The organism is Cognatilysobacter bugurensis, from assembly GCF_014652095.1.
GTDB lineage: Bacteria > Pseudomonadota > Gammaproteobacteria > Xanthomonadales > Xanthomonadaceae > Cognatilysobacter > Cognatilysobacter bugurensis.
Genome location: NZ_BMYD01000002.1, coordinates 453,478 through 550,915, shown reverse-complemented (window position 1 = coordinate 550,915; position 97,438 = coordinate 453,478). Strand labels below are relative to the sequence as shown.

The following is a 97,438-nucleotide window of genomic DNA, read 5'->3' as shown; positions in this document are numbered from 1 at the left end:
TAGGCTTTCTCGTCAGCGAGCCGCACATTATGCGGATGTTGCAGCCGCCTTGCAAGCCCCTCCGTTAACCACCCGGTGAACCTGCCTCAACTGCGCCCCCCCTTACCGGCGGGCCGCAGCGAGAGCGGGCGCGCATTGTGCACATTCCTTCTGGGAACTGGAAGGGGTTTCGAAGATGCAACGTAGGACCGAAGTGAAATGTTCAGCCAGCCGGTGGGCGAGCAGCTGCGCAATCTATGTGGCGACCCGGCTTGACTCGCCATACGCGAGGAATCGACGCTTGCCGTAGACCTTTGGCGGGAGCGGCGTAATGCGGAGACTTCAGGTGGTTCTAATGCTGCTGGGGCTGGGCCTCGCCGGCTGTGCTTCAGGCAGTGGCACATGGGTGGAGCTGGCCGGCGAGCGTTATACGGTCGAGATTGCGGACGACGAGGCCGAGCGCGCACGCGGGCTGATGTTCCGCGATGCGATGGAGCAAGGCCGCGGGATGCTGTTCGTCCATGAGGCCGAAGAGCCGCTTGCCTATTGGATGAAGAACACCCGCATCCCGCTCGACATCCTCTACTTCGATAAGGACAGGCGTCTGGTGTCGCAGCAGCGCGATGTGCCGCCCTGCACCGCTGGCGACCGCTGCCCGCCGTATCCGAGCAGCGCGCCTGCACGCTTCGTGCTCGAGCTCAACGCGGGCGAAGCCGCGCGGCTGGGGGCGCAGGATGGAATGGAGCTGACGTTCGGGCCCGGCATTGCGCCGGCGCCCTGAGTGGTCAGACCTCCATCATCTCGAAGTCGTCCTTAGTGACCCCGCAGTCGGGACACGTCCACGTGTCCGGCACGTCTGCCCAGCGGGTGCCTGCCTCGATGCCTTCTTCCGGCAGGCCCTTGGCCTCGTCGTAGATGAATCCGCAGACGACGCACATCCAGGTGCGGAACTCGGTGGTCGCAGCGCTCTCTGACATGGGCCGATAATGCTCTTAAGTGGGCGCGCATTGTCCCATCGCCCGAATACCGCCGGAAGAGCATTGATGAGTCGCCTTTGGCCCCGCCGGGGTTTGTATGCCATTACGCCCGACGAGGTCAGCACGGCCCGCCTGCTCGAGCGGGTGTCGCAGGCGATCGACGGCGGCGCGCGTGTCGTGCAGCACCGGAACAAGACAGCGTCCGAGGCCTTGCGGCGCGAGCAGGCAGTTGCACTGCTCGCGCTGTGTCGGGCACGCGGTGTGCCACTCATCGTCAATGATGACTGGCCACTCGCCGTCGAGATCGGGGCGGACGGTGCGCACCTGGGCCGCGATGACGGGGACGTCGCGCGTGCGCGCGCCGCGCTCGGGCCCGACGGCATTCTCGGCGTGTCCTGCTATGACGAGCGCGACCGCGCCGTCGCCGCTGCGGACGCGGGGGCCGACTACGTCGCCTTCGGTGCGTTCTTTTCCTCGCCGACGAAGCCAAACGCGCGCCGGGCCGATCCGGCACTCCTGCGCCAAGTCGCGCACTTGCCGGTGGTGCGGGTGGCGATCGGCGGGATCACCACTGACAATGCCGGCGCGCTCGTCGATGCGGGCGCGGACCTCGTCGCCGTCATCAGCGGCGTGTTCGATGCGCCCGACCCGGCCGCGACCGCGCGCGCTTACTCACGGGCATTCGTTCGCAATGCTCCGCTCCGCTGACCTTACTGCGAGGACTCTCATGGACCGTTCCCGTTCGCACGCGCTGTTTGCCCGCGCATCGCAACTGCTGCCCGGTGGCGTCAACTCGCCGGTGCGCGCGTTCAAGTCGGTCGGGGGCGAGCCGTTCTTCGCGCAGCGCGCGGAAGGCGCGTATCTGTTCGACGTCGACGGCAACCGCTACGTCGACTACGTCGGATCGTGGGGGCCGATGATTGCCGGCCACGCGCACCCGCAGGTGCTCGACGCGGTCGCACGGACGATGCGCGATGGCCTGAGTTTCGGCGTGCCGAACGCGCTCGAGGTCACGATGGCCGAGGCGATCACTCAACTCGTGCCGAGCTGCGAGATGGTGCGCATGGTGAACTCGGGCACCGAGGCGACGCTGTCGGCGATCCGCGTGGCCCGCGGCGCCACGGGCCGCACCCGCATCGTGAAGTTCGAAGGCTGTTACCACGGCCATGGGGACAGCTTTCTGGTCAAGGCCGGCAGCGGCGTGATGACGCTGGGGCTTCCGAACTCGCCCGGCGTGCCGGCCGCGCTCGCGGATCTCACCTTGACGCTGCCATACAACGATTTCGATGCGGCGAGCGCGCTGTTCGCCGAACGCGGCAACGAGATAGCGGGGCTGATTATCGAGCCGATCGTCGGCAATGCGAACTGCATCCTGCCGCGCGACGGCTACCTGCAGCACCTGCGCGCGCTTTGTTCGCAGCACGGTGCGCTGTTGATCTTCGACGAGGTGATGACCGGCTTTCGAGTCGCCGCGGGCGGCGCGCAAGAGCGCTACGGCATCTCGCCGGATCTCAGCACGTTCGGCAAGATCATCGGCGGCGGCATGCCGGTGGGCGCGTACGGCGGCCGGCGCGACCTGATGTCGCAGGTGGCGCCGAGCGGGCCGATCTATCAGGCCGGCACGCTGAGCGGCAACCCGGTCGCGATGGCGGCGGGTCTTGCGACGCTGGAACTCATTTCAGCACCCGGCTTTCACGACGCGCTCGAGCGGACGACGCACACCTTGTGCGACGGACTTGAGGCCGCGGCCAGCGACGCGGGCGTGCCGTTCCACACGACCCGCGCGCCGGGCATGTTCGGACTGTATTTCCGGGAAGGGCCGGTGGAGTCATTCGCCGATGCGCTCGGCTCTGACACCGCGCGTTTCAACCGGTTCTTCCACGCGATGCTCGATCGCGGCGTGTACCTCGCGCCGTCGGCGTTCGAAGCCGGCTTCGTGTCGAGCGCGCACGGCGACGACGAGATCGGACACACCCTTGCGGCCGCACGCGAGGCGTTTGCGACGCTCTGAGCTTTCGTGCGGCGGCGGCCGCGTCGCGTACCGTCCGGCCACTGAGAAACGGGGCGCGCCCCCCAGTCGGGCACGAGCCGAATCAGCCGAGGTAGGCGCCTAGCGCGGCGCGCAGCCGGGCAAGGCCTTCGTCGATGTCCGCGTCCCCGATGTTGAGCGCCGGCACGAAGCGCAGCACGTCCGGGCCGGCTTGCAGCATCAGCAGGCCGTGCTCGACGCAGCGATCGAGGATGTCGCCCGCTCGGCCCGCGTGCGCCTGACGCAGCTGCGCGCCGATCATCAGGCCGCGCCCGCGCACGTCGGCAAACAGACCGAGTTCCTCGTCGATCGAGGCGATCCCGTCGCGCAGCGCCTGCGTTTGCCGTTGCACGTTCGCGTGCAGCGCGGGCGACAACAGCTCGCGCAGCACCGCATTCGCGACGGACGCCGCGAGCGGGTTGCCGCCGAACGTGGTGCCGTGGGCGCCGAACTGCATGACGTCGGCGGCCTTTGCGCCGACGAGCATCGCGCCGATCGGAAACCCGCCACCGAGCGCCTTCGCGAGCGTCACGACATCCGGGGTCACGCCATAGCCGTGCCACGCGAACAGGTGCCCCGTCCGTCCGAGTCCGCACTGGATCTCGTCGAACATCAACAGCGCGCCATGCTGATCGCACAGCGCGCGCAGGCCGTGCAGGAAGGCGCCGTCCGCCGGCATCACCCCGCCCTCGCCCTGCACCGGCTCGACGAGCACCGCGCAGACATCGCCGGCGGCCATCGCCTCGTCTGCGGCGGTCAGGTCGTTGAAGTCGACATAGCGAAAGCCCGGCGGCAGCGGCTCGAAACCTTCGTGGTACTTCGGCTGCGCTGTCGCCGTGACAGTGGCAAGCGTGCGGCCGTGGAAGCTGCCGCGGAACGTGAGGATGACGCGGTGCTCCGGCGCGCGACCCTGCGCCGCCGCCCGTTTGCGTGCGAGCTTGATCGCGGCCTCGTTGGCCTCTGCGCCCGAATTGCACAGGAACGCGCGCTCGGCGAAGCGCGATGCGCCCACCAGCGATTCGACCAGCCGCAGCGGGGGTTCACTGACGAAGACGTTGCTCGTGTGCCAGAGCCGGCCGGCCTGCGCGACCAAGGCCTCGATCAGGGCCGGATGCGCGTGGCCGAGCGCGTTCACCGCAATGCCTGCGCCGAAGTCGACGTAGTCGCGACCGTCGGTGTCGAACACGCGTGAGCCCGCGCCGCGCTCGAGCACGATGCGGCGCGGACGGTACACGGGCAGGCAGTACTGCTCGAACAGGGAGTAGAGAGACTGCGAGTCGGTCATCTGTCTGGCATCGCGGATGAGAGCGGGCGCACACGGCCCCGCGTGTATTGTCGCGCAGCAATGCCGTTGCGGTGGCAACGGCACGGAGGACGCATGCGGTTTCTTTTGAACCCCCAACTCAACCCGGCGCGCGAGACCGGCTGGCGAAAGCGCTGGTTCGACATCATCTACCGACACGACACCCCGCCGGCGCGCAATTTCGACCTGGCGCTGATCGCGGCGATCCTCGCCAGCGTCGCGGTGATCATGCTCGAGAGCGACGCGGACATCCGTGCCCGGCATGGCGACCTGCTGTACACGCTCGAATGGGTGTTCACGGTGCTGTTTACGATCGAGTACATCACGCGTATGGCGGTGGTGCGGCGGCCGGTGCGGTACGCCTGCAGCAGCTGGGGCATCATTGATCTGCTGTCGATTCTGCCGACTTATCTCTCGCTGCTGTTGCCCGGTGCGCAAGCACTGCTCGTCGTGCGCGTTCTGCGCATCCTGCGGCTGTTCCGCATCCTCAAGCTCACGCAGTACGTCGACGAGGGCGGGCTGCTCATGAGCTCGCTCTGGCGAAGCCGACGCAAGATCTTCGTGTTTCTCAGCGCGGTGCTTACGGTCGTCGTGATCTTCGGCGCGCTGATGTACGTCGTCGAAGGGCCGGAGCACGGGTTCAACAGCATCCCAACCGGGATGTACTGGGCGATCGTGACGATGGCGACGGTGGGTTTCGGCGACATCGCGCCGGTCACGCCGTTTGGGCGGTTCATCGCCTCGGTGCTGATCCTGATCGGCTACAGCATCATCGCGGTGCCGACCGGCATCTACACCGCGGAGCTCGCATCGAGCCTGCGCGAGGCCTCGCACACCACGAATCTCGATTCACGCGGCTGCCCCGAGTGCGGCCTCGAAGGCCACGACCCGGACGCGCGCCACTGCCGTCAGTGCGGCTGCCGCCTGCCGGCCCGGATGGGCTGAGGCAGCCGACCGCCGAGTGTCACCACTCGCCGGTGTTCGGCATCGACATCCACGGCTCGGCCGGCGGCAGCGCGCCGCCCTTCTGCAGCAGCTCGATCGAGATCTGGTCGGGCGAGCGCACGAATGCCATGCGCCCATCGCGCGGCGGGCGGTTGATGATCACGCCCATCGACAGCAGGCGCTCGCAGGCGGCGTAGATGTCATCGACTGCGAACGCGAGGTGGCCGAAGTTGCGCGCCGAGCCGTAGTCCTCGTCGTCGTAGTTCCACGTCAGCTCGATCTCGGCCTCCAGGTTGTCCGGTGCGCCGAGGTAGACCAGCGTGAAGCGGCCTTGCGGGTAGTCGTTGCGGCGCGTCTCGACGAGGCCGAGGCCGTCGCGGAAGAAGCGAATCGAGGCGTCGAGGTCGCGGACGCGGACCATGGCGTGCAGGTAGCGCATCGGGCACTCCGGTGTCGAGCGGCAGGGCTCAGGGGTTGAGGAGTCAGGGCTCGAGGAACAGGTCGGGCAGCAGCGGCTGGGTGGGGTCGACCGCGTAGCCGGACAGGTCATGCGCGCCGCCCTCGCGGAGTACGTCCTCATCGATGAGGAAGGCGCCGGTGCGGTCGCGGGCGGGCCGCGTCAGGATCGCGTGGGCCGCGTCGGCGACGATATCGGGCGTGCGGCAGCGGGCCGATTCCACGCCGGGGATCATGTTGATCGCGTCGGTCGCGATGATCGTGCGCGGCCACAGCGCGTTGACCGCAACGCCCTGCGGGCCGAATTCGGCCGCGAGCCCGAGCGTCACGAAGCTCATGCCCATCTTCGCGAGCGTGTAGCCGGTGTGCGGGCCCCACCACTTCGGATCGAGCGACGGCGGCGGCGCGAGCGTGAGGATGTGCGGGTTAGGCGCCTGCAGCAGCCACGGCAGGCAGGCCTGCGCGCACAGGAAGGTGCCGCGCGCGTTGACCTGGTTCATGAGGTCGAAGCGCTTCATCGGTGTATCGAGCACACCGCGCAGCCAGATCGCACTGGCATTGTTGACGAGGACGTCGATGCCGCCGAAGGCATCGGCCGTCGCCGCCACCGCGGCGCGCACCTCGTCCTCCTCGCGCACGTCACAGCGCAGCGCAAGTGCGCGGCCGCCGGCGGCCTCGACCTCCTCGGCCACCGAGTGGATCGTGCCGGGGAGCTTCGGATTCGGCACCGAGGACTTCGAGGCGATTGCGATGTTCGCGCCGTCGCGTGCGGCGCGCAGCGCGATCGCGCGGCCGATGCCGCGCGAGGCGCCGGTGATGAAGAGGGTTTTTCCGGCGAGGGTCATGGGCAGGTCGTTTGGACAATTAGGAGAACGGAGTGACGACGTGTTCGGGGGCCGCGGCGCTTACGGCTTCGGGCCCTGCCCTTCGTTGTCTTCCCACTTCAATATGCGGCGGGTCACGAAGCGGTACACGGGCTTGCCGGTCACGAACCAGAGCTCGCGCACCCACGACCGGCGGCGCAGCACGCGGCGCTCGACCGGCGTGAGCGCGTCGCGGCAATAGGTGCGCTTGTGCTTGAGCAGATGGCGCAGGTCTTCGCGCGCGAGCAGACGCATCCAGCGCGAGCGCGGCGTGCCCCGTACGGCGAGCTGGAAGTCGATCAGCGCGGGCGTGCCGTCCGCGAGCACGAGCCAGTTGGCCTCCTTCGCAAGATCGTTGTGCGCGACGCCACGGCGGTGCAGCTGCTGCAGCAGGCGGCGCGCGCCGCGGAAATATGCGAGGTCGCCGTGAGGCGGGCGCTGGTACATCGCCGCGCCTTCCATGTAGCTGCGATCGAGGCAGACGCCGTCCCAGCGCAGCAACTGCGGCGTCGCCGGCATGCCGTCGATCGCCTGGAGCGCCCGCGCCTCGCGACGCGCGAGCCACCAGGCCGGCAGCCGCAGCCACAGCGGCACGCAGCGCAGGTCGCGGCGCACGAACAGGCCGGCGCCGTCGCGCATGAGGGCGATGCGGCCGAAGCTGTCGGCCTTGAGCGCGGCGACTTCTGAAATCGTCGTGGACATGCCCCGCAGTGTACGGCGTGGCGCGCAGCCGCTCAGGCAGGCGCTGCCATAATGGCTCGATGGACTCAGCCTGGTTGAACGCCGCGGTCGCCTGGATCGGCACCCATCCCGTCGCGGCCGGTGCGCTCATCGCGCTCATCGCGTTCTGCGACGCGATCGTCGTGGTCGGCATCGTAGTGCCGGCGCTGCCGCTGCTGATCGCCGTCGGCACACTCGTCGGACTCGGGCATATCAATGGCCCCTACGCGGCGGCGTGCGCGGCGGCCGGGGCGTTTATCGGCGATGCGCTCAGTTACTGGGTTGGGCGTCGGTGGGGACCGCAGCTGCGGCAGCGCTGGCCGTTCTCGCACTACCCGCAGTGGATCGACCGCGGCGAGGCCATGTTCCGCCGCCACGGGATCAAGAGCATTTTCACCGCGCGCTTCGTGGGCGCGGTGCGGCCGTTTGTCCCGGCGATCGCGGGCATGCTCGACATGCCGTTCCGCCGCTACGCGCTACCGAGCGCGGCGGCGTCGATCCTCTGGGCCGTGCTGTTCCTCGCGCCGGGCTGGGCGCTCGGTGCGTCGTACGACGCGGTGGCCGCGGTGGCCGACCGACTCGCGCTCGTGCTCGGCGCCCTCGTCGCGGCGGTCGCGCTGGTGTGGGCCAGCGTGCTCTACACCTGGCGCTGGTTCGCCGAGCACGCCGACAGCCTGCTCGCTCGCGCGCTGCACTGGACGCGCGCGCATCCGCGGCTTGGCCGCTACGCCGGCGCGCTGATCAACCCGAGCCGGCCGGAGTCGCCGTCGTTGCTGTTGCTCGCGGTGTGCCTGCTCGCCATCAGCTGGGCCTGGTTCGCCCTGTTCGCCTCGCTGCTCGCGAGCGACGGCCCGCTCGCGCTGGATGTGAGCGTGCACGCGCTCATGCATGAACTGCGCAACCCGCTCGCTGACCGCCTCATGGCCGGGCTCGCGAGCCTAGGCGACCCGCAGGTGCTCGGAGCCGCCGCGTTCGTTGCGCTGGCATGGCTGGTCTGGCGCCGACGCTGGATGGCGGCGGCGCACTGGCTGGCGGCGCTCGTGTTCGGTCTGACGCTGACGGCCTTGCTGGAGGCAGTGATCGACATGCCGCGTCCGGACACCGCCCCCGAAGGCTTCGGCTTTCCCTCGGTGGCCGTGACGATGACGACGATTGTGTTCGGCTTCTTCGCCGTGCTGATCGCGCGCGAACTGCCCAGCCGAACGCGCGTGTGGCCTTATCTGGTCGCCGGCGCGGTCACGACGGTCGTCGCGTTCGCGCGGCTCTACCTCGGTGCGCATTGGCCGAGCGACCTCGTCGGCGGCACGCTGTTCGGCATTGCCTGGCTGCTCGCGCTCGGCATTGCCTATCGCCGGCACGTCGCGCGCTCGTTCTGGATGAAGCCGCTGGCATGGGCGTTCTACGGCACGTTCGTGCTGGCCGCCGCGTGGCATGCACCGCGTGCGTCGGAGGCGGCGCTCGCCCGGTTCACACCTAACGTGCCGGTGCACGCCCTCGCCGCGGAGGCCTGGTGGGACAACGCATGGACGACGCTGCCCGCGCAGCGCAACGAGCGCGATCCGCGCCGCCGCTGGGCGCTCGATGTGCAGGTCGCCGGCCCGCTCGATCCGCTGCGTCGGCACCTCGAAGCGCAAGGCTGGCGCAGCCAACGTCAGGCGACCTGGGTGGACGCCGTGGCGCTGCTCGATGACGACGCGACGCGGCGCCCTGCGGTACTGCCGGCCACGCTCGACACCCGCGCGGAAGAACTGCTGATGCTGCGCCCCACTGGTGATGGCCGGCTCTACGCGCTGCGCCTCTGGCCCACCCCGGTCCGCCTCAACAGTGAGCCCGTGTGGCTCGGTACCGCGCAAACGCTGGAACTCACCCAGCCGTTTGGGCTGATCTCGCTGTGGCGGCCGCAGTCCGATGACGGCGCCGCGCATGCGCTCGTGCGCAGCGCGACGCGGGCGTTCGCCGCGCGCGAGGCGGTCCACCCGGATGGCAGCACGCCGGTGCTGCGGATCCGGACCGACGTGCCCAGATCAGTCGATCAGTGACAGCAGCCGCTGCAAGCGCGCGTGCGGGTCATCGAGCTGCAGCAGCGACTGGCGCGTCGCGTCCGACAGCGGCAGCCGTTCGGCGAGCCGCCAACCGATCCACGCCGCATCGTTGAACTGCCGCCCCGGCGCGCCGGCGTCGGGATCGCCCGCGCGTTCCAGCAGGCGCCGCACCACGTCGACGAGCGCGGCGTGCTCGGGCCGCACCGGCTCCTCGGGGTCGCTGTCGCACCAGTCGATCTCCGCGATCTGCAGGCCGTTGTCGCGCACGCGCATGCGCCGTGCGCGGAACCGCCGGGCGCCGCGCAGCCTGAGCATGAGCAGCCCGTCGGATGCCAGGTCGAAATCCTCGATCCGCGCTTCGGTGCCCACTGCGGCCGGCGATGCGACACCGCCGGACTCAGGCCCGTCGAGAATGAGGCACACGCCGAACGTGCGGCCGGTGCGGCCGCATTCGCGGACCAAGTCGAGGTAGCGCGCCTCGAAGACGCGCAAGTCGACCGTGCCGCCGGGCAGCAGCACGGTGTGCAGGGGAAACAGCGGCAGCGTTTCGATCGACATTGCGCGTTTTCTCGCGAACGCCCGGGTTCGAATTAGCGCGTCGACGCGAGCGAGCGCGTGAACGCAGCAAGCCGGAAGCCGTTGGCCTCAGCCGCCCTTCAACGCGGCCAGGAAACGTCGCGGCGCACCATCGAAGCCGCCGTTCGACATGAACACCACGTGGTCGCCCGCGTGCACGCGCTCGGTCAGTGCGCCGATGAGGCGGTCGACGTCGGGCGCGGTGACGCCCTGCCCGCGCAGCCCGCCGACCACCTTGCCCGCGTCCCACGCGAGCTCAGGCCGGTGCAGGAACACGACCTCGTCGGCAAGATCCAGCGACGGTGCCAGCGCATCGGCGTGCGCGCCGAGCCGCATCGAATTGCTGCGCGGCTCCATCGCGACCACGATGCGCGCATCGCCCACTTTCGCCCGCAGCCCCGCGAGCGTCGTCGCGATCGCAGTCGGATGGTGCGCGAAGTCGTCGTAGACGGTGACGCCGCCGTGCTCGCCGATCACTTCCATGCGGCGTTTGACGCTGCGGAACTCCGCAAGCGCGGACAGCACCGAGGCCGCGTCGACCCCAACGGCCTGCACGGCCGCCAGCGCCGCAAGCGCGTTCATCACGTTGTGCCGGCCCAGCAGGGGCCAGCGCACCTCCCCGATTTCGACGCCGCGGTGCACGACGGCGAATGCGCTGCCGTCCTCGGCGATCAGGCGTGCGGTCCAGTCGAAAGACGCCTGCGCGGCGGCACGCGGGATCTGGCTCGCGTCGAGGCCGAACGTCTCCACGGGCGTCCAGCAACCCATCGCGAGCACCTCGGCCAGATGCCGGTCCTCACCGTTGACGATGAGCCGGCCGCGCCGCGGCACCGTGCGCACCAGATGGTGGAACTGGCGCTGGATCGCGGCCACGTCCGGGAAGATATCGGCGTGGTCGTACTCGAGGTTATTGAGGATCGCGACGAGCGGTCGGTAGTGCACGAACTTGCTGCGCTTGTCGAAGAACGCGGTGTCGTACTCATCCGCCTCGACCACGAACTCGCGCCCGGTGCCCACACGCGCCGACACGCCGAAATCCTCGGCCACGCCGCCGATCAGGAAGCCCGGCTCGCGCCCGGCCGCCTGCAGCAGGTAAGTGAGGATCGTCGTCGTCGTGGTCTTGCCGTGGGTGCCGGCGACCGCAAGCGTGTCGCGGCCCGGCAGCAGGTGCGCGCTGAGCCACTGCGCGCCGGAGGTGTACGCGCGGCCGTCGTCGAGGACCTGCTCGACCGCGGCGTTGCCGCGCGAGAGCGCATTGCCGATCACCACCTCATCGCAGTCGGCGGAGATGTTCTCGGCGCGATAGCCCTGGCTCAGCACGATGCCGAGCTTCTCCAGCTGCGTCGACATCGGCGGGTAAACCGCCTGGTCGCTGCCTTCGACCTCGTGCCCGAGTTCGCGTGCGAGCGCGGCAACGCCGCCCATGAAGGTGCCGGCGATGCCGAGGATATGGAGTTTCATGTCAGTGCGCGCTTGAAGTCGATGACGAACGCGTCGCCATCGAAATGGACGAGATGCCCCAGGACTTCGGGCTTGATGTGAAAAGTCTTTTTGGTCGCACTCGCATCGCGCCCGCTGTCGACAATGACGCGGTCCACAGGTGTCGCGATCACGAGCCGCACCGGCAGGTTCGAATCGCGCGCGGCTTCGAGATGCCGGCGCAACGCGTTGTTCCCGGCCTTGTTACCGGCCTTGTTACCGGCCTTGTTACCGGCCCAGCGTGACAGGCAGCGCTGTACCGGAGTGTGTCTCGGTCAGGGCGAGAGAAGTACAGGCTCCAGCAACTGAGCACGAGCGCGCCATCGGCCGCGATTGCGGACACGGCGCATTGCGCGTTCGGAAGCTTTGCGCCGTAAGCCGCAAAGCATTCCGTGAACGTTTTCACCGGCTTAGCCGACCGCTTTTACCGGCGCGATCGCTTCGACGATGCGGGTGAACACCTCGTCCAGCGAACCGACGCCGTCGACGATCGTGAGCTGGCCATGCTGGCGGTAGAACTCGACTACCGGCGCGGTCTGCTCGTCGTAAACCTTCAGGCGCGTGCGCACCGATTCCGGGCTGTCGTCGGCGCGGCCTTCGGCCTTCGCACGGCCTGCAATGCGCTCGACCAGCAGTTCGTTCGGCACTTCGAGCTGGACGGCGCAGTCCACCGGCGTGCCCAGACGCTCGAGCATCGTGTCGAGCGCGGCCGCCTGCGCGAGGTTGCGCGGGTAGCCGTCGAGGATGAACCCGTTTGCGGTGTCGGGGCGCGAGAAGCGGTCTTCGAGCATGCCAAGCAGGATCTCGTCCGAGACCAGCTTGCCGGCGGCCATGACTTCCTTCGCCTCAAGGCCGAGCTTGCTGCCGGCCGCGACTTCCGCGCGCAGCAGGTCGCCGGTCGAGATATGGGGCACCTGCAGGTGTTCCTTGAGCCGAGCTGCCTGCGTGCCCTTGCCGGAGCCGGGCGCACCCAGCAGTACCAATCGCATCGATGTCGCTCCTGAATTCATCGGAATGCTTCGCGAGAATGCTTCGCGGCGCGGCGCCGCCGCCTCGACGGGGGCGGCGCTACACTGCGCGACGCATCCACCGACGGGCACAACCGGGGCCACTTTACCGCATCCCGGCCAGCCCCCAAGGACCCGCATGGCCCGCGAACGCTTGACCGTCCCTTCACGAGGCACGCTGTTCTACGCCCAGTCCGGCGGCGTCACGGCGGTCATCAACGCCACCGCCTCGGCCGTGATCACCGCCGCCCGCGCGCGCAAGCTGCGCGTGCTCGCCGGTCGCAACGGCATCCTCGGCGCGCTGCGCGAGGAGCTCATCGACACCTCGCACGAGTCCGCGGCGACGATCCGCGCGCTCGCGCACACGCCCGGCGGCGCATTCGGCTCGTGCCGGGTCAAGCTCAAATCGCTCGAGGACGACCGGCCCAAGTACGAGCGCATGCTCGAGGTGTTCCGCGCGCACGATGTGCGCTGGTTTCTCTACAACGGGGGCAACGATTCGGCCGATACGGCGCTCAAGGTCTCCAGGCTCGCGGCCGAGTTCGGCTACCCGCTCACCTGCATCGGCGTGCCGAAGACGGTCGACAACGACCTCGCGGTGACCGACACCTGCCCTGGATTCGGCTCGGCGGCGAAGTACACCGCGGTGTCGGTGCGCGAGGCCGCGCTGGACGTGATCGCAATGGCCGACACCTCGACGAAGGTCTTCGTCTACGAGGCGATGGGCCGCCACGCGGGCTGGCTGGCCGCGGCCGCCGGCCTTGCGGGGCGCGAGCTCGACGAGGCGCCGCACATCATTCTGTTTCCCGAACGCGAGTTCGACCAGGCGGCGTTTCTCGCGCAGGTCGATGCGACGGTGGCGCGCGTGGGCCACTGCGTCGTGGTGGCCAGCGAGGGCATCCGCACGGCCGACGGACGATTTGTCGCCGACGCCGGCGGCGGGAAGGACGCGTTCGGACACACGCAGCTCGGCGGCGTGGCGGCGTGGCTTGCCGGGCGCGTGAAGGATGCGCTCGGGCACAAGGTGCATTGGACGCTGCCCGATTACCTGCAGCGCTCGGCGCGCCATCTCGCGTCGGCGACCGACCTCAAGCAGGCCCAAGCGGTTGGCAAGGCCGCCGTCGAATACGCGCTCAAGGGGATGAACGGGACGATGCCGGTCATCGTGCGGACGTCGGATGCCCCGTACCGCTGGACGGTCCGCCCCGCTCCGCTCGAAGAGATCGCCAACCACGAGAAGACGATGCCGGACGGCTTCATCCGCGAGGACGGTTTCGGCATCACCGACGCGGCGCGGCGTTACCTCGAGCCGCTGATCCGCGGTGAAGCGCCGCCGCCGTACGGGCGCGACGGGCTGCCGAAATACGTGCGGCTCGCAAACCGGCTGGTGCCGCAGCGGTTGCCGCCCGCCGGCTTTTGAAGTCGGCGGAGGCACGGCGCGGGGCATTTTCAGTACTTCAGGGCTGCACGCCGATCCCGCACGAACGCTGGCCAGCCGCTGTCAAACAGCCACCGCCCCGCTTTCTTCGACAGCCCGACGCCAAGCAGACGCCCAACATCGAGGACGAACCGGCTAAGCCCGTAGAGGCCGTCAGCTGCACTTCCCCTCAACGACCACCTGCGCCGCAAACTGCGGCACCGCGGCAACCTGATCGGCTTGCGCAGCCTTCTGCGCGTCCTGCAGGTACAGGCGCGCACGGCCCTGGGCGTCCAGTTTCGGCGGTGACACGTCGACCGCCTTGTGCCACACGCGCACGACCGCGCGCTGCGCCGGGCAGGCGGCGTTCGGCACCCGGATCTCGTCATTGAAGACCCATCCCGATGCGACCGACGGCTTGACCTTCGAGGCGTCCACGAGGCGGGCACGCGGCTGGCAGTTCGGGCGCGAACGCGCGGCGGCGAATGCGTAGGGCTGCGCCGCGTCGCCGGTGAAGCGGCCTTCCAGGCGCGCGCAGGCTTCCGGAATCGTACGAAGCGTGTGCGCGACGCCCGGGTCCTGGGCGGTGGCGTCCGGCCGCACGATCTCCGGGGTCGCGGCAGCCGGCGGCGCCGCCCACGCGGGGCCGACGGCCACGCCGCACCAGGCAACGAATGCGACTGCGACGAAGCGGGCCCGGCCCGTCGAGCAGACGTCATGCGAACAGCGGCGGGTTTGGGCGGACATCGGCGGCTCCTGCGGTGGGTCGGCGGCGACGCTCGCATGCGCTGACTGAATCGCGCTTCACGCATTACCCCCGGTGGGCCTGTGCGATAGTCGGAACGCCGCGCGATGGCGTCCCGGCGCACCGGGTCCCGGATCGGGAGCACGCGGCATCACAACCGAAAGCAGACGTTCCGTTGTCCCGTGATGTATCCGCTTCCAAGGGAGGGGTCCATGCTGGAGCAGTACGGTTTGTCCCTGGCGCTGGCGTGCGCCGTCATTGCGATCCTCTACGGGATCGTCTCCGCGCGCTGGATCACCGCGCAGCCTGCCGGCAACGAACGCATGCTCGAGATCGCCGGCGCGATCCAGGAAGGCGCACGCGCTTATCTCAACCGCCAGTACACGACGATCGCGATCGCCGGCGTGGCACTGTGCCTGCTCATCGGTTTCTTTCTCGACTGGCTCAGCGCGATCGGCTTCGTGATCGGCGCGGTGCTGTCGGGTGCGGCGGGCTACATCGGCATGAACGTGTCGGTGCGCGCGAACGTGCGGACCGCGGAAGCCGCGCGCCGGGGCATCGCACCGGCGATGGACGTGGCGTTCCGCGGCGGCGCGATCACCGGGATGCTCGTCGTGGGCCTCGGCCTGCTCGGCGTGGCCGGCTACTGGTGGGCCTTGCTCGCGATGGGCACCGAGCCTGGCGAAGCGCTGCATGCGCTGGTCGGGCTCGCATTCGGCTCGTCGCTGATCTCGATCTTCGCGCGGCTTGGGGGCGGCATCTTCACGAAGGGCGCGGACGTCGGCGCGGATCTCGTGGGCAAGGTCGAGGCCGGCATCCCCGAGGACGACCCGCGCAATCCTGCGGTGATCGCCGACAACGTGGGCGACAACGTCGGCGATTGCGCCGGAATGGCCGCGGACCTGTTCGAGACGTATGCGGTCACCGTGATCGCGACGATGTTGCTCGGCGGGCTGATGGCCACCGAGGTCGGGCCGAATGCCGTGCTCTACCCGCTCGTGCTCGGCGGCGTGTCGATCGTCGCGTCGATTCTTGGCTCGCTGGTGGTCAAGGTCAAAGATGGCGGGTCGATCATGGGGGCGCTCTACCGCGGCGTGATCGTGTCGGGCGTGCTTGCCGCGATCGCGTTCTGGTTCGTCACCGCCGACATGATGGGCGGCTCGCCGCTCGGCGCGATCGACCTGTTCCTATGCGCGCTGGTCGGGCTGGTGCTGACCGGCGCGATCATGTGGATCACCGAGTACTACACCGGCACGCAGTTCAAACCCGTGCGCCACATCGCGCAGGCGTCCACCACGGGACACGGCACGAACATCATCGCGGGCCTCGGGGTGTCGATGCGGTCGACGGCGCTGCCGGTGCTCGCCGTGTGCGCCGCAATCTGGGGCGCGTTTGCACTCGCCGGTCTTTACGGCATAGCGATTGCGGCCACGTCGATGCTGTCGATGGCCGGCATGATCGTCGCGCTCGATGCGTACGGGCCGATCACCGACAACGCCGGCGGCATCGCTGAAATGGCCGAGCTCCCGCCCGAGGTGCGCGCAGTGACCGACCCACTCGACGCGGTCGGCAACACGACGAAGGCGGTGACGAAGGGCTATGCGATCGGCTCGGCGGCGCTCGCGGCGCTTGTGCTGTTCGCCGATTACACGGCCAACCTGCAGGCAAACAATCCCGGCGAGGTGTTCACGTTCGACCTCTCCGACCACGAGGTGATCATCGGCCTGCTGCTCGGCGGCCTGATCCCGTACCTGTTCGGCGCGATGGCGATGGAAGCCGTCGGGCGCGCGGCGGGGGCTGTCGTCGAGGAAGTGCGCCGCCAGTTCCGCGAGATCCCCGGCATCCTCGAAGGGACGGGACGCCCGCAGTACGACCGCGCGGTCGACATGCTGACCAAGTCGGCGATCAAGGAAATGATTCTGCCGTCGCTGCTGCCGGTCGCGGTGCCCGTGCTCGTCGGCCTGCTGCTGGGGCCGAAAGCGCTCGGCGGGCTTCTGATCGGCACGATCGTCACCGGGCTGTTCGTCGCGATCTCGATGACCACCGGCGGTGGCGCTTGGGACAACGCGAAGAAGCACATCGAAGACGGCCATCACGGTGGCAAGGGCAGCGAGGCCCACAAGGCCGCGGTCACCGGTGACACGGTCGGCGATCCATACAAGGACACGGCGGGCCCGGCGATCAACCCGCTCATCAAGATCATCAACATCGTCGCGCTGTTGCTGGTGCCCGTGCTGTAGCGAGCTGCCGAAGCGCCACGCTCCGAAGCGGCCTGCGGGCCGCTTCCTTTTTGCGCGACATGGCATTCACTTGCGGTTCTGCATCGTGCCGCGACCGGCAGGCCGTGGGTCTGCTGCCTGTGATCCAAGGAGAGCGTCGATGCAACCGGTGACTTGGCAAGACTCCCTCGAACGCTCGCTCGGCGTGTACTTGCCGAGCATTCTGGGCGCGCTGGCGATCGTGCTGATCGGCTGGCTCGTCGCACTCGCGCTCAGCGCTGCGACGCGCAACCTGCTTGCGCGCGTCGGCACGAACCACCGGCTGGCGACGCACACGCAATCGCACGTGAACTTCGAGCACATCGCAAGCCGCATCGTGTTCTGGGCGGTGCTGCTGCTCGCGCTGATTGGCGCATTCAGCGTGCTGCGCGTGGAAGGGGTGTCCGGGCCGCTATCGACACTGGCGACGACGGTGATGATGTACCTGCCGCGACTGCTGCTGGCGTTCGCGCTGGCCGTGCTGGCCTGGCTCGTCGCGACCGTCGTGCGTTCGATCGTCAACCGCGCGCTCGGGGCGACCAAGCTCGACGAGCGGCTGTCGCAGGGCGCGGACATGCAGCCGATCTCGAACACGATGGGCAACGTCGCCTACTGGCTCGTGCTGCTGCTGTTCCTGCCGGCCATCGTCGGCACGCTGCAGATCGACGGGCTCATGGAGCCGCTGACCGGCATGACCTCGAGCCTGCTCGGGATCCTGCCGAACCTGTTCGCGGCGGCGGTGATCGCGGTCGTCGGCTGGATCGTCGCAAAGGCCGTTCGCGGGCTGGTGACCAACCTGCTCGCCGCCACTGGCATGGATCGCTTCAGCCAGGGCCACGAAGCCACGCGCGGCATGAAGCTGTCGCAGCTCGGCGGCACGCTCGCCTTCATCCTCATCATCGTGCCGACGCTGATCGCCGCGCTCGATGCGCTGCAGATCGAGGCGATCTCCGAGCCGCTGACCGGCATGCTCGAGATCTTCCTCTACGCCGTGCCGAACGTGCTGGCCGCCGCCGCGATCCTGTTGATTGCATGGTTCCTCGGCCGCTTCGTCGCCGAACTGGTCACCCGCCTGCTCGCGAACCTGGGCTTCGACCGCGTGCCCGAGCGGATCGGCCTCGGCCATGCGTTTGCGCCGACCAGCCAGTCCGACGAGCCGACGATCGCGGTGACGGACACAACCCTCTCGACCGGCGAGACCGCTGGCACGCCGGGCATCGACGTGCCACTTTCGTCGACCGGCACCACCACAGTGCGCCCGACCAGCACGATGACCCCGGCTCTTCGCAGCCCGCGGGTGTCGCTGTCCGAGCTGGGCGGCCGCGTCGCGCTGTTCTTCATCATGCTGTTCGCCACCGTCGAGGCGGCCTCGCTGCTCGGCTTCGAGGGCGTCCACGATCTGCTCGAGACGTTCATCGAGTTTGGTGCGAACGTGCTGCTCGGCCTCGTGATCTTCGTTGTCGGCTACTGGCTGGCCGACCTGGCTGCCAATGCGATCCAGCGCGCGAACCGGGACAACTCGATCGGCCTGGCCCGCATCGCGCGCGTTGCGATCCTGGGCCTCGTCATCGCGATGGGCCTGCGCGCGATGGGCATTGCCGACGAGATCGTCAACCTCGCGTTCGGCCTAGTGCTCGGCGCCGTGGCGGTGGCCGTGGCGCTGGCGTTCGGCCTCGGCGGGCGCGATGCGGCCGGCCGCATCGCCCAGCGCTGGGCGGACCAGTATCTCGATCGCGACAACGGAAACCCGCCGCAGGGCTGATCCGTCGCGCGTCGAGCCTTGCCTTGCGGCCCCGCTCCGGCGGGGCCGCGTCGTGTCCGGCCTCGTGCACCCCGAACGTATCCCGCACTGCAACACGCCGCACTGCAGCATGGGCGGCGGTTAGAATGCGCGCCCGTTTTCCTGCCCACGGCCGCCGGCCGGTCGGGCGTCATCACTGGAGCTCCGAATGGGCCTGTCCCTCGTCCCCACCGGCAAGAACCCGCCGGACGAAATCAACGTCATCATCGAAATCCCGAAGGACGCCGAGCCCGTCAAGTACGAAGTGGACAAGGAGACCGGCGCGATCTTCGTCGATCGCATCCTGTCGACGCCGATGCGCTACCCGTGCAACTACGGCTACGTGCCGCACACGCTTTGCGGCGACGGCGACCCGGCCGACGTGATGGTCATCCTGCCGCTGCCGCTGGTGCCCGGCTCGGTGATCCGGTGCCGCCCAGTCGGCGTGCTCAAGATGAGCGACGAGGCCGGCAGCGACGAGAAGCTGCTCGCGGTCCCGGTCGACAAGGTCTTTAACGGCTACAGCCACGTCGACGACATCGGCAAGGTCAGCCCGCACTGGTGCGAGCGCATCGGCCACTTCTTCGAGCACTACAAGGATCTCGAGAAGGGCAAGTGGGTGAAGATCGAGGGCTGGGGCGGCGCCGAAGAGGCAAAGTCGATCCTGCGCGAGGCGATCGCCCGCTACGAAGCGAGCGCCGAGAAGCCGAACTTCTGATCCGGCATCGCAACGACCACGAAAAAGGCCGCCCGAGGGCGGCCTTTTTCGTGCGGGATCAACCCGTATCAGGCGGCGCGACGCGCCTCGGGAGCCGGCAGGCGGCGCACGGCGGCGCTGCGGTAGCGCGAGGCCGACACGCCAAACCGGGCGCGGAAGGCCCGCGAGAAGCTGCACGGGTTGTCAAAGCCACTGGCCGACGCGACCTCGCCGATCATCATCGAGGTCGTGCGCAACAGCTCGGCGGCGTGCTCCAGGCGCAGGCGGGCGGCGGCGGCCTGGGGGCTTTCGTCGAACAGCGCGTGGAACGTCTTCGAGAAATACCAGCTCGAGAAGCTCGTGAGCTCGGCGAGTTCGGTGATGCGCACCATGCGGTCGCAGTGGCCCTCGAGATACATCAGCGAGCGCTGCAGCCGGGCAAAGACCTGGCGCTTGCGGTTGCGCGAACGCCCCGGGCAGCGCTCGACGCGCGCCGCGAGGTCGGCCTGCAGGCCGGTGAGGTGCAGCAGCAGCGGCCACAGCGCGCCGACGTCGGCGGCCGCACCCGGCTCCTGGGCCGTGAGGCGACGGGAGGCTTCGCGCCACAGGCGCAGCGTGGTGCGTGCATCGCTGCGGCTCACGTGGCCGCGGCCCGCATAGAACGTGGAGTCGGCGAGGCGGCCGATCGTGCGCAGTGCGTCCTGCGTCAGCGACAGGCCGATGCACACGCCGTGGCGATCGCTCTGCAGCGCGGGGCGCGAGTCACGTTCGAACGCGATCCAGTCACCGCTGCGCAGCCGGAAGCGACCTTCCTTCGCCTCGATCCAGCTGCTGCCGCGCAGCTGGAGCCACAGCGTGAACACCGCGCCGGTCTGCACGCTGCCAAGCCGTGAGACCCCGACGCAGCGGGCCGGTACCGTCGGAGACGGCTCGAGCTGGAGCTGCTGGCCGCGATCAGCCCAGTTCGGGCCGGTCGCTGCAGCGGAAACATGAACATCCATCGCAAACCCCTGTGTCTGGATCAGGCGATTCGTTTTGCCGAATCCGCGCGCCAGTTGCAGGAAATTTGCCGGAGACTTGTCCGAATTTGTCGCGAAAGAATTACGAAACCACAGTTCTATTAAATTTCAATCACTTGCCCGCACCAGGCCACAGCGCCTCGGGTGAGCTCGGCAAGGTCATGAAGCCGATATCGCCGCCGAGCGACTCGGAAATCGAGACGAATGCGTAGCGCCCGTCGCCCGAAAGGCTCAGTCCGCTGCTCGCGGCGATCCGATCGGTGTCGAGGCAGCGCGAGATTTCGTTCGCCTGCGCACTGGACTCACCCGTCCCCAGCACGGTCATCCGCGCCCCGCAGCCGGGAGTGCGCTGGATCACCACGACCGAGCCATCGGGCGCGACCGTCCACTGCCGGAAGCGCAGCACCGCCGGCTGCTCGCCCGGCAGGGCGCGGATGCTCCCCGGTGACAGCGAGAGGTCGGCCTGGGTCAGACCGGCCCGCCCCGGTCGCGTGAACAGGACGCGGTTCCGAGGTGCGTCGACGTGCGCAAGCGACACGTCGTCGATCGCCGCGAGCCGGCGCCACGGTGTCGCCGACCGATCGTAGAGCACGAGCTCCAGGCGACCATCGCCCGTGCCGGCCACGACCAGCACGCGCCGCCCGTCGCCTGGGACATACGCGGCCTGCACCGGCTCGCCCGATGGCACCGGCAGCCGCGCCACCCGGCCGCTCGCAGGTGTCACCTCGAACAGGCCTGGCGCGCCGCCGCGGGGCACCGTGCCCACCACGAGCAGGCGCTCGGAGTCGGCCGACCAGTCCGGCAGGAAGCGCGTCTCCGGCAGAACCCCTTCAATGAGCCTCAGCGAGTCGGGCTTTTGCAGGTCGCCCCACCAGAGCCCGAAGCGGCCTGAACGATCCGACGCGAACGCGAGTTGGCGGCCGTCCGGGGCAATCGCCGGCAACCGGTCGCGCCCCGAAGACGGGAACAGGCGCTCCGGCGGCGTCACGCCGGTGAGGTCGAAGCGGTACAGGCCGAAGTAATTGCGCTGCTGGGAGAACGCGAGCCCGGGGCTGCGCGCCGCGATCGCAGGCTGGTCCCCGTCGCCGATGCCGAGGTCCTGCACGAGGCCGGTGTCGAGATCGAGCCTGTATAGACGGCTCTCGCTCTCGCGCCAGCGCGAGAACACGAGCGCCCGGCCGTCGGGGGTGAAGTCCCACTCGCCGATGTCGGTGCGCAGATCGGTGAGCCGGGTCGCGTGGCCGCCGCCGGCGGGGATGCGCCAGAAGTCGCCGAGCGGGGAATTGCGGACGAACACGATCCAGCGGCCGTCCGGCGAGTACCGCGGGAACGCGTCGATGTCGCGCGGGTTCGCCGCGTAATCGACTGCGCGCCACTCGCCGCTCGCGAGATCGAGCACGCGCAGTCCGCGGTTGTCACCGAGTGTGCCGCGACTGCCGAAGATCAGGCCGCGGCCGTCGTGGGTCCAGTCGAAGCTCGGGCGGTTGTCCGGGTCGCAGCGACCGACCCGACGACCGGTGCCGCCGTTCGCCGGCACCACCATGATCGTGCACTCCTCGCCGAGCCGGACGCGCTCGAACGCGATTTCGCGACCATCGGGCGACCACGCCGGCGCAATGTCGTCGGCGCCGGCCGGGGGCTGGGTGAGCTGGCGGGGCGGGCTCGGTGCGGTGGTCTGGACCATGATCGCCGTGCCGCGCTGCCCGGTCGGCAGGGCGAAGTACGCGACCATCGCCGCGTCGGGCGACAGGCTCGGCCCGCCTTCGAAGCCTGGGGAGGACGTGATCAGTCGGTAATCCGGCCGCTCCACCGCCGGCAGCGCATGCACGAGGCGGTCGCTGGCAACCTGGTCGGGCGTGGTTGGGGCCGGATGATCGCGCGATGCGAGCAGCGCGTACGCGAGCGCGACGAGCGCGATCGCGCCGAGCACTGCGCCGATCCACGCGAGCCGGCGCCGCAGCGGAGAAGGCGTTGGCACCGCAGGCGATGCAACGGCACGGACGGGCGACTCGGCCGTGACCGACGGCTGATATGCGGCGGCGGTCGAGACGGTTGCGGCGACGGGCTCCTCCGCGCCGAGCCACTCAGCCGGTGCGAGCAGTCGATACCCGGTCTTTGCGATCGTCTCGATATAGCGCGGATCGCCGCGCTCCTCGCCGAACGCCTTGCGCAGCGAGGTGATCGCCTGCGTGAGCACGTCGTTCGTCGGCAACGTGTCCGGCCAGACCTCGGCGAGCAGCGCATCGCGCGTCACCACCCGTCCCTGCTGGTCGACGAGCGCCAGCAGCACGCCCATGGCCTTGGGGGTGATGCGCGACGGCCGACGCGCGCCCGGCACGTGCACCTCTCGCAAGGGCACGTCGACGTGGCACTCGCCCACGCGCAGTCGATCAGACGGCAGGCGCGGCGATGGTTCGGACGGTCTGGGCATGGACCCCGGATCTGGGTGACGGCGCCGGGCGGTGCCGAACGGCGCAACCCCGCGCGCGTTCCCCCGGGCGGCCCGGCGATCCGCCCCGACGTGCAGTTTAAGGCCAGCCGATGAACGGCGGCGCGTGCCGGCCGATCGGCACGGCGATGCCCGTGCCGCCGTCGGGCGTCACGGGTCGAGCCTCTTACACCTCGGACGCCGCGGTCCGGGTCCCGCCACCGACGAAAGGCCGGTGCGTCACCTGCCGACGGGCGTGCAACGCCACGCAACGCCGTGAAGCACGGGCGCGCCGCACAGGACGCGCCTCATGCCCACCCGACCGTGCTCAGGCCTTGTGGTAGACCTGCGCGCCGGTCGCGCGGAACTCCGCGGCCTTCTCGGCCATGCCCTGCTCGATCGCCGCCGCATCGGCTGGCGCGGCCGCCGCTTCGGCTTCCTGACCGGCCGCGTAGTCGCGCACGTCCTGCGTGATCTTCATCGAGCAGAAGTGCGGGCCGCACATCGAGCAGAAGTGCGCGGTCTTGTGCGCGTCCTTCGGCAGCGTTTCGTCGTGGTACTCCCGCGCCCGCTCGGGGTCGAGGCCGAGGTTGAACTGGTCCTCCCAGCGGAACTCGAAGCGCGCCTTGCTCATCGCGTTGTCGCGCGCCTGTGCACCGGGGTGGCCCTTCGCGAGATCCGCCGCATGCGCGGCGATCTTGTATGCCATCAGGCCTTCGCGCACGTCGTGCTTGTTCGGCAGGCCCAGATGCTCCTTCGGCGTGACGTAGCAGAGCATCGCCGTGCCGAACCAGCCGATCATCGCCGCGCCGATCGCGCTGGTGATGTGGTCGTAGCCCGGCGCAATGTCGGTGGTCAGCGGGCCGAGCGTGTAGAACGGCGCTTCGCCGCACTCGCGCAGCTGCTTGTCCATGTTCTCCTTGATCATCTGCATCGGCACGTGGCCGGGGCCTTCGATCATGGTCTGGACGTCGTGCTTCCACGCGATCTTCGTCAGCTCACCGAGCGTCTCGAGCTCGCCGAACTGCGCGGCGTCGTTCGCATCGGCGATCGAGCCCGGACGCAGACCATCGCCGAGCGAGAAGGCCACGTCGTAGGCCTTCATGATTTCGCAGATGTCTTCGAAGTGCGTGTAGAGGAAGTTCTCCTTGTGGTGCGCCAGGCACCATTTCGCCATGATCGAGCCGCCGCGGCTGACGATGCCGGTGACGCGCTTCGCGGTCAGCGGCACATAGCGCAGCAGCACGCCGGCGTGGATCGTGAAGTAATCCACGCCCTGCTCGGCCTGCTCGATCAGCGTGTCCCGAAAGATCTCCCAGTTGAGTTCCTCGGCGCGGCCGTCGACCTTCTCCAGCGCCTGGTAGATCGGCACCGTGCCGATCGGCACCGGCGAGTTGCGGATGATCCACTCGCGGGTTTCGTGGATGTGCTTGCCGGTCGACAGGTCCATGACCGTGTCCGCGCCCCAGCGCATCGACCACACGAGCTTTTCTACTTCCTCGGCGATTCCCGACGACACCGCGGAATTGCCGATGTTCGCGTTGACCTTGGTCAGGAAGTTGCGGCCGATGATCATCGGCTCGCTTTCGGGGTGGTTGATGTTGTTCGGGATGATCGCGCGCCCGCGGGCGACCTCATCACGCACGAACTCGGGCGTGATGAGCTTTTGGATATTCGCGCCGAACGTCTCGCCGGCGTGCTGGCGCAGCAGGTGCGCCTCGCGAATCGCCTCGATGCGCTGGTTTTCGCGGATCGCGATGAACTCCATCTCGGGCGTGACGATGCCCTTGCGCGCGTAGTGCATCTGCGTGACGTTCGCGCCGGCGAGCGCGCGGCGCGGCAATGGGCGCAGCGGGAAGCGCACGTGCGCGAGCTTCGGGTCGTGCTCGCGCTTGCGGCCGAACTCCGAACTCAGACCCGACAGCGCCTCGGTGTCGCCGCGCTCGGCGATCCACGGCGCGCGCAGCGGCGCGAGGCCCTGCGCGAGATCGATCGATGCGGTTTCGTCCGTGTACGGGCCGGTGCAGTCGTAGACGGTGAACGGTGCGTTCTCCTCGCCGCCGAACAGCGTACCGGTGCGCTGCAGCGAGATCTCGCGCATCGGCACGCGGATGTCCGGGCGCGAGCCTTCGACGTGGATCTTGCGAGAGCCCGGGATCGGGCGTACGACGTCGGCCGAGAGCTGCTCGGCCTGCTGCAGAAGTTCGGAGGGCACTGCGTTCATGGGATTCGTCCGCTGCTGGAAAACGCCGCTCGCGAGGAGCGGGCTGTCGCGTTGCGCGACCTCCGGTCAAGGACGGCGCGGGCAACGCATCGCGAGCGGCGGCGCACGGACACGCTCACGCGCACCGGCGAAGCTTCCCTACGGCGGTCTCAACCGCATCAGGTTCCAAGGGACTGTCTCAACCGGCCAGGCCGGTACCCCCGCTTCGGCGGGCATTTGACCACGGCGCGGCCGGTGCAGCCAGCGCCGCCACGGATCCAAGCGGCGCCTCATTAATTAGCCGGATAATCCGCGGCCGCCGCGCCTCCCGTGCGGACCTCGCGGATGCGCCCCTGATGACCAACCCTGTCCCGCCCGCCCTGACCGCCACCGCCACGGCCCCCGCTGGCGTCGGCAACATCGGCGTCGGCTTCGACCTGCTCGGTCACACGATCGACGGCCCACGCGACAGCGCGACCGTGCGTCGCATCGACGCCTGCGAAGTGCGCGTGGTCGCGGTGCGCGGCGACGGGCCGAACGTCGAGCGCATTCCGTTCGACCTCGAGCGCAACACGGCGGGCCTCGCGGTGCGCGCGCTGCATGCGGGGCTCGATCTCACGCACGGCTTCGAGATCGAACTCGACAAGGGCATTCCGATCGGTGCCGGCCTCGGCGGCTCCGCGGCATCGTGCGTCGCGGCGCTGGTCGCGGCGAACGCGCTGCTCGATCGGCCGCTCTCACGCGTCGGGCTGTATCCGTATGCAATCGAAGGCGAGTCCGCGTCGAGCCAGAGCCGGCAGGGCGACAACGTCGGCCCGATGCTGCTCGGCGGCATCACGCTCGCCACGCTCACGCGTCTTGTGCCGCTGCCTGTGCCCGACTGGCTGCATTGCGTCGTCGTGCACCCCGATCAGGTGCTCGAGACGAAGCGCGCGCGCGAAGTGCTCACTGATCCGTATCCGCTGTCGACGGTCGTGCGCCACGGCGCGCATCTGGCGCTGTTCGTGACCGGGCTTGAGCGCGGCGATGTCGACCTGATTCGCGACGGGCTGCAGGACGTGCTTGTCGAGCCGCGGCGCGCGTCGCTGATTCCGGGCTTCACGCGGGTCCAGGCCGCCGCGATGGAGCACGACGCGATCGGTGCCAGCCTGTCGGGCGCGGGGCCGAGCGTGTTCGCGTGGTTCACCTCCCGCGAGGCCGCCGACGACGCCGCGCCGGCGATGCAGGCCGGTTTCGCGAGAGCGGGCTTCGACTCGCGCGCGTGGGTCTCGCCGGTGGCGGGTCCTAAGGCGGAGTTGGTTTGAGCCCGTCAATGCGTTGCACACAGACGAAGTGGGCACGACGCCGCGCATCGGCTAGCGTGGTGGCATGACGACCCGAACGCTGAGCACCCTCTTTCTCGCACTGGCCGGTTTGACCGGCTGCGCCACGGCACCATCGACACCCGCATCCACCGATCCACAGGACGCATTCTTCGATCGCGTTTCCGCGCTGTGCGGGCAGGCGTTCGAAGGCCGCGTCGCGACCGATTCGCCGGCGCCCACGGGTCCGGACCCGTTCGCCGAAGGACCGCTGGTGATGCACGTGCGCGAGTGCAGCCAGCGCGAGATCCGCATCCCGTTCCACGTGGGCGGCGACCGCTCGCGCACCTGGGTGCTCACGCGCACGCCCAATGGCCTGCGCCTCAAGCACGATCATCGACACGAGGACGGCAGCGAGGATGCGCTGACGCAGTACGGCGGCGACACCGCGTCGGTGGGCACCGCATCGCGCCAGGCATTCCCGGTCGACGCGGAATCGCGCGCGACGTTCACGCGCGAAGGCCGCACGGTATCGAACACGAACGTGTGGGCACTCGAGGTCGAGCCGGGCCGCACGTTCGTCTACGAGTTGGCGCGCCCGCAGCGGCTGTTCCGCGTCGAGTTCGACCTCACCCGCCCCGTTGCCCCGCCGCCCGCGCCGTGGGGCGCGAGCGACTGAGTCGGAACGACTGAACAGACGCGCGACCGAGCCCGGGCCTGCCGCACCCGTCGTTCAAACGCGACGCGCCGACCCGCAGCCGGCGCGTGCGGCGGTCAGGTGTTCGACGGCATCCGCACGCGGAACCACGCCGCGTACAGCGCGGGCAGGAAGAACAGCGTGAGCACGGTGGCCACGAGCAGGCCGCCCATGATCGACACCGCCATCGGCCCGAAGAACGCGCTGCGCGAGAGCGGGATCATCGCGAGGATTGCAGCGAGCGCGGTCAGCACGATCGGCCGGAACCGGCGCACCGTCGCCTCGACGATTGCCTGCCACGTCGCCGCGCCGGCCATGCGGTCGTGCTCGATCTGGTCCACGAGGATCACGCTGTTGCGCATGATCATGCCGGCGAGCGCAATCGTGCCGAGCATCGCGACGAACCCGAACGGCACGCGGAACACGAGCAGGAACAGCGTCACGCCGATCAGGCCCAGCGGCGCGGTGAGCAGCACCATGAAGCTGCGCGAGAAGCTGCGCAGCTGCAGCATCAGCAGCGTGAACACGACGAGCAGGAACAGCGGCATGCCGGCTGCGATCGAGCTCTGCCCGCGCGCGGAGTCCTCGACGCTGCCGCCGACTTCGACCGAATAGCCGTGCGGCAACGTGTCCCGGATCGCATCGAGCGTCGGCGAGATCTGCGCGCTCACGCTCGCCGGCTGCGTGCCGTCGTAAATGTCGGCGCGCACGATAATCGTGGGCTTTGCATCGCGGTGCCACACGATGCCGTCCTCGAAGCCGTACTCGAGCCGCGCGATCTGCGACAGCGGCACGCGGCCGCCGTTCGCGGTCGGCACCGACAGGCTGCCGAGCGTGTCGAGCCCGTTGCGCGCGACCTCATCGCCGCGCAGCAGGACTTCGACGAGTTCGTCGCCTTCGCGGTACGTCGCGACCGGCGCGCCGCTGACGCTGCCTGCGAGGAACTGCGAGAGTTGCGCCGAACTCACGCCGAGCGCGCGTGCGCGGTCCTGGTCGACCTGCAAACGCACGACCTTGCCCGGCTCGTCCCAGTCGAGATTCACGTTCGCGACGTGCGGGTTCTCCGCGACCTTCGTGCGCACCTTATGCGCGATCTCGCGCACGCGGTCGATGTGCTCGCCCGAGACGCGGAACTGCACCGGATACCCGACCGGTGGACCGTTCTCCAAACGCGTCACGCGCATCTGCAGTTCGGGAAAGCGCGGCGCAACTTCTTCGATGATCCAACGACGCAGATCCTCGCGTGCCTCGACGCTCTCGGGCAGCAGCACGAACTGCGCGAAGTTCGCGGCCGGCAACTGCTGGTCGAGCGGCAGGTAGAAGCGCGGCGAGCCGGTGCCGACGTAGGCCACGAAATTTGTGAGGTCCTTGCGCGTGCGCAGCACCGCCTCGAGCCGCTCGGCCTGTGCCTGCGTCGCGCGCAGCGAGCTGCCTTCGGCGAGCTCCATGTCGACCATGAGCTCGGGGCGCACTGAATCCGGGAAGAACTGCTGCGGCACGAAGCGGAACAGCAGCACCGACGCGACGAACGCGCCCGCGGTGATCGCGATGACGGTCTTGCGGCGGCGCACGCACCACATGAGCCAGCCACGCAGACGGCGGTAGAAGCCGGTGTCGTACGGATCGTGATCGCGCCCGTCGTGCGGCGGCGGCGCAATGAAGTCCGCGTACTTCGGGAAGCGCCGCGCCCACGCCTCGCGGCGCGCATGCCAGCGCGCGGCGAACGAGCCGGGTTTGAGCTTTGCCGCGTGGCCGTGGTCGGGCAGCAGCTTGTCGCCGAGATACGGAATGAACACGACCGCCGCGATCCACGACACCACGAGTGCGATCGTGACGACCTGGAACAGCGAGCGCGTGTACTCGCCCGTGCTCGATTGCGCGGTCGCGATCGGCAGGAACCCCGCAGCGGTGATCAGCGTGCCGGTGAGCATCGGGAACGCGGTCGACTCCCACGCGAACGCCGCGGCCTTCAGGCGGCTGAAGCCCTGCTCCATTTTGATCGCCATCATTTCGACCGCGATGATCGCGTCGTCGACGAGCAGGCCGAGCGCGAGCACGAGCGCGCCGAGCGAGATCTTGTGCAGGCCGACGCCGAAGAAGTCCATCACTGCGAACGTCATCGCGAGCACAAGCGGGATCGACAGCGCGACAACGAGGCCAGTGCGCCAACCGAGCGAGAAGAAGCTCACGAGCAGCACGATCGCAACCGCTTCAGCGAGCACGCGGACGAACTCGCCCACCGACTCTTCCACTGCTGCGGGCTGGTCGGAGACCTTTCGCAGCTCCATGCCCGCCGGCAGCGTGTCCTGCAGCGTCGCGAATTCCTGCTCGAGCCGCTTGCCCAGGCGCAGGATGTCGCCCCCTTCCTTCATTGAGACGCCGAGTCCGATCGCGTTCTCGCCCATGAAGCGCATGCGCGGTGCGGGCGGATCGGCGAAGCCGCGCGTCACCGTCGCGATGTCGCCGAGCCGGAACGTGCGGTCGCCGACGCGCACCGGAAATTCGCGGATCTCCTCGACCGATTCGAACCGCCCACCCACACGCAGCGCGACGCGGCTGCTCGGCGTTTCGACGAAGCCTGCCGGCGCGACGGCGTTCTGCTCGGCGAGCGCCTGTTGCACGGCCGCGACCGGGATGCCGAGCGTGGCGAGCTTCGTGTTGCTGAGCTCGATCCAGACCTTCTCGTCCTGCACGCCGATCAAGTCGACCTTGCCGACGTCGGGCACCTCGAGCAGCGCAAGCTGCACGCGCTCGGCGTAGTCCTTGAGCACCGCGTAGTCGAAGCCCTTGCCCGTGATCGCGTAGATGTTGCCGAACGTGTCGCCGAACTCGTCGTTGAAGAACGGCCCGACGATCTCGCGCGGCAGCAGCGGCCGCACGTCGCTGACCTTCTTGCGCACCTGGTACCAGAGGGGCGGAATGTCCTTGCTGCGCAGCGAATCCTTGGCGACGAAGATCACCTGCGACTCGCCCGCGCGCGAGTACGACCGGATGTACTCGTACTGGCCGGTTTCCATGAGCTTGCGCTCGATGCGCTCGGTGACCTGCTCGGCCACCTCGTCGGCGGTCGCGCCGGGCCACAGCGTGCGCACGACCATGACCTTGAACGTAAACGCCGGGTCCTCGCTGCGCCCGAGGCGCAGGTACGAGAACGCGCCTGCAATCGCGAGCACGAGCATCGCGTAGACGACGAGGCTGCGATGGCGCAGCGCCCATTCGGACAGGTTGAAACGCATCGGGGCGTGCTCGGGCAGAAGGCGACGCTTGCGCGACGCAGGGGGGGGCGGGTGGGACCGGCGCGGTCAGTCAGCGGCCACCGCGGCGGCGGTCAACGGACGGTTGTCGCGATCGACCGGGCGAACGGTCTGGCCCGGCTGCAGCAGGTGGCCGCCCGCGGCGACGACCCACGCGTCGGGCGCGAGCCCGCGGAGCACCGGCACGCGTTCGTCGCCAAACGCGCCGAGCTGCACCGGTTGCAGGCGCAGGCGCGAGGTCTTCGTGTCGACGACGTACACCGCAGTGCCGCCGTTCGCGCGCTGCACGGCCGCCAGCGGCACGGAAATTCTTGGTGCGTCGCCGCCTGACGCGACGTGCACGCGCGCGCTCTGGCCGAGCTCGACGGCGCCCGCCGGGGCATCCAGCGACGCGCGCACCGCAAACGTACGCGTGGCCGGGTCGGCGGCCGGCGCCACTTCGCGCACGCGGCCCGGGAAGCGCTTGCCCGACTGCGACCACAGCTCGACCTCCACCGGCGTCCCAGGCGCGATTGCCCGTACCGCGCCTTCGCCGACGGCGAACGCCACCTCGCGCCCGCCGTCGGCCGCCAGGGTGTAGACCGGCTGCCCGGCCGCAACGACCTGCCCGGCTTCGACGAAGCGCGCTGCGATGACGCCGTCCTCCGGCGCGCGCAGCTGCGTGTAGCCGCGCTGGTTGCGCGCGACTTCGACGTTCGCCCGCGCGGCACCGAGCTGCCCGCGCGCCGCGCTCGCCGCTGCGTTCTGCGCGTCGACGGCCGAGCGGCTCACCAGCTGGTCTTCGCCCAACGCAGCGAACCGCGCCCGGTCGGCGCGCGCGCGGTCGTACTGCGCCTGCGCGGCGGCGAGCTGCGCCTCCGCGGCGCGGGCCTGCGCCTGCAGGTCGCCGGCGTCGAGCGATGCAAGCACCTGCCCTTCGCGCACGCGGTCGCCGACGTCGGCCTTGCGCTCGACGAGCTTGCCGCCGACCCGGAACGCGAGCGCCGCTTCCTCGCGCGCGCGGATCTCACCGGCATACGCCGCGCCGCCGGCGGTCGCCGAACCAGGGCGCTCGACGAGCACAGGCCGCGCGCCCGGCGTGGCGGCCGGCTCGCCACCGCAGCCGGCGAGCAACACGGTGGCAAGCGCGACGACCGCTCCTTGGACGCAACGACGCATGGCAACCTCAAGTTGAATTAATGGACCGGCGGGTACTGTATAAATATCGAACCGGCTGGTCTAGTATTAAGTGATGATGTCGCCCCGAAAGACGCCTTCTTCCGAGCGCTCGCCCGGCCCCGGACGCCCGAAAGACCCGGCCAAGCGCGCTGCGATCCTCGAATCGGCTACGCGGATGTTCACGGCGCACGGCTTCGACGGCGTGAGCATGGATGAGATTGCCGCAGACGCTGGCGTCTCCAAGCTCACCGTCTACAGCCACTTCACCGACAAGGAGACGCTGTTCGCCGCGGCGGTGAAGTCGCACTGCGAGCAGGGCCTGCCGAGCGCGCTGTTCGAGTCCACGCCCGACGTGCCGGTCCGCGAGCGGCTGCTGTCGATTGCGCGCGCGTTCTACTCGATGGTCACCGCCCCCGAGGCGATCGCCGGCCACCGCATGCTGTGCACTCCGCAGCTCGCGAACACGCCGTTGAGCCGGATGTTCTGGGACGCCGGCCCGCGCCGCGTGCAGGAGGAATTCGCGGCGCTGCTGCGGCGCCGCATCGCCACCGGCGACCTCGACATCGACGACGTGCCGCGCGCCGCTTCGCAATTCTTTTCACTGCTCAAGGGCGAGCCGCACGCGCGCATGGTGTTCGGCTGCTGCGGCGCGCCGGGCGATACCGATGTCGAGGCGCACATCGTGGCCAGCGTCGACCTGTTCGTGCGCGCGTACGGCACCGCGGCGGTCCGCGACGCGCTTGTGCGCCGACAGTCCCGGTGACTTCCGGCACTCAGATGAACGCGCGCGCGCCGCGATCCTGTGCTTCGTCCGGCCCGGTGCTCGACGACCCTGCCGCTAGAATGCGCGGTTTCCCGCGCCGACTTTCACACCCATGAACACGCTCGATTACGCCCAAGCCCGCGAACTGATGGTGGAACAGCAGGTCCGCCCGTGGGACGTGAACTCCCCGCGCGTGCTCGAGGTGATCGGTTCGCTGCCGCGCGAGCACTTCCTGCCCGACGCCCACCGCCTGCTCGCCTATGCCGACCTGGCAGTGCCGCTGGCGCATGGCCAGTTCATGCTCAAGCCCGTACTCGAAGGCCGTGCGCTGCAGGCACTCGACCCGGCCGAGCATGAGGACGTGCTCGAGATCGGCACGGGCAGCGGCTACCTCACGGCCTGCTTCGCGAGCCTGGCGCGCGAGGTCGTGAGCCTGGAGCGCCATGCCGACCTCGCCTCCGGTGCACGCGGCGCGCTTGCCTCGCTCGGCATCCACAACGCGCGGATCGAAACCGCCGATGCATTCGAGTGGTCCACGGACCGCCGCTTCGACGCGATCTGCGTGAGCGGCGCGGTCGCGGAGATCCCCGAGCGCTTCGTGAACTGGCTCAAGCCCGGCGGCCGCATGTTCATCGTCCGCGGCCGCTCGCCGGCCATGGAGGCCGTGCGCGTGACCGCCGGCAACGCATCGCGCCCGCAGTCGTTGTTCGAAACCGACATCCCCTATCTCGCCGGCGCTGCTCCGGTGCCCGCGTTCCAGTTGTAACGACCGCGACGCGGCCCCGACGGCGCGTCGCCCTCCCCGATCCCAAGGACCTCCGCATGATCCGCCGTCGCCTCGTACTGGCTCTCGCCGTTGCCCTGCTGCCCGCCACCGCGGCCGCGACCGACCTGCTCCAGACCTACGAGCTCGCGCGCCAGGGCGACGCACAGCTGTCCGAAGCGGAGTTCCAGCGGCTGGCCACGCGTGAGGGCGCAGCGCAGGCGCGCGCGCAGTTGCTGCCGCAGATCGGGGGTGAGGCGAGCTACGTACGCAGCCGCTCGGACAACGAGGGCTCCCAGGCATTGGGCGGATTCGTCTCGCCTCCGAGCGACACCACGAGCGAGCAGACCCTGCGCCGTGCGCAATTGAGTGTCCAGCAGGCTATTTTTGACGGCACCCGCTTTGGTCAATTGCGCAGTCAACGCGCTCTGGCCGAGGCAAGCGACCTGCTGCTCGAGTCGGCGGGCGACACTCTGATCACGCGCACGTCGGCCGGGTATTTCAACGTGCTGGTGCAGCTCGAGACTCTTGCGGCAGCAGAGGCCGCGGAACGTGCACTGCAGAAGCAGTTCGACTTTGCCTCGAAGCGCCTCGAGGTCGGCCTTGCGCCGATCACCGACGTGCACGAGGCGCGCGCACAGTTCGACACTGCGCGCGCGAACACGATCCTCGCGCGCAATGCCGTCGAGGACGCCTACCAGGCGCTGGTCGAGATCACCGGTCAGCCCATCACCAACCTCGCGGCGCTGCCGGAGGATTTCCAGCCGACGTTGCCGGTCACGCAGGATGTCGACGAATGGGTGTCCACTGCAGTGGCGACGAACCCGTCATTGCTCGCGCTGCAGTTACAGGTGCGCGCAGCGGAGGAGGCTGTGTCGGCAGCCCGCGCTGCGCACTGGCCAACGCTGTATGCGAGTGCCAGTTATTCAGATTCGAACGCGAGCACCACGCAAACCAACAACATCGAGGCGGTTGCTTCCGATCTGGAAAACACCGGCCGAGGTGGGCAGATCGGGCTTGTCCTCTCGGTTCCAATCTACTCCGGTGGCGCGATCCAGTCCCAGGTGCGAGAAGCCATCGCGCGCCGCGACATCATCGAAGAGCAGGTCGAGCAGCAAAAGCGCGCCCTCGTGCGCAACACGCGCAATGCGTACCAGACACTCGTTGCCGGCATCAGCGAAGTCGAGGCCCGCCGTCTCGCGCTGTTCTCGGCGCGCAGTGCGTACGACGCGTCGCAGGTCGGCCTCGAGGTCGGCACGCGCACGGTGCTCGATGTGCTGACCAACCAGCAGCAGCTGTTCAATGCGCAGCAGGCCTACGCGCAGGCGCGCTACCGCTTCCTGCAGAACCGGCTGCTGCTCGAGCAGGCCGCAGGAACGCTCGACGTGGAGGACGTGCGCGAGGTCAACCGACTGCTGACCGCCGAGCCCGAGATTCCGGTCGCGCCGATCGTGCCTTGATCCGTCCCGGCCGAGCCGGGATCAGCACGCGGACACTGACGCGCCGGCCTGTCCGGCGCGTTTTTATTTATGCGCAGCGGCGTTTGCTTGCAGCCCGCGACGTATTCGCCGCCGGGCATTGACGTGCGCTTGCGCGACTGCACAGCACGGACAGCTCGCCGCTCGGGGAAAATGTCCGGCCCTTCGGACGTCCCCGCGGGCGTCGGGTCTAGCTCGCTAGCGTGCATCGCGAACGGCCGACACCGTTGCCCTCTTCGACGCGCAACACCAAAAAAAGCCCCGCAAATGCGGGGCTTTTTCATTACGAGCTTGCGACGATCAGAACCGGAAGCCCACGCGCGCGTAGTAGAAGCCGCCGTTGAAGCCGTACGGCGTGTGCACCGGGTACTGCGCGCCGGCGATGCCTGCGTACGGGTTCTCGTCGGGCACCTTGTCGAACAGATTCTGCGCGCCGACGCTGAAGTACAGGCCTGATGCGAAGTTCATGCCGACCTCAGCATCCACCGTCACTGCGCTGTCGCCGTAGATCGGCAGGCCGCCGTCGTCGAGGTGGTCTTCGAAGAACGAGCCGTAGTAGTTCACACGGACGTTCGCGTTGAGCACTTCACGCTGGTGGTTGATGCTGAAGTAGCCCTTCGTGCTCGGCAGCGAGTCCTCGAGCTTCTGGATGCGGATCGGCGTGATGATGCCGGGCGTGAACTCGTCGACCTCGGTCTGGTTCCAGTTCGCCGCCAGCGAGTACGTGGTCTTCGCGCCGAACAGTTCGCTCTCGTAGCTGGTGACGAGATCGACGCCCGTGGTCGTGGTGTCGAAATCGTTGACGAAGAACTGCACTTCCGAGATCGACGCCGCTTCCGCATTGCCGCCCGCGACGAGCGCGGCGCGGTCTTCCGGCGTCACCGTGAAGAACGCACTCAGCGCGATGCGGCCTTCGGTCTGGATGCGGTACCAGTCGGCCGTCACCAGCCACTTGTCCTGCGCCCACACCAAACCCAGCGACGCGTTCTTCGACTCTTCCGGCTGCAGCGGCTCGGCGCCGTAGAACGCGGCGATCGGGTTGGTCGGCGAGAGAATCGCGGTGTCGCGCAGCTCGCCGTTGATGAACGACGTGGTGACCTGCTCGGCGTTGGACTGGCCCGGCGTCGGGGCACGGAAACCGGTGCTCAATGCGCCGCGCAGCGCGAACGCCTCGGTGAAGTCGTAGCGACCCGTGAACTTCCAGTTCGTGGTGCCACCGAAGTCGCTGAAGTCCTCATGGCGGACCGCGGCAGCCAGCAGCAGCTGTTCGGTGAAGCGGGCTTCGGCGTCGACGTAGACCGCCCAGTTGTCGCGGCTGAACGTGCCGGCCGTGCGGGGATTGAAGCCGTTGAAGCCGTTCGAGCCGAGCGCGAAGCCTTGTGGCGTGAGCGGACCGATCGCCGTGGACGCCGGGTCGCCCGCGATGATCTCGAACTCTTCCTCGCGCCACTCCGCACCCATTGCCAGGCTCATCGGTCCGACCGTGAATCCGGTGTCGATGTCACGGCCCACGTCGAAGTTGACGTTGCGCTCGGTCTGCACGTTGCCGCCGGGATTGAAGCGGCCGCCCGCAGGCTGGTTTGGCCCCTGCGAGGCATTCACTGTGTTGGCGATGAAGAAGTCGATCTCGTTGCGGCCGTACGAGAGGCTGAAGTCCCAGCTCCAGGTGTTGTCCCACATGCCCTTGACGCCGGCCGTGACCGCGGCGTCGGTCATCTCGCCGCCGAAGTTCGGCGTGAAGCCGCCCGGCAGGCTCGACAGGAACGTGAAGCAGTTCGCCGGCAGCGCGGTGACCTGCGGGCCGACGACGGAGTAGGGGATCAGGTTGCCGTTGGCATCGCGCAGCGCGATCGTCGGGCAGGTGGCGCCGTTGAGCGAGCCGATCAGCAGCGAGTCGCCGCCGTCGTTCGAGTACACGCCGGCGCGCGTGGTCGGGTTGCGGTAGTAGAAGCCGCCGACGACTTCGCGCTGGGCGTAGTTTCCGAATAGGTACAGGTCCACGGCCTCCGTCGACACGCCCATGTTGAGGACGAGCTTGGAGTCTTCGTCCGTCTCGGGCGAACCCCAGATCTGCGCGGGGTTCGGCACGCCCGGATAGCCGGCGGCGACGAGCTCCGCGGCGTCGTCGCGCTGCACGCTGCGCGAGGTCGCGTCGGCGGTGCGCCACTCGGCGGTGATCGTGGCGAAACCGTTCTCGCTCAGCGGAAGGCCGAGCTGCGCCGCGTACTGCTGGGTGAAGCCGTCGCCCTCGTAGTACTGGCCGGCGAACGCTTCGACCGCGCCGCCTTCATCGAGGCGCTTGAGGCCAAAGTTTATGACGCCTGCGATCGCATCCGAGCCGTACTGGGCGGCCGCGCCGTCACGCAGCACTTCGACCTGCTCGAGCGCGAGCGACGGGAACACGGAGATGTCGGGGCCCTGCGAGCCATCGGACAGGCCGTGGCCGAGGAAGGTGATGACCGCGGCGCGGTGGCGGCGCTTGCCGTTCACGAGCACCAGCGTGTTGTCCGGCGGCAGGCCGCGCAGGTTCGCCGGGCGCACGAGCGTCGCGGCGTCATCGATCGGAATCGTGCTGACGTTGAACGACGGCACCAGCACGCGCAGCTTGTCGAGCACGTCGACCGACGGGACGCTGTGGAATTCCTCGCCATCGAGGATGTCGATCGGCACCGCCGAGGTCGACTCCGTGCGCGGCTTGGTGCGCGAGCCGAGCACCGAGACGGTCTCGAGCGTGGTCGCCTGCTCGCTCTCGGGCGGCGGCGTGGAGTCCTGCGTCTGCGCGGCAGCGACGCCGGTGACCGACAGCATGCCGGCGACCAGAGCGCGCTGGACGCCGGTGGAGAGCAGATGGCGGGCCAGGCGGCACCGCGCGTTCGAAACCTGTGTCATCAACCTTTCCTTTTGCTTTGACTGGACGGATCGCGCTTCGGGCCGCCTGCCCCTGCTCGACGCGGCCCACGGCGGTCTTAACAGGTATTGAACAAACAACGCAAGAGTTCACACTCGTACAGGTGAGTTCAACCGCCAGAAACGGCATATATTCGAAGGGCTTGCTGCGAGCGCATATGCCACGCCGAATGGTGCGACGACGCTCGATCGATGCGCCCGTTGCGCGGACGCAACGGGCGACGTGAAGGCGCGACATGCGCGAGCGCGCCAAGCGATCCCGGCGCGTGTAGGTCAGCCGGCGCGTCACGGCTCTGCACCGCGCGGGCCGCCTTCAGCCGGCGGTGCCGTCCCGCCGCACCTGCGTAGCAGGCGGCGCATGCCCGCGCCGTTCTTGATCGGCCGGCCATGGCGGCGGCAGTGCGGACTGCACGAGGGCGAGCGTTTGCCCGAGGGCGCCGCGGCCTGCCTCCACAAGCCGGTGTCCGGCCTGAGACATCCCCGCACGCGCGTCGGCGTCGGCGAGCAGCGATGCGATCGCATCGCGGACGGCGTCGGCATCCGGCGCGATGCGCAGCGCGTTCGCCTCGTCGAGGCGGCGCGCGATCTCTGCGAAGTTGTGCAGATGCGGGCCCGTCACCATCGGCGTGCCTGCTGCGGCAGGTTCCAGCAGGTTGTGTCCGCCGATCGGCTGCAGGCTGCCGCCGACGAAGGCGACGTCCGCGCATGCGTAGAACGGCAGCAGCTCGCCGAGCGTGTCGATCACGAACACCGCGTCGCCCGGACGCGGCCAGCGTGCGCGGGACCGGGTCGACACGGGCAAATCGGCGGCGCGAACGTGGTCGGCGACGATGCGGAACCGCTCGGGGTGCCGCGGCGCCCACAGCAGCAGCAGGTCGGGCCATCGCTCGCGAAGCCGGCGGTGGATCGCAATGACCGCCGCCTCTTCGTCGGCGTGCGTGCTCGCCGCGATCCACACTGGGCGGTCGCCGCCATGGCTCCGACATTCGGCCGCAAACGCGTCCAAGGAATCGGGCACGGTCACGTCGAACTTGAGGTTACCGGTCTCGACTACCTGCTCGGGACGCGCGCCCAGGCGCACGAAGCGCACGCCGTCGGCAAGCGATTGTGCCCCCACCGTCTTGACCGTGCGCAGCGCACGACCGACCAGCGGCGCGAGCACGCGATAGCCGCGCAGCGACCGCTCCGACAGGCGCGCGTTGAGGATGAACGCGGGCACGCCTGCCTTGCGGCAGCCGAACAGCAGGTTCGGCCACAGCTCGGTTTCCATGATCAGCGCGGCGTGCGGGCGGTAATGCGCGAGGAAACGCGCCACGGCGCCCGGCAGGTCGTACGGCAGGTACACGTGCTCGACGTCGCCGTCCCAAAGGGCACGCACCCGCTCGGAGCCGGTCGGCGTGATCGTGGTGACGAGCAGGCGCAGGTCCGGACGCCCGCGGCGCAGGGCCTGCACCAGCGGCACTGCGGCGTTGACCTCGCCCACCGACACCGCGTGGATCCACACCGTGCTCGCGTGCGGCGGGTCGTGATAGACCGCGTAACGCTCGTTCCAGCGCTGGAAATACGCGGGCTGGCGAAAACCGCGCCAGATCAGGTGGTAGACCGTGATCGGGACGAGCACGTACAGCGCGGCCGAATACAGGGCGCGCAGCAGGCGTTCGATCGGGTCGGTCCGCATCGCGCAAGGATAGTCGGTCGGGCTGTATCGCTGGACCGGTGTGGCACGTGCGCATGACGCGGCGCCCGCTGAATTAGCGTGGGGCCGGGACGGAGCGTCGATCGTGCGCCCGATAGAATCACGCGATGCCCGATTCCTCCACGCCAACGACCGGCCCCGCGCACCCCGGCCCGAAGCCTCCGTTCTGGCCGCACCTGCCGATGTGGATCGCGCTCGGCACGCTGTGGCTGCTCGCACGCATTCCGTGGCCGCTGCAGCGCGCGATCGGCGCCGGGGTCGGCGCGCTCGCACTGCGACTGGCCGCAAGCCGGCGTCATGCAGCGCGCGTGAACCTCGCGCTGTGCTTCCCGCAGATGCCCGAGGCCGGACGCGAGGCGCTGCTGCGCGAGAGTTTTCGCGACTTCGGCATCGGCCTGTTCGAGTTTGCGCGCGCGTGGTGGGGCTCGGCCGACCCGGTGCGGCGTGATGTACGCATCGAGGGCCTCGAGCACCTGCACTCGCTCAAGGCGCAGGGTCGCGGCGGGCTCCTGGTATCCGGACATTTCATGACGCTCGAGATCTGCGGTCGCCTGCTGTGCGACCACGTGCCGCTCGCCGGCATGTACCGCCGCTACCGCCACCCCGTCATGGAGTGGGCGGTGCGCCGCGGCCGCCTGCGCTACGCGAGCGCGATGTTTGCGAACGAGGATCTGCGCCCGGCGATGCGCCACCTCAAGCAGGGCGGATTTCTCTGGTACGCGCCCGATCAGGACATGCGCGGCAAGGACACGGTGTTCGCGCCGTTCTTCGGCGTGCCGGCAGCGACGATCACCGCGACGCACCAGTTCGCGCGGCTGACCGGCTGCGCCGTGATCCCGTTCTTCCACCGTCGCGAGGGCGGCCGGTACGTGCTGCGCATCGCGCCGCCGCTCGATGACTTCCCGTCAAAAGACCCCGCCCCCGACAGCGCGCGCGTGAACGCCGCGATCGAGGCGATGGTGTGCGAAGCGCCGAGCCAGTACCTGTGGATCCACCGCCGGTTCAAGCGGCGCCCGGACGGGATGGCGCCGCCGTATTGATCGCGGGCAAGCCGCGCCGGTGTGGCCGAGCATCGGTCCGCGCTTTGCCGGCGCAGGGCAGCTAGGCCCGCGGCCCGGACCCGCGTGCCCACAGGCTGCCCGCATACAGCGCTGCAAGCAGCAGCGTCAGCCCACCCCAGAACGTCGAATAGAACGCGAGGTGGGTGTTGAACGGGAACACCGTGGCAACGAGCGCCAGCATCGCCGGACGTGCGCGGTCACGCGCCGCGGCGTCGGCGTAGCGCCACGCGCGCCACGCGAGCGCCGCGCCGGCCAGCCACAGCAGAAGCCCGAAGCCGCCGGTTTCACTGAGCACCTCGAGCACGATCTGGTGCGCGTGCAGCGCCGGCCCCTCCCCCCATGCCGGCGCTACGGTCGGCGCGGGATCGCAGGCCGGGAATGCATCGCGGAAGCCGCGTGCGCCGACGCCGTTGACCGGCTCCTCGCGCACCATGCACAGCGCTGCGCCCCAGATGCGCGTCCGGCCCGCCAGCGCGCTGTCGACGCCCTGCTCGTTCGCCGTGAGCACGTGCGCGGTGCGCTCGATACGCAGGCGCACCTGCGACGAGACGATCGTGAGCACCACGAGCGCGACCGCACCGAACGCGAACACGCCGACGAGCTTCTTCCAGCCCAGCAGCCGCCAGCCCGAGAGCACCAGCACGAGCGCGAACGTGATCCACGACGCGCGCGAGCCCGCGAGCACGAGCACAACGCCCAGCGCGGCTGCGGTGACCAGCCAGCCCGTTGCGCCGAACCGGCGCTTCGCGGCATGCAACGGGAACGGAGACAGGCTCGCGAGCACCGGCCCGAGCTTGAGGTTGCACGGGCCGAGCACGCCGCTGAGGCGGTCGGCCGCGGCGATCTCTTCCGCGGTGCACATGCCGCGCCCGCTGATCGCCTGCTTGATCGAATCCAGGCCGAAGAACAGCGGGCTGGTGCCGGTCAGCGCCTGCGCGAGCGCGTCGAGCGTCCACACGCCGACAATGACCGCGAGCCCGCAAAACGTCGTGCGCCGCCCCGCATCGTTCGCAACCGCGGAGGCGACGAGCCACAGGAACGGCAGGTAGCGCAGATCCTTTGCGGCTTCGCCGATGGCACGACCGCGGTCCACCGCATCGAACGCGGACGCGAGTTCGGGCAACCAGTACGCGAAGAACAGCACGCTCGTCAGCGCCCATGCGGGCCCGCTCAGCAGCTGCGTGCCGCCGCGGAAGCGCGAGCCGAGCAGCTTGAAGATCGCGGCGAGCGCGCCGAGCACGAGCACGCCCTCGGCGTAGCCGGGCGCCGGCCAGAGTGCGACGTACGCGAGGATCCACGCGGGCGCCCAGCGCCAACCCGGCGCGGGCGCGGCGTCGACGTGCGCGCGGTCAGCCGGCGCGGTCGGTGTCGAGGAGTTCGGCATAGACGGCAAGCGTAGCGTCCTGCATCGCGCGCAGGGTGTGCGGGATCGAGTCGGGCAACGCGGGCGGCGTATCGAGCAGGGCGCGCGCGGTCCGATGCAAAGCGTCTGCGTCGAACGGCGCCACGCCTCCGGCCGGCTGCAGCTCGGCGAGCAGCTCGCCGACGCCGCCGTGCGCCCAACCGAGCACCGGCCGGCCGACCGCAAGCGCTTCGATGACGGTGCGACCGAACGCCTCGGGCTTGCGTGAGAGCTGCAGCACGAGGTCGCACGCTGCGTACGCACGCGCGATCGCATCGGTCGGCGCGGTGAATGCGACCTGCGATGCGATGCCGAGCGACACGGTACGCTGCTCCAGCTCGTCGATGTACGCGTCGCGCCCCGCCTCACGCGCGCCGGGCAGCCACAGCCGCGCATCGGTGCCGTCGGCGCGCAGGCGTGCGAGCAGGTCGAGGGCGTCGGCGTGCCCCTTGAGGCGCGTGCCGCGGCCCGGCAGCAGCAGCAGCGGGCCGTCCCCGGCCAGCGCGGGATGCTGCACCGCGGCCCACGCGCGCGCTTCGGAATCGGCGCGCGGCGCGCGGGGGAAGCGCGCGGTGTCGATGCCGCGCGAGATCACGCGCAGACGCTCGTGCGCGGTGTCGGGGTAGTGGCGCAGCACGTAGTCGCGGACGGTGGCCGACACGCAGATCGCACGCTCGCCGCTGGCCATCACCCGGCTGTAGCGCGACGGCGAATTGAGCCCGTGCACGGTCGTGACCCAACGGGGCCGACGCGTCTCCGGCATTGCGCGCAGTGCGAAGCGGCCGATCCACGCCGGCAGCCGTGAGCGCGCGTGCACGAGGTCGACACGTTCGGTTTCGATGAGTCGGCGCAGCGTGCCGACATGACGCAGCACGCCGAGCGACTTGCGGCCGATATCGAGCGTCACATGCTCGGCGCCGATCGCCTCGAGTGCCGGCACGAGACGGCCACCGGCGGAAACGACGAGCGCGCGGTGACCGGCACGCACGAGCGCGTTGGCGATCTCCAGCGTCGAGCGTTCGACGCCGCCCGACTCGAGCGCGGGCAGCAGCTGCAGCACCGTCCAGCGGCGCATGCGTCGGCGTCCCATCCCGGCGACCGGCGGTGGGTCAGTCTTCGAGGACGAACAGCGTGCCGCAGTACGGGCACAGGCACTCGCGCTCGGCCTCGAGCGGCAGGTACACGCGCGGGTGCGAATTCCACAGCTCCATCGACGGCTGCGGGCAGCTGAAAGGCAGCTGCGTGCGCGCCACCGACACGCGCGTCTGGGCGTTGGCCTGGGTGGGCTGGTCGGAAGCGGCAGTCATGGGGTTCGGCAGCAACACACGGGGCGCGCAGTCTAGCAGCCGCGCCCCGCGTGCCCGGCATCCAGATCAGTCACGCGGCAGGTCGAACAGCAGCACCTCGGCGCGCGCATCGCTCTTTCCAGCGAGCACGAGCGTGCCGGCCTCATCGACCCAACCGCGCGCATCGCCGACCTGCAAGAGCTCGCCGCCGACGTCGACCGCGCCACTCACCACGTGCAGCCACGCGCGCCGCGCCGGGTGGAGCGTGTGCTCGACGCGCTCGCCCGGCGCCAGCCGCGCGACCGACAACCGCGCGTCCTGGCGGATCGCGAGGCTGCCGTCCGCCCCGTCGGGCGACGCCAGCTGCAGCCAGCGCCCGTGTGCATCCTCGCCAACGGCCGCCCGCTGCGCGTACGCGGGCTTGTGGTTCAGGCGCGAGGGCTGGATCCAGATCTGCAGGAAATGCACCGGCTCGTCCTTCGAGCCGTTGTATTCGCTGTGTTCCACGCCGTGCCCGGCGCTCATCCACTGCAACTCGCCCGGACCGATCACGCCGCCGCCGCCCGTGCTGTCGCGATGCGCAAGCGCGCCGCTGACCACGTAGCTGAGGATTTCCATGTTCGCGTGGCGATGCGGCGCGAAGCCCGCGCCGGGGTCGACGCGGTCTTCATTGATCACGCGCAGCGGGCCGAAGCCCATCCACGCTGGGTCGTAGTAATGCCCGAACGAGAACGTGTGCCGGCTGTCGAGCCAGCCGGCCTGCACGCGCCCGCGCGCGTCGGAAGGGCGGTCGAGGATCACGGCTTACGACTTTGCGTTCTTGGCCTTGGGCTGCGGCTTCGCGTCGGCCGCCTCGGCCTTCGGCACCAGCGCCTCGGTCGTGATCCGGATCTCGACCTCGTCGCTGACGTTTGGCGCGTACTTGCCCACGCCGAAATCGCTGCGCTTGAGCGTGGTCGTCGCATCGAAGCCGATCGCCGGACGCTTCGCCATCGGGTGTTCGCCCTGCTTATTGAGCGTCACGTCGAGCACCGCCGGCTTAGTGATCCCCTTGACGCTGAGATCGCCGATGACGCGCAGCTTGTTGTCGCCCGCGGCCTCGACCTTCGTGCTGCGGAAGCGGATGTCCGGATACTTTTCGGCTTCGAAGAAGTCCGCGCTGCGCAGGTGCTCGTCGAACGCCTCCACGTGCGAGTTCAGGCCCGAAAGCGGGATCACGACGTTGACCGACGACGTACCGACGTTGTCGGCGTCGTGGACGATCGTGCCGTCGACGGCGCCGAAGTGCGCGACGGGCTTGGAAAAGCCGAAGTGGCTCCAGCTCGCGATCACGTCGGTGTGGTTCGGATCGATCTTGTAGGTGACCGGCGCGGCGGTCGCGACGGCGGAGGCCGCGGCGAGCGTGGCAGCAAGAACGAGACGCTTGAACATGGCTTGGCTCCGTCGATGGGACAGCAGGGACATCGGGTGGATCAAAGGATCTGCGCGGCTTCGTCGAACGGCAGGCGCGGCGAGCGCGGGAACAGTTCTTCGGGCTTGCCGTAGCCGAGGTTGATGAGGAAGTTCGAGCGGATACGCGTGCCGGCAAAGAACTCAGCATCGACCTTCGCGTTGTTGAAACCGGACATCGGGCCGCAATCCAGACCCAACGCGCGCGCGGCAAACATCAGGTACGCGCCCTGCAGGCTGCCGTTGCGCAGCCCAAACGTCGCAAGCGCCTCGTCGCTCGCACCCGCGAACCACGACTTCGCATCCGCGTGTGGGAACAGGTACGGCAGCTTCTCGGCGAAGTCGAGGTCGTGGCCGACGATCACAGTCACCGGCGCGGCCATCGTCTTGTCGCGGTTGCCTTCGTCGAGCGCGGGCTCGAGGCGCTTTTTCGCTTCGGCCGACTTCACGAACACGAAGCGACCGGGCGACGCGTTCGCGCTCGTCGGGGCCCACTTGAGCAGGTCGTACAGCGCGCGCAGCGTGTCGTCACTCACCTCGCCACCGAGCGCGTTGTGCGTGCGTGCGGTGCGGAACAGGCGGTCGAGCGACTCGTCGGGCAGGCGGTGCGACATCAGGGGCTCCTTGAACATGCGCCGCTGCGATGCGGCAATCGGGCAAGTGTAGAGTGCGCGCGTCAATGCCATGCCGGCGCTGCCGGAACGGACCTGCCCGCGCGTGCAACGATTCGACGACGCCCGCCTGCCCGCTTCGCTCGCGTGCTGGACGCTCACCGACGGCCGCGCCGGCAACGTGCGCCAGGCGCAGGCGCTGGCAGATGCGCTGCATCCCGCGCCGCGTGATTGGACGCTGCAGGCGCGCGCGCCGTGGCGATGGTGGGCGCCGCGCGCTGCGCCCGGCAGCGTGCATGCGTTCGGCGATGCATTCCGTCGTGCACTGACAGATGCCCCGGCGCTTGCGATCGGCTGCGGTCGACAGGCCGCGCTCGCCACGCGCGAGCTGCGTGCGCGCGGCACATTCGCAGTGCAGATCCTCGATCCCCGGCTCGATCCTGCGCTGTGGGATCTCGTGATCACACCGCAGCACGATGGGTTGCAGGGCGCGAACGTCGTGACGCTCGCCGGCAGTCTGCATCCGGTCGACGATGCCTGGCTTGCGCAAGCCCGCGTGGCGTTCGCTTCGCTCGCGGCGGACGAAACTCCTCAGCTCGCGCTGCTCGTGGGCGGTTCCAACGCGCACGGCCGGTTCGACGCGGGCACGTTCGCCCCGGTGCTCAAATGCGTGCGTCATTGGGCGAGCCGCACGCACGGACGCATCCTTGCGACCGCATCGAGACGCACGCCCGACGACGTGCGCGATGCGTTGCGCGCCCTGCCCGTCCCGCACCTTGCGTGGACCCGCGATGCCGACGGGGCCAATCCCTACTCGGGCTTGCTCGCGTTCGCCGACGTCATCGTCTGCACGGCCGATTCGGTGAACATGCTGTCCGAGGCATGCGCGACGCATGCGCCGGTGTACGTCGCCGGCATCGACACCTTGCAGGGGCGGCCGCGACGCTTCGTCGACCACCTGCTCCAGATGGGGCGCGTGCGCGCGCTCGACGACGCGCTTGCACCGTTCGACGTCACGCCATTGCGCGAAACGGCGCGCGTCGCGGCCGAGGTGCGCGCGCGCTTCGACGCTCGCCGCTGAGCTCGCTCAGCGCGGCTCGAAGCGCAATCCGAATCCGCTGCAGGCGCGCGTAACGAGCGCACGCCAGGCCTCGATCTGCGCCCCGGGCGCCACGCGCCGACCGCGGCGATCGAGCGTGCAGTGCAGGCCTGCGGCGAGAAGGCCGGCGTGGGCGGCGCGCAGCGCGTCCGCCGTGGCGGCGTCGAGCACTTCACAGGCCTGCGCGGTGTCGATCAGCGCAGGCGTGCTGCGCGGCGCCAGCAGTGCCGGATGCGCGTGCGCGTGCGCGAGCACGGCGGCCTGCAGCAGGAATTCGAGGTCGACGAGACCGCCGGCGCCCTGCTTGAGGTCGAACATCGCCGCGTCGCTGCGATCGAGCTCGGCCCGCATGCGGCGGCGCATCGCGGAGACGTCGTCGAGCACGCGCTCCGGATCGCGCTCACGCGCCAGCGTCTCCGTGCGCACGCGCTCGAAGTCCTCATGCAGCGACGCATCGCCGCTTACGCAACGCGCGCGCACCAGCGCCTGGTGCTCCCACGTCCACGCGCGATGGCGCTGGTACTCCGAAAAACTCGCGATGCTCGAGACCAGCAGGCCCTTCGCGCCGTCCGGTCGCAGCCGCACGTCGACGTCGTACAGCCGGCCGCCCGCGGTGACCGCGCCGAGCAGCGCGACGAGCTTCTGCGCGAGCCGCGCGAACCAGCGCGGCGCATCGAGCGGGCGTTCGCCGTCCGATTGCGCATCCCGCGGCGCGTCGTAAAGAAACACGAGATCCAGGTCCGAACCGAAGCCGAGCTCCTCGCCGCCGAGGCTGCCGTAGCCGAGCACGGCGAACCGCGCCCCGGGCACGCGCCCGTGCGCAATCGCGACTTCGTCGTAGGCGAGGGAGCACACGCGCCGCACGACGCCGTCGGCGAGCCACGCGAGTTGCCGCGCACTTTCGGTCGCACTCTCGCGGCCGTCGCGCAGGGCCATTGCGATGCGAAAGCCGAGCGCCTGCCGCACTTCGTTGAGCGCATGCAGCGTCGCTTCGGTGTCGTCTTCGACGGCCACGGCCTCACATGCGTCGAGCAGTTGCGCCCGGTCGGGCAGCGGCCCGGCGACGCGGGCGTCGAGCAGTTCGTCGAGCAGCAGCGGATGCGCGGCCAGCCGCTCAGCCAGCAGTGCGCTGCGGCCGACGACATCGACCAGGCGCTCGAGCGCGGCCGGCTGCTCGGCGAGCAGCGCGAGGTACGCGCTTCTGCGCAGGATGTTGTGCAGCAGCGCGAGCAGCCGGCGCAACGCGAGCATCGGCGAGGACGCCTGCGCGGCGCCCTGCAGCAGCGCAGGCAGCACGCGGTCGAGCCGGGTGCGCGCGTGGTCCGACAAACCGCGCACCCCCGGACTGCGGGCGAAATCGCGCAGCAGCGTATCGGCGTTGCCGACCTCGACGAACCCGGCCTGCGCGAGCGCGGCGGCGTCGCCCGCGTCGGGCAGCGCATGCCAATACACCGCCAGCGAGTCGGGCACGTCTTCGCCGCGCTGCGGCGCGAGCAATGCCCCGAACTCCGCGCCGACCTGCGCGCGATGAGCAGCGAGCGCGTCGTACAGCGCGTCCCAACCGTCGAAGTCGAGGCCGGCAGCGATGCGGGCCCGGTCATCGGGCGATTCGGGCAACACATGCGTCTGCGCGTCGCGCAGCATCTGCAGGCGGTTTTCGACGCGGCGCAGGAACCGGTACGACTCCGCGAGCATTGCGCCGGCCTCGGCGTCGATGTGATGCGTGGCGACGAGCGCCTCGAGCGCGGGTCGCAGCGCACGGGCGCGCAGGGTGGCATCGCGGCCGCCGTGGATCAGCTGCAGCGCCTGCACGAGGAACTCGATTTCGCGGATGCCGCCGGAACCGCGCTTGACGTCGTCGGCGAGCTCGCGCCGCGCGACCTCCGCGGCGATCGCAGCCTTCATCGCGCGCAGCCCGTCGAGCGCGCCGAAATCGAGGTAACGGCGGTAGACGAACGGCCGCAGCATCTCGAGAAAGCGCTCGCCCGCGTCGAGGTCACCGGCAATCGGCCGCGCCTTCTGCCATGCGTAGCGTTCCCAGTCGCGCCCCTCGCGCTGGAAGTACTGCTCCATCGCGGCGAACGACCACGCGACGCGGCCGGCATTGCCGTACGGGCGCAGGCGCAGGTCGACGCGGTGGCAGAAGCCGTCGGCGGTGATCTCGTCGAGCAGCTTGGCCAGTTGCTGGCCGAGCCGGGCGAAGTACGAGCTCGAATCGAGCGGCCGTGCGCCGGGATGCGCGCTGGTGTCGCACTCGCCGTCGTGCTCGTAGGCGTAGACGAGGTCGACGTCCGAGCTGAAGTTGAGCTCGCCGCCGCCGAGCTTGCCAAGCCCGAACACGACGAGCCGCTGCACCTCGCCCGCCGTGCCGTCCTCTTCGCGGGCGCGGATGACGCCGTGGCGCGTGGCGAATTCGCGCTCGAGGGCATCCAGCGCAGTGCAAAGACACTCTTCAGCCAGGCGGGTGCTGCCGGCGAGCGTGGCGTCGACATCGTCGATGCCGAGCACGTCGCGCCAGATCAGCCGCGTCGACTCGGCGGTCCGGTGGCGGCGCAGCAGCGCGGGCCATTCGTGGCGGTTGTCGACGGTGAGCGTCGGCGGCGGCGCAGCGGGCGCGCGGGCGTCGTCCGCGAGGCTGCGCAGCAACTCCGGCTGGCGCTCGAAGGTGTCGACGGCGAAGTCGCTCGCCAGCGCCACGCGCTCCATGCGCGCGGCCACTTCGGGATCGGCAAGCACGCCGGGCGCGATCACGCGAAGGCGGGCGAGCAGGCGTTCGGAAGCGGCAGCGGCGGTCGGCGGCATGCGCGGATGGTCGCATGCCGCGATATCGACAACCTCTCCGCGCAGGTGCGTGGCCGAGCCTGCGGGTGCCGCAGAAAACTGGCCGGGCGCCGCTTTAAAGCGGGCGCCCGGCCCGTGACTCAGCGCGTGCGCACCTTGTCGACGGAATCGCCGGCGTCGACGCGACCGTGGCCGTGCATCGGGTCGAAACCGGGTGCGCCGACGTCGTCCGCGCCGCGGCGGAGCGCGTTCTCGATGCGGTTGGCGTGCAACTCACCGCCGGCCGCGCCGACGACGAGCGCCGCAACACCGGCCGCATGCGGCGCGGCCATGCTGGTGCCGGCGGAGAAGCTCCAGCCACCGGTCGAGGTGCTGACCACCATGTCGAACAACCAGCACGGCAGGCCATAACCAGCGACGTTGCAGGCCTCGTTGCCGAGGTACTCGCTGTCGCCGCCCGGTGCCGACAGGTCGATCAGTCGACGGCCGTAGTTCGTGTAGCTGGCCGAGCGGTCGAGGTCGGCCGCGGCCGGGTTCAGCGCCCAGCCGAGCGGCGCGTTCGCCGCGATCGCGACGACGCCGGTCACGCCCGCCGGGAACGCCATGAGGCGCCCGCCGTCCGGCGCGGTCGCCGTGTCGTAGTCGGTGCCGTCGTTGCCGGCCGCGGCGATGACAATCGTGTTCTCGCGCTTGGCGTGCAGCACCGCGCGCTGCACGGCGCCGACGAGCTCGCGCGTGTCGCGCCCGACCGGCAGGCCGCCGCGCACACCGAGGCTCATGTTGATGACGTCGGCGTCCTTCTCGACGGCGTACATGATGCCCTCGAGGATGCCGGCGAAGCTGCCGCTGCCGGTGTAGGCCGACAGCACCTTCACCGCAAAGAACTTCGACTCCGGCGCCACGCCGATCACGCCGATGCCGTTGTCGGCCGCCGCGATCGTGCCGGCCACGTGCGTGCCGTGATTGAACGCGGGGTACGGCTGGACTTCGCACGCGGTCTCGCCCGGCACGAACGATGCGTTGAGCGCCGCGAGGTTGTTCGGGGCGAGGTCCGGATGGGTGCAATCCAGGCCCGAGTCCAGCACGGCGACGCGCGCGCCTGCGCCGCGGAAACCCTTCGCCCATGCGGCCTGGACGTTCATCGCGTCGAAGCCCCACTGCAGGTCGTAGAGGAAATCGTCGTCGCCCGAATTCGGCGGCTCGGCCATCGCGGTGACGCGGCCCGCCGGCACGGCCTCGGGCACGTCGAACTGCAACGTCCGGTCGCGCGTGGCCGACTGCACTTCCGGCAGCGCCGTCGCGCGTGCATCGAACCGCGTGTCGGCCTCGACGATCGCGACGCCGATCTGCGGGTAGCGCGCAACGACCTTCGCGCCGAGCGATTCGACCTTGCGCTCCAGCTTGGCGTCGAAGTTCGCGCCGCGCGCCTGGACGATGTAGGCGGCCGCGTGCGCGTGACCTGCGACGAGGGCCGCAGCAACGGCCGCCGCCAGGGAAAGCTTCTTCATGGATGCCCCTTCCTGTGATGTGTCGAAGACGGGCCTGGGCCCGGTCCGAGGCTAGCAGCGGCGCTCGAGGCCGCGGCTGTACTTTTGCGATACATGCGCGCCGCGTTGGACCGCGCCCCGCCGGCCGGGGCTTGCAGGCGGATTGCCGGCGCATGCGCGTGGGCGGTGCGTATCGCCACCGAAACATTGGGGCAATTCAAACCGATCAGGCGAGCACGGCTCATGCTGCTGCCGCACGCGTTGATCGGACATGGCATTCGTGCGCCGGCTCGAGCCAGGGGCGCGCGCGGAGGTTTGATCGACACCGGCCTGCGGCTCGCGCCACCGGCGACGCCACCGACACTGCCACGCTTCGGATACGCCCGGCCGTTCGTCGGGCCCGGCGTTCGGCAGGCAAAAAAAAGCCCGCGCGCCGGCCGAAGCCGGTGGCGGGCTTGCTCCCTCCCCCACGTCGGGTGCGCCCCGATCGTGAAGGCACCGTGAGGGCCAATGCACGCTGCACCGCAAAAAAGAACCCGGCGGTACGTGAATACCGCCGGTCGTTTCAGCCTCTCGCGCCGCTCATCGAGCGATCGTGATCACCGGCGATTCCCAACGCTCCCAATGCGCCTCGTTGGTCGGGTCGCCCAGCGCCTTGAGCACGCTCAGCCGCATGCGGTACCGGCCGTCCGGCGCGGTTTCCGTGCGCTTGCCGACCTTGACCTGACCGTCCCAGCTGTACGCGAAGAAGCCGGTCGGCGACGAGTTGCGGCCGAGGTATTCGACCTGCGACGCACGGCGCCACACGCGGCCGCTGGCGGCCTCGACGACGTCCATCCGCAGCATCCGCGACTGATGGTCGAGGTGCACGAGGAAGTACGGGATGTCGCCGCCTGAGAGCGTGTAGGTCGCGCCGTCGGGCTGGTTGAAGTACGAGCCGTCCGTGGACTTCGCGAGCCACGGGAAGCCGTTCGCGGTCGGCGTCATGACCTGCCGTGCCTGGTAGTCGCCGATGTAACCGGCGTACGGCACGCGCAGCGTCGCGCTGCCGTCGTTTGGCTTGAGCACGAGGTAGCCGCCGTACTGGCCGCCGAGCGGCGCGGCGGGCGGCGTGATCGTGACATTGACCGTCGCGGTCGCGCCCGGGGCCACCGTTACGCTGGACGCCTCGAACGCCACGCCCGTTGCCGGCAGGAAGAACGAAGGCGTGAACGTCGAGCCCGCGGTCGACACCGCGCCGGTCGCGCTGAACGTGTACGTGACCGGCGTGTCGCCGGTGTTCTCGACCGTCAGCGTGCGCGCGGCCGGACCGGTCTCGCTTTCGCCGAGCGAGAGCTTGCCCGGCTCGACACGCACCGCCGAGACGATCGCGCGGTCGATCTGCATCATGCCCGCGCCCTGGCGGTGCACGACGTCGAGCAGGCCGGTGCCGGGGTTGAGCGACCAGGCCTTCGGCTCCGCGCTGTTTTGCAGGATGCGACCGACCGCCTGCGACGGCGTGTTCGGCGCGGCCTGCAGCAGCAGCGCGGCGGCGCCGGCCACGTGCGGGGCCGCCATCGACGTGCCGCTGAGCGTGGCGTAGCCCCCGCTTTCAAGCGGGTAGGTCGAATAGATCGAACCGCCCGGCGCGCCGATGTCCGGCTTGAGCGCGAGATCCGGCGACATCCCGTACGCGGTGAACGACGAGAGCAGCCCGCCGGCCGGGTTCGGGAACGAGCCCACCTTCGGCGTCCACGTCAGGCTCGCGCCGCCGTTGGCGATGCGCGCGTCGAGCATGAGACCGGCGGTGTCGGAGATGCCGACGGTCGGCACGGTGACCGGCGTATCGCCGACGACGGTCGCGTTCACTGCGCCCGGTGCGTTGTTGTAGATCACCACGCCCACGGCGCCGGCGTTCTGCGCGTTGACGGCCTTGAGGTTGAACGTGCAGCCGCCGCGGCGGATCAGCGCGACCCGGCCGGTGAGGCTGCCGGTCGGCAGCGCCGCGCAGGCGTCGGCCGTGGACGAGGCGGTGCCGGTGCGCGCGAGCGGCTGCGTCCCGGACGTCGGCGGCGTCGGCGCGCCCGTGGCGGCATTGAAGCCGACCTCGGTGCCGTCGGGGGACACGGTGAACAGCGGCTGCCGCACGTGGGTGTTGTCGAACGAGGCCACCGAGATGACCTTGTCTCCGACGCTCGGCGCGCCGGTCGAATACACGCCCGTCTGGCCGCTGTTGCCGGCCGACGCGACGACGACCATGCGGCGGTTCACGAGGCGGCTTGCGGCCTTGGCGGTCGGGTATTCGGGCCACTGGTAGGTCGAGCCGATGCTCATGTTGAGCACGTGCATGCCGTCGGCGAGCGCGCGCTCCATCGCGGCTACCATGACGTCGGCCGTGGTCGAGCCGTTGCAGCCGAACACGCGGTACGCGCCGAGCTGCACGTTCGGCGCGACGCCCTTCACCGTGCCGTTCGCGCCGATGATGCCCGCCACGTGCGTGCCGTGGCCGCCGCAGTCGTCGGGGTTCGCGTCCGGCGAGGGGATCGGGTTGTACAGCGGCGAGGACGAGTCGGCATTGAAGGCGTCACCGACGAAGTCGTAGCCGGCCACGATGCGCGCCGACGGGAACGCGGTGGTGTCGTCGGTGCCGCTGCCGCCGAAATCCGGGTGATCGATGTCGATGCCCGTGTCCATGACCGCGACGCGGATGCCGCTGCCGTCGAGGCCCAGCTGGCTCTGGGCGATGTCGGCGCCGGTCATCGCGAGCGCGGTGGCCATCTCGGGGCCGGACTGGCCCGGCTCGGGGCGCTGGATCGTCTCGACCGGGTACACGGCGCGCACGCCGGGCAGGCGCATCAGCGCGCTCAGGTCGGCGCGGCCGACCGTGACGGAGAAGCCGTTGAACAGGCCGTCGAACGCGTAGTGCTCGATGTAGCGCAGGCCGGCGCTGCGTGCGGCGTCGCGGAACGCCTTTTTCTCCGATTGCAGGCGCGCCGCACTGCCGCCCTCGGACGTGGGGGTCTGGCTGAGTTCGACGAACCAGCGCTGCGGGGTTTCGTCGACGGGCCCTTCTGCGGCGGGAACCGACGCGGGCTCCAGGGGTTCGACCCACTGGACGGCGCCAGTGTGCGTGGCCGCGAGCGCCGTGAGGCAGGCGCTTGCAAGGACGGTCATGACGACTGCGGAAGACTTCTTCACTTCGGAACCCTCGGATGGTCTGGCGAAGGAGACAGCGTCCGTCCGCCCAATCGCGGGGGACGCACCGACCGGTGCGCAGCGGTGCGCCCGGAACGGCCGCGCCTGATGACGCGGCCATCACAGGTCTACGCAAGGGATCGCGGCGAGCGGCCATTTCATTCATGCCGCGTTTAGGCGGCAGGCCGGGCCGGCGGGGTCAGGCGAGCTCGAGCACCCGTCGGGCGATGTCGTCGAGCGGGGCCACGGAGCGCGCGGCGCCGAGGCGGATCGCCTCGCGCGGCATGCCGAACACGACGCACGACGCCTCGTCCTGCGCGATCGTATGGGCGCCGGCGTCGAGCATCTCGCGCAGGCCGCGGGCGCCGTCGTCGCCCATCCCGGTGAGGATCACGCCCGTGGCGTTGCGTCCGGCGTGGCGGGCGACGGAGCGGAACAGCACGTCGACCGATGGCCGGTGTCGGTTCACGGGCGGGCCGTCGAGCACCTGCACCGTGTACTGCGCGCCGCTGCGGTGCAGCTGCATGTGGCGCCCACCGGGCGCGATCAGTGCGAGCCCCGGCAGCAGCCGGTCGCCGCTGCGCGCCTCGCGCACTTCGATGCGGCACACGCCGTTGAGACGCTCAGCCAGCGAGGCGGTGAACCGTTCGGGCATGTGCTGGACGATGAGGATGCCGGGCGCCACCCGCGGCAATGCGGTGAGCACGCGTTCGATCGCCTGCGTGCCGCCGGTGGACGCGCCGATCGCGACGATGCGTTCGGTGGTGCGCGCCAGCGCGACAGGTTCGGACGGCTCGGCGATCACATTCGGCGCCGCAGCGAGGCGGCGCGGCCGCGCACGCGCCGCTGCGCGCACTGCTTCGCACAGGCGCTCGGCGGAGGATTCGAGAAACCCTTTCACGCCCATCTCGGGCTTGGCGATGATCTCGACCGCCCCCGCGGCGAGCGCCTGCATCGCAGTCTGCGTGCCGGGGCCGGCAAGCGAGGAGCAGATCACCACGGGCGTCGGCCGCTCAGCCATGAGCTTGCGCAGGAAGGTCAGCCCGTCCATGCGCGGCATCTCGATGTCGAGCACGATGACGTCCGGCCAGTCGTTCGCCATCTTCTGCAGCGCGAACAGCGGGTCACTCGCGGTGCCGATGACCTGCAGGTCCGGCTCGGCGCTGAGCAGCGCCTGCAAGCACTGCCGGACGACTGCGGAGTCGTCGACGAGGAACACACGGGCCGGCCGCGTTGCCATGTACGCGCTCAGTCGCGCCGGTAGATCGACGGCGCCACGGCGCGCAGCGACGAGGTCAGGCCGTTGAGGCTTTCGGAATGGCCGATGAGGAAATGCCCGCCGGGCCGCAGCGCCGGCACCAGCCGCGCGATCACGTCGCGCTTGGTCGCGTCGTCGAAATAGATCATCACGTTGCGCAGGAAGATCACGTCGAACTGGCCGAAGTCGGGCAGCGTCTCGTTGAGGTTGATCGGCTCGAACCGCACGCGCGCGCGCAGCTCGCGACGCACGAGCATCGTGCCCGCCTGCGGCCCGGTGCCCTTGAGACAGTGCTTGGACAGCATCGCCGGCGGCAGGTTACGTGCGCGTTCGAGCCGGTAGTGCCCGCTGCGCGCGGCGTCGAGCACGCGCGAGCTGATGTCGGTGCCGAGCACCTCCCATTGGCGATGGTTCGGCAGCGCATCGGACAGCAGCATCGCGATGCTGTACGGCTCCTCGCCTGTCGAGCACGCGGCGCTCCACACGCGCACCGGCGACTGTGTGAGCGTGGGCAACACGCTGCGCAGGTACTCGAAGTGGCGCGGCTCCCGGAAGAAGTAGGTTTCGTTCGTCGTCAGCAGGTCGAGCGCGGCCTGGCGCTCGGCGCGGTCGCTGCCGAGGCGGCGCAGGTACTCCGTGTAGGTCGAAAGCCCGAGCTCGCGCAGCCGCTTCGCAAGCCGGCTCGTCACCAGCGGCTGCTTGGCGGGTGTCAGCGAGATGCCTGCGTTCGCGTGCAGCCACCGGCGCAGACCCTCGAACTCGTGCGCGGTGATCACAGGCGCCGCGGAGGCGCTCGACTGCATGACGGACACGTTCATGCCGGCCCTCAGAATTCGATGAAGTCGGCTTCTTCGACATTGCGACGCGCGGCCTTGCGCCCACCCGCGCGCGGCGCTGCATGCACGGCCTTGCGCGCGATCGAGCGGCCGACGACGTGCTGCTCGAGCGTGAAGAACGCCATCGCCTGCTGCAGCTGCTCGGCTTGGCTCGTCATTTCCTCGGCCGTGGCGGCAAGCTCCTCGCTCGCGGCCGCGTTCTGCTGCGTGACCTGGCTCAGCTGACCCATCGCCGCGTTGATCTGGCCGACGCCCGCCGCCTGCTCCTGGCTGGCGGCGGTGATCTCCTGCACCAGATCCGAGGTCTTCGTGATCGACGGCACCATCAGGTCGAGCAGGTGCCCCGCACGCTCGGCGAGCTCGACGCTGTTGCTCGACAGCTCACCGATCTCCTGCGACGCGACCTGCGAGCGCTCGGCGAGCTTGCGCACCTCGGCCGCGACCACCGCAAAACCCTTGCCGTGCTCGCCGGCGCGCGCCGCTTCGATTGCGGCATTGAGTGCGAGCAGGTTCGTCTGGTACGCGATGTCGTCGATGATCGCGATCTTCTTCGCGATCTGCTTCATCGCCTCGACCGTTTCGCGCACCGATTGGCCGCCGTCAGACGCTTCCTTCGCCGCCTTGCTGGCCATGCCATCGGTGACCCTCGCGTTGTCGGTGTTCTGGCCGATCGACGCGCTCATCTGCTCGATCGACGAGCTGGTCTGCTCAACGCTGGAGGCCTGTTCGCTCGTGGACTGGCTGATCGACTGCGCCGTGCCCGAGACCTGCTCGGCCGCGCTGGCAAGGTTGTCAGCCGAACCGCGCACCTCGCCGATGATCTGGCTCAGACGCTCGGTCATGGCCTGCATCGCACGCAACATTTCGCCGGTTTCGTCCTTCGAATCCGAGCTCACGCGCGCGGTCAGGTTGCCCTGCGCAAGCTGCTTGGCGACGTCCGCTGCGGCGATGACCGGGCGCGAGATCATGCGCGCGATCACGACGGCCAAGCCGACGCCCAACAGCAGCATGAAGCCGCTCAGCGCGAGCATCGCGGTCTGAGTTGAACGCTGGCGCGCCTCGTAGGCGGCAACGCCTTCGTTGAGCTGCGCGATGTTGCGGGCGAGCAAGGCCTGCAACGCATCCGCGGTCGCCTGCCGCAGATCGCCGGCCTGCTTCGCAGGCCCGAGATCATCCACTTTGAGCGCTTCGACCAGACGCTCGCTGTTATCGAAATACTGTGCCGCCTTGGCGACCACCTCGCCGTAGAGCGCCTGCTCCTGCGCCTCGTGGAAGGCACCTGACAACGCAGCCACCTGCGCGTCGAAGCGCGTGCGTCCGTCGACGAGCTCGGCTGCATACTCGGCGGCCTTTTCCGGATTCTCGCGATCCGACACCAGCCCGCGCTCGCTCACGCGGTACTCCGCCAGCTGGGTCGCAAGCGCCCCAAGGTCGCGCACGAGGGGCACGCCCTCGGCCGTGAGTGTCTTCACGGTCTGGGCACTCTCGCTCATGCGCAGCATGGCGAAGCCGGCGAGTGCGCCGGCAATGGCCACGAGCAGCCCGAACGAGACGAACAGCTTGTGGGCGATTTTGAGGTGGCGGAACCAATTCATTGGGGGAATACCTGTCTAAAGGCACGCCGGGGACGGCCCCGGGCATGCGGAAACGACAACGGTCAGGCCGCTGCGTGAGTTATGCCGGACTGCGCGAGGTCGGCCAGACCGGCCATTTCCTCGACCGACAGCACGCGCTGGACATCGAGAACGATCGCAAAGCCGGCGTCGAGCAGCGCCATGCCACTGATGAACTCCGAGCGGATGCGCGCGCCAAAGCTCGGGGGCGGCTCGATCTGCGATGGCGCGATCTCGAGCACTTCCGACACGGCGTCAACGACGACACCGATGTCCTGACGTTCGTCGTCCGAGCCGGCTTCCATGATCACGATGCAGGTGCGCCGCGTCAGCATGGTCGGCGCGCGTCCGAATCGCACCGACAGATCGATCACGGGCACAACGGCGCCGCGCAGGTTGATCACGCCGCGGATGAACGCCGGCATCATCGGCACGGTCGTCAGGCCCGCGTATTCGATGATTTCCTTGATGCCGCGGATGTCGCTCGCGAACATCTCGGTGCCGAGCGCGAACGTGAGGTACTGCATTGCCTCGTCGTGGCTGGCCGGGGACGCGTCCGCGGCGTTGTGCTTGGGCTGGTTCATCGTCTTTTCCTCAGAACTCGACGAAGTCGGCTTCTTCGACGGTGGTGCGTGCCGCCTTGCGGGCCGGCGCGCGCAGCGCCGCGCCGCGCGACATACGCGGCGCGTTTGAGCGGCCGCCGCCCTGATCGAGCGTGAAGAACGCCATGGCCTGCTGCAGCTGTTCAGCCTGGCTCGTCATCTCCTCGGCCGTAGCCGCGAGCTCCTCACTTGCCGCCGCGTTCTGCTGCGTGACCTGGCTTAGCTGACCCATCGCGGCGTTGATCTGGCCCACGCCCGCGGCTTGCTCCTGGCTGGCCGCCGAGATCTCCTGCACCAGATCCGAGGTCTTGCTGATCGACGGCACCATGAGATCCAACAATGAGCCTGCGCGTTCGGCGAGCTCCACGCTGTTCGTTGACAGTTCGCCAATTTCCTGCGACGCGACCTGGCTGCGCTCGGCGAGCTTGCGCACTTCCGCAGCCACGACCGCAAAGCCCTTCCCGTGCTCGCCGGCACGTGCCGCTTCGATCGCGGCGTTCAATGCCAGCAGGTTCGTCTGGTACGCGATGTCGTCGATGATCGCGATCTTCTTCGCGATCTGCTTCATCGCCTCGACCGTCTCGCGCACCGACTGGCCGCCCTCGTTCGCTTCCTTCGCGGCCTTGCCGGCCATGCCGTCAGTGACCTTCGCGTTGTCGGTGTTCTGACCGATCGACGCGCTCATCTGCTCGATCGATGCGCTCGTCTCTTCGACGCTTGCCGCCTGCTCGCTCGTCGCTTGGCTGATCGACTGCGCCGTGCCCGAGACCTGCTCGGCCGCGCTGGCAAGGTTGTCAGCCGAACCGCGCACCTCGCCGATGATCTGGCTCAGACGCTCGGTCATGGCCTGCATCGCACGCAACATTTCGCCGGTTTCGTCCTTCGAATCCGAGCTCACGCGCGCGGTCAGGTTGCCCTGCGCGAGCTGCTTGGCGACGTCCGCTGCGGCGATGACCGGGCGCGAGATCATGCGGGCGATGACGAGGGCCAGGCCGGAGCCGATGATGAGACCGAGCACGACTGCGAGGATGATCGCTTGGCGCGCTTGGGCGTACAGCGCCTGACCGCGGTCGCCCGCGTCTTTGGCGCCCTGCTCGTTAAGCTCGACGAGCTTATTGAGGTGAGCGCTGAACTCCCAGTACAGCTCGCTCGACCGGCCCATGAGCACAGTGCGCACTTCATCTGCGCGGTTCTGGCGGCTCAGCGCAATCGCGCCGGTGTGGACCTGCATATATTCGGCATGAACCTTTGAAAATGCGTTGTAGAGGCGCTGTTCTTCGGGGCTCGAGATCAGCTTCTCGTACTCCGCGCGTGTCTCCTTGATCTTGGCCTCGAACTCCTCCATGCGCCCCTCGGCGACGTCCATGTCCTCGTTCGTGACCGCCAGACCGTGACGGAACTCCTGGACACGGTAGTCGCCGGTCATGCCGTTGATCTCAGCCGTAGCACGGACACTTGGTAGCCAGTTGTCGCGGATTTCCACCGCAACGTCGTTGACGGCGCTCAGGCGCTGCAGCGCGAAGATGCCGACGCCCGCGAGCAGCGCTAGCAGGATGCCGAAACTCACGAAGAGCTTCGGCGCGATTTTCAGGTTACGGAACCAGTTCATGAGTTGACCTCAGGCGCAGGACAGCGTGGACTCAACCGCGACGGCCGCTGTCCCGCGGAGCCGTTCGGAAAGGAAGGAAGACAGGGGCGATGCCGCACTCGCGGCGATGTCGACGAGCGCGGCCACGTCGAGGATCAGCGCGACCTCACCGGTGCCGAGGATCGTCGAGCCGCTGACGCCCTTGAGCTGCGCAAACAGCGGGCCGAGCGGCTTGATCACGGTCTGGAACTCGCCGAGCAGTGCGTCGACAACGACACCGGCACGCTGGCCGGCACAGTCGACGACGACGATGTTTTCGCGTCGCGCGCGCTCGCCATGCAGGCCGAGTTGCTCACGCAGTCGCAACAGCGGCAGCGGCTGACCTCGCAGGTCGATGTAACCGGCGTCGCGCGGCAGGGCCAGCGGCATCTCCAGGCATTCGACGATCAGATCGAGCGGCAGCACGAAGTGCGACGCGGCGGCGCTGATGAGGAAGCCTTCGATGATCGCAAGCGTGAGCGGCAGGCGGATGCGGATCGTCGTGCCGGCGCCAGCAGTGCTCTCGATCTCGACGCTGCCGCGCAGCGCGTGGATGTTCCGGCGCACCACGTCCATGCCGACGCCGCGACCGGAGAGATTGGTCACCGTATCGGCCGTCGAGAAGCCCGGCTCGAAGATCAGCTGCAGGATCTCTTGGTCGCCCGGCGTGTGACCGGCCGGCACCAGGCCGCGCTCGCGGCCCTTGGCGAGGATGCGGTCACGGTCCATGCCCGCGCCGTCGTCGCGGATCTCGATGAGGATGCCGCCGGCCTGGTGGCAGGCGCTGAGCGTGATGTGTCCGCGCGCGGGCTTGCCCACAGCGCTGCGGCGCTCGGCCGACTCGATGCCGTGGTCGGCCGCGTTGCGCACGAGGTGCAGCAGCGGGTCGGCGAGTTTTTCGACGACGGATTTGTCGAGCTCCGTCTCAGCACCTTCGATGATGAGCTCGAGGTCCTTGCCCGTGTCCCGCGCGACTTCGCGCAGCACACGATGGAAGCGCGAGAATGTTTCGCCGATCGGCACCATGCGCAGGCGCAGCGCGCGATCGCGAATGTCCTCCATGAGCCGGGCGACGACCGACTGCGCTTCGACGAGCGGCGTGTTGCCGGAGCATTCGGCAATCAGCGAGGCGCCGGAGCCGGCGATCACCATCTCCCCGACGAGGTTGATGAGTTCGTCGAGCTTGTCGGCGCGCACGCGCACCCAGCCGGTGTCGGCGGGGCCGTTCGACGCGGCCGGTGCCTGACGCAGCTGCGCCTGCTTGTCGATTGCGGCGTCGACCACCTGTCGGTCCACGACGCGCTGCTCGACAAGAACCTCGCCCAGCGGCACCGCTTGCGCAGCGCCTTCGCGAGCGGCCTGCTCGGCCAGGCCACGCTCGAGCTCCTCGCGCGTGATCGTGCCGGTGTGCACCAGGATTTCGCCGAGGCGTGCATTCGGCTCCGGCAGCGTCGCGATGAGTTCCAGGAACGCGTCGATGCGGCTCGCCGGCGGCAGGATGCACACCGTGCTGCTGTCTTCGACGAACTCGAACACCTCGGCGATCTGCGCCTTGGTGCGGTCGGTGCGCAGGTCGATCTCGAAGCCGAGGTAGCAGGCTTCCGGATCCATCTCCTCGGCCGGTGGCATCGCATCGAGCACGGGCGCGACGCGCACGATCTCGCCGAGCTCCTCGAGATCTCGCAGGAACGACAGCGGGTTGATGCCCTGCCGGTGCACGTCGACGCCGAAGCGGACCGACACATGCCAGCAATCGCCCGATTCCGCGGCCAGTGGCGACGGCTCGACGACCGGCGGCTCGGCAGCCGGCAGTGCGGCGCTCACCGCAGCGGCGGCCGGCTCCGCGTATCGGGCGAGCGCCTCACGCAGGCGTGCATCGCGCGCAGTGATGCCGCCTTCGAACGCGCCGCCCTGCACCGCGAGCAGTTCGAGCAGGTCGCTGATGTGGTCGCAGGATTCGATGAGGTCGCTGGCGAGGCGCTCGTCCGCGGCGAGCGTGCCCGCGCGGACGCGTTCGAGCAGGTTCTCGACGGTGTGCGTGAAGCCCACGAGCGGCGCGAGGCCGAACATGCCGCCCGAGCCCTTGATCGAATGCGCGGCGCGGAAGATCCGCGCGACGAGTTCAGCGTCGCGGTCGCCGGCGTGCAGCTGACGCAGGCCTGCTTCCATCTCGACGACGAGATCGCGTGCCTCGGCGATGAAGGTCTGCAACATCTGGTCGCGCATCGCTTTCACGCGGCCACCTCCGCTGCAGCGGCCGGCGGCGTGACGAGGCTGCTCGGGTCGTGCAGCCTGACGCGATCGAGCGCGGTGCGCACGGCGCGGCTCGGCTCATGCCACATGATCGGCACGCCACGACGCGCGGCTTCGCGTCCAAGCATTACCAGCAGCTGCAGGCCTGCGCCGTCGATCGCGGTGACGCCGGACAGGTCGACCTCCAGCGGGCCGACGAGCGCATCGAGCAGGTGCGCCTTCAGCTCCGCTGCACGGGAAATGGTGAGATCGCCCTCGAGGCGCAGCAGAGCGCGGAATTCGGCGGGGGATGGGAGAGCGGTCATCGCGGTCCTTCACGCGACGGTCTAATCGCCGTCGTCTATGCCCGCAATAACGCCCATCGATCGCGGCCCTTGATGGGCTCGAATGTGAGCGCGGTCTCCTTGTTGCGCATACGGTTACGCATGGCACCCGACCGCGCCCAATTTTCACGTCGATTTCACAGCGCGACGCGCCACAAAAAGAAAAGCCCCGCCGAAGCGGGGCTTTTCGATGCAGCGTGTCGCGGGAAGTCGGATCAGAAATCCATGCCGCCCATGCCACCCATGCCGCCGCCGGCCGGCATCGCCGGCTCTTCCTTCTTCGGCGCTTCGGCGACCATCGCTTCGGTCGTGATCATCAGACCGGCGATCGAGGCCGCGTTCTGCAGCGCGGTGCGCGTGACCTTGGTCGGATCGAGGATGCCGAGTTCCAGCATGTCGCCGAACTCGCCGGTCGCCGCGTTGTAGCCGAAGCTGCCCTGGCCTTCCTTGACGCGGTTGACGATCACCGACGGCTCTTCACCGGCGTTAGTGACGATCTCGCGCAGCGGCGCTTCCATCGCGCGCAGCGCGATGCGGATGCCGTGGTTCTGATCTTCGTTCACACCGGTGAGGTTCTGGATCGACGCGAGCGCGCGGATCAGCGCAACGCCGCCGCCCGGGACGATGCCCTCTTCGACCGCCGCGCGCGTGGCGTGCAGCGCGTCTTCAACGCGGGCCTTCTTTTCCTTCATCTCGATCTCGGTCGACGCGCCGACCTTGATCACCGCCACGCCGCCGGCGAGCTTCGCCACGCGCTCCTGCAGCTTCTCGCGGTCGTAGTCCGAGGAGGTCTCCTCGATCTGCGCCTTGATCTGCTTGATGCGCGCCTGGATCGAATCGCCGTCGCCGGCGCCGTCGATGACGGTGGTGTTCTCCTTCGAGACCTGCACCTTCTTCGCGCGGCCGAGGTCGTTGATCGTCGCCTTCTCGAGCTGCAGGCCGACTTCCTCGGAGATCACGGTGCCGCCGGTGAGGACGGCCATGTCTTCGAGCATCGCCTTGCGACGGTCGCCGAAGCCCGGCGCCTTGACCGCGCAGACCTTGACGATGCCGCGGATCGTGTTGACGACGAGCGTCGCCAGGGCTTCGCCCTCGACTTCCTCGGCCACGATCAGGAGCGGCTTGCCGGCCTTGGCCACGCCCTCGAGGACAGGCAGCAGGTCGCGGACGTTCGAGATCTTCTTGTCGTAGAGCAGGATGAACGGGTCATCCAGTTCGGCCTGCATCGACTGCTGGTTGTTGATGAAGTACGGCGAGAGGTAGCCGCGGTCGAACTGCATGCCCTCGACGACGTCGAGCTCGTTCTCGAGGCCCGAACCGTCTTCAACGGTGATCACGCCTTCCTTGCCGACCTTGTCCATCGCCTGCGCGATGAGGTCGCCGATGTTCTCGTCCGAGTTCGCGGAGATCGCGCCGACCTGGGCGATTTCCTTGCTCGTCGACGACGGACGCGAGATGTTCTTGAGCTCGGCGACGGCGGCGGTGACCGCCTTGTCGATGCCGCGCTTGAGGTCCATCGGGTTCATGCCGGCGGCGACCGCCTTCATGCCCTCGCGGATCAGCGCCTGGGCGAGCACGGTCGCGGTCGTGGTGCCGTCACCGGCGTTGTCGGAAGTGCGCGAGGCGACTTCCTTCACCATCTGCGCGCCCATGTTCTCGAACTTGTCGGCGAGTTCGATCTCCTTGGCGACGGACACGCCGTCCTTGGTGATCGTCGGCGAGCCGTAGCTCTTCTCGAGCACGACGTTGCGGCCCTTCGGGCCGAGGGTCGCCTTGACGGCATTGGCGAGCACGTTGACGCCGCGCAGCATGCGGGCGCGGGCGTCTTCGCTGAAACGGATTTCCTTGGCAGCCATGTTGAAGCTCCGGAATTAAAGAGAGGAATCGGAAACGGGGAAAAAGGGGTCGAGACCTACGGAGGCGATGCGAGCGCCGGGCGCTTCGATGCACCCGCCTGCCGGGTCACGACCTGCGCGGTCGTGGGATCAGCCCAACACCGCGAAGATGTCGTCTTCCTTCACCACCAGGTATTCGGTGCCGTCGAGCTTCACTTCGGTGCCGCTGTACTTACCGAACAGCACCTTGTCGCCGACCTGCACCTTCGGCGCGCGGACGTTGCCGTTGTCGAAGGCCTTGCCCTCGCCGACGGCGACGACTTCGCCCTTGATCGGCTTTTCGGTGGCCGAATCGGGGATCACGATCCCGCCGGCGGACATCTTTTCTTCTTCCATGCGCTTGATGACCACGCGGTCGTAGAGCGGCTTGATGTTCATTGACAACCTCAGCAAGTGGTTGATTGGGTGGGAAAAACAGCGAAAATTTAGCAGTCGCCCGCCACGAGTGCCAGAGTTGCGCGCACGCGCAGGGCCCCGCCGGGACCGCCACGAGATGGGGCTCGCCTCTGGGCTTTCAAGGGACGTTCACGTAAAAATTTTCAGCCGGTGCCGCGCTGGCGACGCAAAAAGAAAGGGCGCGTCCCTGAGGAGCGCGCCCTTTCCGGTTTGGAGATGGCTTTCCGAGCTCGGTGCATCCTGCACCCCTCTCCTGACCTGACCTGACCCCTTGTCTCAACCGTTCGTCCCTGCCCGGCGTGGTCACATGTTGCGCGTGTTGAGTCACAGTTCCTAGAGGCCCGATTGAGCAAAGTTGTCTTCTTTGGGTAGCCTCTTCGCGTGTGTTCACTTATAAGCACCTGTAATTTATGAAGTTTTTAAAGGCATGCTACCAATGGAGAACAATTTCACTTGTCTTTGACTAGCATGTTGACGGAAGGTAGCCGACTTAAGCGCCGCCTGGAGCCGCCATGACGCCCCAACAGCGAATCCGCCTCGCCCGCCGCCACTCCGGCCTTTCCCAGGCCGCGCTCGCCGCTGCCGTCGGCGTGCACCGCAGCGCGGTAAGCCATTGGGAGGCGAATGACGGCAAGCTGCCGAGCATGTGTCACTTCCAGCAGCTCGCGGTCGTGACCGGCGTGCAGTTCGAGTGGCTCGCTACAGGCCGCGGGCGCATGCAGCTGGGCGAGGACGCTGAACTCGATTCCGTCTCCGCCGCCGAGGCCCTGCTCGTCGACGACCCGCTCGAACTGCGCCTCGTGCGCGCATTCCGGGACACGCCTTTGCGCTCGCGTGCGCCGCTGGTGGAGATCGTCGAGCAGCTTGCATCGCTGCGGACCGGCCGGTCCCGCCCCACCGGGATTTGAGCCATCCGCGCGCGAATTGAGTCGGCTGTCACATTGTCGCGCTAGCGTCCGAGTTCCTTTCCCCGGAACCGCCCGATGCGATCGCCCCGTCCCCGCCTGTCGGCCCTGCTCTGCGCTGCCGCGTTCGCGTCTGCCCCCGCGGCCGCCGACGTTTTCATCAACGAAATCCACTACGACGATTCGACGTCGAGCGGCGACACCGGCGAGCGCGTCGAGATCGTGGCGACGGCAGGCGAAAGCCTCTCGGGCTACCGCGTCTACCTCTACAACGGCAGCACGCCGTCCAGCGCGACGTATTACGACAACGACGCGGTCCCCAGCGGCAGTCTCGTGAGCTGCGGCGGCAGCGTCCGCATCGCCACGGTGAGCTACCCGAGCAACGGCATCCAGAACGGCGCACCGGACGCGATCGCGCTGGTGAACGGCAGCGGCGCGCTCGTGCAATTCCTCAGCTACGAAGGCGCGGTGACCGGCGGCAACGGGCCGGCCAAGGGCCGCGCGAGCACGAACCTGCCGGCGTCCGAGAGCGCATCGACGGCCGCCGGCACCTCGTTGCAGCTCGCCGGCACCGGCTCGCGCGCAGGCGATTTCAGCTGGCGCGGCTCGGCGACGCAGACCTTCGGCCGGTGCAACAACGGCCAGACGTTCGGCGCTGCGAATACCGCGCCGGCCGTGACCTCCACGACGCCGACCGACGGTGCGACCGGCGTGGCCGCGTCGTCGAACCTGGCGGTGAACTTCAGCGAGAGCGTGAGCCTCGCGACCGGCGCGTTCACCCTGCAGTGCGCGCAGTCGGGCGCCGTGCCGCTGTCGCATGCAACGACCGGCAGCCAGTTCGCGATCACGACCGGCGCCACGCTGCGCTCGGGCGAGACCTGCGCGCTGACGGTGCATTCGACCAAGGTCAGCGACGCAGGCGGTGCGAAACCCGCGCAAAGCACGATCGTCGACTTCACCGTCGCGACCTCGGGCGGCGGCACCGGTTACTACTCGCGTGTGAACACATCGAATGCCAGCCAGTTGCGCTGCTCGCTGCACGCGACGATCAAGGGCCACACCGCCTACCCGTACAGCGCGTCGACGACCGACACCTGGGACATCCTCGAGATCGCCGATGAGGACCCGGCCAGCGGCACGCGCATCCTCGATGCCTACCGCAATCGCAGCTTCGTCAAAGGCAGCGAACGCGCCGGCACGGGCACCGGCATCACGTACAACCGTGAGCACACCTGGCCGAACTCGCTCGGCTTCGGCAGCTCCACGGGCGACCTCGGCCTGCCGTACGCGCCGTACACCGACACCCACATGCTGTACCTGACCGACACCGGCTACAACGCCGACCGCGGCAACAAGCCGTACGCGGACTGTCCGGCCACGGGCGGCTGCGGCGAGCGCGCGACCGAGTTCAACAATGGGGTCGGCGGCGGCACCGGCGTGTATCCAGGCAACTCGAACTGGGTCATGGGCCCGGACGGCAACGCGGGTTCGTTCCAGGTCTGGGGCAAGCGCCGCGGCGACGTTGCGCGCGCGATCCTGTACATGGCGATCCGCTACGAAGGCGGCCGCGATCCACGCACGAACCAGTCCGAGCCGGACCTCGAGCTCACCGACGATCGCAGCAAAATCGTGATCACCTCGGCCTCGCCCGCCTACATGGGCCTGCTGTCGACGCTGCTCGCCTGGCACCGGGCCGACCCGCCCGACGCGGCCGAGCGCGCCCGCAATGAAGTGATCCAGAGCTTCCAGGCCAATCGCAACCCGTTCATCGACCACCCCGAATGGGCGACGTCGGCGCTGTTCACGTCGGCCAAGCCGGCGACCTGCCAGCTGAACTGACGCGTGAGTGGTGGCGGACGGGCACCCGTCCGCCATTGCGCTGACCGGCGTCCCGTCAGCCTCGGGGACGGCGCCCGTACAATCGGGGCATGCCCGCCCTCATCGTTTATTGCAGTTGCCCCGACGCGGCCACCGCCGACGCGATTGCGACCGCGCTCGTCGACGAGCGGCTCGCCGCCTGCGTGACCGCGCTGCCGAACGCGCGCTCGACCTACCGTTGGGAGGGCCGCGTCGAGCACTCGGACGAACTGCTGCTGCTGATCAAGACCGCGTCCGAACGGCTCGACGCGCTCATAGATCGCATCCGCGCGCTGCACCCGTATGAACTGCCGGAAGTGATCGCGGTCGAAGCCGTCGGGGGCCTTGCCCCGTACCTGCGGTGGGTGGCCGAACAGAGCGGTGTCGATGCATAAGTCTTTTTCGCGGCGGGCGAGCGATTTCGTCCGTCGATGCGGTGCCTGCCTTCCCGCCGCGCCGACTCGGATCCGCGCGGCGTTCGTCGCAGCATGCGCGGCGCTCGCGATCGCCCTGCCGGCTGCGGCGGCGATCGACGAGGCCGACCTGCTGCCGGTCGACCAGGCTTTCGTGCTCGATGCGCAAGCGACCTCACCCGACACGATCCGCTTGCGTTGGCGCGTCGCCGACGGCTACTACCTGTATCGACACCGCACCTCGGTGCAGGCCGACCCCGCGTTTGCCGCGCAGCCGCTGCAGTTGCCGAAGGGCAAGGCGTACCGCGACGAGTTCTTCGGCGACGTCGAGACCTATCGCAAGGAACTCGTCGCCACCCTGCCCGGCCGCGCCGGGCCGGCGCGCGTCAACCTGACGGTGAAGTACCAGGGCTGCGCCGATGCGGGCATCTGCTACCCGCCGCAGACCCGCAAGCTGACGGTCGCGATGCCCGTCGCCACAGCCGCGGGCGACAAGCCGCTGGTTTCGTTCGGCAACGCGCGCGGCGGCGCGAACCCGCTGGTCAGCGGCAATGCACGCAACCTGCCGTTGCCGGCGGAGCAGGCGTTCGGCGTTGAGGCGATCGCCCGCGATGCTGACACGCTGCTCGTGCGGTTTACGCCGGCCCCGGGCTACTACCTCTATCGCGACAAGACCGCGCTGCGCCTTGAGGGTGTGCCCGGCGCGTCGCTCGGACCGCCGCGCTGGCCGCGCGGCGTCGCGCATCGTGACGAGCACTTCGGCGCGGTCACCGTGTTTTTCGACCCGGTCGACGTCGCGGTGCCCGTGCGCCGCGGGGACGCAGGGGCGGTCAACGCGCGCCTGGTCGTGAACTTCCAGGGCTGCCAGACCGACGGCATCTGCTACCCACCCATGACACGCACGCTCGACGTTGCGCTGCCCGCGGGCTCGGTTACGGCAGACGGCGCCACTGCCGGGGTGTCCGCGAGCACCGGAAGCGTCGCTGCCCCCACCGGAGAGTCGGCAGTTGCCGCGCCGGCCTCTGCCGTCGTCGATACGACCGGGGCCGCCCCATCGGCGGCCGCATTGGACACCGCAGGTGCATCGGCGTCGACCGCGGGCACCGCCGCTCCGGCACCGGCCACGACCGCTGCATCCGGCGTATCGGACGCCGCGGATGCCGGTCCGGTCGCCGACGACCGTCGACTGGCCGATGCGCTCGCCGGCCCGAGCCGCCTGTGGACGCTGATGAGCTTCCTCGGCTTCGGCGTGCTGCTCGCGTTTACGCCGTGCGTGCTGCCGATGGTGCCGATCCTCTCGGGTCTCATCGCCGGCCGCGGGCCCGGCCTCGGCGCGCGCCGCGCGTTCGTGCTGTCGCTCGTGTACGTGCTCGCGAACGCGGCGGTGTTCACGGTCGCGGGCGTGGTCGCCGGCCTGGCGGGCGCAAACCTTCAGATCCTGTTCCAGGCGCCGTGGGCGATCGGGCTGTTCGCGGCGTTGTTCGTCGCGCTCGCGCTGTCGAGCTTCGGGCTGTACGAGCTGCAGATGCCGGCCGGGCTGCGCAATCGGCTCGGCGCGCTGACCAACCAACAGCACGGCGGCTCCTGGGCCGGCGTCGCGGTCATGGGGGCCTTGTCGGCGCTGATCGTTGGCCCCTGCGTGGCACCGCCGCTCGCCGCGGCCGTGCTCTATATCGGGCAGACCCAGGACCCGATGTTCGGCGGCGCCGCGCTGTTCCTGCTCGCACTCGGCATGGGCCTGCCGCTGCTCGCGTTCGGCGCGGCCGCGGGTCGCGGACTGCCGACGACCGGGCCGTGGATGATCGGCGTGCAACGCGCGTTCGGCTTCGTGTTCCTGGGTCTTGCCGTGTGGATGCTCGAGCGCGTGCTGCCGGGCCCGATCACGCTCGCGCTCTGGGGCGCGCTGCTGCTCGGCGCCGCGGCGATGCTCGCCGTCACGCTGCGCCATGCGCGCACGCCTTCAACCGGCCGCGCGACGCTGGGGTGGACCGCCGCCCTGCTGCTCGGCCTCACCGGCACCGCGCAGCTTGTAGGCGCGCTCGCCGGCAGCCACGACCCGCTGCGCCCGCTCGCAGGCCTGCGCGGCGGCGCAACGCATGCGGAGCTGCCGTTCCGGATGATCAAGTCCAGCGCCGACCTCGACCGCGAGATCGCGGCCGCGCAGGCCGCAGGGCGTCCGCTCTTGCTCGATTTCTATGCGGACTGGTGCGTGGCCTGCAAAGAGATGGAGCGCGACACGTTCCCCGACCCGCGCGTGCACGCCGCGCTTCAGGGCTTCGTGCTGATCAAGGCCGACGTCACCGCGAACGACGCACTCGACCAGGCGCTGATGACGCGGCTCGGCATCGTCGGCCCACCGGCCACGCTGTACTTCGTCGACGGCGCCGAGCAGCGCGGCTTGCGGCTGTTCGGCTTCGAGCCGCCGGTGAAGTTCGCAGCCCGGGCGCAACAGGCGGCGCGCTGATGCGACCGCACCTGCGCGTTGTCGCCGTCGCGCTGGGCGCTGCAGTCCTCGGTGCCGCGGCCGGCCTGTGGTTCGGCGGCCCAGGGCCGCTGCTGCGCACCGAACTCGGCCAGCGCGCGCTGCACGGCGCGATGTCGGCCACCGCGCCGACGCCTCCCGACGGCGTTCCGGTCGCCGAGCGCGGCAAGGCCGTGCCCACCGTCCGGGCGCAGCGCCTCGACGGCGCGCCGCTCACTCTGCCAGGCGATTTCGCGGGCCGCCCCGTGCTCGTGAACCTGTGGGCGAGCTGGTGCGGGCCGTGCATCGAGGAGATGCCCGAACTCGAGCGCTTCGCCCAGGCACAGGGCGCGAACGGCGTGCAAGTGGTCGGCATCGCGCTCGACGAGGCCGACGCGGTGCGTGCGTTCCTGCAGCGGGTGCCGGTGACCTACGCGATCGCGCTCGACGCGCCGGGCCCGCGCGACGCGGGCGTGCAGCTCGGCAACACGCGCGGCGTGCTGCCCTATACCGCGCTGATCGATGCGCGCGGCCGCCTGGTCAAGCAGAAGATCGGCCCGTTCCAGCCGGGCGAGATTGACGACTGGGCCGCCGAGGCGATTCAAACAACCGATTAAATCGCGGCAACTTCGCCGATCCCGCAGCGAACGTCTGGACAGCTGCCGCATCGCTCGCGCACACTGCCGGCCTTTCGTCCTTGGGGAACGCGATGGCCAAGCTGCTCGTGCTGCACGGCCCCAACCTCAACCTGCTCGGCGAGCGCGAACCCGGCATTTACGGGCGCACGCCGCTGTCGTCGATCGACGCGGGTTTGCAGGCGGACGCCGAGCGCGCCGGCCATACGGTCGAATGCATGCAGTCGAACGCCGAGCACGAGCTCGTCGATCGCGTGCAGGCTGCGCGCCGCGACGGCACCGCGTTCATCCTCATCAACCCGGCCGCGTTCACGCACACGTCGGTCGCGCTGCGCGACGCGCTCGCGGCGGTCGCACTGCCATTCATCGAAGTTCACCTGTCGAACCCGCACACGCGCGAGCCGTTCCGCCGCCATAGCTATTTCAGCGACGTCGCGCTCGGCGTGATCGCCGGCTTCGGCGCGGACAGCTACCGCTTCGCGATGGACGCCGCGCTCGGCTGGCTCGACCGCCGCGCCGCCGACGCCTGACCCCTTTTCCCCGCATCCCCGAACACGCCCGCCCAATGCGGCGGCACCGACCTGGAGGCCCATGATGGACCTGCGCAAGATCAAGAAGCTCATCGACCTGCTCGAGGAATCCAACCTCGCCGAGATCGAGATCAAAGAAGGTGAGGAGTCCGTGCGCCTCGCCCGCGTGCCGAAGGGCAGCATGAGCTACGCCGCCCCGGCCGCGCCGACGATCCAGGTCCCGACGCCCGCGGCGATGCCCATGCAGTCGCCGACCGAGTCCGCGACCGGCGGCGGCAAGCCGAACTCCGACCTGCCCGACGGCCACATCGTGCGTGCCCCGATGGTTGGCACGTTCTACGCCGCGCCGGCGCCGGACAAGCCCGTCTTCGTGACGGTGGGCCAGCAGGTCAAGGCCGGTGAGACGCTTGCGATCATCGAGGCGATGAAGATGTTCAACCCGATCGAAGCCGACGTGTCCGGCACCGTGCTCAAGGTGCTCGCCGAGAGCGGCCAGCCGATCGAGTTCGACCAGCCGCTGTTTGTCATTGGGTGAGCGGGAGCTGTCCGGCGGCACTGCCGCCGGCCCGCGAACGCCCATCGGCCGCGCGGCCGATGGGCCGGAAGTGCCCACTCTCCCAGACGCATTGGAATTGACCCATGCTCGATAAAGTCGTCATCGCCAACCGCGGCGAGATCGCGCTGCGCATCCTGCGCGCGTGCCACGCGCTCGGCATCCGCACCGTCGCAGTGCACTCCACGGTCGACCGCAACCTCAAACATGTCGCAATGGCCGACGAGTCGGTCTGCATCGGCCCGGCGCCGTCGACCGACAGCTACCTCAACATGGCGCAGATCATCGCCGCGGCCGAGGTCACCGATGCGCAGGCGATCCACCCCGGCTACGGGTTCCTGTCGGAGAACGCCGCGTTCGCCGAGCGCGTCGAGCAGTCGGGCTTCATCTTCATCGGGCCGAAGGCCGACACGATCCGCCTGATGGGCGACAAGGTCGAGGCGATCCGCGCGATGAAGGAGGCCGGCGTGCCGTGCGTGCCCGGCAGCGGCGGCCCGCTCGGCGACGATCCGGCGACGAACGCGAAGATCGCGCGCGAGATCGGCTACCCGGTCATCGTGAAGGCGGCCGGCGGCGGCGGCGGGCGCGGCATGCGCGTCGTGCACACCGAAGGCGCGCTGCACAGCTCGATCCAGACCACGAAGACCGAGGCGAAGGCCGCGTTCGGCAACGACATGGTCTACATGGAGAAATTCCTCGAGAACCCGCGCCACGTCGAGATCCAGGTGCTCGCCGACGGCCAGGGCAACGCGATCCACCTCGGCGAGCGCGACTGCTCGATGCAGCGCCGCCACCAGAAGGTCGTCGAGGAAGCGCCGGCGCCCGGCATCACGCCGGAGCTGCGCGCGGAGATCGGCAAGGTCTGCGTCGAGGCATGCATCCGCATCGGCTACCGCGGCGCGGGCACGTTCGAGTTCCTGTTCGAGGACGGGCGGTTCTACTTCATCGAAATGAACACCCGCATCCAGGTCGAGCACCCGGTCACCGAGATGGTCACCGGCATCGACCTCGTCAAAGAGCAGTTGATGATCGCGGCGGGCAACAAACTGTCGATCAAGCAAGAAGACATCGTGCTCGACGGCCATGCGATCGAGTGCCGCATCAACGCCGAGGATCCGGACACGTTCCTGCCCTCGCCGGGCCTGATCCAGCACTTCCACGCGCCGGGCGGCCCGGGCGTGCGCGTCGACAGCCACATCTACGAGGGCTATCGCGTGCCGCCGAACTACGATTCGATGATTGGCAAGCTCATCGTGCACGGCCCCGACCGCGCCACCGCGATCGCACGCATGCGCGTGGCGCTCAGCGAGATGGTCGTCGATGGCATCAAGACGAACATTCCGCTGCAGCAGCGCATCCTGTCGGACCTCGGCTTCCAGCAGGGCGGCCAGAACATCCACTACCTCGAGAAGCGCCTCAAGGAGCGGAAGGAAAAGTCGATCTCGCTCGTCTGAGCCGATCGCAATCGCATGACGTGGAAAAGGCCGGCATTGCCGGCCTTTTTCTTAGGCAGACGTTCGGCGCGGTGTTGCCCCACGCCGAGCGCGGGGATCGGCGCGTTACCGGGCGGCGAGCACCTGCGTCGCATGGATCACGAGCTCCGACGCCTGGTCGGCACCCTCATTCGCGTCGACTTTCGCCTGTAGCGCGTCATGGGCCGACTGCAGCGCGTCGTGCGCCTCGCGCGCGCGTCGCACCTCGAGCCGGGCATCGAGCAGCGCGGCCACCTGATCGGCGAGCACCTGCAGGCCGCGGCGCTGCGCGGCGTTGAGCGAACGCGGCACGGTGTCCATCACGGCAAGGGCGCCAATCGCACTGCCGTCGTCCGCGATCAGCGGGACGCCGGCGTAGAACCGCAGATGCGGTGCGCCGGAGACGTAAGGATTTTCGGCGAAGCGAACATCGTCCTGCGCATTGGGCACGACGAACGGCTGCGCCGCCTCCACGGTCCATGCACAGAACGCCACGTCGCGCGGCGTTTCGCGCAGACCGAGACCAACGCACGCCTTGAACCACTGACGCTTGCGGTCGATGAACGTGATCGCGGCCATCGGCGTGCCGCACACATGCGCGGCGAGCGATGCGACGTCATCGAACTCGCGCTCGCGAGCGGTGTCGAGGATGCCGTAACGGTCGAGCGCGGTCAGGCGCGCCGCTTCGCGCTGGACATCGTGTGCTGCGGCCGATGTGGTCATGCGGGTCCATCCTGGGAATGCGCTGCGGAACGCCGCGCGCCTTCCATCGCGTCACGGTCGGTCAGCGTCCGCTGCAGCCTAGGCCGCAGCCGCTTCCCGCGCCGTGACCCGGGTCGCAGCCAGCGGTTCGCCTTTGATCGAATGTGACCTGCATCGCCTGATGGATGCGCCGTTGCTCGAAGCGGCCAATCGGCGCAAAGGCGCTGCCGCGTGTCGCCGCACCGTCACGTCCGCCACGCTCCGCTCAGCGCAGCAATCCGGGAAACACGACGGTCGCCCACAGCCCCAGCACCGCAACGAAGTTCACCATGAACACCGCGCCCCGCAGGCGCACGTTCGCGGTGCCGACCTGCACGGCGCTGTGCAGCACCCGTCCGACGATGAACCCCCATGCGAGCACGATCGTGCCGGTCCCCACATCGCCGCGCTGCATCAGCACGAGGCAGGCGACGTGGAACAACATCGGCCACTCGAACTGGTTGGACAGGTTCGCGCTGATGCGCGGCTCACGGCGCGTCCAAGCGTTCGCGCCGCCGGCGCGGCGGCCGATGCCCCACACCGCCGGAGCACGTGCAACCGTCAGCAGCGCATAGAGCGCCGCTGCGAGCACCACGTGGGCGGCCATCGGAGGGATCAGTGGATGCACGACAGCCCGCTCCTACTCGTCGGCTTGGACAGGCGCGGTGACCCGGCCATGCGCCGCTGCCACGCGGGGCACCGCACGTCGGACACACGATCCACAGCACCAGCCTGTTCGCTCGACGCGGATCACTCGTCGCATCACGCTCCGCAGCCGCATGCCTAAGCCTGCACTTTTTTCACGAACTCGGATTTGAGTTTCATCGGGCCGAACCCGTCGATCCTGCAGTCGATGTCGTGGTCTTCGTCGACGAGGCGGATCTGCCGGACCTTCGTACCGGCCTTCAGCGCCGAACTCGCGCCTTTGACCTTGAGGTCCTTGACCACCGTGACCGCGTCGCCGTCCGCCAGGACATTGCCGACCGCATCGCGATGGACGCGCGGCGCATCGTCGTGCGACGCGGCGGCGTCGCGTGCCCACTCGTGCCCGCACTCGGGGCACACGAGCAGCGCGCCGTCTTCGTAGCTCAGCGACGACGCGCAGGCGGGACAAGGGGGCAGATCGGCCATTCAGGGGCTCCGGCGGCGGTGCGCAGCATTCGCGACCGCACTCCCACGCGGCCGCCCCGCAAGACTAGCGCGCCGCGCCCCTGCGGATCTCGCTGAGGTGGCGCATGAACCACGTGCGGCTCTCGACAGTCTCGGCGCCCGGGCACTTCACGAGGTACGGCCTGCCCGACAGGCTGCTTTCCGATGCGGCGCGTTCGATCAACGATTCGGCGTTCGTAATGAGGTCTTTCCTGACCAGGTAATCGCGCTTGCGATCGAGATGGGTCACGGCCTCAGCGGCGTCGTGCCAGCGGCCGTTGCGCTGGAACTGGCAGCCGGAGCTGCGCAGCGTCTCGAAGAGCTGGCCGATCTCACGCTGTGTATCGGCCGCGGATCGCTCCTGCGCGGACGCATCGGCGAGACCAAAGAGCGCAATGAGCAGAGCAGTCAGAGCAATACGCATGAGCCAAACCTTCGATACAGGGCGCGGAATGCGGCGCCGATCGAACGATTGAAGCACCGGGTCGCCGTCTCGCGGGTTAATGGCCGCGGCCCGTAAGCTGCGCTGAGGGCTGACCGCGCAGGCCTACACGAACGCGGGCAATCCCCCACGAGGCCGCGAGCGACCACGGCGCGTGCGGCCCGCCGGCGCCATGGGCACTGCGCCCAGCCTCACGTGGAGCGCCCTTCAGGAGCGAACGTCCGCTTTCGCACGCTTTGCCCGATACATCGCGGCATCGGCCTCGCGCATCAGGCGTTCGGCGTCGCTGCCGCCGTCGTGCACCGCAATGCCGATGCTCGGCGTGACCCGCAGGCGGTGCGAGCCGATCTGCATCGGGAGCGCCATGGCCTGCCGCAGCTTGTGTTCGATCAGCGCCGGGGCGTTGGCATCGCAGACGCCGTCCAGCAGCACGACGAACTCATCGCCCGACAGGCGCGCGATGAAGTCGTTCGTGCGCAGGCAACCGCGCAGGCGGCTTGCGAACTCGCAGAGCACCGCATCACCCACGCCGTGGCCGCAGGTGTCGTTGATGCGCTTGAAACCGTCGAGATCGAGGAACATCACTGCGATCGGCGGGGCGCCGCGCGCGGCACGTGCAAGTCCGCGTTCGAGCTCGGCGTCCCACGCGGCGCGGTTGGGCAGTCCGGTCAGCGAATCGGTCAGCGCGCGCTCCTCGAGCACACGCGCAAGCCGGACCTGCGCGGTCACGTCGTGGACCATGAGGTGGAAGCCGGTCGGGCGGTCGCGGGCCGGGTCGGCGCCCTCGGCCCAAGCGGGGCGGTAGGTCGCTCGCATGTGGCGAACCTCGTCGTCCCGCGGCACGTCCATGTCGAATTCGAGCGTCTCACCGCGCAGCACCGCTTCGAGCTTGGGCTCGATGCTGCGGTAATGCTCAGGATGCAGGACGTCCCGCATCCGCGCGCCGAGCATCTCGTCACAGCTGCGACCGAAGAACCCGGCGTAGCGCTCGTTGACGAAGCGGTAGCGCTGCTCGGCATCCACATGCGCGATCAACGCGGGCACGTTGTCGGCCACGGTGCGCAGTTGCCGCTCGCTCGCGCGCAATCGCGCCTCGCCTTCGACACGACGCGTGATGTCGTGCAGGAACGCGTGGAACACGCGCGTGGTGCCTAGATCGACGACCGAGATCGTCATCTCGACCGGAAACTCCGAACCGTTGCGGTGCAGGGCCGGTAATTGCAAGCGCTGGTCGAGGATGGTGCCCTGTCCACTGCGCATGAAGCGCGCCATGCCCGTGCGATGCGCCTCGCGCAGGCGCGGCGGCACCATCACTTCGGCCATGGGCTTGCCGAGCACCTCGCTTCGTCTCCAGCCGAAGGTCGCTTCGGCTGCACGGTTCCACTCGACGATCGCCCCGCGCTCGTCGACGGACACGAACGCGTCATAGGAATGCTCGAGTACGCTGCGCAGGCGCTGCTCGCTGTCACGCAGGCGCGCCTCGGCCCGCTTGCGTTCGGTCAGGTCCTGCACGAGGACCACCTTGTGCAAGGGGCGGCCGGTGCTGTCGCGCACCACCGACACCGACAGGTGCACCCAGACGGCATGCCCCTCGGAGTGCACGTAGCGCTTGTCGAGCTGGAAGCTGCGGCGCTTGCCGAGCAACAGCTCGGTCGCGAGGTCGCGGCTCTCACGCTGGTCTTCCGGATGCGTGATGCGCTGGAAGTCGCGCTCGAGCAGCTCGTCGTTCGTATAGCCCAACATCGCGCAGAACGCGTCGTTGACTTCGAGAAACCGGCCGTCCAGGCCGACGATCGCCATGCCCTGCGCGGCCGCGCCGAACGCCTCGCCGAAGCGCGCGGCTTCGAGCCGGGCATGTTCCTGCGCGGCCCGCACCTCGGTCACGTCATGCATCACGCACACCGCACCGAGCACGCGCCCGTCGGCGGCACGCACCTGCTCGCCATTCGCCAGCACGTGGCGCGCCGGGCGCCCGGCGGGTTGGATCACGAGCTCCTGGTCGCGGACGACCTCGCCGCCGAACGCGCGCAGCAGCGGCAGTTGCTCGGTGCGCAGCGGTGTCACGCCATCGGGCTCGTAGAGGTCGAAATGCTCGATCCATTCCTCGGGCGGCACGGCACGGGGGTCGACGCCGTGCCATTCGCGCGCGGTGCGGTTGCACTCGGTGAGCAGACCGTGCGCGTCGCAGGTCACCACGCCATTGGGCATGGCATCGAGCAGGTGGGCGAGCGTCTGTTCGCGCGTCTCGGCCGCAATGCGCCGGCGGCGCGCCTCCATCGCCGCGCTCGTGCGGCGTGCCAGCCGCACCAGGCCTTCGCGCTGCACATCGTCGAGCCGGCCCGGCTCGGTGTCGGCGACGCACAACGTGCCGTAGCGGTGTCCCGATCGACCGATGAGCGGAGCGCCTGCGTAGAAGCGCAGTTGCAATTCACCCGTCACCATGGGGTTGTCGGCAAACCGCGGGTCTTCGCGGGCATCGACCACTTCCATGACGCCGTCCTGCTCGATCGCGTGCGAGCAGAACGAAATCGCGCGCGACGTCTCGCCCCGCTCGACGCCGCAGGCGGCCTTCGCCCATTGACGGTGCGTGTCGACGAGGTTCACCACCGCAATGGGCACCTCGCACAGCCGCGAAGCAAGCCACACGAGATCGTCGAACTCCGCTTCGGCCGGGGTGTCGAGCATCTGCAGCTCGTGCAGCGCGTCGACGCGCACGGCGTCGATCGCGGCGTGGAGGATGGGGCTGATGTCGTCAGGGCGGGACATGGCGCTCGCAAATCGGCCTGCTGCGCACGTGCGCGGCTTCACGCGGGCCTTATCGGCCGGGAGCGGATGCGCTGCAGCGCCGCGACCGGGGGCGTGACGCAGGCCCGCACGCGCCCCGATCGCCGTCACGGTCCGGCCTGCCGCTCGCGCCGCGACGCACCATTTCACGACTGCTTGACGCCCGAAGCCCGTAGATGCGCCACTCGCTCGCGTCAGGGATTACGCACATGGCCATCGTCGTGCATTACATCGGCGGTCCGTTCGACTGCCAGACCGAGGAGTACCGCAGCGTGCCGCAGAGCACGCAGCGCATGTCGGGCGCCTCGCGCGGCACGCAGGCCTGCTACGTGCTGCACCTGTTCGAGATCGACGGTCGCGCGGCGTGGGGGTACGTGTCGATCGATGTTCCGCTGGCGACGGCACGCGAAATGCTCAACGAGCGGCTCGCGATGGCGTAACGGCTGTCGAGCGCGGTCCGTGTCCGGCCGTGCGAGCCGGCATCGGGTCTCCACCCCGCGCCCTCATGGGTGTCTGATTGGTCGAGAGGCACTGCGCCCGCGCAGCGCCCACCGCGGGGCGCTGCCTCAACGTGACGCGCCCTCGCCTGCCAGCGCGGCCGCGAGGTACGACGCAGTGCGACTGCCCCGCGCACGCGCAACCTGCGCAGGCGGGCCTTCCGCCACGATGCGCCCGCCGGCCTCGCCCGCCCCGGGGCCGACGTCGATGACCCAGTCCGCCTGCGCGACGACGCGCATGTCGTGCTCGATGACGACGACCGCATGGCCTGCGTCGACGAGCCGCTGCAGCTGCACAAGCAGGCGCTCGACGTCGGACGCATGCAGGCCCGTCGTGGGCTCGTCCAGCACGTAGAGGCTGCGCCCGCGCGTGCTGCGCTGCAGCTCGGTCGCGAGCTTGATGCGCTGCGCCTCGCCGCCGGAGAGCTCGGTCGCCGGCTGGCCGAGGCGCAGGTAGCCCAGACCGATCTCGCGCAGCAGTTCGAGCGGGCGCGCAACCGCAGGCTCGCCCTCGAAGAACCCGCAGGCGTCCTCGACGGTCATGCCGAGCACGTCCGCGATCGTCCGACCGTTCCAGCGCACCTCGAGCGTCTGCGCGTTGTAACGCGCACCGTGGCAGGTCGGACAAGGCGCGTAGACGCTCGGCATGAACAACAGCTCGACGCTTACGAAGCCCTCGCCTTCGCAGGTCTCGCAGCGCCCCTTGGCCACGTTGAACGAGAAGCGTCCCGCGTCGTAGCGGCGCTTGCGCGCCTCGGGCGTGGCGGCGAACAGCTTGCGCACCGGGTCGAACAGCCCGGTGTAGGTGGCAAGATTCGAGCGCGGCGTGCGACCGATCGGCTTCTGATCGACCTGCACGAGCCGGCGAACGGCGTCGACATCGCCGCTCAGGTGGCCGCGCGTGCGCTCGATGATGACGGGGCCTTCGGGCGTGGCCTCGTCTTCCTCCTCGGGCTCGTGGCCGAGGTGTCCGGCCACGAGCTCGGTCAACGCCTGCGCGATGAGGCTCGACTTGCCGGAGCCAGAAATGCCGGTGATCGCTGTAAGCACGCCGAGCGGGATGCGTGCATCGACGCCGTGCAGGTTGTGCCGGTGCACGCCGCGCAGCTCCAACCAGCCCGAGGGCGCGCGGCCTTGGCTGGCAGGCATCGCCGCATCGCCGAACAGATGCGCCGCGGTGCGCGACTCGGGCACGTCGCGCAGGCCCTCGGGCGGCCCGCTGTAGAGCACGCGGCCGCCCCGCTCGCCGGCGTCGGGGCCAACGTCGACGAGCCAGTCCGCACGCTGCATGAGCGCGAGATCGTGCTCGACGACGAACACGCTGTTGCCGGCCGCGCGCAGCTGCTCCAGTGCGGCGTACAGCGCCTCGCTGTCGGCCGGGTGCAGGCCCGCGGAAGGCTCGTCGAGCACATAGACGACGCCGAACAGGTTGGAGCGGATTTGTGTGGCGAGCCGCAGGCGCTGCAACTCACCCGGCGAGAGCGTGGGCGTGGTGCGGTCCATCGACAGATAGCCCAGACCGAGCGCCTGCAGCACCGCAAGGCGATCGACGAGATCGCCTGCGATGCGCTGCGCCGCGAGCCGCTTTTCCTCCGACAGCGCCGACGTGCGCCGCACGTCGGGCGCCGCGGCGTGTGTCGCCTGCCCAACCTTCCGGCGCTTTGCGCGGTCGCGCGCGGTGGCCTCGCGGTCGGCGGTCTCGCCGCCGGCGTGCGCGCTGAAGTCGCCCGCTGCGATCGGCGCGAGCCGCTCGGCAACGCGGTCCAGCGTGAGCTGCGAGAGCGCGCCGATATCGAGCCCGGCAAACGTCACCGCCAGCGCCTCGCGCTTGAGCCGCTTGCCGTCGCACACCGGGCACGGGCGGCCCGCCATGTAGCGCGACACGCGCTTTTTCATGAGCGCGCTCTGGGTGGTCGTGAACGTGTGCAGCACGTAGCGGCGCGCGCCCATGTACGTGCCCATGTAGCTGGGCTCGGCCTTGCGCTTGAGCGCGGCGCGCGTCTGCTCGGGCGACATGCCCGCGTACACGGGCGCAGTCGGCGTCTCCTCGGTATAGAGAATCCAGTCGCGATCCTTCTGCGGCAGATCCTTCCAGGGGATGTCGACGTCGTAACCGAGCGTGACGAGGATGTCGCGCAGGTTCTGCCCGTGCCAGGCGGGCGGCCACGCGGCGATCGCCTTCTCGCGGATCGTCAGCGACGGGTCCGGCACCATGGTCGCCTCGCTGACCTCGTACACGTGGCCCAGGCCGTGGCACTCGGGGCACGCGCCCTGCGGCGTGTTCGGCGAGAAGTCCTCCGCGTAGAGCATGGCTTGCCCGGGCGGGTACGCGCCGGCCCGGGAATACATCATGCGCACAAGGCTCGACAGCGTGGTCACGCTGCCTACGCTCGAGCGCGCACTCGCCGCGCCGCGTTGCTGCTGCAGCGCGATCGCCGGCGGCAGACCCTCGATCGAATCGACATCGGGCACGCCGGCCTGGTCGATAAGCCGCCGCGCATAAGGCGCTACCGATTCGAAATAGCGCCGCTGCGCCTCTGCGTACAGCGTGCCGAACGCGAGCGAAGACTTGCCCGAGCCCGACACGCCCGAGAACACGACGAGCGCGTCGCGCGGCAGGTCGACGTCCACGTCGCGCAAATTGTGCTCGCGCGCGCCGCGCACATGGACGAAACCGTCGTAGCGCGGCGCCGAGGTCGGCGCGGGCGCTGTCGACGGACCGGACGCGCGCGCCTTCGATTGCGACGGCTTCGAAGTCGACGCCTTCGGCGACGACGCGGGCGGAGTGCGCGGCATGGGCAAGCCTCGTGCGACAGATTGATGCACTGTCACGCGCACGCAGTCAACGCAACGCCGAGGCGGCGCGGGCGCAGCGATGACAGGAAGAAGATGGTGGGTCGTGATGGATTCGAACCATCGACCAGCGGATTAAAAGTCCGATGCTCTACCGACTGAGCTAACGACCCACGGGCGGGTAGACCGCGGCCCGGCACTGCGCCGGGGGCGGCATTCTAACAGCGATCGCGTTCGCGGGTCTCAGACGTAGCGCGTGACGTCGGGAATGCCCGCAGCGGTGAAGCCGTCCGCGCGCAGGCGACAGGCATCGCAGTGGCCGCAGGCGCGGCCCGCCTCGTCGGCGCGGTAGCACGACACGGTCTGCGAGAAGTCCACGCCAAGACGCACGCCCTCGCGCACGATGTCGGCCTTGCTCAGGTGCTGCAGCGGCGCGTGCACGCGCAGGCCCGCGCCTTCGACACCGGCCTTCGTCGCGAGGTTCGCGAGCCGCTCGAACGCCTCGACGAATTCAGGACGGCAGTCGGGATAGCCCGAGTAATCAACCGCGTTAACCCCGCAAAAGAGGTCCGCCGCGCCGAGCACCTCGGCCCAGCCGAGCGCGATCGACAGCATGATCGTGTTGCGCGCAGGCACGTAGGTCACGGGGATCGTGTTCTTCGCGGCATCGACGCCGATTGCATGGCCGTCGTCGTCGAGCGGCACGTCGATCGAGGTGTCGGTGAGCGCCGATCCGCCGATGCTGCCGAGATCCACGTGCACGGTCTTGTGCGCGACCGCGCCGAGCTCACGCGCGATGCGTGCGGCGGCGTCGAGTTCGGATGTGTGCCGCTGTCCGTAGCGCACGCTGAGCGCATGCACGTCGAAGCCGCGCTCGCGCGCCATCGCGATCACGACGGCCGAGTCCATGCCGCCGGAAACGAGGACGACGGCGGGTTTGCGGTGCGCGGGGCTGGAGTTCTGGGAACTGGTCAAAGCGGTTGCCGTGTTCGTGATGCAGGAAGATTGATTTGGAGCCGCGTCGCGGGCAATTGCGACGGGCGGTGCTGCCGGGAAACAAAGGGCCGAGCGAAGGCCGAGTAAGGCTGGCCGGCGACTGGGCGGGCGACGCCGGTCAGAGGTCGGCTGACCCGCGCATTCGATCAAGGCGCGGCTGATCAAGGCGGCTTGCATCGCGCGCCCCGGAGGGCGCGTCCGCATCCGTATCCGCGAGGCACCGGACCGCCGACCGGTATCAACGCAACGAATCGCAACCCTTCAACGGCCCGGCTCGTCGTTCCAGAGCACCTTGTGCAGCTGCAGCTGGAAGCGCACCGGCAACCGGTCGGCGACGATCCAATCGGCGAGGTCGCGCGGCGCGATCTGGGTGAAGCTCGGCGAGAACAGCACGTCGCAGCGGTCGGCCAATTGATGCTCGGCGACGACGCTGCGCGCCCACTCGTAGTCCTCGCGCGAGCAAATCACGAACTTGACCTGATCGTGCGGCGTGAGCTGCGCGATGTTCGACCACAGGTTGCGATGCTGCTCCGCGGAACCGGGCGTCTTGAGGTCGACGATGCGCGACACGCGCGTGTCGACCTCGGCAATGTCGAGCGCGCCGGAAGTTTCCAGCGACACCTCATAGCCGGCATCGCACAGGCGCCGAAGCAGGCCGATCACGCGCTTCTGCGCGAGCGGCTCGCCACCGGTCACGCACACGTGCCGTGCGCCATGGCGCGCGACTTCGGCGCAGATCGCATCGATGTCCCACCACTGCCCGCCGTGGAACGCATAGGCGGTATCGCAGTACTGGCAACGCAGCGGGCAACCGGTCAGGCGCACGAACACGGTCGGCCAGCCGATCGCGCGGGCTTCGCCCTGCAGGGACAGGAAGATTTCGGTGAGCTTGAGGCGGTCGGCCGCGGCGGCGGTCGCCTCGGCCGGCGCGAGGGTGTTCATCGGCGGCATTTTAGCCGACGACCGCGGGAGGCCGTCGGAGACGACGCCCGCGGATTGTCCGCGGGGTTCAGCGCAGGCGCGTCAGTTCGAGCGCGCGCAGGCGATCGGCCGCGGTGCGCGCGGCGTCGGTGTTCGGGTAACGCTTCGGCACTTCGCGCAGGGTGCGCTCGGCGGCGTCGAACTCCTTGAGCCCCTGCTGCGTCAGGCCGACCTTGAGCAGAGCCCCGGGCGCCTTGTCGTGCGTCGGGTGCTGCTGGACCAGCGTCTGGAACTGCGGCAACGCAAGCCGGTAGTTCTGGGTGACGTAGTAGCTCTCACCCAGCCAGTAACGCGCGTTCGGCGCGTACGTACCGCTCGGGAAATCGCGCAGGAACGCATCGAACGCGCGAGCGGCCGCCACGTAGTCACCGGCCTTGAGGTGCGCGAACGCGGCGTCGTACGACGCCTGCTCGCCGGCCACCGGCGCGGTCGCAGCCGTGCCGACCGCTGCCCGCGGCGCCGTCGCTCCAGTTCCGGATGCCGACGCGGGCGCAGACGCACCCGCCGCCGGCACGCCGGTCAGGGCCGGCACGGCTGGAGCCGCTGCCGGGGCCGGAGCTGCCCCACCCTCGAGCCGCATCAGGCGGCCGTCGAGGTCGAGGTATTGGACGCGGGCGCTGTTGCGCAGCTGCTCGTTCTGCTGCTGCAGTTCTTCGACCTGCGAGCGCAGCGCCCGCAGTTCGTTCTGCAGTTGCGAGATCTGGTTCAGCAGATCGACGCTGACCGCCGGCGTCGCGGCTCGTGCCTCGAGCACGGCCACGCGGTCGGCCAGGCTGGCGCGCTGCGCGTGCGCGGGTGCGGCGGCCGCGAGGGCCACCGCGAATGCCAGAGCGGTCGTGCGACGGATCATCGGATCAGCGCGCGCTGTAGACGATCTCGACGCGACGGTTGCGGGCCCAGCACTCTTCGTTCGAGTCCGTGCAGACCGCGCGTTCTTCGCCGTAGCTCGTGACGTTCATCTGGCCCGACGAACCGCCGTTGGCCTGGACCGCCGAGGACACGGCATTGCCACGACGCTCGCCGAGGCCGAGGTTGTACTCGCGGCTGCCGCGCTCGTCGGCGTTGCCTTCGAGCGTCATGCGCGCGGACGGACGGTCACGCAGGTACTTGGCGTGGCAGGCGACGATCGCCTGGAACTCCGGACGCAGCGCGTCCTGATCGAGATCGAAGTACACCGTGCGCTGGCGCAGGCATGCGTCGCGGTCGAGATCTTCCGGCGTGTAGGCGCCTGCCGTGGTCGGGCCCTGGGTGGTGGCGGCCGGCGGCGGCGTGCTCGCGGTGGCGTCGGCCGGCGGGGCCTCCTTGACCTTCTTCGAGCATGCGACTGCGACGGTGCACAGGGCGGTGGCAAGGACGATCTTGCTGATCTGGGTGGCACGTGCGGTGTTCATGGTCGCTCCTCGACTTCGGCGTAATTAGGAATGCTTCAGAAAACTACGGATGGGATAACACGAAACGGTCAGCGTGGCGTGCGGTACGGGCCCCACGACGGCTCGCGCACGTCGCCATCGGCGAGCACGAGGCGCTGGCGCACGCGGCCGTCGGCCGACACCGCGTACAGCACGCCGCGGCGTCCTTCGCGGGCCGCGTACAACAGCATCGCGCCGTTCGGGGCGAAGCTCGGCGACTCGTCGAGCGAGCCCGGCGAGAGCGTCGTCCAGCGCGGCGAACCGAGGCTCGAATCCATCATCGCGATGCGGTAGTTGTTGCCGCTGCCCTGCGCGGTGGCGATTTTCTTGCCGTCCTCGGAGACGCTGGCGCTCGCGTTGTAGTTGCCTTGGAACGTCACGCGGCTCGCGCTGCCGCCGCTCGCGGGCACCTGGTAGATCTGCGGCTGGCCGCCGCGGTCGGACGTGAAGTACACGGTGCGGCCGTCGGCGCTCCAGGTCGGCTCGGTGTCGATGCCGAAGTGGTTCGTCAGCTGGGTAAGTGCCTTGCTGCCGAGGTCCATCACGTAGATCTCGGGGTTGCCGCTGCGCGACAGCGTGAGCGCGAGGCGGCGGCCGTCCGGCGAGAACGCGGGCGCGCCGTTGATGCCGCGGAACTTCGCGACGAGCTCGCGCGCGCCGCTCGAGATGTTCTGGATGTAGATCGACGAATTGCCGCCCTCGAAGCTCACGTACGCGATGCGACGGCCATCGGGCGACCACGACGGCGACAGCAGCGGCTCGCTCGAACGCACGACCGTCTGCGGGTTGTAGCCATCGCTGTCGGCGACCATCAGCGCGTAGCGGGTGTCGCGGCCGACGCCGGTGGCGGTGACGTACGCGATCCGGGTGAAGAACGCGCCGCGCACGCCGAGGATCTTCTCGTAGATCGCATCGGCGATCTGGTGCGACACGTCGCGCAGCGAGCCGGCCGGCGCGGTCATCGCAAAGCCGAGCAGGCGCTGCTGCTTCGCGACGTCGAGCAGTTCGTACTCGACGCGGTACGTCCCGGCCCCGGCATCGAGCACGCGGCCGACGACGAGGAAGTCCTGGTTGAGCGCGCGCCAGGCGGGGTAGCTGACTTCGCCGCCGCGCGTCGGGCGCTCCGGAAGGTCAGTGACTGGCAGGCCGCGGAACTGACCGGAGCGGTTGAGGTCGTTGCGGATGATCTCCGCGACATCGGTCTGGGGCGCAGCGGCTGAGCCCTGGTACGGCATCGGAACGGCGGCGATCGGCAGCGCCGCCGCATTGCCACCGACGATGTCGATCTCCAGGCCCTGCTGCTGGCGAGCGGACGCGAGCATCGGCAGGAGCAGCGCGAACAGCAGCGCCAGGAATGACAGCAATCGCACTCGGTTCATCGGCCGATCCGGTTGGGGGAAAGCTGCGAAGTCTTAACAGCTAGGACGTGAATACATTCTCAAAGCTGAACAATGGCCGAGCCACGAACGAAACCTTAACGTTCCTGGTTTCGTGCGAACGGAGGCCGCCCCGCGGCTCACTCAGGTGCGCGGAAATTCAGCGTAACGGTGCGCTGGAAGACACGCTCGAAGCCTGCATAAGGCAGCGGCTGGGCCTTGAGCACCGCCGCTTCAATCGAACGGCGCCCCTGCTCGTCGTACGCGCAGGGCGAGCCCACCTCGGCGCTGACCACTTCCCCACCCGGCAGCTGGCGGATCACGAGCCTGCAGAGCGCGCCGGGGGGAATCGAGTCAGGCCGCGTCCAGCGCGCGGTGATCGCCGCCTGTAGCGCTGCGGCATAGCGCGCCTGGAGGCCGTCATCGGTGCCGCCCGAGCCCGGCGGTGCGCTCGCGGACGCGTCGGCCCGTGCGGCCTCTTCTGCGGCGCGTCCGCTGCGCGCGTCGGCCAGCTGCTCTAGGCGCTGCTCGGCGAGTTGCGCCTCGCGCGCGACCGCGGCCCGCTTGCGGCGGATCTCCGCGAGGCGCCGCTCCGTTTCGGCCTTGTCGCGTGCCTCCTGCTTCTGCGCCTCGAGTTGCCGCTCGCGCTCGGTCAGGTCGACCTGTTCCTGCTTGCGCTTGGCCTCCTGCGGCTTCGGCGTCTCGGCCTTGCGCGGCGCGGGTGCTTCGACCACCGCTTCGCGCGTTTCCTCATCGGGCACGGGGATGAAGTCCTGCGGCGCAGGCTGCGGCGCGGGGACTTCCTCGGGCACCGGCTCGGGCACGGGCTCCGGCTCGGGCTCGTCGACTTCGGGCTCGGGCGTCGGCAGCGGCGCGGGCTCCACGTCGCGCGGCGTGGCGTCGAGCGCGCGGCGCATCGAGGACGACAGCGCATCCGCGCTCACGACGTCCGCGCTCACCGCACCGGGCGCGCCGGCGGGCGCCGCACTTTCCGTCCACCACAACCCGCCGAGCAGCAGCGCGGCGACCAGCACGTGCAGGCCGAGCGCCAGCCCGACCGCTTTCGCGGTGTCTTCGCGCCGCTCGCGCATCAGTCCGCGCCCTGCGCGTCGGTGAGCAGGCTGACCTTGGTGATCTTCGCCTGCTGCAGGCGGTCGAGCGCGCTGACGACGAGCTGGTACGGCGCGTCGCCGCGACCGGCGACGAGCACCGGCAACTGCGGGTTCTGGCGGTGCAGCGCGACGACGCGCGCGATCGCCGCGTCGGCGTCCATCCGCTGCGGCGCGGTGTCGCCCTTCAGGGTGAGCGCGTATTCGCCGTCGCCGTAGACGGTGAGCACGACCGGGTCGGTGTCGGCATTGATCGACTTCGCGTTGCTGTTGGGCAGGTTGACGTCGACGCCGAGGTTCAGCAGCGGCGCGGTGATCATGAAGATCACCAGCAGCACCAGCATCACGTCGATGTAGGGGACGACGTTGATCTCGGACTTGAGCTTGCGCTTGCGGTGGCGGCGCATCGTGGGGGCGGTCATGGCCGGTGCCTCGCTGGAAAGGGAATGGACAGCGGTGCGCGGGAGGCCGCCGTGCCGGAAGGCGTCAGGCCGCTGTGCCTGCGCTCGTTCCGCGTGGCCGCACCCGCGCTGCGGTGCCTCACTCTTCCATGTGCAGCTGGCGCTGCAGGATCGACGAGAACTCCTCGGCGAATGCTTCGTATCGCACCGCGAGGCGCTCGACGCCATTCGCGAAGCGGTTGTACGCCCACACCGCCGGGATCGCGACGAACAGGCCGATCGCAGTCGCGAACAGAGCTTCGGAGATGCCCGGCGCGACGTCGCGGATGCCGACCTGCTGCGTGCTCGCAAGCAGCGAATGCATCGTGACCATGATGCCGAACACGGTGCCGACGAGGCCGACGTAGGGCGCGGTGGAGCCGATGTTCGCGAGCAGCTCGAGGTTGTGTTCGAGGCTGTCGAGCTCGCGCGAGGTGGTCACGCGCATGGCCCGCTGCGCGGATTCGAGCTGCGCGCGCGGGTCGGCGCCGCGGCGCTGGCGAGCGCGATTGAACTCGCGAAAGCCCGCTTCGAAGATCGCTTCGCTGCCGCCGATCGCGCGGCCGCGCTCGGTCACGCCTGCATAGAGCTTGGAGAGCTCCGCGCCGGACCAGAAGCGCTCTTCGAACTGCTCAGCCTCGCGCGCGGCGCGGCGCAGCACGGCGCGCTTGCGGAAGATGATCACCCACGACAGCACCGAGCCGACGACGAGCAGCAGGATGATGAACTGCACCGGCAGGCTTGCCTTGAGCACGAGGTCGAGCAGGTCAAGGCTCGCCGGCGCAGCGGAGGCGAGCGATTCGCCGGCGGCTCCCGTGGCCGCGAGTGGCTCGGCCGCAGCGGCCCCCGCGTCGGGCAATGCCTCCACCTGGGCGGCCTGCAGCGCGATCGGCAATGACGTCATGCGTTCGTTCTCCGTGCCCCGCTCATGCGTGCGGGTCGTGTTCGAGGGATTTGAGTTGGTCGTACAGCGCGGGCGGAATCGGGCACGGCTTGAACGTCGCGGCATCGAGCGCGGCGACGCGCACGGTGGCCGTCAGCAGCAACTCGTCTCCGCGACGCACGTCCTGCCGGAACACGAGGCTCGCGCGCCGACAATCCGTGAGTTCGACGCCGACCTCCAGCGCGTCGTCGAGCCGCGCAGGCTTGAGGAAGTCCAGGGTCATCGCCCGCACGGCGAACATCACGCCGTGCGACTGCCGCAAACCGTCCTGCCCGTAGCCGCAGGCGCGCATCCACTCGCTGCGTGCGCGTTCGCAGAACGCCACGTAGCGCGCGTGATAGACGACGCCGCCAGCGTCGGTATCTTCCCAGTAAACACGGACGGGCAGGATGAACATGCGTTAAGGCTGAGCTGAAGACTGGAAGTCGATGGGGCGACCGGCGTACGGCGCCGCGGCCGCGCGGGCCGATGCGCACGGCATCGCACCCTGCCGGCGAACGCGTTGATCAGTCAGAACAGGTCGCCGGAATCGCGCAAGCCTGCGGTCGCATCGCGCCTCGGCGTCAGCCCGAGGTGCCGGTACGCCTTCTGCGTGGCCATGCGGCCGCGCGCGGTGCGGATCAGGTAACCCTGCTGGATGAGGTACGGCTCGATGACGTCCTCGAGCGTGCCGCGCTCCTCGCTGAGCGCCGCGGCGAGCGACTCGACGCCGACCGGGCCGCCGTCGAACGCATCGATAATCGTGGACAGCATGCGTCGATCGAGCTCGTCGAATCCCTGGGGATCGACCTTCAACATCGCCATCGCGCCGTCGGCGACTTCACTGGTGATCACGCCGCCTGCGCGCACCTGCGCGAAATCACGCACGCGGCGAAGCAGGCGGTTCGCGATGCGCGGCGTGCCGCGCGAGCGGCGCGCGATCTCGGCCGCGCCGTCGGCATCGCACTGAATCCCGAGGATCTGCGCAGAGCGCCGCACGATGCGCGTGAGCTCCTCGGCGCTGTAGAACTCCAGGCGCTGCACGATGCCGAAGCGGTCGCGCAGCGGCGCGGTGAGCAGCCCCGCGCGCGTGGTCGCGCCGATCAGCGTGAAGGGCGGCAGGTCGAGCTTGATCGAGCGGGCCGCGGGGCCCTCGCCGATCATGATGTCGATCTGGTAATCCTCCATCGCCGGGTACAGCACCTCCTCGACGACGGGCGAAAGCCGGTGGATCTCGTCGACGAACAGCACGTCGTGTGGCTGCAGGTTCGTCAGCAGCGCCGCGAGGTCGCCGGCTTTTTCGATCACCGGGCCGGAGGTCTGGCGCAGGCCGACGCCGAGCTCGTTCGCGATCACGTGGCTCAGCGTGGTCTTGCCGAGCCCGGGCGGGCCGAAGATCAGCACGTGGTCGAGCGCCTCGCCGCGTGCCTTCGCGGCCTCGATGTAGATCTTCATCTGCTCGCGCACGGGCACCTGGCCGAGGTACTCGTCGAGCCGTTTGGGGCGGATCGAAGCCTCGAGGGCCTCGTCCTCGCGCGTGGCGCCGGCGGCGATGATGCGGTCTGAACTCATGCCGCTATCGTCGCACGCGCTCGCGTGCAGGCGCAGCCGACGCCCCGGCCGCCGGGCGCGTGACACAATCGCGCGCTTCCGATCCCGGCCCAACGCCTTGCAGCAACGCGGCATCCGGCACCCGGCACGGCTCGTGCCCCTGGCGTTCCTCGCGGTGATCGCGATCGGAACCGCGTTGCTATCGCTGCCGTTCGCGCACGCCGGTCCGGGATCGGCACCGTGGGTGACCGCGCTCTTTACCGCGGTTTCCGCGATCTGCGTGACCGGGCTGACGGTGGTCGACACGGCGACCTACTGGTCGGCGTTCGGGCAGGTCGTGATCCTCGTGCTGTTCCAGCTCGGCGGCCTCGGGATCATGGCCGGTGCGACGCTGCTGGTGCTGCTGGTCTCCAAGCGCCTGCGGCTGGGCACGCGCCTGATCGCCCAGGCCGAGACGCGCAGCATGGACCTCGTCGACGTGATGGCCGTGGTGTGGCTGATCCTGCGAGTGATGCTGATCGTCGAGGCCGCGCTGACCGTCGTGCTGACGCTGCGCTTCCACTTCGGCTATGGCCAGCCTTTTGGCACGGCGCTGTGGAACGGGCTCTTCCACGCTGTGTCGGCGTTCAACAACGCGGGGTTTTCGACGTACTCCGACAGCGTCATGGGCTTCTACGACGATGCGCTCGTGCTGGTGCCGATGATGATCGCGGTGCTCGTCGGCGGGCTGGGCTTCCCGGTGCTTCACGAGCTGCGCCGCGAGCCGTGGCGGTGGCCCCGCTGGTCGGTGCACACCAAGATCACGCTGCTCGGCACGGCATTCCTGTTTTTCGGCGGCGCGCTGGCGATCGGCGCGTACGAGTGGACGAACCCGCAGACGCTCGCGCCGATGGGCACCGGCGAGCGCATCCTCAATGCGATGTTCCATTCGGTGAGCGCCCGCTCGTCGGGTTTCAACACGCTCGACATGGGCACGCTGAAATCTGAAACGCTCGCGGTGAACTACGTGCTGATGTTCATCGGCGGTGGCAGCGCGAGCACGGCCGGCGGCATCCGCATCACCACGTTCTTCCTGCTCGGCCTCGTGGTCTGGGCCGAGGTGCGCGGGCGTCCCGATACGTTCGCGTTCGGCCGCACGATCCCGGCCGACGTGCAGCGCCAGGCATTGACCGTGGCGCTGCTCGGCGTCAGCGTGATCGCGTTCGGGACGCTCGCCCTGATGAGCGTGACCGAACTGCCGCTGGTGGTCGTCGTGTTCGAAGTGATCTCGGCGTCCGCGACGGTGGGCCTGTCGACCGGCATCACCGGCGAGTTGCCGCCGTCCGGCCAGCTGATGCTGGTCGTGATGATGTTCATCGGTCGCGTCGGCCCCGTGACGGTCGCCACCGCGCTCGCGCTGCGCGGGCGCAACCTGCCCTACCGCTATCCAGAGGAGCGCCCCATCGTTGGCTAGGTCCAGTTCGCAACGCGCCGACAGTGTCGTGGTCATTGGGCTGGGCCGCTTCGGCGGCGCAGTCGCTGACTCGCTGGCCCGCCTCGGGCACGACGTGCTCGGCATCGACGAAAATCCCGACCTCGTGCAGACCTGGGCCGACACGCTGACCCATGTCGTGCAGGCCGATGCGACGAACGCGGACGTGCTGCGCCGGCTCGGCGTCGGCGAGTTCGGCCGCGCCGTGGTCGGCATCGGCTCGGACGTGGAGGCCAGCGTGCTCACCGTGCTCGCGCTCGAGGAGATCGGCGTGACCGACATCTGGGCGAAGGCGATCTCGACCAAGCACGGGCGCATCCTCGAGCGCACCGGCGCGCATCACGTTGTATATCCCGAGGCCGCGATGGGCGAGCGCGTCGCGCACCTCGTGACCGGCAAGATGATCGACTTCATCGAGTTCGACGACGGCTTCGCGATCGTCAAGACCAAGGCGCCGCGAGAGGCCTGGGACAAAACGCTCAGTGAATCGGCACTGCGCAGCCGCTACGGCGTGACCGTGGTGGGCGTGAAGCGCTCACGCGCGGACTTCACATATGCCAAGCCCGACACGCTGATCGAATCTGGCGACATCCTCATCGTCTCCGGGGCGACCGACCGCGTGGAACGCTTCGCTGCGCTGAGCTGAGCGCAGCTTGCCGCCGCGCTCAGATCTCGACCTGGGTGCCCAATTCGACGAGCCGGTTGCCTGGAATACGGAAGAACCCGGAAGCCGGCGCCGCGTTGCGATGCATTACTGCAAACAGCCGGTCGCGCCATTCGGGCATGCCGCGGCGCGCGCTCGCGACGATCGTCTCGCGGCTTGCGAAGTACGTGGTGGCCATCGGGTCAAAGCAAATGCCGCCCTCGATGTCACCGGCGCGCATGAGAGCGAGTGGCACGTCTGGCGACTCCATGAATCCGAAGCGGATCACCACGCGGTGGAAGCCGTCGGCGAGCTCGTCGATCTTCAGGCGGCGGTGCGCAATCGGCACGGTGAGCGTCTGCACCGTAAGGAACACGTTGCGCTCGTGCAGCACCTTGTTGTGCTTGAGGTTGTGCAGCAGCGCGTGCGGCACGACGCCCTGGTCGGTCGTCAGGAACACGGCCGTGCCCGGCACGCGCACCGGCGGCGCGAGCATCAGCCCGGGCAGGAAGGTGTCGAGGCGGATGCCCTCCTTTTGCACCTCTTCATGCAGCAGCTGCCGGCCGCGGCGCCAGGTGCGCATCATCGTGAAGGAGACCACACCGATGAGCAGCGGCACCCACGCGCCGATGCCTGAAAACAACTTTGCGCCGTTCGCGATCAGGAACGCCATGTCGATCACGAAGAACATTGCACACAGCGGCAGTACCCAGCGGCGGGAGTCCGGCCAGCGCTTGTAGGCGACCACGGCCAGCAGCAGCGTGTCGATCAGCATCGTGCCCGTCACGGACAACCCGTATGCGGTGGCGAGATTCGACGTCGAGCGGAACGAGAGCGTAAGCACGATCGTTGCGCCTAGCAGCATCCAATTGATCGACGGCACGTAGATCTGGCCGATCGTCTCGCGCGAGGTGTGTCGGATGCTCAGCCGCGGCAGGTAGCCGAGCTGGATGGCTTGGCGCGTGACGGAGAACGCGCCGGTGATAACAGCCTGCGATGCGATGGCCGCGGCGAGCGTCGCTAGTGCGAGCATCGGGAACTGTGCCCACGCCGGCACGGCGCGGTAGAACGGGTTGTCAACGGCAGATGGATCGCCGAGCAGCACAGCGCCCTGTCCGTAGTAGTTGAGCACGAGCGCAGGCAGCACGAAGCCGAACCAGCCCCAGCGGATCGGGCGCTTGCCGAAGTGGCCCATGTCGGCGTACAGCGCCTCGCCACCGGTCACGGTGAGCACCACCGCGCCGAGGATCAGCACCGCGTGCCAACCGTGCGAAGCGAAGAAGTACCACGCCCAGTACGGGTTGAGCGCACGCAGCACGATCGGGTTTTGCGCGATGTTCCAGATGCCCAGCGTCGCGATCACGATGAACCACGTCATCATGATCGGGCCGAAGGCTTTGCCGACTTTCTCGGTGCCGAATCGTTGGAACGCGAAAAGAGCGATGAGGATGACCACGCTGATCGGCACGATCAGCTGCCCAAACGCAGGCGATATGACGTTCAGCCCTTCGACGGCGCCAAGCACCGTGACCGGAGGCGTGATCATGCCGTCGCCGAAGAACAGCGACGCCCCGAAGATGCCGAGGATGCCGACCACGTAACTAAGCCGCGACCCCTTCTGCAGCGACCGCTGTGCGAGCGCGGTGAGCGCCATGATCCCGCCCTCGCCGTCGTTGTCGGCGCGCATGATGACGATCACGTACTTCAGCGTGACGACGAGGATCAGCGACCAGAAGCCCAGCGAGAGCAGTCCCTTGACGGTCGCCGCGTCGGGCGTCAGCCCGAAGTGCGGGTGGAACATCTCTTTGATCGTGTACAGCGGGCTGGTGCCGATATCTCCAAACACCACGCCCACCGCGCCGACGACGAGCGCAGCGAGTCCCGCGTTGCCATGGCCGGCGAGCCCCTCGCCGTGGGTTTGGGAATTCATGCCTGCGGAACCGGTCACGAGCGTCTCGAATGCGGGGCCGCGCTCAGCGGAGCGCGGACTTTAGGGCTTTGCGGATGATCGTCGCGGCATCGTCGCCCGCGGCGGTCGCCTCGCGCGCCATGCGCACGGCCTCGGCGGGCTTGTAGCCGAGCTGCTGCAGCGCGATCACCGCCTCGCTCTGCGGATCGGCTGGCGCGCCGCCCGGCGTGAGCGTCGCGCCCGCACCGGCGAAGTCCGCGGCGCGGTCGCGCAGTTCGACGACCATGCGCTCGGCGGTCTTCTTGCCGATGCCCGGAATGCGGCACAGCGCGGTGATGTCGCCGGACTGCACGAGCCGCGCGAACTCGTCGACGCTCGTGCCCGACAGCACCGCGAGCGCGATCTTCGCGCCCACGCCGGTGACCTTCTGCACGTCGCGGAACAGCCGGCGCTCGCCCTCACGCAGGAAGCCGTACAGCGAGACGCTGTCTTCCTTCTGCGCGTAATGCGTGAACAGCGCGATCTCGCGGCCGAGTTCGGGCAGGTCGTAGAACGTGCTCATCGGCGCCTCGAGCTCGTAGCCGACGCCGCCCACGTCGACGACGAGCCACGGCGGCTGCTTGTGCACGAGGATGCCCTTGAGGCGACCGATCATGTGCGCGCTCCGATCTCGAAGGTTCGGGCCGCGCGGCGCATCAGCGACGGCGCAGCAGGTGGGTGGCAACGCCCGAGCGCACTGCAGTGGCGCTCATGTGCGCATGCGTGAGCGCGACCGCGAGCGCATCGGCCGCGTCGGCCTGCAGCTTCGCGTCGGGCAGGTTCAGCAGCAGGCGCACCATGTGCTGCACCTGCACCTTGTCGGCGGCGCCCTTGCCGACGAGCGATTGCTTGATCACGCGGGGCGCGTATTCGCTGACGGGCAACTGCCGAAGCACGACGCACGCGAGCGCCGCGCCACGCGCATGGCCCAGCTTGAGCGCGGACGTCGCGGATTTGTCCATGAATACGGTTTCAATCGCGACCTGGGTCGGACGCCAGGCGTCGACGATCGCATTGAGCCCCTCGCAGAGCAGGCCGAGGCGTGCCGGAAAATCGGCGGCGTCGAGCAGCTTGAGCGCGGTCGCGTGCACGTACGTGCACCGGCCATCGCCGCCCACGTCGATCAGGCCGACGCCGGTGCGCTGCGAGCCGGGGTCGATGCCGAGAATGCGCGTCGTGCCGGGAGCCGGCCTCTGGGATTCGGGATTCGTCTGCATCAGCGTGTGTGATCGGAGCTTCGGAAGGCGGTCGGGCCGCCGTTGCGAATGTCCAATGCCCGTTCCGAATCCCGGCCGTTCAGGCCAATGCCGCTTCGTCGAGATCGGCGTTCGAGTACACCGACTGCACGTCGTCCATGTCCTCGAGCCAGCCCAGCAGCTTGGCAACCTGTTGCGCGGTGTCGCCCGCCACGGCGACGTCGTTGTCGGCGCGCATCGTGACTTCGGCGATCGCGGGCGCGAGCCCGGCCGCCTCAAGGGCGGCCTTGACGTCGCCGAACGCGTCCGGCGCGGTGATCACGTCGATCGCACCGTCGTCGTAGACGACCACGTCGTCCGCGCCGGCTTCGATCGCCGCTTCAGTGAGCTGGTCCTCATCCGCGCCGGCCTCGAACGACAGCACACCGAGCTTGCGGAACATGAACGCGACCGAGCCTTCGGTGCCGAGGTTGCCGCCGAACTTCGAGAACGCGTGGCGCACGTCCGCCACGGTGCGCACGCGGTTGTCGGTGAGGCAGTCGACGATCACCGCGACGCCGCCGGGCGCATAACCCTCGTAGCGGATTTCCTCGTACTCGACGCCTTCGAGCTCGCCGGTCGCCTTCTTGACCGCGCGCTCGATCACGTCCTTCGTCATGTTGACCGACAGGCCCTTGTCGATCGCGGCGCGCAGGCGCGGGTTCGCACCCGGGTCGCCGCCGCCCTGGCGTGCGGCGACGCCGATCTCGCGGATGATCTTCGTGAAGATCTTGCCGCGCTGGGCATCGACGGCATTCTTGCGGGCTTCGATCGACGGTCCGCGACCCATGGGCGTATCGGCTGTGTGGCGGGGCGGCGATTCTACTCCAACGCTTGCGCCGCCTGCGCTGCGCCGGGTTCGCGGAAGCGGCCGTGGGCGAAGAAGTGCGCGGCGAGCGCGACCGCGTCGCCCGACAGCAGCAGCCCGCAGTGGCTCGCGTCGATGACGACGTGGTCGGCCAGGCCCGCCAGCCGGGTCTCGGCGACCGACACGGTGCCGTCGCAGGGCCCGTCGAAACGGCCGAACATCTGCCCCAGCCCGCGCGGGCGGGAGCCGGCGATGACGCCGAGTTGCGTCCGCCCGCGCCACGGCGTGCAGCCCGTGCGCAGCAGGCCGGCGCTGCGTCCGAGCAGGCGGCCGATCGCGGGCGCACGGGCCACGCCGTCGGCCGCCGCGCTGCCGCACAGCGGCGAGCCCAGGCAGACCGCGCGCGCGACCGGCAGGCCGGGCTCGGCGCGCAGGGTGTGCACGATGAGCAGTCCGCCGAGGCTGTGGGCGAGCACGTGGCACGGCGCGGCCGCGAGGCGGTCGGCGAGCCGCGGCACGGCGCGCTCGGGCCCGCCGGCAACCGTGGCATAGCCGAACAGCTCGGGCTCGAAGCCGCGGCGCACAAGCCGCCGGGCGAGGACCTGCATCGAAGCCGCGGGCATCCACAGCCCGTGCAGCAGCACGACACGCCGCACCTGCGCGGCACTAGGGGCTGCGTCCGGGCTACCCTTCACGGCGTTCACCGATGCCTCCGTGACGGACCATGGACCTGGCGCTGTTCGATTTCGACCACACGATCACCACGCGCGACACGTTCACCGACTTCATCCATTGTGCGCTGTCGCCGCGCCGCATCGCGTTCGGGCGCGCGCTGCTCACGCCGACGATCGTCGGCTACCGGCTCGGCGTCGTCTCGTCGAACGCGATCCGGTCGCAGGTCGTGCGCGTGGCGTTCAGCGGCGACGAGCACGCACGCGTGCAGGAGATCGCCCACACCTACGCGCGCACCGCCCTGCCCCGCGTGGCGCGTCCGGACATGATGCGGGCGATCGAACGCCACCAGGAGGCCGGCGACACGGTCGCCGTGGTCTCCGCCTCGCTCGATCTCTACCTCGCCGAGTGGTGCCGCATGCACGACGTGCAGCTGCTGTGCTCGTCGCTCGAGGCGCGCGACGGCCGCCTGACCGGCCGCTTCGCGGGCGCGCAGTGCGATTTCGACGAGAAGGCGCGGCGCGTGCGCGCCACGTTCGACCTCGGCGCGTA

General features: G+C 69.3%; 82 protein-coding genes, 1 tRNA gene, 2 pseudogenes and 1 riboswitch (1 of these 86 cut by a window edge). Of the genes and pseudogenes, 28 read left to right on the top strand and 57 right to left on the bottom strand.

The genetic code is table 11. The annotated features are described in order from the left end of the window. Nucleotides 1-310 precede the first annotated feature (310 nt). Nucleotides 311-760 carry a DUF192 domain-containing protein gene (locus IE075_RS09580; protein WP_189455819.1) on the top strand — a complete coding sequence of 150 codons (450 nt, stop codon included), beginning with the start codon at nucleotides 311-313 and terminating at the stop codon, nucleotides 758-760. Between the two features lie 4 nt (nucleotides 761-764). Here the strand turns inward: IE075_RS09580 and IE075_RS09575 are convergent. Beyond that, nucleotides 765-1,024, bottom strand: a pseudogene (locus IE075_RS09575) (rubredoxin). On the opposite strand from IE075_RS09575, the gene thiE reads away from it, so the two are divergent. Both thiE and hemL read left to right on the top strand, forming a co-directional pair. Then, a complete protein-coding gene (gene thiE, locus IE075_RS09570) occupies nucleotides 1,023-1,664 on the top strand; it encodes a thiamine phosphate synthase (protein ID WP_189455815.1) in 642 nt (213 codons plus the stop codon). The pseudogene IE075_RS09575 and the gene thiE sit on opposite strands and share 2 nt — an antisense overlap. A gap of 19 nt (nucleotides 1,665-1,683) precedes the next feature. After that, nucleotides 1,684-2,967, top strand: coding sequence for a glutamate-1-semialdehyde 2,1-aminomutase (gene hemL, locus IE075_RS09565; protein WP_189455813.1), 1,284 nt, complete (start codon nucleotides 1,684-1,686; stop codon nucleotides 2,965-2,967). An 82-nt stretch (nucleotides 2,968-3,049) separates the two neighbouring features. Here hemL and IE075_RS09560 read toward each other — a convergent pair whose 3' ends face one another. After that, nucleotides 3,050-4,270: an acetylornithine/succinylornithine family transaminase gene (locus tag IE075_RS09560; protein WP_189455811.1), complete on the bottom strand. Its 1,221-nt coding sequence runs from the start codon at nucleotides 4,268-4,270 to the stop codon at nucleotides 3,050-3,052. Nucleotides 4,271-4,363: 93 nt separating this feature from the next. Here IE075_RS09560 and IE075_RS09555 point away from each other — a divergent pair, with 93 nt between their 5' ends. Beyond that, complete coding sequence (locus tag IE075_RS09555; RefSeq protein WP_189455809.1) at nucleotides 4,364-5,233, top strand: ion transporter; 870 nt, start codon at nucleotides 4,364-4,366, stop codon at nucleotides 5,231-5,233. A 19-nt stretch (nucleotides 5,234-5,252) separates the two neighbouring features. Here the strand turns inward: IE075_RS09555 and IE075_RS09550 are convergent, their stop codons facing one another. Genes IE075_RS09550 through IE075_RS09540 form a run of 3 tightly spaced genes read right to left on the bottom strand, consistent with a single transcriptional unit; the run spans nucleotide 5,253 to nucleotide 7,254 of the window. After that, entirely contained in the window at nucleotides 5,253-5,672 is a 420-nt protein-coding gene (locus tag IE075_RS09550; RefSeq protein ID WP_189455806.1) for a VOC family protein, read from the bottom strand. A 43-nt stretch (nucleotides 5,673-5,715) separates the two neighbouring features. Then, the gene (locus IE075_RS09545; protein WP_189455804.1) at nucleotides 5,716-6,534 is read right to left on the bottom strand and encodes an SDR family oxidoreductase; all 819 of its coding nucleotides are present in this window, start codon (nucleotides 6,532-6,534) and stop codon (nucleotides 5,716-5,718) included. Between the two features lie 60 nt (nucleotides 6,535-6,594). After that, the gene (locus IE075_RS09540) at nucleotides 6,595-7,254 is read right to left on the bottom strand and encodes a protein kinase family protein (RefSeq protein ID WP_189455803.1); all 660 of its coding nucleotides are present in this window, start codon (nucleotides 7,252-7,254) and stop codon (nucleotides 6,595-6,597) included. A 59-nt stretch (nucleotides 7,255-7,313) separates the two neighbouring features. Between IE075_RS09540 and IE075_RS09535 the strand changes: the two genes are divergently transcribed. Next, the gene (locus IE075_RS09535; protein ID WP_189455801.1) at nucleotides 7,314-9,311 is read left to right on the top strand and encodes a bifunctional DedA family/phosphatase PAP2 family protein; all 1,998 of its coding nucleotides are present in this window, start codon (nucleotides 7,314-7,316) and stop codon (nucleotides 9,309-9,311) included. Here IE075_RS09535 and IE075_RS09530 read toward each other — a convergent pair. From IE075_RS09530 to IE075_RS09515, 4 genes are all read right to left on the bottom strand, one after another. Continuing rightward, nucleotides 9,297-9,872, bottom strand: a complete 576-nt coding sequence (locus IE075_RS09530; protein ID WP_189455799.1) for an LON peptidase substrate-binding domain-containing protein — start codon at nucleotides 9,870-9,872, stop codon at nucleotides 9,297-9,299. The genes IE075_RS09535 and IE075_RS09530 overlap by 15 nt on opposite strands. A gap of 87 nt (nucleotides 9,873-9,959) precedes the next feature. After that, nucleotides 9,960-11,351, bottom strand: a complete 1,392-nt coding sequence (mpl, locus tag IE075_RS09525) for a UDP-N-acetylmuramate:L-alanyl-gamma-D-glutamyl-meso-diaminopimelate ligase (protein ID WP_189455789.1) — start codon at nucleotides 11,349-11,351, stop codon at nucleotides 9,960-9,962. Beyond that, on the bottom strand, nucleotides 11,348-11,554 hold the full coding sequence (locus IE075_RS09520) for a hypothetical protein (RefSeq protein ID WP_189455787.1): 207 nt from the start codon (nucleotides 11,552-11,554) through the stop codon (nucleotides 11,348-11,350). The genes mpl and IE075_RS09520 overlap by 4 nt, the downstream gene beginning before the upstream one ends. 225 nt (nucleotides 11,555-11,779) lie before the next feature. Beyond that, on the bottom strand, nucleotides 11,780-12,358 hold the full coding sequence (locus IE075_RS09515) for an adenylate kinase (protein WP_189455785.1): 579 nt from the start codon (nucleotides 12,356-12,358) through the stop codon (nucleotides 11,780-11,782). 157 nt (nucleotides 12,359-12,515) lie between these two features. Between IE075_RS09515 and IE075_RS09510 the strand changes: the two genes are divergently transcribed. Further along, nucleotides 12,516-13,796 (top strand): 6-phosphofructokinase, encoded by a 1,281-nt coding sequence (locus IE075_RS09510; RefSeq protein WP_189455783.1) that lies wholly within the window; start codon nucleotides 12,516-12,518, stop codon nucleotides 13,794-13,796. Between the two features lie 171 nt (nucleotides 13,797-13,967). Here IE075_RS09510 and IE075_RS09505 read toward each other — a convergent pair whose 3' ends face one another. Then, nucleotides 13,968-14,540, bottom strand: a complete 573-nt coding sequence (locus IE075_RS09505; protein ID WP_229792435.1) for a hypothetical protein — start codon at nucleotides 14,538-14,540, stop codon at nucleotides 13,968-13,970. A 210-nt stretch (nucleotides 14,541-14,750) separates the two neighbouring features. Here IE075_RS09505 and IE075_RS09500 point away from each other — a divergent pair, with 210 nt between their 5' ends. From IE075_RS09500 to ppa, 3 genes are all read left to right on the top strand, one after another. Beyond that, nucleotides 14,751-16,778 carry a sodium-translocating pyrophosphatase gene (locus tag IE075_RS09500; protein ID WP_189455780.1) on the top strand — a complete coding sequence of 676 codons (2,028 nt, stop codon included), beginning with the start codon at nucleotides 14,751-14,753 and terminating at the stop codon, nucleotides 16,776-16,778. A 139-nt stretch (nucleotides 16,779-16,917) separates the two neighbouring features. Further along, nucleotides 16,918-18,558, top strand: a complete 1,641-nt coding sequence (locus IE075_RS09495) for a mechanosensitive ion channel (RefSeq protein WP_189455778.1) — start codon at nucleotides 16,918-16,920, stop codon at nucleotides 18,556-18,558. A gap of 187 nt (nucleotides 18,559-18,745) precedes the next feature. Continuing rightward, nucleotides 18,746-19,294, top strand: a complete 549-nt coding sequence (gene ppa / locus IE075_RS09490) for an inorganic diphosphatase (protein WP_189455777.1) — start codon at nucleotides 18,746-18,748, stop codon at nucleotides 19,292-19,294. A gap of 68 nt (nucleotides 19,295-19,362) precedes the next feature. Here the strand turns inward: ppa and IE075_RS09485 are convergent, their stop codons facing one another. From IE075_RS09485 to thiC, 3 genes and pseudogenes are all read right to left on the bottom strand, one after another. After that, entirely contained in the window at nucleotides 19,363-20,274 is a 912-nt protein-coding gene (locus tag IE075_RS09485; RefSeq protein WP_189455775.1) for a helix-turn-helix transcriptional regulator, read from the bottom strand. Nucleotides 20,275-22,402: 2,128 nt separating this feature from the next. After that, nucleotides 22,403-22,723: pseudogene (locus IE075_RS15990) on the bottom strand (winged helix-turn-helix domain-containing protein); the annotation flags it as partial. 325 nt (nucleotides 22,724-23,048) lie between these two features. After that, nucleotides 23,049-24,944 carry a phosphomethylpyrimidine synthase ThiC gene (gene thiC, locus IE075_RS09475; protein ID WP_189455771.1) on the bottom strand — a complete coding sequence of 632 codons (1,896 nt, stop codon included), beginning with the start codon at nucleotides 24,942-24,944 and terminating at the stop codon, nucleotides 23,049-23,051. 117 nt (nucleotides 24,945-25,061) lie between these two features. Further along, a riboswitch (TPP riboswitch) is annotated at nucleotides 25,062-25,156 on the bottom strand. Between the two features lie 123 nt (nucleotides 25,157-25,279). Here thiC and IE075_RS09470 point away from each other — a divergent pair. Both IE075_RS09470 and IE075_RS09465 read left to right on the top strand, forming a co-directional pair. Further along, nucleotides 25,280-26,227, top strand: coding sequence for a homoserine kinase (locus IE075_RS09470; RefSeq protein ID WP_189455769.1), 948 nt, complete (start codon nucleotides 25,280-25,282; stop codon nucleotides 26,225-26,227). Between the two features lie 64 nt (nucleotides 26,228-26,291). Further along, nucleotides 26,292-26,903 carry a hypothetical protein gene (locus IE075_RS09465; protein WP_189455767.1) on the top strand — a complete coding sequence of 204 codons (612 nt, stop codon included), beginning with the start codon at nucleotides 26,292-26,294 and terminating at the stop codon, nucleotides 26,901-26,903. Nucleotides 26,904-26,998: 95 nt separating this feature from the next. Here the strand turns inward: IE075_RS09465 and IE075_RS09460 are convergent, their stop codons facing one another. Both IE075_RS09460 and IE075_RS09455 read right to left on the bottom strand, forming a co-directional pair. Then, the gene (locus IE075_RS09460) at nucleotides 26,999-30,157 is read right to left on the bottom strand and encodes an efflux RND transporter permease subunit (RefSeq protein WP_189455765.1); all 3,159 of its coding nucleotides are present in this window, start codon (nucleotides 30,155-30,157) and stop codon (nucleotides 26,999-27,001) included. Between the two features lie 66 nt (nucleotides 30,158-30,223). Beyond that, nucleotides 30,224-31,333, bottom strand: a complete 1,110-nt coding sequence (locus IE075_RS09455; RefSeq protein ID WP_189455763.1) for an efflux RND transporter periplasmic adaptor subunit — start codon at nucleotides 31,331-31,333, stop codon at nucleotides 30,224-30,226. A gap of 73 nt (nucleotides 31,334-31,406) precedes the next feature. Between IE075_RS09455 and IE075_RS09450 the strand changes: the two genes are divergently transcribed. The 3 genes from IE075_RS09450 (at nucleotide 31,407) to IE075_RS09440 (ending at nucleotide 34,319) form a co-directional block, all read left to right on the top strand. Continuing rightward, a complete protein-coding gene (locus tag IE075_RS09450) occupies nucleotides 31,407-32,096 on the top strand; it encodes a TetR/AcrR family transcriptional regulator (RefSeq protein WP_425489369.1) in 690 nt (229 codons plus the stop codon). A gap of 112 nt (nucleotides 32,097-32,208) precedes the next feature. Next, nucleotides 32,209-32,862, top strand: a complete 654-nt coding sequence (locus IE075_RS09445) for a protein-L-isoaspartate O-methyltransferase family protein (RefSeq protein WP_189455761.1) — start codon at nucleotides 32,209-32,211, stop codon at nucleotides 32,860-32,862. Nucleotides 32,863-32,918: 56 nt separating this feature from the next. Further along, nucleotides 32,919-34,319, top strand: coding sequence for a TolC family outer membrane protein (locus tag IE075_RS09440; RefSeq protein WP_189455759.1), 1,401 nt, complete (start codon nucleotides 32,919-32,921; stop codon nucleotides 34,317-34,319). A 318-nt stretch (nucleotides 34,320-34,637) separates the two neighbouring features. On the opposite strand, the gene IE075_RS09435 is transcribed toward IE075_RS09440, so the two are convergent. Continuing rightward, entirely contained in the window at nucleotides 34,638-37,226 is a 2,589-nt protein-coding gene (locus IE075_RS09435) for a TonB-dependent receptor plug domain-containing protein (protein WP_229792434.1), read from the bottom strand. Nucleotides 37,227-37,557: 331 nt separating this feature from the next. Further along, nucleotides 37,558-38,922 (bottom strand): lipid IV(A) 3-deoxy-D-manno-octulosonic acid transferase, encoded by a 1,365-nt coding sequence (gene waaA / locus IE075_RS09430; protein ID WP_189455757.1) that lies wholly within the window; start codon nucleotides 38,920-38,922, stop codon nucleotides 37,558-37,560. A gap of 200 nt (nucleotides 38,923-39,122) precedes the next feature. Between waaA and lpxL the strand changes: the two genes are divergently transcribed. Next, nucleotides 39,123-39,980: an LpxL/LpxP family Kdo(2)-lipid IV(A) lauroyl/palmitoleoyl acyltransferase gene (gene lpxL / locus IE075_RS09425; protein WP_229792446.1), complete on the top strand. Its 858-nt coding sequence runs from the start codon at nucleotides 39,123-39,125 to the stop codon at nucleotides 39,978-39,980. 61 nt (nucleotides 39,981-40,041) lie between these two features. Here the strand turns inward: lpxL and IE075_RS09420 are convergent, their stop codons facing one another. From IE075_RS09420 to IE075_RS09395, 6 genes are all read right to left on the bottom strand, one after another. Next, a complete protein-coding gene (locus IE075_RS09420) occupies nucleotides 40,042-41,385 on the bottom strand; it encodes an O-antigen ligase family protein (RefSeq protein ID WP_189455753.1) in 1,344 nt (447 codons plus the stop codon). Then, on the bottom strand, nucleotides 41,351-42,478 hold the full coding sequence (locus IE075_RS09415; RefSeq protein ID WP_189455751.1) for a glycosyltransferase family 4 protein: 1,128 nt from the start codon (nucleotides 42,476-42,478) through the stop codon (nucleotides 41,351-41,353). The genes IE075_RS09420 and IE075_RS09415 overlap by 35 nt, the downstream gene beginning before the upstream one ends. Before the next feature lie 34 nt (nucleotides 42,479-42,512). Beyond that, nucleotides 42,513-42,710, bottom strand: coding sequence for a zinc-finger domain-containing protein (locus IE075_RS09410; RefSeq protein ID WP_189455749.1), 198 nt, complete (start codon nucleotides 42,708-42,710; stop codon nucleotides 42,513-42,515). A 66-nt stretch (nucleotides 42,711-42,776) separates the two neighbouring features. After that, nucleotides 42,777-43,490, bottom strand: a complete 714-nt coding sequence (locus IE075_RS09405) for a pirin family protein (RefSeq protein ID WP_189455747.1) — start codon at nucleotides 43,488-43,490, stop codon at nucleotides 42,777-42,779. Between the two features lie 3 nt (nucleotides 43,491-43,493). Further along, nucleotides 43,494-44,120, bottom strand: a complete 627-nt coding sequence (locus IE075_RS09400; RefSeq protein WP_229792433.1) for a YceI family protein — start codon at nucleotides 44,118-44,120, stop codon at nucleotides 43,494-43,496. Nucleotides 44,121-44,161: 41 nt separating this feature from the next. After that, a complete protein-coding gene (locus tag IE075_RS09395) occupies nucleotides 44,162-44,752 on the bottom strand; it encodes a malonic semialdehyde reductase (protein WP_189455743.1) in 591 nt (196 codons plus the stop codon). Between the two features lie 103 nt (nucleotides 44,753-44,855). Here IE075_RS09395 and IE075_RS09390 point away from each other — a divergent pair, with 103 nt between their 5' ends. Then, nucleotides 44,856-45,830 carry a mitochondrial fission ELM1 family protein gene (locus IE075_RS09390; RefSeq protein ID WP_229792432.1) on the top strand — a complete coding sequence of 325 codons (975 nt, stop codon included), beginning with the start codon at nucleotides 44,856-44,858 and terminating at the stop codon, nucleotides 45,828-45,830. 6 nt (nucleotides 45,831-45,836) lie between these two features. Here the strand turns inward: IE075_RS09390 and glnE are convergent, their stop codons facing one another. The 12 genes from glnE to groES form a co-directional block, all read right to left on the bottom strand. Further along, nucleotides 45,837-48,650 carry a bifunctional [glutamate--ammonia ligase]-adenylyl-L-tyrosine phosphorylase/[glutamate--ammonia-ligase] adenylyltransferase gene (glnE, locus tag IE075_RS09385; protein WP_189455739.1) on the bottom strand — a complete coding sequence of 938 codons (2,814 nt, stop codon included), beginning with the start codon at nucleotides 48,648-48,650 and terminating at the stop codon, nucleotides 45,837-45,839. A gap of 119 nt (nucleotides 48,651-48,769) precedes the next feature. After that, a complete protein-coding gene (locus IE075_RS09380) occupies nucleotides 48,770-50,137 on the bottom strand; it encodes a S8 family serine peptidase (RefSeq protein WP_189455737.1) in 1,368 nt (455 codons plus the stop codon). A 561-nt stretch (nucleotides 50,138-50,698) separates the two neighbouring features. After that, nucleotides 50,699-53,293: a S8 family serine peptidase gene (locus IE075_RS15840; RefSeq protein WP_308427820.1), complete on the bottom strand. Its 2,595-nt coding sequence runs from the start codon at nucleotides 53,291-53,293 to the stop codon at nucleotides 50,699-50,701. A 196-nt stretch (nucleotides 53,294-53,489) separates the two neighbouring features. Then, nucleotides 53,490-54,530, bottom strand: coding sequence for a protein-glutamate methylesterase/protein-glutamine glutaminase (locus IE075_RS09370; RefSeq protein ID WP_189455735.1), 1,041 nt, complete (start codon nucleotides 54,528-54,530; stop codon nucleotides 53,490-53,492). A gap of 8 nt (nucleotides 54,531-54,538) precedes the next feature. Continuing rightward, a complete protein-coding gene (locus IE075_RS09365) occupies nucleotides 54,539-55,366 on the bottom strand; it encodes a CheR family methyltransferase (protein WP_425489368.1) in 828 nt (275 codons plus the stop codon). A gap of 8 nt (nucleotides 55,367-55,374) precedes the next feature. Next, a complete protein-coding gene (locus tag IE075_RS09360; protein ID WP_189455733.1) occupies nucleotides 55,375-56,979 on the bottom strand; it encodes a methyl-accepting chemotaxis protein in 1,605 nt (534 codons plus the stop codon). A gap of 62 nt (nucleotides 56,980-57,041) precedes the next feature. Continuing rightward, on the bottom strand, nucleotides 57,042-57,581 hold the full coding sequence (locus IE075_RS09355; RefSeq protein ID WP_189455731.1) for a chemotaxis protein CheW: 540 nt from the start codon (nucleotides 57,579-57,581) through the stop codon (nucleotides 57,042-57,044). A 10-nt stretch (nucleotides 57,582-57,591) separates the two neighbouring features. Then, nucleotides 57,592-59,208 carry a methyl-accepting chemotaxis protein gene (locus tag IE075_RS09350; protein ID WP_189455729.1) on the bottom strand — a complete coding sequence of 539 codons (1,617 nt, stop codon included), beginning with the start codon at nucleotides 59,206-59,208 and terminating at the stop codon, nucleotides 57,592-57,594. Between the two features lie 9 nt (nucleotides 59,209-59,217). Next, the gene (locus IE075_RS09345) at nucleotides 59,218-61,452 is read right to left on the bottom strand and encodes a chemotaxis protein CheA (RefSeq protein WP_189455896.1); all 2,235 of its coding nucleotides are present in this window, start codon (nucleotides 61,450-61,452) and stop codon (nucleotides 59,218-59,220) included. Between the two features lie 5 nt (nucleotides 61,453-61,457). Then, nucleotides 61,458-61,784, bottom strand: a complete 327-nt coding sequence (locus IE075_RS09340; RefSeq protein ID WP_189455727.1) for an STAS domain-containing protein — start codon at nucleotides 61,782-61,784, stop codon at nucleotides 61,458-61,460. Between the two features lie 233 nt (nucleotides 61,785-62,017). Then, complete coding sequence (gene groL, locus IE075_RS09335) at nucleotides 62,018-63,658, bottom strand: chaperonin GroEL (protein ID WP_189455725.1); 1,641 nt, start codon at nucleotides 63,656-63,658, stop codon at nucleotides 62,018-62,020. Nucleotides 63,659-63,787: 129 nt separating this feature from the next. After that, on the bottom strand, nucleotides 63,788-64,075 hold the full coding sequence (groES, locus tag IE075_RS09330; protein ID WP_189455723.1) for a co-chaperone GroES: 288 nt from the start codon (nucleotides 64,073-64,075) through the stop codon (nucleotides 63,788-63,790). A 530-nt stretch (nucleotides 64,076-64,605) separates the two neighbouring features. Here groES and IE075_RS09325 point away from each other — a divergent pair. The 8 genes from IE075_RS09325 (at nucleotide 64,606) to accC (ending at nucleotide 72,901) form a co-directional block, all read left to right on the top strand. Further along, a complete protein-coding gene (locus IE075_RS09325; protein ID WP_189455721.1) occupies nucleotides 64,606-65,001 on the top strand; it encodes a helix-turn-helix transcriptional regulator in 396 nt (131 codons plus the stop codon). Nucleotides 65,002-65,076: 75 nt separating this feature from the next. After that, on the top strand, nucleotides 65,077-66,837 hold the full coding sequence (locus IE075_RS09320) for an endonuclease (protein ID WP_189455719.1): 1,761 nt from the start codon (nucleotides 65,077-65,079) through the stop codon (nucleotides 66,835-66,837). Nucleotides 66,838-66,926: 89 nt separating this feature from the next. Next, nucleotides 66,927-67,250, top strand: coding sequence for a divalent-cation tolerance protein CutA (gene cutA / locus IE075_RS09315; RefSeq protein ID WP_189455717.1), 324 nt, complete (start codon nucleotides 66,927-66,929; stop codon nucleotides 67,248-67,250). Further along, nucleotides 67,243-69,732 (top strand): protein-disulfide reductase DsbD, encoded by a 2,490-nt coding sequence (gene dsbD, locus IE075_RS09310; RefSeq protein ID WP_189455715.1) that lies wholly within the window; start codon nucleotides 67,243-67,245, stop codon nucleotides 69,730-69,732. The genes cutA and dsbD overlap by 8 nt, the downstream gene beginning before the upstream one ends. Further along, nucleotides 69,732-70,346, top strand: coding sequence for a TlpA family protein disulfide reductase (locus tag IE075_RS09305; RefSeq protein WP_189455713.1), 615 nt, complete (start codon nucleotides 69,732-69,734; stop codon nucleotides 70,344-70,346). The genes dsbD and IE075_RS09305 overlap by 1 nt, the downstream gene beginning before the upstream one ends. Before the next feature lie 92 nt (nucleotides 70,347-70,438). Continuing rightward, nucleotides 70,439-70,894, top strand: a complete 456-nt coding sequence (aroQ, locus tag IE075_RS09300; protein ID WP_189455711.1) for a type II 3-dehydroquinate dehydratase — start codon at nucleotides 70,439-70,441, stop codon at nucleotides 70,892-70,894. Nucleotides 70,895-70,958: 64 nt separating this feature from the next. Continuing rightward, nucleotides 70,959-71,429: an acetyl-CoA carboxylase biotin carboxyl carrier protein gene (gene accB, locus IE075_RS09295; RefSeq protein ID WP_189455709.1), complete on the top strand. Its 471-nt coding sequence runs from the start codon at nucleotides 70,959-70,961 to the stop codon at nucleotides 71,427-71,429. Between the two features lie 104 nt (nucleotides 71,430-71,533). Further along, nucleotides 71,534-72,901 (top strand): acetyl-CoA carboxylase biotin carboxylase subunit, encoded by a 1,368-nt coding sequence (accC, locus tag IE075_RS09290; RefSeq protein ID WP_189455707.1) that lies wholly within the window; start codon nucleotides 71,534-71,536, stop codon nucleotides 72,899-72,901. 105 nt (nucleotides 72,902-73,006) lie between these two features. On the opposite strand, the gene IE075_RS09285 is transcribed toward accC, so the two are convergent. The 5 genes from IE075_RS09285 to IE075_RS09265 all read right to left on the bottom strand — a co-directional run bounded on the left by IE075_RS09285 (nucleotide 73,007) and on the right by IE075_RS09265 (nucleotide 78,017). Further along, nucleotides 73,007-73,642, bottom strand: coding sequence for a GAF domain-containing protein (locus IE075_RS09285; protein ID WP_189455704.1), 636 nt, complete (start codon nucleotides 73,640-73,642; stop codon nucleotides 73,007-73,009). A 244-nt stretch (nucleotides 73,643-73,886) separates the two neighbouring features. Then, on the bottom strand, nucleotides 73,887-74,288 hold the full coding sequence (locus IE075_RS09280) for an MAPEG family protein (protein ID WP_189455702.1): 402 nt from the start codon (nucleotides 74,286-74,288) through the stop codon (nucleotides 73,887-73,889). Between the two features lie 155 nt (nucleotides 74,289-74,443). Next, nucleotides 74,444-74,791: a zinc ribbon domain-containing protein YjdM gene (locus tag IE075_RS09275; RefSeq protein WP_189455700.1), complete on the bottom strand. Its 348-nt coding sequence runs from the start codon at nucleotides 74,789-74,791 to the stop codon at nucleotides 74,444-74,446. Nucleotides 74,792-74,855: 64 nt separating this feature from the next. Continuing rightward, nucleotides 74,856-75,233, bottom strand: a complete 378-nt coding sequence (locus IE075_RS09270) for a DUF5329 family protein (RefSeq protein WP_189455698.1) — start codon at nucleotides 75,231-75,233, stop codon at nucleotides 74,856-74,858. A 225-nt stretch (nucleotides 75,234-75,458) separates the two neighbouring features. Continuing rightward, nucleotides 75,459-78,017, bottom strand: a complete 2,559-nt coding sequence (locus IE075_RS09265) for a PAS domain S-box protein (protein WP_189455695.1) — start codon at nucleotides 78,015-78,017, stop codon at nucleotides 75,459-75,461. A gap of 227 nt (nucleotides 78,018-78,244) precedes the next feature. Here IE075_RS09265 and IE075_RS09260 point away from each other — a divergent pair, with 227 nt between their 5' ends. After that, nucleotides 78,245-78,475: a hypothetical protein gene (locus IE075_RS09260; protein WP_189455693.1), complete on the top strand. Its 231-nt coding sequence runs from the start codon at nucleotides 78,245-78,247 to the stop codon at nucleotides 78,473-78,475. 126 nt (nucleotides 78,476-78,601) lie between these two features. Here IE075_RS09260 and IE075_RS09255 read toward each other — a convergent pair whose 3' ends face one another. From IE075_RS09255 to ruvB, 12 genes are all read right to left on the bottom strand, one after another. Continuing rightward, nucleotides 78,602-81,328, bottom strand: coding sequence for an excinuclease ABC subunit UvrA (locus IE075_RS09255; RefSeq protein WP_189455691.1), 2,727 nt, complete (start codon nucleotides 81,326-81,328; stop codon nucleotides 78,602-78,604). 94 nt (nucleotides 81,329-81,422) lie between these two features. Continuing rightward, nucleotides 81,423-81,498 (bottom strand) — tRNA-Lys (locus IE075_RS09250). Between the two features lie 70 nt (nucleotides 81,499-81,568). Next, the gene (gene queC, locus IE075_RS09245) at nucleotides 81,569-82,300 is read right to left on the bottom strand and encodes a 7-cyano-7-deazaguanine synthase QueC (protein ID WP_268244929.1); all 732 of its coding nucleotides are present in this window, start codon (nucleotides 82,298-82,300) and stop codon (nucleotides 81,569-81,571) included. Nucleotides 82,301-82,582: 282 nt separating this feature from the next. Then, nucleotides 82,583-83,263: a 7-carboxy-7-deazaguanine synthase QueE gene (gene queE / locus IE075_RS09240; RefSeq protein WP_189455689.1), complete on the bottom strand. Its 681-nt coding sequence runs from the start codon at nucleotides 83,261-83,263 to the stop codon at nucleotides 82,583-82,585. Nucleotides 83,264-83,330: 67 nt separating this feature from the next. Next, nucleotides 83,331-84,152: a tol-pal system protein YbgF gene (gene ybgF / locus IE075_RS09235; RefSeq protein ID WP_189455687.1), complete on the bottom strand. Its 822-nt coding sequence runs from the start codon at nucleotides 84,150-84,152 to the stop codon at nucleotides 83,331-83,333. Nucleotides 84,153-84,156: 4 nt separating this feature from the next. Beyond that, nucleotides 84,157-84,693, bottom strand: a complete 537-nt coding sequence (pal, locus tag IE075_RS09230; RefSeq protein ID WP_189455685.1) for a peptidoglycan-associated lipoprotein Pal — start codon at nucleotides 84,691-84,693, stop codon at nucleotides 84,157-84,159. Nucleotides 84,694-84,761: 68 nt separating this feature from the next. Then, nucleotides 84,762-86,090 carry a Tol-Pal system beta propeller repeat protein TolB gene (gene tolB / locus IE075_RS09225; RefSeq protein ID WP_189455683.1) on the bottom strand — a complete coding sequence of 443 codons (1,329 nt, stop codon included), beginning with the start codon at nucleotides 86,088-86,090 and terminating at the stop codon, nucleotides 84,762-84,764. Between the two features lie 137 nt (nucleotides 86,091-86,227). Continuing rightward, the gene (gene tolA / locus IE075_RS09220; RefSeq protein ID WP_189455681.1) at nucleotides 86,228-87,178 is read right to left on the bottom strand and encodes a cell envelope integrity protein TolA; all 951 of its coding nucleotides are present in this window, start codon (nucleotides 87,176-87,178) and stop codon (nucleotides 86,228-86,230) included. Further along, on the bottom strand, nucleotides 87,178-87,618 hold the full coding sequence (gene tolR, locus IE075_RS09215; RefSeq protein WP_189455679.1) for a protein TolR: 441 nt from the start codon (nucleotides 87,616-87,618) through the stop codon (nucleotides 87,178-87,180). The genes tolA and tolR overlap by 1 nt, the downstream gene beginning before the upstream one ends. Before the next feature lie 118 nt (nucleotides 87,619-87,736). After that, nucleotides 87,737-88,540, bottom strand: a complete 804-nt coding sequence (gene tolQ, locus IE075_RS09210) for a protein TolQ (RefSeq protein ID WP_189455677.1) — start codon at nucleotides 88,538-88,540, stop codon at nucleotides 87,737-87,739. Between the two features lie 22 nt (nucleotides 88,541-88,562). Beyond that, a complete protein-coding gene (gene ybgC / locus IE075_RS09205; protein ID WP_189455675.1) occupies nucleotides 88,563-88,976 on the bottom strand; it encodes a tol-pal system-associated acyl-CoA thioesterase in 414 nt (137 codons plus the stop codon). Nucleotides 88,977-89,089: 113 nt separating this feature from the next. Beyond that, nucleotides 89,090-90,130, bottom strand: coding sequence for a Holliday junction branch migration DNA helicase RuvB (gene ruvB / locus IE075_RS09200; RefSeq protein WP_189455673.1), 1,041 nt, complete (start codon nucleotides 90,128-90,130; stop codon nucleotides 89,090-89,092). Here ruvB and IE075_RS09195 point away from each other — a divergent pair. Continuing rightward, the gene (locus IE075_RS09195; RefSeq protein WP_343224901.1) at nucleotides 90,111-91,562 is read left to right on the top strand and encodes a TrkH family potassium uptake protein; all 1,452 of its coding nucleotides are present in this window, start codon (nucleotides 90,111-90,113) and stop codon (nucleotides 91,560-91,562) included. The two genes, ruvB and IE075_RS09195, sit on opposite strands and share 20 nt — an antisense overlap. Before the next feature lie 28 nt (nucleotides 91,563-91,590). After that, nucleotides 91,591-92,226 (top strand): potassium channel family protein, encoded by a 636-nt coding sequence (locus tag IE075_RS09190; protein ID WP_229792430.1) that lies wholly within the window; start codon nucleotides 91,591-91,593, stop codon nucleotides 92,224-92,226. A gap of 19 nt (nucleotides 92,227-92,245) precedes the next feature. On the opposite strand, the gene IE075_RS09185 is transcribed toward IE075_RS09190, so the two are convergent. The 5 genes from IE075_RS09185 to IE075_RS09165 all read right to left on the bottom strand — a co-directional run bounded on the left by IE075_RS09185 (nucleotide 92,246) and on the right by IE075_RS09165 (nucleotide 96,837). Next, nucleotides 92,246-94,153 carry a potassium transporter Kup gene (locus IE075_RS09185; protein WP_189455667.1) on the bottom strand — a complete coding sequence of 636 codons (1,908 nt, stop codon included), beginning with the start codon at nucleotides 94,151-94,153 and terminating at the stop codon, nucleotides 92,246-92,248. Nucleotides 94,154-94,196: 43 nt separating this feature from the next. Beyond that, a complete protein-coding gene (gene ruvA, locus IE075_RS09180; RefSeq protein ID WP_189455665.1) occupies nucleotides 94,197-94,787 on the bottom strand; it encodes a Holliday junction branch migration protein RuvA in 591 nt (196 codons plus the stop codon). 40 nt (nucleotides 94,788-94,827) lie between these two features. Next, the gene (gene ruvC / locus IE075_RS09175) at nucleotides 94,828-95,388 is read right to left on the bottom strand and encodes a crossover junction endodeoxyribonuclease RuvC (protein ID WP_189455662.1); all 561 of its coding nucleotides are present in this window, start codon (nucleotides 95,386-95,388) and stop codon (nucleotides 94,828-94,830) included. A 79-nt stretch (nucleotides 95,389-95,467) separates the two neighbouring features. After that, on the bottom strand, nucleotides 95,468-96,196 hold the full coding sequence (locus tag IE075_RS09170; protein ID WP_189455660.1) for a YebC/PmpR family DNA-binding transcriptional regulator: 729 nt from the start codon (nucleotides 96,194-96,196) through the stop codon (nucleotides 95,468-95,470). A gap of 32 nt (nucleotides 96,197-96,228) precedes the next feature. Then, nucleotides 96,229-96,837: an esterase/lipase family protein gene (locus tag IE075_RS09165; RefSeq protein ID WP_189455885.1), complete on the bottom strand. Its 609-nt coding sequence runs from the start codon at nucleotides 96,835-96,837 to the stop codon at nucleotides 96,229-96,231. Between the two features lie 101 nt (nucleotides 96,838-96,938). On the opposite strand from IE075_RS09165, the gene IE075_RS09160 reads away from it, so the two are divergent. Next, on the top strand, nucleotides 96,939-97,438 hold the 5' portion of the coding sequence (locus IE075_RS09160; RefSeq protein WP_189455658.1) for an HAD family hydrolase. Its footprint extends 94 nt past the window's final position; 500 of the gene's 594 nt are visible here — the first part of the coding sequence; the start codon lies at nucleotides 96,939-96,941; its stop codon lies off the right edge, out of view.

What these genes read in the sequence shown, in the direction of transcription:
- IE075_RS09580 (WP_189455819.1), top strand. Translation starts at nt 311, where the DNA reads ATGCGGAGACTTCAGGTGGTTCTAATGCTGCTGGGGCTGGGCCTCGCC.
- thiE (WP_189455815.1), top strand. Translation starts at nt 1,023, where the DNA reads ATGAGTCGCCTTTGGCCCCGCCGGGGTTTGTATGCCATTACGCCCGAC.
- hemL (WP_189455813.1), top strand. Translation starts at nt 1,684, where the DNA reads ATGGACCGTTCCCGTTCGCACGCGCTGTTTGCCCGCGCATCGCAACTG.
- IE075_RS09560 (WP_189455811.1), bottom strand. Translation starts at nt 4,270, where the DNA reads ATGACCGACTCGCAGTCTCTCTACTCCCTGTTCGAGCAGTACTGCCTG.
- IE075_RS09555 (WP_189455809.1), top strand. Translation starts at nt 4,364, where the DNA reads ATGCGGTTTCTTTTGAACCCCCAACTCAACCCGGCGCGCGAGACCGGC.
- IE075_RS09550 (WP_189455806.1), bottom strand. Translation starts at nt 5,672, where the DNA reads ATGCGCTACCTGCACGCCATGGTCCGCGTCCGCGACCTCGACGCCTCG.
- IE075_RS09545 (WP_189455804.1), bottom strand. Translation starts at nt 6,534, where the DNA reads ATGACCCTCGCCGGAAAAACCCTCTTCATCACCGGCGCCTCGCGCGGC.
- IE075_RS09540 (WP_189455803.1), bottom strand. Translation starts at nt 7,254, where the DNA reads ATGTCCACGACGATTTCAGAAGTCGCCGCGCTCAAGGCCGACAGCTTC.
- IE075_RS09535 (WP_189455801.1), top strand. Translation starts at nt 7,314, where the DNA reads ATGGACTCAGCCTGGTTGAACGCCGCGGTCGCCTGGATCGGCACCCAT.
- IE075_RS09530 (WP_189455799.1), bottom strand. Translation starts at nt 9,872, where the DNA reads ATGTCGATCGAAACGCTGCCGCTGTTTCCCCTGCACACCGTGCTGCTG.
- mpl (WP_189455789.1), bottom strand. Translation starts at nt 11,351, where the DNA reads ATGAAACTCCATATCCTCGGCATCGCCGGCACCTTCATGGGCGGCGTT.
- IE075_RS09515 (WP_189455785.1), bottom strand. Translation starts at nt 12,358, where the DNA reads ATGCGATTGGTACTGCTGGGTGCGCCCGGCTCCGGCAAGGGCACGCAG.
- IE075_RS09510 (WP_189455783.1), top strand. Translation starts at nt 12,516, where the DNA reads ATGGCCCGCGAACGCTTGACCGTCCCTTCACGAGGCACGCTGTTCTAC.
- IE075_RS09505 (WP_229792435.1), bottom strand. Translation starts at nt 14,540, where the DNA reads ATGTCCGCCCAAACCCGCCGCTGTTCGCATGACGTCTGCTCGACGGGC.
- IE075_RS09500 (WP_189455780.1), top strand. Translation starts at nt 14,751, where the DNA reads ATGCTGGAGCAGTACGGTTTGTCCCTGGCGCTGGCGTGCGCCGTCATT.
- IE075_RS09495 (WP_189455778.1), top strand. Translation starts at nt 16,918, where the DNA reads ATGCAACCGGTGACTTGGCAAGACTCCCTCGAACGCTCGCTCGGCGTG.
- ppa (WP_189455777.1), top strand. Translation starts at nt 18,746, where the DNA reads ATGGGCCTGTCCCTCGTCCCCACCGGCAAGAACCCGCCGGACGAAATC.
- IE075_RS09485 (WP_189455775.1), bottom strand. Translation starts at nt 20,274, where the DNA reads ATGGATGTTCATGTTTCCGCTGCAGCGACCGGCCCGAACTGGGCTGAT.
- thiC (WP_189455771.1), bottom strand. Translation starts at nt 24,944, where the DNA reads ATGAACGCAGTGCCCTCCGAACTTCTGCAGCAGGCCGAGCAGCTCTCG.
- IE075_RS09470 (WP_189455769.1), top strand. Translation starts at nt 25,280, where the DNA reads ATGACCAACCCTGTCCCGCCCGCCCTGACCGCCACCGCCACGGCCCCC.
- IE075_RS09465 (WP_189455767.1), top strand. Translation starts at nt 26,292, where the DNA reads ATGACGACCCGAACGCTGAGCACCCTCTTTCTCGCACTGGCCGGTTTG.
- IE075_RS09460 (WP_189455765.1), bottom strand. Translation starts at nt 30,157, where the DNA reads ATGCGTTTCAACCTGTCCGAATGGGCGCTGCGCCATCGCAGCCTCGTC.
- IE075_RS09455 (WP_189455763.1), bottom strand. Translation starts at nt 31,333, where the DNA reads ATGCGTCGTTGCGTCCAAGGAGCGGTCGTCGCGCTTGCCACCGTGTTG.
- IE075_RS09450 (WP_425489369.1), top strand. Translation starts at nt 31,407, where the DNA reads ATGATGTCGCCCCGAAAGACGCCTTCTTCCGAGCGCTCGCCCGGCCCC.
- IE075_RS09445 (WP_189455761.1), top strand. Translation starts at nt 32,209, where the DNA reads ATGAACACGCTCGATTACGCCCAAGCCCGCGAACTGATGGTGGAACAG.
- IE075_RS09440 (WP_189455759.1), top strand. Translation starts at nt 32,919, where the DNA reads ATGATCCGCCGTCGCCTCGTACTGGCTCTCGCCGTTGCCCTGCTGCCC.
- IE075_RS09435 (WP_229792434.1), bottom strand. Translation starts at nt 37,226, where the DNA reads ATGACACAGGTTTCGAACGCGCGGTGCCGCCTGGCCCGCCATCTGCTC.
- waaA (WP_189455757.1), bottom strand. Translation starts at nt 38,922, where the DNA reads ATGCGGACCGACCCGATCGAACGCCTGCTGCGCGCCCTGTATTCGGCC.
- lpxL (WP_229792446.1), top strand. Translation starts at nt 39,123, where the DNA reads ATGTGGATCGCGCTCGGCACGCTGTGGCTGCTCGCACGCATTCCGTGG.
- IE075_RS09420 (WP_189455753.1), bottom strand. Translation starts at nt 41,385, where the DNA reads ATGCCGAACTCCTCGACACCGACCGCGCCGGCTGACCGCGCGCACGTC.
- IE075_RS09415 (WP_189455751.1), bottom strand. Translation starts at nt 42,478, where the DNA reads ATGCGCCGCTGGACGGTGCTGCAGCTGCTGCCCGCGCTCGAGTCGGGC.
- IE075_RS09410 (WP_189455749.1), bottom strand. Translation starts at nt 42,710, where the DNA reads ATGACTGCCGCTTCCGACCAGCCCACCCAGGCCAACGCCCAGACGCGC.
- IE075_RS09400 (WP_229792433.1), bottom strand. Translation starts at nt 44,120, where the DNA reads ATGTTCAAGCGTCTCGTTCTTGCTGCCACGCTCGCCGCGGCCTCCGCC.
- IE075_RS09395 (WP_189455743.1), bottom strand. Translation starts at nt 44,752, where the DNA reads ATGTCGCACCGCCTGCCCGACGAGTCGCTCGACCGCCTGTTCCGCACC.
- glnE (WP_189455739.1), bottom strand. Translation starts at nt 48,650, where the DNA reads ATGCCGCCGACCGCCGCTGCCGCTTCCGAACGCCTGCTCGCCCGCCTT.
- IE075_RS09380 (WP_189455737.1), bottom strand. Translation starts at nt 50,137, where the DNA reads ATGAAGAAGCTTTCCCTGGCGGCGGCCGTTGCTGCGGCCCTCGTCGCA.
- IE075_RS09370 (WP_189455735.1), bottom strand. Translation starts at nt 54,530, where the DNA reads ATGGCAACGCGGCCGGCCCGTGTGTTCCTCGTCGACGACTCCGCAGTC.
- IE075_RS09365 (WP_425489368.1), bottom strand. Translation starts at nt 55,366, where the DNA reads ATGAACGTGTCCGTCATGCAGTCGAGCGCCTCCGCGGCGCCTGTGATC.
- IE075_RS09360 (WP_189455733.1), bottom strand. Translation starts at nt 56,979, where the DNA reads ATGAATTGGTTCCGCCACCTCAAAATCGCCCACAAGCTGTTCGTCTCG.
- IE075_RS09355 (WP_189455731.1), bottom strand. Translation starts at nt 57,581, where the DNA reads ATGAACCAGCCCAAGCACAACGCCGCGGACGCGTCCCCGGCCAGCCAC.
- IE075_RS09350 (WP_189455729.1), bottom strand. Translation starts at nt 59,208, where the DNA reads ATGAACTGGTTCCGTAACCTGAAAATCGCGCCGAAGCTCTTCGTGAGT.
- IE075_RS09345 (WP_189455896.1), bottom strand. Translation starts at nt 61,452, where the DNA reads ATGCGCGACCAGATGTTGCAGACCTTCATCGCCGAGGCACGCGATCTC.
- IE075_RS09340 (WP_189455727.1), bottom strand. Translation starts at nt 61,784, where the DNA reads ATGACCGCTCTCCCATCCCCCGCCGAATTCCGCGCTCTGCTGCGCCTC.
- groL (WP_189455725.1), bottom strand. Translation starts at nt 63,658, where the DNA reads ATGGCTGCCAAGGAAATCCGTTTCAGCGAAGACGCCCGCGCCCGCATG.
- groES (WP_189455723.1), bottom strand. Translation starts at nt 64,075, where the DNA reads ATGAACATCAAGCCGCTCTACGACCGCGTGGTCATCAAGCGCATGGAA.
- IE075_RS09325 (WP_189455721.1), top strand. Translation starts at nt 64,606, where the DNA reads ATGACGCCCCAACAGCGAATCCGCCTCGCCCGCCGCCACTCCGGCCTT.
- IE075_RS09320 (WP_189455719.1), top strand. Translation starts at nt 65,077, where the DNA reads ATGCGATCGCCCCGTCCCCGCCTGTCGGCCCTGCTCTGCGCTGCCGCG.
- cutA (WP_189455717.1), top strand. Translation starts at nt 66,927, where the DNA reads ATGCCCGCCCTCATCGTTTATTGCAGTTGCCCCGACGCGGCCACCGCC.
- dsbD (WP_189455715.1), top strand. Translation starts at nt 67,243, where the DNA reads ATGCATAAGTCTTTTTCGCGGCGGGCGAGCGATTTCGTCCGTCGATGC.
- IE075_RS09305 (WP_189455713.1), top strand. Translation starts at nt 69,732, where the DNA reads ATGCGACCGCACCTGCGCGTTGTCGCCGTCGCGCTGGGCGCTGCAGTC.
- aroQ (WP_189455711.1), top strand. Translation starts at nt 70,439, where the DNA reads ATGGCCAAGCTGCTCGTGCTGCACGGCCCCAACCTCAACCTGCTCGGC.
- accB (WP_189455709.1), top strand. Translation starts at nt 70,959, where the DNA reads ATGGACCTGCGCAAGATCAAGAAGCTCATCGACCTGCTCGAGGAATCC.
- accC (WP_189455707.1), top strand. Translation starts at nt 71,534, where the DNA reads ATGCTCGATAAAGTCGTCATCGCCAACCGCGGCGAGATCGCGCTGCGC.
- IE075_RS09285 (WP_189455704.1), bottom strand. Translation starts at nt 73,642, where the DNA reads ATGACCACATCGGCCGCAGCACACGATGTCCAGCGCGAAGCGGCGCGC.
- IE075_RS09275 (WP_189455700.1), bottom strand. Translation starts at nt 74,791, where the DNA reads ATGGCCGATCTGCCCCCTTGTCCCGCCTGCGCGTCGTCGCTGAGCTAC.
- IE075_RS09270 (WP_189455698.1), bottom strand. Translation starts at nt 75,233, where the DNA reads ATGCGTATTGCTCTGACTGCTCTGCTCATTGCGCTCTTTGGTCTCGCC.
- IE075_RS09265 (WP_189455695.1), bottom strand. Translation starts at nt 78,017, where the DNA reads ATGTCCCGCCCTGACGACATCAGCCCCATCCTCCACGCCGCGATCGAC.
- IE075_RS09260 (WP_189455693.1), top strand. Translation starts at nt 78,245, where the DNA reads ATGGCCATCGTCGTGCATTACATCGGCGGTCCGTTCGACTGCCAGACC.
- IE075_RS09255 (WP_189455691.1), bottom strand. Translation starts at nt 81,328, where the DNA reads ATGCCGCGCACTCCGCCCGCGTCGTCGCCGAAGGCGTCGACTTCGAAG.
- queE (WP_189455689.1), bottom strand. Translation starts at nt 83,263, where the DNA reads ATGAACACCCTCGCGCCGGCCGAGGCGACCGCCGCCGCGGCCGACCGC.
- ybgF (WP_189455687.1), bottom strand. Translation starts at nt 84,152, where the DNA reads ATGATCCGTCGCACGACCGCTCTGGCATTCGCGGTGGCCCTCGCGGCC.
- pal (WP_189455685.1), bottom strand. Translation starts at nt 84,693, where the DNA reads ATGAACACCGCACGTGCCACCCAGATCAGCAAGATCGTCCTTGCCACC.
- tolB (WP_189455683.1), bottom strand. Translation starts at nt 86,090, where the DNA reads ATGAACCGAGTGCGATTGCTGTCATTCCTGGCGCTGCTGTTCGCGCTG.
- tolA (WP_189455681.1), bottom strand. Translation starts at nt 87,178, where the DNA reads ATGCGCGAGCGGCGCGAAGACACCGCGAAAGCGGTCGGGCTGGCGCTC.
- tolR (WP_189455679.1), bottom strand. Translation starts at nt 87,618, where the DNA reads ATGACCGCCCCCACGATGCGCCGCCACCGCAAGCGCAAGCTCAAGTCC.
- tolQ (WP_189455677.1), bottom strand. Translation starts at nt 88,540, where the DNA reads ATGACGTCATTGCCGATCGCGCTGCAGGCCGCCCAGGTGGAGGCATTG.
- ybgC (WP_189455675.1), bottom strand. Translation starts at nt 88,976, where the DNA reads ATGTTCATCCTGCCCGTCCGTGTTTACTGGGAAGATACCGACGCTGGC.
- IE075_RS09195 (WP_343224901.1), top strand. Translation starts at nt 90,111, where the DNA reads ATGATGCGGTCTGAACTCATGCCGCTATCGTCGCACGCGCTCGCGTGC.
- ruvB (WP_189455673.1), bottom strand. Translation starts at nt 90,130, where the DNA reads ATGAGTTCAGACCGCATCATCGCCGCCGGCGCCACGCGCGAGGACGAG.
- IE075_RS09185 (WP_189455667.1), bottom strand. Translation starts at nt 94,153, where the DNA reads ATGAATTCCCAAACCCACGGCGAGGGGCTCGCCGGCCATGGCAACGCG.
- ruvA (WP_189455665.1), bottom strand. Translation starts at nt 94,787, where the DNA reads ATGATCGGTCGCCTCAAGGGCATCCTCGTGCACAAGCAGCCGCCGTGG.
- ruvC (WP_189455662.1), bottom strand. Translation starts at nt 95,388, where the DNA reads ATGCAGACGAATCCCGAATCCCAGAGGCCGGCTCCCGGCACGACGCGC.
- IE075_RS09170 (WP_189455660.1), bottom strand. Translation starts at nt 96,196, where the DNA reads ATGGGTCGCGGACCGTCGATCGAAGCCCGCAAGAATGCCGTCGATGCC.
- IE075_RS09165 (WP_189455885.1), bottom strand. Translation starts at nt 96,837, where the DNA reads ATGCCCGCGGCTTCGATGCAGGTCCTCGCCCGGCGGCTTGTGCGCCGC.